Source organism: Metabacillus idriensis, assembly GCF_009674765.1.
GTDB classification, from domain to species: Bacteria; Bacillota; Bacilli; order Bacillales; family Bacillaceae; genus Bacillus_P; species Bacillus_P idriensis.
In genome coordinates this window covers 230685-346027 of sequence record NZ_WKKF01000001.1, presented here as the reverse complement: position 1 = coordinate 346027, position 115343 = coordinate 230685, and the positions used below count along the sequence as shown (strand labels likewise).

The 115343-nt window shown below is 42.0% G+C and carries 104 protein-coding genes (2 of these 104 cut by a window edge); 30 read left to right on the top strand and 74 right to left on the bottom strand.

The features are described from left to right. From GJU41_RS01700 to asnB, 4 genes are all read right to left on the bottom strand, one after another. A protein-coding gene (locus GJU41_RS01700; protein ID WP_154317890.1) for a phytoene desaturase family protein crosses the window boundary here: on the bottom strand, window positions 1-1415 show its 5' portion. 61 nt of this gene lie to the left of the window's left edge; the window shows 1415 of its 1476 coding nt (coding positions 1-1415); the start codon lies at window positions 1413-1415; its stop codon lies off the left edge, out of view. Then, window positions 1412-2935, bottom strand: coding sequence for a phytoene desaturase family protein (locus GJU41_RS01695; RefSeq protein ID WP_154317889.1), 1524 nt, complete (start codon window positions 2933-2935; stop codon window positions 1412-1414). The genes GJU41_RS01700 and GJU41_RS01695 overlap by 4 nt, the downstream gene beginning before the upstream one ends. A gap of 374 nt (window positions 2936-3309) precedes the next feature. Beyond that, window positions 3310-4188 (bottom strand): hypothetical protein, encoded by an 879-nt coding sequence (locus GJU41_RS01690; protein WP_154317888.1) that lies wholly within the window; start codon window positions 4186-4188, stop codon window positions 3310-3312. An 81-nt stretch (window positions 4189-4269) separates the two neighbouring features. Then, entirely contained in the window at window positions 4270-6120 is a 1851-nt protein-coding gene (asnB, locus tag GJU41_RS01685) for an asparagine synthase (glutamine-hydrolyzing) (RefSeq protein WP_154317887.1), read from the bottom strand. A 251-nt stretch (window positions 6121-6371) separates the two neighbouring features. Here asnB and GJU41_RS01680 point away from each other — a divergent pair, with 251 nt between their 5' ends. Next, the gene (locus GJU41_RS01680) at window positions 6372-6938 is read left to right on the top strand and encodes a DUF2777 family protein (RefSeq protein WP_154317886.1); all 567 of its coding nucleotides are present in this window, start codon (window positions 6372-6374) and stop codon (window positions 6936-6938) included. Between the two features lie 35 nt (window positions 6939-6973). Here the strand turns inward: GJU41_RS01680 and GJU41_RS01675 are convergent, their stop codons facing one another. Next, the gene (locus GJU41_RS01675; protein WP_154317885.1) at window positions 6974-7333 is read right to left on the bottom strand and encodes a YisL family protein; all 360 of its coding nucleotides are present in this window, start codon (window positions 7331-7333) and stop codon (window positions 6974-6976) included. Between the two features lie 180 nt (window positions 7334-7513). Here GJU41_RS01675 and GJU41_RS01670 point away from each other — a divergent pair, with 180 nt between their 5' ends. After that, window positions 7514-8704: an ornithine--oxo-acid transaminase gene (locus tag GJU41_RS01670; protein WP_070879249.1), complete on the top strand. Its 1191-nt coding sequence runs from the start codon at window positions 7514-7516 to the stop codon at window positions 8702-8704. A gap of 184 nt (window positions 8705-8888) precedes the next feature. Here the strand turns inward: GJU41_RS01670 and GJU41_RS24845 are convergent, their stop codons facing one another. From GJU41_RS24845 to GJU41_RS01660, 3 genes are read right to left on the bottom strand one after another with little or no spacing between them, the layout of a single operon-like run. Next, window positions 8889-9101, bottom strand: coding sequence for a hypothetical protein (locus GJU41_RS24845; RefSeq protein WP_224771346.1), 213 nt, complete (start codon window positions 9099-9101; stop codon window positions 8889-8891). After that, window positions 9098-9781 carry an aminoglycoside 6-adenylyltransferase gene (locus tag GJU41_RS01665; RefSeq protein ID WP_224771345.1) on the bottom strand — a complete coding sequence of 228 codons (684 nt, stop codon included), beginning with the start codon at window positions 9779-9781 and terminating at the stop codon, window positions 9098-9100. Before GJU41_RS01665 ends, GJU41_RS24845 begins: the two co-directional genes overlap by 4 nt. Before the next feature lie 27 nt (window positions 9782-9808). Next, entirely contained in the window at window positions 9809-10714 is a 906-nt protein-coding gene (locus GJU41_RS01660) for a fumarylacetoacetate hydrolase family protein (RefSeq protein WP_070879250.1), read from the bottom strand. A gap of 376 nt (window positions 10715-11090) precedes the next feature. Here GJU41_RS01660 and GJU41_RS01655 point away from each other — a divergent pair, with 376 nt between their 5' ends. Beyond that, window positions 11091-11264, top strand: a complete 174-nt coding sequence (locus GJU41_RS01655) for an aspartyl-phosphate phosphatase Spo0E family protein (protein WP_139149173.1) — start codon at window positions 11091-11093, stop codon at window positions 11262-11264. Here GJU41_RS01655 and GJU41_RS01650 read toward each other — a convergent pair. The 7 genes from GJU41_RS01650 to GJU41_RS01620 form a co-directional block, all read right to left on the bottom strand. Continuing rightward, window positions 11261-12424, bottom strand: a complete 1164-nt coding sequence (locus tag GJU41_RS01650) for a DUF418 domain-containing protein (protein WP_154317884.1) — start codon at window positions 12422-12424, stop codon at window positions 11261-11263. The genes GJU41_RS01655 and GJU41_RS01650 overlap by 4 nt on opposite strands. A gap of 139 nt (window positions 12425-12563) precedes the next feature. Further along, window positions 12564-13022: a HAMP domain-containing protein gene (locus GJU41_RS01645; RefSeq protein ID WP_154317883.1), complete on the bottom strand. Its 459-nt coding sequence runs from the start codon at window positions 13020-13022 to the stop codon at window positions 12564-12566. Continuing rightward, complete coding sequence (locus tag GJU41_RS01640; protein WP_154317882.1) at window positions 12983-13198, bottom strand: hypothetical protein; 216 nt, start codon at window positions 13196-13198, stop codon at window positions 12983-12985. Before GJU41_RS01640 ends, GJU41_RS01645 begins: the two co-directional genes overlap by 40 nt. 82 nt (window positions 13199-13280) lie before the next feature. Further along, complete coding sequence (locus GJU41_RS01635) at window positions 13281-15404, bottom strand: type IA DNA topoisomerase (protein WP_154317881.1); 2124 nt, start codon at window positions 15402-15404, stop codon at window positions 13281-13283. A gap of 270 nt (window positions 15405-15674) precedes the next feature. Beyond that, entirely contained in the window at window positions 15675-16646 is a 972-nt protein-coding gene (locus tag GJU41_RS01630; protein ID WP_070879256.1) for a LacI family DNA-binding transcriptional regulator, read from the bottom strand. 78 nt (window positions 16647-16724) lie between these two features. Continuing rightward, window positions 16725-20069 (bottom strand): GH36-type glycosyl hydrolase domain-containing protein, encoded by a 3345-nt coding sequence (locus GJU41_RS01625; RefSeq protein ID WP_154317880.1) that lies wholly within the window; start codon window positions 20067-20069, stop codon window positions 16725-16727. A 4-nt stretch (window positions 20070-20073) separates the two neighbouring features. Further along, a complete protein-coding gene (locus tag GJU41_RS01620; RefSeq protein ID WP_191559185.1) occupies window positions 20074-22242 on the bottom strand; it encodes a glycoside hydrolase family 3 N-terminal domain-containing protein in 2169 nt (722 codons plus the stop codon). A 694-nt stretch (window positions 22243-22936) separates the two neighbouring features. On the opposite strand from GJU41_RS01620, the gene GJU41_RS01615 reads away from it, so the two are divergent. The 9 genes from GJU41_RS01615 to GJU41_RS01575 all read left to right on the top strand — a co-directional run bounded on the left by GJU41_RS01615 (window position 22937) and on the right by GJU41_RS01575 (window position 28214). Continuing rightward, the gene (locus tag GJU41_RS01615; protein ID WP_070879259.1) at window positions 22937-24199 is read left to right on the top strand and encodes a sugar ABC transporter substrate-binding protein; all 1263 of its coding nucleotides are present in this window, start codon (window positions 22937-22939) and stop codon (window positions 24197-24199) included. A gap of 83 nt (window positions 24200-24282) precedes the next feature. Beyond that, a complete protein-coding gene (locus GJU41_RS01610; RefSeq protein WP_070879260.1) occupies window positions 24283-25170 on the top strand; it encodes a carbohydrate ABC transporter permease in 888 nt (295 codons plus the stop codon). Window positions 25171-25204: 34 nt separating this feature from the next. Further along, window positions 25205-26044 (top strand): carbohydrate ABC transporter permease, encoded by an 840-nt coding sequence (locus GJU41_RS01605; RefSeq protein WP_154318294.1) that lies wholly within the window; start codon window positions 25205-25207, stop codon window positions 26042-26044. A gap of 179 nt (window positions 26045-26223) precedes the next feature. Further along, on the top strand, window positions 26224-26445 hold the full coding sequence (locus tag GJU41_RS01600) for a spore germination protein (RefSeq protein WP_154317879.1): 222 nt from the start codon (window positions 26224-26226) through the stop codon (window positions 26443-26445). 13 nt (window positions 26446-26458) lie between these two features. Continuing rightward, window positions 26459-26674, top strand: coding sequence for a spore germination protein GerPB (locus GJU41_RS01595; RefSeq protein ID WP_070879262.1), 216 nt, complete (start codon window positions 26459-26461; stop codon window positions 26672-26674). A gap of 84 nt (window positions 26675-26758) precedes the next feature. Continuing rightward, on the top strand, window positions 26759-27385 hold the full coding sequence (gene gerPC / locus GJU41_RS01590) for a spore germination protein GerPC (protein WP_154317878.1): 627 nt from the start codon (window positions 26759-26761) through the stop codon (window positions 27383-27385). Further along, window positions 27382-27558 carry a spore gernimation protein GerPD gene (locus GJU41_RS01585; RefSeq protein WP_070879263.1) on the top strand — a complete coding sequence of 59 codons (177 nt, stop codon included), beginning with the start codon at window positions 27382-27384 and terminating at the stop codon, window positions 27556-27558. The genes gerPC and GJU41_RS01585 overlap by 4 nt, the downstream gene beginning before the upstream one ends. Window positions 27559-27564: 6 nt before the next feature. Beyond that, window positions 27565-27951, top strand: a complete 387-nt coding sequence (locus GJU41_RS01580; protein WP_070879264.1) for a spore germination protein GerPE — start codon at window positions 27565-27567, stop codon at window positions 27949-27951. A gap of 44 nt (window positions 27952-27995) precedes the next feature. Then, entirely contained in the window at window positions 27996-28214 is a 219-nt protein-coding gene (locus GJU41_RS01575) for a spore germination protein (RefSeq protein WP_070879265.1), read from the top strand. Window positions 28215-28255: 41 nt separating this feature from the next. Here the strand turns inward: GJU41_RS01575 and GJU41_RS01570 are convergent, their stop codons facing one another. From GJU41_RS01570 to addB, 5 genes are all read right to left on the bottom strand, one after another. After that, window positions 28256-28558 (bottom strand): hypothetical protein, encoded by a 303-nt coding sequence (locus GJU41_RS01570; protein WP_070879266.1) that lies wholly within the window; start codon window positions 28556-28558, stop codon window positions 28256-28258. A 22-nt stretch (window positions 28559-28580) separates the two neighbouring features. Next, the gene (locus tag GJU41_RS01565; protein WP_154317877.1) at window positions 28581-31940 is read right to left on the bottom strand and encodes an SbcC/MukB-like Walker B domain-containing protein; all 3360 of its coding nucleotides are present in this window, start codon (window positions 31938-31940) and stop codon (window positions 28581-28583) included. Next, window positions 31937-33118 carry an exonuclease SbcCD subunit D gene (locus GJU41_RS01560; protein ID WP_154317876.1) on the bottom strand — a complete coding sequence of 394 codons (1182 nt, stop codon included), beginning with the start codon at window positions 33116-33118 and terminating at the stop codon, window positions 31937-31939. Before GJU41_RS01560 ends, GJU41_RS01565 begins: the two co-directional genes overlap by 4 nt. Before the next feature lie 333 nt (window positions 33119-33451). Beyond that, entirely contained in the window at window positions 33452-37159 is a 3708-nt protein-coding gene (gene addA, locus GJU41_RS01555; RefSeq protein ID WP_154317875.1) for a helicase-exonuclease AddAB subunit AddA, read from the bottom strand. Beyond that, window positions 37140-40652, bottom strand: coding sequence for a helicase-exonuclease AddAB subunit AddB (gene addB / locus GJU41_RS01550; RefSeq protein ID WP_170292691.1), 3513 nt, complete (start codon window positions 40650-40652; stop codon window positions 37140-37142). The genes addA and addB overlap by 20 nt, the downstream gene beginning before the upstream one ends. A gap of 388 nt (window positions 40653-41040) precedes the next feature. Between addB and GJU41_RS01545 the strand changes: the two genes are divergently transcribed. Next, window positions 41041-42153 (top strand): MFS transporter, encoded by a 1113-nt coding sequence (locus GJU41_RS01545; protein ID WP_154317873.1) that lies wholly within the window; start codon window positions 41041-41043, stop codon window positions 42151-42153. A gap of 2 nt (window positions 42154-42155) precedes the next feature. Here GJU41_RS01545 and lepB read toward each other — a convergent pair whose 3' ends face one another. Together lepB and GJU41_RS01535 are read right to left on the bottom strand one after the other, a co-directional pair. Next, window positions 42156-42659: a signal peptidase I gene (gene lepB, locus GJU41_RS01540; protein WP_154317872.1), complete on the bottom strand. Its 504-nt coding sequence runs from the start codon at window positions 42657-42659 to the stop codon at window positions 42156-42158. An 18-nt stretch (window positions 42660-42677) separates the two neighbouring features. Then, on the bottom strand, window positions 42678-43295 hold the full coding sequence (locus GJU41_RS01535; RefSeq protein ID WP_070879273.1) for a TVP38/TMEM64 family protein: 618 nt from the start codon (window positions 43293-43295) through the stop codon (window positions 42678-42680). Window positions 43296-43477: 182 nt separating this feature from the next. Between GJU41_RS01535 and GJU41_RS01530 the strand changes: the two genes are divergently transcribed. Further along, entirely contained in the window at window positions 43478-43840 is a 363-nt protein-coding gene (locus GJU41_RS01530; RefSeq protein WP_154317871.1) for a YhjD family protein, read from the top strand. Here the strand turns inward: GJU41_RS01530 and GJU41_RS01525 are convergent, their stop codons facing one another. The 13 genes from GJU41_RS01525 to GJU41_RS01465 form a co-directional block, all read right to left on the bottom strand. Continuing rightward, on the bottom strand, window positions 43841-44413 hold the full coding sequence (locus tag GJU41_RS01525) for a competence protein ComK (RefSeq protein ID WP_139149174.1): 573 nt from the start codon (window positions 44411-44413) through the stop codon (window positions 43841-43843). 123 nt (window positions 44414-44536) lie between these two features. Continuing rightward, entirely contained in the window at window positions 44537-45751 is a 1215-nt protein-coding gene (locus GJU41_RS01520) for an MFS transporter (protein WP_224771376.1), read from the bottom strand. Window positions 45752-45895: 144 nt separating this feature from the next. After that, complete coding sequence (locus GJU41_RS01515) at window positions 45896-46684, bottom strand: 5-deoxy-glucuronate isomerase (protein WP_070879276.1); 789 nt, start codon at window positions 46682-46684, stop codon at window positions 45896-45898. Between the two features lie 203 nt (window positions 46685-46887). Continuing rightward, window positions 46888-47784 (bottom strand): myo-inosose-2 dehydratase, encoded by an 897-nt coding sequence (gene iolE, locus GJU41_RS01510; protein WP_070879277.1) that lies wholly within the window; start codon window positions 47782-47784, stop codon window positions 46888-46890. A 14-nt stretch (window positions 47785-47798) separates the two neighbouring features. Continuing rightward, window positions 47799-49718 carry a 3D-(3,5/4)-trihydroxycyclohexane-1,2-dione acylhydrolase (decyclizing) gene (gene iolD, locus GJU41_RS01505; RefSeq protein ID WP_070879278.1) on the bottom strand — a complete coding sequence of 640 codons (1920 nt, stop codon included), beginning with the start codon at window positions 49716-49718 and terminating at the stop codon, window positions 47799-47801. 127 nt (window positions 49719-49845) lie between these two features. Next, window positions 49846-51309 (bottom strand): CoA-acylating methylmalonate-semialdehyde dehydrogenase, encoded by a 1464-nt coding sequence (locus GJU41_RS01500; protein WP_070879279.1) that lies wholly within the window; start codon window positions 51307-51309, stop codon window positions 49846-49848. A gap of 16 nt (window positions 51310-51325) precedes the next feature. Further along, window positions 51326-52333, bottom strand: coding sequence for a 5-dehydro-2-deoxygluconokinase (gene iolC / locus GJU41_RS01495; RefSeq protein WP_070879280.1), 1008 nt, complete (start codon window positions 52331-52333; stop codon window positions 51326-51328). Between the two features lie 21 nt (window positions 52334-52354). Next, on the bottom strand, window positions 52355-53377 hold the full coding sequence (iolG, locus tag GJU41_RS01490; protein WP_070879281.1) for an inositol 2-dehydrogenase: 1023 nt from the start codon (window positions 53375-53377) through the stop codon (window positions 52355-52357). Between the two features lie 118 nt (window positions 53378-53495). Then, window positions 53496-54503 carry a LacI family DNA-binding transcriptional regulator gene (locus GJU41_RS01485; protein WP_070879282.1) on the bottom strand — a complete coding sequence of 336 codons (1008 nt, stop codon included), beginning with the start codon at window positions 54501-54503 and terminating at the stop codon, window positions 53496-53498. A gap of 75 nt (window positions 54504-54578) precedes the next feature. Next, complete coding sequence (locus GJU41_RS01480; protein WP_070879283.1) at window positions 54579-55538, bottom strand: sugar ABC transporter substrate-binding protein; 960 nt, start codon at window positions 55536-55538, stop codon at window positions 54579-54581. Between the two features lie 53 nt (window positions 55539-55591). After that, entirely contained in the window at window positions 55592-56590 is a 999-nt protein-coding gene (locus GJU41_RS01475; RefSeq protein ID WP_070879284.1) for an ABC transporter permease, read from the bottom strand. Window positions 56591-56594: 4 nt separating this feature from the next. Beyond that, on the bottom strand, window positions 56595-58103 hold the full coding sequence (locus GJU41_RS01470; RefSeq protein ID WP_070879285.1) for a sugar ABC transporter ATP-binding protein: 1509 nt from the start codon (window positions 58101-58103) through the stop codon (window positions 56595-56597). A gap of 148 nt (window positions 58104-58251) precedes the next feature. Then, entirely contained in the window at window positions 58252-59274 is a 1023-nt protein-coding gene (locus tag GJU41_RS01465) for a Gfo/Idh/MocA family oxidoreductase (protein WP_154317870.1), read from the bottom strand. Between the two features lie 574 nt (window positions 59275-59848). Between GJU41_RS01465 and GJU41_RS01460 the strand changes: the two genes are divergently transcribed. Then, the gene (locus GJU41_RS01460; RefSeq protein ID WP_070879287.1) at window positions 59849-60082 is read left to right on the top strand and encodes an IDEAL domain-containing protein; all 234 of its coding nucleotides are present in this window, start codon (window positions 59849-59851) and stop codon (window positions 60080-60082) included. 310 nt (window positions 60083-60392) lie between these two features. Here GJU41_RS01460 and aceA read toward each other — a convergent pair whose 3' ends face one another. The 5 genes from aceA to GJU41_RS01435 all read right to left on the bottom strand — a co-directional run bounded on the left by aceA (window position 60393) and on the right by GJU41_RS01435 (window position 64844). Then, window positions 60393-61679, bottom strand: a complete 1287-nt coding sequence (gene aceA / locus GJU41_RS01455; protein WP_070879288.1) for an isocitrate lyase — start codon at window positions 61677-61679, stop codon at window positions 60393-60395. A gap of 238 nt (window positions 61680-61917) precedes the next feature. Beyond that, the gene (locus GJU41_RS01450; protein WP_070879289.1) at window positions 61918-63186 is read right to left on the bottom strand and encodes a M48 family metallopeptidase; all 1269 of its coding nucleotides are present in this window, start codon (window positions 63184-63186) and stop codon (window positions 61918-61920) included. Window positions 63187-63260: 74 nt separating this feature from the next. Further along, window positions 63261-63566: an AzlD domain-containing protein gene (locus GJU41_RS01445; RefSeq protein ID WP_070879290.1), complete on the bottom strand. Its 306-nt coding sequence runs from the start codon at window positions 63564-63566 to the stop codon at window positions 63261-63263. Next, window positions 63556-64275, bottom strand: a complete 720-nt coding sequence (locus tag GJU41_RS01440; RefSeq protein WP_070879291.1) for an AzlC family ABC transporter permease — start codon at window positions 64273-64275, stop codon at window positions 63556-63558. The genes GJU41_RS01445 and GJU41_RS01440 overlap by 11 nt, the downstream gene beginning before the upstream one ends. A gap of 17 nt (window positions 64276-64292) precedes the next feature. Further along, the gene (locus GJU41_RS01435) at window positions 64293-64844 is read right to left on the bottom strand and encodes a helix-turn-helix domain-containing protein (RefSeq protein ID WP_070879292.1); all 552 of its coding nucleotides are present in this window, start codon (window positions 64842-64844) and stop codon (window positions 64293-64295) included. A gap of 175 nt (window positions 64845-65019) precedes the next feature. Here GJU41_RS01435 and GJU41_RS01430 point away from each other — a divergent pair, with 175 nt between their 5' ends. After that, the gene (locus GJU41_RS01430) at window positions 65020-65559 is read left to right on the top strand and encodes a Rossmann-fold NAD(P)-binding domain-containing protein (RefSeq protein WP_070879322.1); all 540 of its coding nucleotides are present in this window, start codon (window positions 65020-65022) and stop codon (window positions 65557-65559) included. Window positions 65560-65591: 32 nt separating this feature from the next. On the opposite strand, the gene GJU41_RS01425 is transcribed toward GJU41_RS01430, so the two are convergent. From GJU41_RS01425 to GJU41_RS01410, 4 genes are all read right to left on the bottom strand, one after another. Then, window positions 65592-66362 (bottom strand): enoyl-CoA hydratase-related protein, encoded by a 771-nt coding sequence (locus tag GJU41_RS01425; protein WP_083328372.1) that lies wholly within the window; start codon window positions 66360-66362, stop codon window positions 65592-65594. Between the two features lie 17 nt (window positions 66363-66379). Beyond that, on the bottom strand, window positions 66380-67936 hold the full coding sequence (locus GJU41_RS01420; protein WP_070879293.1) for a fatty acid--CoA ligase family protein: 1557 nt from the start codon (window positions 67934-67936) through the stop codon (window positions 66380-66382). A 159-nt stretch (window positions 67937-68095) separates the two neighbouring features. Continuing rightward, window positions 68096-69085, bottom strand: a complete 990-nt coding sequence (gene lplA, locus GJU41_RS01415) for a lipoate--protein ligase (protein ID WP_070879294.1) — start codon at window positions 69083-69085, stop codon at window positions 68096-68098. Between the two features lie 12 nt (window positions 69086-69097). Continuing rightward, window positions 69098-69838 (bottom strand): MBL fold metallo-hydrolase, encoded by a 741-nt coding sequence (locus tag GJU41_RS01410; protein WP_070879295.1) that lies wholly within the window; start codon window positions 69836-69838, stop codon window positions 69098-69100. A gap of 150 nt (window positions 69839-69988) precedes the next feature. On the opposite strand from GJU41_RS01410, the gene yhfH reads away from it, so the two are divergent. Beyond that, window positions 69989-70123, top strand: coding sequence for a protein YhfH (gene yhfH / locus GJU41_RS01405; protein ID WP_070879296.1), 135 nt, complete (start codon window positions 69989-69991; stop codon window positions 70121-70123). A 111-nt stretch (window positions 70124-70234) separates the two neighbouring features. Here the strand turns inward: yhfH and GJU41_RS01400 are convergent, their stop codons facing one another. From GJU41_RS01400 to GJU41_RS01365, 8 genes are all read right to left on the bottom strand, one after another. Then, window positions 70235-72298, bottom strand: a complete 2064-nt coding sequence (locus GJU41_RS01400) for a catalase (RefSeq protein ID WP_070879297.1) — start codon at window positions 72296-72298, stop codon at window positions 70235-70237. A gap of 143 nt (window positions 72299-72441) precedes the next feature. After that, complete coding sequence (locus GJU41_RS01395) at window positions 72442-73455, bottom strand: LacI family DNA-binding transcriptional regulator (protein WP_170292689.1); 1014 nt, start codon at window positions 73453-73455, stop codon at window positions 72442-72444. Window positions 73456-73643: 188 nt separating this feature from the next. After that, window positions 73644-76121, bottom strand: a complete 2478-nt coding sequence (locus GJU41_RS01390; RefSeq protein WP_070879299.1) for a YhgE/Pip domain-containing protein — start codon at window positions 76119-76121, stop codon at window positions 73644-73646. A gap of 79 nt (window positions 76122-76200) precedes the next feature. Continuing rightward, the gene (locus tag GJU41_RS01385; protein WP_070879300.1) at window positions 76201-76773 is read right to left on the bottom strand and encodes a TetR/AcrR family transcriptional regulator; all 573 of its coding nucleotides are present in this window, start codon (window positions 76771-76773) and stop codon (window positions 76201-76203) included. A gap of 211 nt (window positions 76774-76984) precedes the next feature. After that, on the bottom strand, window positions 76985-78406 hold the full coding sequence (gene hemY / locus GJU41_RS01380; RefSeq protein ID WP_070879301.1) for a protoporphyrinogen oxidase: 1422 nt from the start codon (window positions 78404-78406) through the stop codon (window positions 76985-76987). Window positions 78407-78428: 22 nt separating this feature from the next. Continuing rightward, a complete protein-coding gene (gene hemH / locus GJU41_RS01375) occupies window positions 78429-79367 on the bottom strand; it encodes a ferrochelatase (RefSeq protein WP_070879302.1) in 939 nt (312 codons plus the stop codon). Between the two features lie 72 nt (window positions 79368-79439). Continuing rightward, window positions 79440-80501, bottom strand: a complete 1062-nt coding sequence (gene hemE / locus GJU41_RS01370) for a uroporphyrinogen decarboxylase (RefSeq protein ID WP_070879303.1) — start codon at window positions 80499-80501, stop codon at window positions 79440-79442. A 575-nt stretch (window positions 80502-81076) separates the two neighbouring features. Further along, on the bottom strand, window positions 81077-83221 hold the full coding sequence (locus GJU41_RS01365) for a transglycosylase domain-containing protein (RefSeq protein WP_070879304.1): 2145 nt from the start codon (window positions 83219-83221) through the stop codon (window positions 81077-81079). 136 nt (window positions 83222-83357) lie between these two features. On the opposite strand from GJU41_RS01365, the gene GJU41_RS01360 reads away from it, so the two are divergent. Together GJU41_RS01360 and GJU41_RS01355 are read left to right on the top strand one after the other, a co-directional pair. Next, a complete protein-coding gene (locus GJU41_RS01360) occupies window positions 83358-83861 on the top strand; it encodes an antibiotic biosynthesis monooxygenase family protein (RefSeq protein WP_070879305.1) in 504 nt (167 codons plus the stop codon). Window positions 83862-84450: 589 nt separating this feature from the next. Next, the gene (locus GJU41_RS01355) at window positions 84451-85836 is read left to right on the top strand and encodes a hypothetical protein (protein ID WP_154317869.1); all 1386 of its coding nucleotides are present in this window, start codon (window positions 84451-84453) and stop codon (window positions 85834-85836) included. A 124-nt stretch (window positions 85837-85960) separates the two neighbouring features. Here GJU41_RS01355 and GJU41_RS01350 read toward each other — a convergent pair whose 3' ends face one another. Further along, a complete protein-coding gene (locus GJU41_RS01350; RefSeq protein ID WP_070879307.1) occupies window positions 85961-86611 on the bottom strand; it encodes a phosphatase PAP2 family protein in 651 nt (216 codons plus the stop codon). Between the two features lie 180 nt (window positions 86612-86791). Here GJU41_RS01350 and GJU41_RS01345 point away from each other — a divergent pair, with 180 nt between their 5' ends. Next, window positions 86792-87946 (top strand): M20 family metallopeptidase, encoded by a 1155-nt coding sequence (locus GJU41_RS01345; protein ID WP_070879324.1) that lies wholly within the window; start codon window positions 86792-86794, stop codon window positions 87944-87946. A 46-nt stretch (window positions 87947-87992) separates the two neighbouring features. Here GJU41_RS01345 and GJU41_RS01340 read toward each other — a convergent pair whose 3' ends face one another. The 3 genes from GJU41_RS01340 to GJU41_RS01330 are packed head-to-tail and all read right to left on the bottom strand — an operon-like array spanning window position 87993 to window position 90683. Further along, the gene (locus GJU41_RS01340; RefSeq protein WP_070879325.1) at window positions 87993-88697 is read right to left on the bottom strand and encodes an EcsC family protein; all 705 of its coding nucleotides are present in this window, start codon (window positions 88695-88697) and stop codon (window positions 87993-87995) included. Window positions 88698-88720: 23 nt separating this feature from the next. Next, window positions 88721-89950 carry an ABC transporter permease gene (locus GJU41_RS01335; protein WP_070879308.1) on the bottom strand — a complete coding sequence of 410 codons (1230 nt, stop codon included), beginning with the start codon at window positions 89948-89950 and terminating at the stop codon, window positions 88721-88723. Continuing rightward, the gene (locus GJU41_RS01330; protein ID WP_070879309.1) at window positions 89937-90683 is read right to left on the bottom strand and encodes an ABC transporter ATP-binding protein; all 747 of its coding nucleotides are present in this window, start codon (window positions 90681-90683) and stop codon (window positions 89937-89939) included. Before GJU41_RS01330 ends, GJU41_RS01335 begins: the two co-directional genes overlap by 14 nt. Before the next feature lie 825 nt (window positions 90684-91508). Between GJU41_RS01330 and GJU41_RS01325 the strand changes: the two genes are divergently transcribed. From GJU41_RS01325 to GJU41_RS01315, 3 genes are all read left to right on the top strand, one after another. Next, the gene (locus GJU41_RS01325) at window positions 91509-91931 is read left to right on the top strand and encodes an HIT family protein (protein ID WP_070879408.1); all 423 of its coding nucleotides are present in this window, start codon (window positions 91509-91511) and stop codon (window positions 91929-91931) included. Between the two features lie 135 nt (window positions 91932-92066). Further along, a complete protein-coding gene (gene serC / locus GJU41_RS01320) occupies window positions 92067-93143 on the top strand; it encodes a 3-phosphoserine/phosphohydroxythreonine transaminase (RefSeq protein ID WP_154317867.1) in 1077 nt (358 codons plus the stop codon). A gap of 118 nt (window positions 93144-93261) precedes the next feature. Then, window positions 93262-93783 carry a tryptophan transporter gene (locus GJU41_RS01315; protein WP_070879403.1) on the top strand — a complete coding sequence of 174 codons (522 nt, stop codon included), beginning with the start codon at window positions 93262-93264 and terminating at the stop codon, window positions 93781-93783. A gap of 60 nt (window positions 93784-93843) precedes the next feature. Here the strand turns inward: GJU41_RS01315 and yhzF are convergent, their stop codons facing one another. Continuing rightward, entirely contained in the window at window positions 93844-94035 is a 192-nt protein-coding gene (yhzF, locus tag GJU41_RS01310; RefSeq protein WP_070879402.1) for a membrane protein YhzF, read from the bottom strand. A gap of 158 nt (window positions 94036-94193) precedes the next feature. On the opposite strand from yhzF, the gene GJU41_RS01305 reads away from it, so the two are divergent. Beyond that, a complete protein-coding gene (locus GJU41_RS01305) occupies window positions 94194-94550 on the top strand; it encodes a YtxH domain-containing protein (RefSeq protein WP_070879401.1) in 357 nt (118 codons plus the stop codon). 202 nt (window positions 94551-94752) lie between these two features. Further along, window positions 94753-95349 (top strand): HTH-type transcriptional regulator Hpr, encoded by a 597-nt coding sequence (locus tag GJU41_RS01300; RefSeq protein WP_175443557.1) that lies wholly within the window; start codon window positions 94753-94755, stop codon window positions 95347-95349. Here the strand turns inward: GJU41_RS01300 and GJU41_RS01295 are convergent. Beyond that, window positions 95336-95611 carry a DUF1878 family protein gene (locus GJU41_RS01295; protein WP_249042892.1) on the bottom strand — a complete coding sequence of 92 codons (276 nt, stop codon included), beginning with the start codon at window positions 95609-95611 and terminating at the stop codon, window positions 95336-95338. The two genes, GJU41_RS01300 and GJU41_RS01295, sit on opposite strands and share 14 nt — an antisense overlap. A 277-nt stretch (window positions 95612-95888) precedes the next feature. Here GJU41_RS01295 and GJU41_RS01290 point away from each other — a divergent pair, with 277 nt between their 5' ends. The 3 genes from GJU41_RS01290 (at window position 95889) to GJU41_RS01280 (ending at window position 96947) form a co-directional block, all read left to right on the top strand. Then, window positions 95889-96428, top strand: coding sequence for a DUF3267 domain-containing protein (locus tag GJU41_RS01290; RefSeq protein WP_070879398.1), 540 nt, complete (start codon window positions 95889-95891; stop codon window positions 96426-96428). 38 nt (window positions 96429-96466) lie between these two features. Continuing rightward, on the top strand, window positions 96467-96649 hold the full coding sequence (locus tag GJU41_RS01285) for a hypothetical protein (protein WP_154317866.1): 183 nt from the start codon (window positions 96467-96469) through the stop codon (window positions 96647-96649). A 118-nt stretch (window positions 96650-96767) separates the two neighbouring features. Next, window positions 96768-96947, top strand: a complete 180-nt coding sequence (locus GJU41_RS01280; RefSeq protein ID WP_070879396.1) for a hypothetical protein — start codon at window positions 96768-96770, stop codon at window positions 96945-96947. Window positions 96948-97040: 93 nt separating this feature from the next. On the opposite strand, the gene GJU41_RS01275 is transcribed toward GJU41_RS01280, so the two are convergent. After that, entirely contained in the window at window positions 97041-97121 is an 81-nt protein-coding gene (locus GJU41_RS01275) for a YjcZ family sporulation protein (protein ID WP_101567585.1), read from the bottom strand. A 117-nt stretch (window positions 97122-97238) separates the two neighbouring features. Beyond that, complete coding sequence (locus GJU41_RS01270; RefSeq protein ID WP_083328378.1) at window positions 97239-97325, bottom strand: YjcZ family sporulation protein; 87 nt, start codon at window positions 97323-97325, stop codon at window positions 97239-97241. A 179-nt stretch (window positions 97326-97504) separates the two neighbouring features. On the opposite strand from GJU41_RS01270, the gene GJU41_RS01265 reads away from it, so the two are divergent. After that, window positions 97505-98374, top strand: coding sequence for a peptidylprolyl isomerase (locus GJU41_RS01265; protein WP_070879395.1), 870 nt, complete (start codon window positions 97505-97507; stop codon window positions 98372-98374). Window positions 98375-98415: 41 nt separating this feature from the next. On the opposite strand, the gene GJU41_RS01260 is transcribed toward GJU41_RS01265, so the two are convergent. From GJU41_RS01260 to GJU41_RS01230, 7 genes are all read right to left on the bottom strand, one after another. Further along, on the bottom strand, window positions 98416-98607 hold the full coding sequence (locus GJU41_RS01260) for a sporulation YhaL family protein (protein WP_070879394.1): 192 nt from the start codon (window positions 98605-98607) through the stop codon (window positions 98416-98418). A gap of 300 nt (window positions 98608-98907) precedes the next feature. Beyond that, window positions 98908-99852 (bottom strand): 3'-5' exoribonuclease YhaM, encoded by a 945-nt coding sequence (gene yhaM / locus GJU41_RS01255; protein ID WP_070879407.1) that lies wholly within the window; start codon window positions 99850-99852, stop codon window positions 98908-98910. A gap of 76 nt (window positions 99853-99928) precedes the next feature. Continuing rightward, window positions 99929-101143, bottom strand: a complete 1215-nt coding sequence (locus GJU41_RS01250) for an MFS transporter (protein ID WP_154317865.1) — start codon at window positions 101141-101143, stop codon at window positions 99929-99931. 37 nt (window positions 101144-101180) lie between these two features. Next, window positions 101181-104204 carry an ATP-binding protein gene (locus tag GJU41_RS01245; RefSeq protein ID WP_070879392.1) on the bottom strand — a complete coding sequence of 1008 codons (3024 nt, stop codon included), beginning with the start codon at window positions 104202-104204 and terminating at the stop codon, window positions 101181-101183. A 9-nt stretch (window positions 104205-104213) separates the two neighbouring features. After that, the gene (locus GJU41_RS01240) at window positions 104214-105443 is read right to left on the bottom strand and encodes a metallophosphoesterase family protein (protein WP_070879391.1); all 1230 of its coding nucleotides are present in this window, start codon (window positions 105441-105443) and stop codon (window positions 104214-104216) included. A gap of 516 nt (window positions 105444-105959) precedes the next feature. Beyond that, complete coding sequence (locus GJU41_RS01235; RefSeq protein ID WP_070879390.1) at window positions 105960-107219, bottom strand: ABC transporter permease; 1260 nt, start codon at window positions 107217-107219, stop codon at window positions 105960-105962. Beyond that, window positions 107212-108111: an ABC transporter ATP-binding protein gene (locus GJU41_RS01230; RefSeq protein ID WP_070879389.1), complete on the bottom strand. Its 900-nt coding sequence runs from the start codon at window positions 108109-108111 to the stop codon at window positions 107212-107214. The genes GJU41_RS01235 and GJU41_RS01230 overlap by 8 nt, the downstream gene beginning before the upstream one ends. A 139-nt stretch (window positions 108112-108250) precedes the next feature. Between GJU41_RS01230 and GJU41_RS01225 the strand changes: the two genes are divergently transcribed. Beyond that, window positions 108251-108436: a YhzD family protein gene (locus tag GJU41_RS01225; protein ID WP_154317864.1), complete on the top strand. Its 186-nt coding sequence runs from the start codon at window positions 108251-108253 to the stop codon at window positions 108434-108436. 397 nt (window positions 108437-108833) lie between these two features. On the opposite strand, the gene GJU41_RS01220 is transcribed toward GJU41_RS01225, so the two are convergent. From GJU41_RS01220 to GJU41_RS01190, 7 genes are all read right to left on the bottom strand, one after another. After that, entirely contained in the window at window positions 108834-109610 is a 777-nt protein-coding gene (locus tag GJU41_RS01220; RefSeq protein WP_139149180.1) for an enoyl-CoA hydratase, read from the bottom strand. Between the two features lie 76 nt (window positions 109611-109686). Next, window positions 109687-110838, bottom strand: a complete 1152-nt coding sequence (locus GJU41_RS01215) for a thiolase family protein (RefSeq protein ID WP_070879386.1) — start codon at window positions 110836-110838, stop codon at window positions 109687-109689. Next, entirely contained in the window at window positions 110835-111698 is an 864-nt protein-coding gene (locus tag GJU41_RS01210) for a 3-hydroxyacyl-CoA dehydrogenase family protein (protein WP_070879385.1), read from the bottom strand. The genes GJU41_RS01215 and GJU41_RS01210 overlap by 4 nt, the downstream gene beginning before the upstream one ends. 35 nt (window positions 111699-111733) lie before the next feature. Beyond that, window positions 111734-112882 (bottom strand): acyl-CoA dehydrogenase family protein, encoded by a 1149-nt coding sequence (locus tag GJU41_RS01205; RefSeq protein WP_070879384.1) that lies wholly within the window; start codon window positions 112880-112882, stop codon window positions 111734-111736. A 19-nt stretch (window positions 112883-112901) separates the two neighbouring features. Then, window positions 112902-114461: a fatty acid--CoA ligase gene (locus tag GJU41_RS01200; RefSeq protein WP_070879383.1), complete on the bottom strand. Its 1560-nt coding sequence runs from the start codon at window positions 114459-114461 to the stop codon at window positions 112902-112904. A 264-nt stretch (window positions 114462-114725) separates the two neighbouring features. After that, window positions 114726-115187: a GyrI-like domain-containing protein gene (locus GJU41_RS01195; RefSeq protein ID WP_070879382.1), complete on the bottom strand. Its 462-nt coding sequence runs from the start codon at window positions 115185-115187 to the stop codon at window positions 114726-114728. 144 nt (window positions 115188-115331) lie between these two features. Next, window positions 115332-115343, bottom strand: partial view of a hypothetical protein gene (locus GJU41_RS01190; protein ID WP_154317863.1) — the 3' end only. Its footprint extends 477 nt past the window's final position; only the last 12 of its 489 coding nucleotides appear in the window; the start codon falls outside the window, past its right edge; it ends in the stop codon at window positions 115332-115334.

The following is a 115343-nucleotide window of genomic DNA, read 5'->3' as shown; positions in this document are numbered from 1 at the left end:
ACCATCAATTTCGCCCCCTGCATCACAATCGGGACCCCGCCTCCCGGATGAATGGATGCTCCCACTGCATATACATTTGAAAGCTTCGAAGGCTTTACCTGGGGTCTGAATACGCCTGATTGGAATAAGGAAGGCGCAATGCCAAAGCTTCCTCCCTGAAAAAGACCTTCCATCTCTTTATCTTCAGGTGTACGGACCTTCATCCACTGAATGGATTTTCTGAGTCCAGGGAACCCCCGCTCCTCAAGCTGATCGATCATTTTCTCGATAAAGCCATTTTGCTCCTTCCAATTGACGCTGCTTCCGGAAGGAACGGGAATTAATGAATAGAGCACTCCATGCCCCTCAGGCGCAAGCGATGAATCGATTACAGAAGGATGAAAAGCATAAAAGGACGGATCTGACGGCACTTCTTTAGTAACAAAAATTTCCTTCATATGCTGATTAAAATCTGAACCCATAAAAAACTGATGAACAAGTGCTTCCTTGTATACTTTGTTTAAGCCGAAATAAAGCATGACGCAGCTTGATGACGGCGTATAGTTTCGGGTCGGCATTGATTCTTGTGAAATCAGCTTGGATGCTCCAGGAAAATCTCCATTTAAAACAAAGGAATCTGCTTTTATCACATTGCCGTTAACAATCAGTCCCTCCGCTTTTTCGCCGTCTGACAAAACTCTTTCAACATTCGCGTCCGTAACAACTTCTACACCCTGTTTTAAAAGTTCGTTTTCTAAAACGGTGACAAGACTTGCATAACCGCCTTTTAAATAATAGATTCCATGCTGATGCTCGCTGAATGAGATGAGTGAGTACAGAGCCGGAGAATCAAGAGGATTGCCGCCTATATACAGCGTCTGCAGAGAGTAAGCCTGCCTGATCTTTTCATCCTGAAAATAAGCTTTGAGTGAGTTATTCACAGATTTATAAGCCTTCAGCTGCATAAGTGTCTGCAGATTATGCCGAGTCCAGAATGTGCGCTTGTCATGAAATGACTTCTCAAGAAATTTTGACTTTCCAAGCTGAAACCGAATCTCCATATCTTTCATAAACGTTCGGAACCCGTCTTCATTTCCGGGAAAATTTTCGCTTATTTCCTGGAGCTGGCGTTCTACAGAATTGTATTTTGTATAAGACGCACCATCTTTAAACTGCAGTTTATACAAGGGATTAATTTTGATTAATTCGTACTGATCATCTGATACACCTGCCTCTTGCAGAATCGCCCTCAGCATTTCAGGCAAAAGGACAATCGTCGGCCCTTCATCGATCCTGTAACCTTTTTCCTCTACAAAAGCTAACCTGCCGCCAAGCTTGTTCCTTTTTTCAAAGATCGTGACATCATATCCGTGTTTCCTGAGCATCAGCGCTGATATCAGACCGCCGATCCCTCCGCCCGCAATCGCTATTTTCATAGTGCATTCCCCAATTTCTTTTCAGATTTTAAAGGTACAGGATGACTCGTTTCCTTCATGAGGGCATTGGTTGTGATCCGTGCTGATTCCAATATGGTGGGAAGCCCGCTGCCGGGATGCGTCCCTCCGCCCACCAGCCAGCAATGATTCAGCTCTTCAAACTTGTTGTGCGGTCTAAGAACCATCATTTGCGTCAGCTGATGGCCTAAATTAAACGTTGCACCTTTGTATACGAGAATGTCTTGCTCCCAATTTTTTGGAGTAATGATTTTTTCTGTTTCAATATGCGCTCTTAAGTTTTTAAACTGCGTCTTTTTTTCTATCGTTTCAAACACCAAATCTCTAAACGAATCCTGATATTTTTCCCAGTCAATTCCGCTGAAATTATTAGGAACCGGGGCAAGTATGTAAAGGGCAGACTTGCCTTCGGGTGCAAGTGTGTCATCAGTCACGCTGGCGTTTTGGATGTAGATGGATGGATCCCCTGACAACTTGAGCGTTTTTGTAATTTCTTCCACATTATTTTTATAGTCTTCTGAAAAAATAATGGAATGGTGAGGAAGATCATATTTCTTATCAAGTCCAAGATAGATCATGAAAGTTGAGCAGGAATATTTTTTCTTTTCCAGTTTCTCTTTCGAAAACTTTCTCAAGATGCCTGGGTCCACTAAATTCGACATTACATGGGCAAAATCGCCATTAATAACGACTTCGTCCGCATGGACTGCTGTTCCGTCCTCTAAAATAATTCCTTTTACATCCTTTTTCTCGACCCATAGTTTTTTAACTCCTTTGCCGAGATGAAGCCTCCCGCCGTATTCTTCAAGCACCTTTCCCATCGCTTTTGACAGCTGATTTACTCCGCCTCTTGGATGGAATATTCCATATTCATGCTCCATGAAGGATAGAATCGAAAATGCTCCGGGGCAATCCCACGGCGACATGCCAAGATACTTCGACTGAAAGGTAAAGGCGTATTTGACTCTTTCATCCTGAAAGTAATTAGAGAGTACATCGTATAAAGATTTCGTAACCGTAAGCTGCGGAAGCGCCTTAATGACCTTCCAGCTCATATAGTGGTGAAAACGGTCCATCTTGCTTTGAAGAATCGGCGTCAGGGCAGCCATTTTTTTTCGTGTATCATTCATAAATCTGAAGTAGCCCTTCCCGTCTCCAGGTGAAAACTCTTCTAATCTCTTGACCATTTCATCTGAATTTCTCGTCATTTTTAAAGATCGATCGTCAAAGATCAATTCATACATTTCTTCTAGTTCAATCATGTCCATATAATCATGAAGGTTTCTGCCCGCTGACTCAAAAATCTCTTCAGCAATATGAATCATGCTCAGAAAGGTTGGCCCCATATCAAATGTGAATCCGTCCATTTCAATAGAGGCGTTTCGTCCTCCCACATATGGCTGTTTTTCATAAACGTCTACTTGGTACCCCTGACTGGCCAAGTTCATGGCAGCTGCCAAGCCGCCAGGTCCTGCACCGATGACTATGATTTTTTTAGCCATGTTTACTCCTCCTAAACACTATACAATAGTTATACAAATATTATACAACCCACTTTATTAAAACACAATTAATATGGTGCTCCGAGTAGTAAATATCTTTCCCAAAAGAAAACGAACTCAATAGCTTTTCAGATCAATTGATTTTTAAATATGTCGAAAGACGAAACATCCTGGAGCCAGAACAAAAACGCAAGCGCCAAGGTCCGCTCAGGCATGGCAGATAAAAATCCGACAGAAAAGTCCGGTTCCCGGCTTTTTTGGCGGATTCGTTCTGACCGAGGATCTAGGCGCTGGAGCTTGCCGTAGATAACTTTATGTATATATCCACAACCTTTTAACTTTTATAATTTCCTAAACAATAAAAAAAGACCGGCTCATTTCGCCGGACTTGCGTCAACCATATTGACTGCAGCCTCAAACTGCAAAATTTCGGTTTCCCAGATTGCATTCCCTTTGATCACCTGATCTTTAAGACCCTCCGGAATGACAAATGTCCCGTTAACAGGTTCAAGCTGTTTGATCTGTTCTCCGTCAAGATAATAAATTTCATATTCAGGCTCTGCAATTCTGTTAGAAGCACTAAGACTGAACGTGTTTGCGTAATAAATGTCGATAGCCTCACCTTTAAAATCGCTTATGTAATATGGCTCTTTATCCCTGGTACAGTCTTTTCTTTTAAATTTGCAGTATTCAGGTTTAATATGGCTAAGTGTTGTCTCATTCCATTCAACCGAAATAACCGGCGGCTTACTGAGATCGACTGTCTCCTCCATCTCCGCACTGTCATCAGCAGAAAGGAGATAAATCGGAGCTGCCGCACAGGCAATAATACCTGCAGCAGCTGCGGCCTTCCAGACTCTGAACCTTCCGCTCTTAAGACCCTTCCTGTACAAAAACCATTCATCCCCAAGAAAAAACAGAAAGCCTGAGAGAACAGTTATCATAACCAGCAGAAATATTTCATGAAAAAAAATCAGGCCAGCAGCTGTTGAAGAAAGCATATGAATAGAAAAATTCAAGGTTCTTCTGCTTTCGCCCTTATTTCGGACAATGTAATAGGCAAGAATACTGACAGGAGTGCCAATCGCGATAATAAATGAACTAATATAGAACAGCAAGAAAGCGATGTCCTCCAGACTTGGACTAGAGGTGAAATCTCCTGTGATAAATCCTGTGATAAGCGCCGTTATATAGATAAGAAAATTGACACCAATGGAAGCCAAAGCTGCAATTCCAATTTTTTTATAAATCACACCTGTCACCTCAATTCCAATTTTAACATAAAGAGGAATTTTGAGAGTTTTTCAATGCAAAAAAACCGGCATAGCCGGCTTTTAAGATTCGTCAATATCAATTCTGTACTTCTCAAACCATACGTGAATTTGGGCCAGATGGGCGAGCAGCTGCGGACCTGTCATCAGCTGTCCGTACCATGGCGCCTGAAATGCATTTCCTTCTGATTCAATAATATCGTTCAGCGCTTTTTTATCAAAGAATACGTGTAGGGCTGAGTCTTTATTTTGAGTTAACGACTGAAGCCACGTTTTAACGGCTTTTGTATAGTGAGGATTATGCGTTTTTGGATACGGGCTTTTTTTGCGGTAAAGCACTTCATCTGGAAGCACGCCTTCTAATGCTTTGCGGAGAATGCCTTTTTCCCTGTCTCCATGCATTTTCATATCCCACGGAATGTTCCACACATATTCAACAAGACGATGATCAGCAAACGGAACGCGGACCTCAAGACTTGCTCCCATGCTCATGCGGTCTTTCCGGTCGAGCAAGGTCGTCATGAACCAAAGAATATTGAGATAAAACAGCTGTCTGCGTTTAGATTCTGTTTCAGTCTCACCAGCAAGAAGAGGTGTCTCCTTCAATGTTTCCTGATATCTTGTTTTTACGTACTCTTTTAAGTTCAGTTTGCTTTGCCAATCTGTACGAAGCAGATTCATCCTTGCATCCGTCGATCTCATCCATGGAAATGCATCTTCCGATAAATCCTGCGGGCGGTGGAACCACGGATAACCCCCGAATATTTCATCTGCACATTCTCCTGAGAGGCCTACAACAAAATCTTTCTTAATTTCTTTGCAGAACCACAGAAGAGAAGAATCAATATCCGCCATACCTGGAAGGTCCCTCACTTCAACAGCTTCCGTTAAGTAATCAACAAGCTGCTGCTGTGTGATGATTGACCGGTGGTGAACGGTTTGAAAAGTCTCTGTCATTTTATCGATCCAAGGAGCGTCTGAGTTTGGCTGAAATTCATTTGCTTTAAAAAACTTATCATTATCCTCGTAATCTATCGAAAACGTGTGCAAAGGACCCTTTCCTTCTTTTTCAAACGCTTTTGCAGCAATTGCGGTAATTGCACTTGAATCGAGTCCTCCTGAAAGAAATGTGCACACAGGAACATCGGATACAAGCTGGCGTGTCACCGCATCATTGACTAAAAATCCAACCCGGCTGACCGTTTCGTCAAATGTATCAAGATGCTTTCTGCTTTGTACATTCCAGTATCTCCAAACCTTCAGTCCTTCTTTTGAGAACGTCATAGCGTGAGCTGGACGGAGCTCTTTTACACCTTTAAAGACACCGATTCCAGGTGTTCTGGAAGGCCCGAGTCCAAATACCTCACTTAACCCTTCCCTGTCTAGAACGGCCTTTTGATCGGGATGGGCAAGAATCGCCTTCAGTTCTGAGCCAAAGATAATCGATGCATTCTGTTCAGAATAAAAAAGCGGTTTTACCCCCAATCTGTCTCTTGCAATGAACAGTTTTTCATTACTTGAGTCCCAGACCGCAAAGGCAAAAATACCATTTAAATGATGCACACATTCTTCCTTCCACTCCATGTACGCGCTGAGGAGGACCTCTGTGTCAGAATGGCCTGCAAATGTATACCCCCGCTTCAGTAATTCAACGCGGATATCTTCTGTATTATAAAGCTCGCCATTGTAGCAAATCGTAAATATATTTTCTTCCTTTTTGCGGGTCATCGGCTGTCTTCCGCCTTCAGGATCAACAACTACAAGACGTTTATGGCCAAAAAGAATGTGCTGCTCTCCCCACACATTCGTATCATCCGGTCCTCTTTTTGATAAGCATTCCGCCATATTTGCCATGACATTTTTATGCTGCTGCAGGTTTTTCTGATAATGAACCCACCCTGTTATTCCACACATCTGCCTACCATCTCCCCCATTTAAACAGCCTGATTTTTACTCAGACAGTAAAAGATGTACCTATCCTATGCATAACTTATGAAGTGTTGATTTGTCCGTATCACGTTTTTCTTTGTTTTAGGATGCTTTTGCAAAGTTCAGCTGAATGTTTGCGATAAATAAAATAAAACCGCCTTGCTTTAAAATGAATAAAACTTCCTCTAAATGGAAAAAACGAACGATAACGAGTCTATTTATGGGAGGTTCATTCCATGCTTTCTAACCAAAAACACCGCCTGCTCGAACGGCAGGAACGGGCACACGCAACAGGTTCTATTGATATCGGCGAAGATCAGGAATTCTTATTTTACGATGATGTAAACGAAGAAGTCTCCATCCTCCAACTTAAACCGGACGAAACAATTGAGATTTTGCTGAATGACTGCTGGTATACAGGCACCTATTTAACAGATGGACAGCTTTCTGTACCGATGGGCATCCATCAATTAAAAACAAATGATATGCTGCGCATTCAAAAAAAGGTGCCTTTCGCATTAGAATATATGCTCAAGGAATTCAGTGATGATTCTTTTCTTGCTTTCACAGCTAAGCTGAACGCGTTATCTTTCTCCATCCATGATTGTATCTACTGCTATAATCATATGGTATTTCAGGAAGGTAAAAACGATAAACAAGGGGTTTCTTTCTTTCAATTCGACAACGAGGAGGCCATTTGCGGAGTGCAGCATCATTTTTCAAGAGGCAGCAAGAACGAAGACCGGTTTGAATTTACAACCTGTACAGGAAAAAGAGCACTATTAACACAGATTCAGCAATAAAAAAGAACCTCTGCTTCCCGCAGAGGTTCTTTACATTAAAAGAATTTCAAACCGATCGGCAAACGCAAGCCAAGCAGAATGACGACAATCAGCACGATGACGAACTGAATCCAGAAAATGCGTGTCGGCTTTTTCTTTTTAGCGCGGACGAGAATCATTTCCATCATCGCAATAACATAGACGCCAAGAATCGCTTTTCCAATATATTCTCCGCTGATGGAAGCTAGACTTAACAGCAGCTGAATTCCTGAACCGATGATCAGTAAATAGAAAAGTCTTAAAGTCATGTGTACAATTTTAAATGGTTTTTCTTTACCAGACTTAAAGAGCGAGTTCGCGACAAAAAATAGAATAAGTGCGACAACCCAAGTCGTGATATGTAAGTGTGTAGTCAATGTAAATCCTCCTCTTTTTCATAACATCCCATCCATATAGTATCATGAATGCCTATAAAAAATGAAATGTAAGCGCATCGACTCTCCTATTGTTTTCTTTAAAAAGGTAGGCTATTGTAGAACATGAGGGAATGCTAGATTCCCGTAATTCCAGACTTAATCGCATACGGAGGGGATATTGTGTCAAAATCAGTACAAATCATCGACCTGACTGAAAAATATGGAGCAAACAATTATCATCCGCTGCCAATCGTCATCTCAAAGGCAGAAGGAGTTTGGGTAGAAGATCCTGAAGGAAACAAATATATGGATATGCTCAGTGCCTATTCTGCTGTAAATCAAGGGCACCGTCATCCAAAAATCATTGCTGCACTGAAGGAACAGGCAGATAAAATCACTTTAACATCAAGAGCCTTCCACAATGACCAGCTTGGACCGTGGTATGAAAAGGTTTCTAAACTTACAGGAAAAGAAATGGTTCTGCCAATGAATACAGGTGCAGAAGCAGTCGAAACGGCCGTTAAAACCGTTCGCCGCTGGGCTTATGATGTAAAGGGCGTTCCGGCAGATCAAGCAGAGATTATTGTGTGCGAGGAGAATTTCCACGGCCGTACAATGACAGCGGTCTCAATGAGCTCAAGCGAAGAATACAAACGCGGTTTCGGCCCTATGCTGCCTGGCATTAAAGTGATTCCATTCGGCAATTTGGAAGCACTGAAACAAGCGATTACACCAAATACAGCCGCTTTCATCTTTGAACCAATTCAAGGTGAAGCTGGCATTCACATTCCTGAAGATGGATTCCTGAAGGCTGCGTATGACATCTGTAAAGAAAACAATGTGCTTTATGTGGCAGACGAAATCCAGGCAGGACTTGGCCGCTCAGGAAAATTGTTTGCCTGTGACTGGGAAGACGTAAAACCGGATATGTACATTCTTGGAAAAGCACTTGGCGGAGGTGTTTTCCCAATCTCCTGTGTAGCTGCAGATAAAGATGTCCTTGGTGTTTTTGAGCCTGGCTCACACGGTTCAACATTTGGCGGAAACCCGCTTGCATGTGCCGTTTCCATTGCAGCCTTGGATGTGCTTGTTGATGAAAAGCTGTCTGACCGCTCATTGGAGCTTGGAAGCTATATGCAGGACCGCCTGCGTGAAATCGACAATCCGGTTATTAAAGAAGTACGAGGCAAAGGTTTATTTATTGGTTTAGAACTTACTGAATCAGCACGCCCTTATTGTGAAAAACTCAAAGAAGAAGGACTTCTCTGCAAAGAAACGCATGAAACCGTCATTCGCTTTGCACCGCCGCTCGTCATTTCGAAAGAAGATCTTGACTGGGCGATTGAGAAAGTGAAAAAAGTTCTCTCATAAAATTCAGTTTTAACAGTGTTAATCCTTTGCGGATTAACACTTTTTTAGTTTCAGCTCATGGCTCTATCAGTCTTTTAAAATGATCATCTGATCAAAATGTTGCCATATAACAATTTCACTTATGCTGCTGTGTCCTAATGGCTTTAATGGTTTTAAAGCCATTTTTTAAAAATCAAACCCAGCTCTATTGCCGGGTTTGATCCTCTTCTATCTCAGGTACAGCCATACTAAATATCTTAACTGCCCATTCCTGATCCGTTTCAGCTCCAGCTTTTTCACCTAATTGACGGTGAAGTCTAGTAAACTCAGGTATCATCTTTTTCATGACGGCATAAATCCCTTCAGGCTCTCTCCTGCAATGAAAGCTAGCCAGCAAATCAAGCTGCTCTTTTTTCAATCGGCTCCGCGGCCCCTTATCTTAGCCCAATCCCCAAATGAATTTGGCTGTATTCCGCGCTCCATATACCACCCCGCAGCTAATGATTGCCTCATGCTGTCGATGCAGTGCATCGCATAATAAAGTTCACCGCGCATCATTCTTCTATAAGCTTCGTGAAAATAGGCGAAAAATTTTGTTCTCCAAAACTCAAATTCTGGCTTTGAAATTTTATAGGAAAGCTTATCAGATTCATTTTTTATTGCAGTCATAAATCCATTGTCATCGCGGACAATCTGAATGTTTTTCAGCCATACAGAAGGAGAGATATTCTCTTTTCTGTAATAAAAGACATCCGCCTTAATGAATGAATCGTAGTGGGCAATGGTGTAGCTTGCACCAGGGAAGTCTTCGTAAAATAAAACGTTCCCCCATTTACCAGGCCTGATTTTCTTGTTCAAAATGAAATCTTCCCACTTATCTGGATTCACTACAATTCTTAAGTCTATATCTGAATACAAATCTGTATTCCCGTTGCCGATTGAACCGCCATAAAAATAAGCTTCTATGTGTTGATCATGAAGAAGATCGTTATCAATAGCAGCCAATAACTCTTGTCTCTTCTCAGGAATTCCTTCGTCTCTCACTTTATGATTCCATTCAAATCCCGCACATACCGGTATTCCCCCTGTTAAAAACACACCAGCTGTTCCACTGGTGTGCTTGAATTATTCTTCAATTGTATTGCTGAGCGTTCCTATTCCGTCAATCGTTATCTCTACTACATCACCGGGCATTAAATATTTAGCAGGCTTGAATCCTTTGCCGACTCCTGCCGGTGTACCCGTAGCAATAATATCTCCCGGTTCAAGTGTTGTGCCCTGTGAGATCGTAGAGATCACCTTTTCAATGGAAAAAATCATATCTTTCGTATGTCCATCCTGCCTTACTTCCCCGTTCACTTTTGTCACCAAATTCAGCTCATATGGATCCGGCACAGCAGACTTATGTACAATGTAAGGACCCATCGGACATGATGTATCAAGGCTTTTTCCCAGCAAAAATTGTTTATGCTTTGATTGCAGGTCTCTCGCCGTAATATCATTAATAATGGTATAGCCATACACATAATCCATGGCTTCCTCTTCAGTGATGAGTTTTCCTTTTTTCCCGATAATGACCGCAAGTTCCCCTTCATAATCGAGTTCCTTTGTGAGATGCAAATGCGGATCAACCGCTTCTTCATGTCCAATCACGGTCGTTGGTGCTTTAGAAAAAAGCATCACGTGTTCAGGAATATCCGCTTCGCTTCCAAGCTCCACCGCATGTTCACGATAATTTTTTCCGACGCAAAAAATATTCTTGCGGGGGTTCAGGATGGGCGCGAGCCATTTAACTTCCGAAAAGGAGTATAAGTATGATTCGGTTTCTTCTGACTTTTTCACCCAAGTTTCAAGCTGTTTTATATGATTGAAGAACTTTTCTCCCATTTCAATGCATTCAATCACCGTATGAGGGGCTGAAGACATATCAAACAATTTTTTCTCTGCCCTTTGAATATCAAGAATTTTATTTTCTTCCATAATCAGTCCGATGAATGTTCGACCGTGTAGCTGTGCAGTAGCAAGTTTCATAGTTTTCCCCCATTTTGCCTTTAATAGAACATTTAATAATCCCTTGCCTTCTCTTATGTAAAATATTCGCTAAACAATGACATATTTCCTCTATAAAAACGGATGAAGTTTCAAATTCCATAAGAAGTTTCCTCTTAGAAATAAGCAGATTCAAGAGGTGAAATCAGTCGCTCTCAGCCATCCGCAAACAGCCGCTGTTTGTAGAAATCTGTAATGTTTTTTGTTATTTTAGCGAATGTAAACCATTTTGTACAACCCTGTGTATAATAAGCTTATTACCTATACAGAGATGCTTTATCAGGAATCAATTTCACAATTTCAATACACTTTCCGCCTGAATCCAGGACATATTAAACCGAAAGTTGGAGAAAAGATCATGGCACTGAACGAAATTGAAAACTACAGACAAAAACTTTTCGAAGCTGCAAAAGAATACGGCATGAACTCATCAGAAACCGTTCGCCGCAGCCAAGAACTTGATTTATTGATTATTGAACAAATTAAACAGCAGCTTAAACAGCACAGACCTCTTCAGTCTGCCGTCAATTAATGCCGCGGCGAAAAGTAAATCCACTTCCGCAGCAGCCATTCAGCTGGCCCAAATCCATAGCGCTTAAACCACAGGTGACTAAATATTACCTGCATCCCGTAAATAATGAAAACTAGCATGAACCCCGTCCATTCAGAAATTTCACCATAGAATCCAAGACCATAAGAATAAAAGATAAGTGTGCATACAATCGATTGCAGAAGATAATTGCTCAGTGATCCCCTTCCCACAGCTCTTATTGGCTCAAGCCTGAACTTGAATTTATTTAAAAACATCAGGACAAGTGATACATAACAGAGGGTTAAAGCAGGCCCGCCAAGTGATAATTGCAAATGCTGGGTAAGGATACTTTCATCCCAATAGTATGGCATGCCTTTAAAAACAGCAGCCACAGCAGCTGTAATGATTGCCGTGCGTTTCCATTCTTTTATCATCGGCTGATGAAACCAGCCTCTTTTATAAGCTGCCGCACCAAGCATAAACAGCGGAAGTATTGATAAGATCAGGAAAATGGCATTCTCCGCATTGTTTACATACGCCCAATCCGTCAGGCGCTGCTGGGTGATTTCAATAAAACTTCCTGTCGAATAAACATCCAATGATTGCTGAATGGCTTCCTGTGATCCATATTTTTCAGGATCAAGACTTAATGGTTCCCCTAAATATGCCGCCATCAAAGCAAGCGTAATCAGGAGATTCGGCAGGATCAGAATCCACAGTGCCCACTTCACGAGGCGCCCCGCACTCCATTTAAGAAAAATCATAAAGATGAACCCGATGATCGCGTAATTTGTCAGGATGTCTCCGTGCCAAATCAAAGCGGCATGAAGCATACCGATAATAAAAAGCCCAATCAGCCTCTTTGAATAATATCGCCCAAACGAATGTCCTTTTTTCTTTGCCCTCTCATAAAAAATCACACTTCCCGCACCGAAAAGAAATGAAAAAAGCGGATAAAAACTCGCTTGTGCAAACAAATTAATGAATTGTTCGATCAGCCTGTCCGGTGCTGCCGTGCTGCTGACAAAACTGCTTTTGTACAACGCGGGCTCATGGAACGATTTCATATTTACCAATAGAATCCCAAGCAGAGATAGACCCCTTAAAATATCAAGTGAATGAAGCCTGTCTTTGTTATGTATTGCGTGTAATGGCTCCATTGTATCCTCCAATTTCTTCTAGTTAAGAAATATAATATCACATTGCTTAACCTCTCTTTTCCTATTCTTTCGCTTTTTTTCCTTCTAGGTTTATCATGTCTTTTTCTTTTCGATATTTTTTGCGCGGAATGTCTGATCATTATATCGAATTCCCTTTTCTCAAGGAATGAGCTGCTGCAGAAATCGTTCCAAGCGGCTCGGCAATTCGGCCTGCTGCAAACCAGCCGATGACGGCGAAAATAAAGGCAGATGTGATGCCGAGAAGCATGATAAATTGCTGCAGCTCAGATGCAGAAGCAAAGGCCGTATCCTCTGCCTGCCTTGCTATAACGGTCCATCCAAGGCCTGAATTGTCTTTGTAGCCATTGCTGATGGCATATCCTGTTACATATGATTTTCCATTCGGCCAGGTTTCAATCTGCCAATCATTTTCCTTTTCCCTGGCTTTTTTTATGCTGTCTAAAGGTAAAGATTTGCCCACCATGCTGTCAGGTCCAAGGAGAACGGTCTGATCTTTTGCACTGACAATAAAAATTTCAACATTCTCTCTTTTTCCTTTTACGGCTTCAGCAGGGTTTCTTTTATTTCGTTTGACCATTCCCAGCTAAGGTGAGCTGCAAGAACCCCTTTAAACTCTGAATTTGAGCCTTTGACAGGTGTACTGATATCCACAAATTGAAGCGGCTCACCACCTGGATTCGGAAGGATTTTAGAAAGCAGAACCGCATCGTGAACATCCCCGATAAACGGTTTGGTGAGAGCGTGTATAAACACTGGCAGATCTGAAATATCTGTTCCTTTCCCCAGTTCATATTCTCTCTTATAAATCAGACAAAAGTCCCGGGATTTAATTGGATTAAGAGAACGAAAATTCTATTTTCCCTTCTTTAAGAACAAGGCTTGCATCAAAAGGTTTCTTCCCTTTAAAACCTTTCAGCTTATTCGTTTTCCCTTTAAGACACAGCTGTTTAATTTGCGCCGCTGAAATCGATTTGCCCAAAAGCTTTTTAGGAAACGTCTGCTTGCAGCCTGTTTTGTAATCTGTGCATCCGTAAAAAGTCTTGCGGTCCATGATGCTGCCCTTTTTACAGGCAGGGCAAACACAAATGGCTTCTCTTGTATCTACAGTCGGCGATGCAGTCACTTCTAACTTCTCCATGCTCACACTAGCCTGATCAAGCAATGTGAAACAGAATTTTTTCGCTGTATCAATGAAGACGTCTTTTGACTTTTCCCCGCTGCCGATGCCTTTCAGATAAACCTCCCATTTAGCCGTCATTTCAGGCTTGGAAAGGAGTGTGCCCTCAACAGCTTCACAGAGAATTTCGCCTTTTCCTGTAACGAATACCTCGTTCTTTTTGACTTCAATGAATTTTCTCATCAGCAATGTATCAATAATTCCAGAGCGTGTTGCCTCAGTTCCAAGTCCTTCGGTGCTGTTCAGGGCTTCTCTCATTTCTTTGTCTTCAACATGCTTGCCTGCCGTTTTCATAAGGGTAATCAGCTGGCCTTGAGTATAAGGTTTTGGCGGTTGCGTCATGCCATCCTTTACTTTTACAGAAGCATCAGCTGCTTCCCCATTTGTAACTTTCGGAAGCATCTGATCTTCTTTTTTTTCATCCGCTTCCACGGGGTCTTTTTGATACAGTGACTTCCACCCCGGATTCTTCATCGTTTTGCCTTTACTGATGAAATCATTTTTTCCAATAGAAGTCACAATGGTTGTTTCATCATACACATAGTCCTCCATGAACATTCCAAGTGCTGTTTTTATGACCTCTTCATAGACGGATTTTTGTTCATAGCTAAAAGAGTTGAAAACAGCAGAACTGACCTTCTTTTCAGTCGGTACGATAGCATAGTGATCACTGACACGTTTAGAATCTACGTATCTCTTTGTTGGATGCAGCCGCACAGGATTAATAGACAGGGAGAGTGCCTGCTGATACTGGCTGATATTTGCTTTAATGTAACTGAACTCTTCATCTGTAATATATTGCGAATCTGTCCGGGGATAGGAGATGTATCCTTTTTCATATAATGATTGAGCCGTTTTCAGCACCTGGCTCGGACTCATTTTCCTTTGTTTATTCAGCTTTGCCTGCAGAGTGGATAAGCTGTGAAGCTTTGGTGAAGGCACACGTTTTTCAGCAACTTCTGTACTTTTAACTCTTGCATCATACGCTTTCTTATCAGCCGTAATATCAGGTCCTACTGCTGCAAACAATTCTTCAGATGTTTTAAATCGGCCTTTCAGCTTGCCTGTATATTCCCCGTTCTCGACCTTGAAGGCTGCCTGCATCTCGAAGAAAGGTTCTGGTTTGAAATTTCCGATCTCTTTTTGCCGGTCATAAATTAATTTTAATACAGGGGTTTGCACTCGGCCGACACTGAACACATCGCGGATCCCCTTTTTTTGAAGATGCAGGGTATAGAGCCTGCTTGCATTTAACCCGACAAGCCAGTCCGATATTTGCCGGGCTTGCGCTTCGTGGAACAAATGAATCGTTTTGCTGCCGTCATACAGCTCATTAAAGCCTTTTATAATCGCGTTCTCCGTTAATGAAGAAGTCCAGAGACGTTTTATCGGCTTTTGGTTTGCTCCAGCCATCATGATCAGCAGGCGCGCGATGTTTTCTCCTTCACGGGCCGGATCTGTTCCGATAATAATTTCATCCGCTTCTTTTAATAGCTCTTTAACAATCTTAAATTGCTTAGCTTTTCCTTTACTCACTTTATACAAAAACTGGTCTGGAATAATCGGCAGCGTCTCAAGCCTCCACTTTTTCCATTCATCTTTATATTCATCAGGATTTTTAAGCTCAACTAAATGGCCGATTGCCCAGGTGACCTTCGCACCATTTGGAAAGACAGGGCACGCCCCAATCTCCAAGTATCCCTCTCTTTTTACAAAAGGAAACGGAGCAGCGAGTTTACGCCCCTGATCAGGTTTTTCTGCCAGTATAAGAACTCTCGACATACTTTCTTGAACCTCTTTTCAAACATTTAATTAAGAGACACTATGAATCTGCTGTCCTCTCATTCTATCTACAGTATGAAACATCTTCTCTGAAAAAGAAATACATGACACGATGCCGCCAGATACTAAAATTGAATTCCCCTTAAGATTTCGGCTCTAATATCCGGTAAAAACTAATTTCACACTAGACAAACGAAAGACGGGAATGGACTGAATCCTCAAAGATTCCTTCCACTCCCGCCTCATATTTCTTTAAACCGCAGCTGCGGCTTACACTTTCTTTTCTCCAATCGATTCGCCTTCTACCAAGGTCACATAAATCCGTTCATTTTCTACAGGCACATCTTTGATCAGCTTCAATAATTGTTCTGCAGCAACCGCACCCCACCTGCGTTTTGAATAGTCAATCGTAGATAGCCGGGGCTTGGTGTGATGTGAAACCTCCAGGTTGTCAAATCCGATGATATGAATGTGCTCTCCTGCATTGTACTCTGTATTAGCCAAGTAATTGTACATGCCAATCGCCATTTCATCATTTAAGCAAAAGGCAGCGGCAATTTGATCATATTCATCAATGATTTGCTCTGCGGCCCGCTCTCCCGCTTCTTTAGTAAAATCCCCTGGAATTTCTGAATATTCAATATGAGGATACCTTTGTGCGGCCTGTCTTACTGCATTCAATCTCTGCATCGAATCGAATGAATCTTCCGGACCTGTGACCACATACAGTTTTGTATGCCCTTTTTCAACGATATGATCAATGGCAAGTGTGGCGCCCGCTTTATTATCCAATAAAACCTGATTAATATTGGGATGTTCGATTTGCCGGTCTAGTATCACTATTTTATGTCCCCGCTCTGCATACATCAAAAGTTCACCGCTTGAAAACGTCGAATCGAGAATAATCGCACCATCAATCATGCGCTCAGGCAAATACCGATGAGAATGCTCCCCGCTGCAGACAATCAGTCCATAGTCATTTCTGCTGAGAGATTCCAATATCCCCTGAAGCAATTGGCCATAAAATGCTCCGCTGAAATCAGTCAAATAGACACCGATCACTTTCGTCTCTCTCTTTTTAAGGTTACGGGCCGCAGCATTAGGAATATAATTTAATTCTTTGGCAATGGCTAAAATTTTCGCAGAGGTTTCTTCTGTTACTTTAGGGCTGCCGTTTAGTGCGTAGGATACCGTTGAAATGGAAACTCCTGCTTTTTTAGCGATATCTTTAATACTGACCAAGAAACTCTCTCCTATCTCTTCCCTTAACATTACAGCTATTATACAATACGGCGGTCAATCATGACCGCCTGCTGTTCATTACATGAAAATTTCAATCTCAGCTGTATGGTGTTCAAGCCTTTTTTCCAGTTCAGCTCTTGGAATGCGAATGCCGCTCTCGCGATATTGATTCTTCAGGATTTCCCCTTCAATCTCATTCCCGTTAATTAGAACATGGCTTAGTTTTTCACCTTTTATGCGGTAAGTAAACGTAATTTGGTGTCCCATATACTCAAATTGAAATTTAAGGCCATCTAATCTTTTAGGAACCACGGGATCTATGACTAAGTCGCCTTGAACTTGCCGGATTCCAAGACAATTGGAAATCAATTGATTCATATAAATGCCAGGACCGCTTGAATAGATTCTCCATCCCCCTTTAACAGGGACTGTGCCATCGCGCAATTCGTTAAATCTTTCCTGTGCCGCGTAGCGGTTATTGAATTTCCCGTCCGAGCTGCTGAAGTATGCATTGCTTTGGCGGTGTTCAGCGTTCGGAACGGTCTGACTAATGCCAACTGGATTAATTATGGAAAGCCCGTCCCAAACCTCATCCACTTTTCCGAGCTTAGCCATCGCTTCTACATAACGGATATGTGCATGAACATATTGAAGTCCTACCTCACGGCCAAAATTGGCTGCTTGTTCCGCCCGTTTAAAATGAGTGCTTACCCCTCCTGCGTACTTTGCAGGACGGTTCATTAAGCGGACGCCATCCGGGCAATAAAGTTCCTGTTTAATAAGCTGATAATGTGTTTCAGCCTGTTCAGGCGTAAGCAGTTCGCTGATCATGCTCCGTGTCATCGGCAATAGGCGATAGCTGATGCCTGTCTTAGTATCTTCTGGGTGAAGCATAAGCTCTTCCTCGCCCATTTTTTCCATGTAAATAAATCCAGGAATTACATCCGTTTGAAGCATATATTTATTGAAATCAGCTTTAATTCCTGCAGCAAGTTTTTCGAGACTGTCAGCCTCTTTTTCATCTACTTCCCCAAGAACTTGTGAAAACTGGCTGATCACCTGATATGTCAAGGCCACTGTCCAGCTGCTGACCATATATTTTTTCAGGCTGGCATTTGCAGGCTGCAGAGTATCGTCCCAATCTCCGTCACCATAGGAAGACAGATAAGTGTCATGCAGAAAGTGCTGTTTAATATAGTCAATTTCCTTGTTTGCATGATCTAAAATTGTTTTTTCTACGTCCGTATATTGAAAGGATCCGCGGATCGTATAAGGCACTTTTTCAGTTAAAATACTGTAGTCCTTTGTAACAGCAAGATAATCACCCAGTATTTTAAGCGGCCAGACGATAATGTCACCGTGGCTTTCTCCATGCTGGATTTTAGAATAGTTGTCAAACATAAACCATTGCGGCCAGTTTCCATCATCCTCATATTGATGGGAGTATACGGTCTTGATAATTTCACGGACGGAATCATATTTTTGTGTCGCCATGAAATATTCAGCTGGCCCCTGGCACACATCCCGTGTACCCCATGCAGCCCCTCCGTATTGTTCAAGACCGTGGGGAACTGAATAATGGACAAGCATATTGTGAGTGTACCACCAGGCAAGGTCGTTCACTTTTTCAACTTCTTCGGAATTCCCGTCAGGCAATGACAAACGGAATCCATTCATGACCTCTTGATAAAATTTGCGGTAACGTTCGATTTCCTGTTCTGCATCAAGAAATGACGCTGACCTTTCTTCCCCGTGAAGATGTCCTGTGAAGACTATGTTCCATTCACTCGATGCAGATAACTCCATCACAACTAATGAAGCAGAAAGCGGCTCAGCATTTTCGGCAAGCGCCTGCTCATCTTTGATCACCGGATCTGTGCCTTCTACCTGAAGACGATACATCAATTCCGGATAAACTCCAGCACTGTCTGATGCAGCATCTGCATGAAAAGTAAGGGTTTGACCATCTTTCTCCATTTTGAACGATGTTTCATATTCATTATTGTTCATTGAAACTTGGTTTGTGACAAGATAGCGATATGCGCTGCCACTTAGAGAACGGACATGCAAATGAACTTCCGGCGAATCAACTGTCGTGAAATTTGTAATAATCAGCATATCCTTTTCAAGCTTATAGTACCAGCGGGCGTAATTGAATCCCATTTCAAACATAGATGGCATCGTTAAAAGCTGATAACCTCCATCTATTTCCGCATATATGCGCTGTCCTGACGTTTTCATTACATTCAGCGCATTTCGGGTGTTAGTCAGCATTTTATTAAAGGAAGTATTTCCGATCACAAGCTGCGAATTGAACACACCATACATAAAGGACGACGTCGTAATAATTTGATCAGAGAGCCTGTCATTGTTCCCTGTCATCAGAATATGACCATGAGGACGTTCGACAAGCATTTCCTTTTCCTTTAAAACAATATGCTCATGTGTATCTGTAAAGAAGGAAAGCAGGGTATCTCCGTCCCATTCTTCCTGATGTCTGTCCGGAAAATACTGATCCACTTCTTCTAAGGTCATAGAAGTTGTCTGCAGAGGCGTTCCTATGTCAGAAGAGGGTGAAATCTTTCCAATAGATTGAAAGTCTTCCTTGCTTTCTGTCTTGTATTCATTCCATGCATCCTCTGCCTCATTTGCATATTCCAGTGCAGCAACTGCTTCAGGATGATTTTCTTTGAATAGGCCATAAAAAACAACCTGTGCTTTCCCTGCTAATTTCACTCGTTCCGATTGAAGAGCTGTATAGGCAAATTCATATTGGTACACTTCATTTGCCAGATTTTCTTTAGTTAATGCTTCTGGAATGTTTGTTTCTTTATAAGATAAGCCATAAAACTGATATCCGTCCGTTGAATAACCGGCAGCTTTTGTCAGGGCACCCTGCTGAATATAAGGAAATCCAGAGCTCTGAGGCTGATTTTGGCGGGAGCACACCACATAGCCAAAACGATCATGTTCAAAGACCCGATGATCAATATATTGGGAAAGGTATGCTTCGTTTGTACGGACTGCCCCTTTGTTTGCAATTCCCAGATCTTGACCGTAAATTACGTCTGCAATCACGTCATGCCCTTCTAGCTCGATATTCCAATACCAAACGCCTCTTTCTGTTAATTGAAACGTCACTTGATAGGATACTTGGTCAGCTTTTCCTTCCCAAATAACCTCAGAATCTGTAAAGGATACTGTGCTGCCAGACTGTACGCCAATCAAAGGAAAAAACTGAATCTCACTTTCTTTATGCAAGCGCAAATACAGATTATTTAATGATCCGTCTATCGGATTTGAGATCCACTGATTAATCATTGTATCTTTATGGGTGGCTAGTCTTAGATCCCCGCTGTTTAAAAAGCTGAAACAAATATCTCCTGCTTTGATTTCAATTGTTGAACCAGTCATTGTTGTCATGTTTTTATCCCTCATTTTCTTTCAATAATTCGAATGGCAGAGCAATAACATCCGTACTGTTTGCACCTATATAAATATGAAACTTGCCCGGATCACTTTTGTATGTCAGGTCTGAATGATGATAGCGAAGCTTTGCTTCGGATAATTCAAACGTCACTTCTTTTGTTTCCCCAGGGTGCAGAAGAATTTTCCCGAAATCTTTCAGTTCTTTTATAGGACGGACAACTTCTCCTGCCAGATCTTGAACGTATAATTGAACGGTTTCTTCTCCGGATGCTTCACCTGTATTTGTCACTTTCACAGATACTTGCAAAGTCTCTTTTTCTGTAATGGCATCCCTAGAGAGTCTTGCTTCGCTATAAGCAAAATTTGTGTAGCTTAGACCGAATCCAAACGGAAGAAGCGGTTCATTAGGGATATCCAAATATTTCGAAACATACTCATCCTGTGCATGTTCAGGCGGGCGGCCGGTGTTGAAGCAATTGTAGTAGACTGGCACTTGTCCGACAGAGTGTGGAAATGACATGGATAAACGGCCTGATGGATTAACATCTCCATATAATAAATCTGCTATAGCTGCACCGCCCTCTGTCCCTGGGTACCACGCTTCAAGTAAAGCATCCGATTGATCGATCACACCGTGCAAATCCAGAGGACGGCCATTAAAGAGAACCGTTACAATCGGTTTATCCAAGTGCTTCATCGCTTTGATTAATTCAATTTGTATTTCAGGAAGACGGATATTTGATCTGCTTTTTGCTTCCCCGCTCATACCAGAATGCTCGCCTAAAGCAAGCACGATTACATCCGCTTTTTTTGCTGCCTCTAGAGCTTCCACAAGCTGACTTTTATTCCCCTCTTCAATCTCACAGCCTCTGGCAGTATGGAGCTTTGAAGATTCCAGTTTCATTTTAAACCCGTCTGCGAGCTTTACAGCTTCATCTTGTGAACCGAGCCATGACCATGGCCCTAAAAGATCGCCGCTTTCAGCAAACGGTCCAATTAGAGCTACATTCTGGCTTGTGTTTAAAGGAAGAACGCTTTCATTTTTTAATAGAACACAAGATTTTGCTGCAAGTTCTCTCGCTGTCTGGCGGTGTTCCGCGCTAAGAACAACTTCTTTTTCAAGCTGCACATCTGCCCCCCGATACGGATTATCGAATAATCCTAATTTTTGCTTCAGCTCCAAAATCCTTAAGACTGCTTCATCAACAAGCTTTTCATCAAGCAAATCCGCTTCTATTAAACTCTTTAAATGGTTGACGTAACAGGCAGTCATCATTTCAATATCAACTCCTGCCTGAAAAGCTTTAAGTGCTGCTTCTGATTCATCAGCGGCGACGCCATGGGGAATCATCTCTTTGACTGCTCCCCAATCAGAAATAAGTACTCCGTCAAATCCCCATTCCGCTCTCAGTACATCCCGCATCAGCTTCTTATTTCCAGTTGCAGGAATGCCATCTACTGTATTAAAAGCCGTCATAACCATCTCACAGCCTGCATCAAGCGCTGCCTTATATGAAGGTAGATAATATTCACGCAGCGCACGCTCTGACACATCAACGGTATTGTAATCACGTCCGCCTTCAGCAGCACCATATGCCGCAAAGTGCTTCACACATGCCGCAACACGATTCAGATCGGATGTTAAATCTGTCCCTTGAAAACCGCGGACAAACGCTTCTGAAAATCGGCTATTAAGATATGGATCTTCTCCCGTTGATTCCATCACTCGTCCCCATCTCGGATCACGCACTAAATCAACCATAGGTGCAAACGTAACATGCACACCGGACACAGCAGATTCTTTAGCCGCAATCTCCGCACTTTTTTCAGCTAATTCAGTGTCCCATGAGCATCCGATTGCAAGCGGTACTGGAAAAATAGTCTTATATCCGTGAACCACATCCGCCATGAATAAAAGCGGAATTCCTAATCGGTTTTCTTTCATATGGGCAGTTTGAATTTCCATGGTTTCTTGCGCTCCTGATGCACCTAAAACAGATCCGCTATTTTGAATAACATCCTTTGTGATTCCCATTTCTGCCATGGGGCCAGTTATTTGCCCTTCACTGCTGGCTCCTTTATAAAAAGGAGTTGCCAGCTGCATAAACTGAGCAATCTTTTCATCTAGTGTCATCTTCTGGATCATAGAGTTCAGTTTCTGTTTCACTATTTTTCATCCCCCATATATTGATAACTTTTTAAAAGTATGTAATAAAAACGTTTCGATTTACTATTTAATTGGATTATAAACGCTTTCATTTTATGAGTCAAACAATATCGAAACGTTTTTAACGGTGTAAAATCACTTTATTTCTTATTTATTAACGAATAAATAATAGAATTCTGTTGAAAAAATGATTTAAATCCAAAATTTTTATGTTGAAAACGATTACACACTCGATTATAATAACCCTATCGAAACGTTTCTACGATTCGTTTTATTCCTTGGTTTAATTATACAAAGGAGTAAAGCCGCTGCATTCAGTTAATCTATATTTTTTTCTTTTTAATAGAAACGTTTCACTGAAGGAGGATGGGTTAAATCTTTCAATCTTAGACATTGCATACTTTCTTAATGCCAGGCTGTTTTCGGTAGATTGTTGTTTTCGATTATAAATGTTGTCCGTTACTTTCCGCTACAGGAACTTGCTTTCCGCGGTCCGGGCGGGAGCCGCCTCGGCTATGCCTGCGGGGTCTCCCGTTTCATCTATTTTCCCGCAGGAGTCAAGTACCTGCAGCGTAGATCCACTTAGGGTATAAACATTTTATCTAAAAGCAACAAAGTTTACGAAAAGAGCCTAAAGCTAAGAGCTTACACCATTGATTCAAATCAATGAATTACATGAACTGGGGGAAATAAAATGAAGAAATCTGCAAGATTTAAGAGCAAAAAATGGATAAGTGCTGCAGTATTAGGAACATTGCTTGTTTCTGGTGTGATGGCAGGCTGTTCAAGTAATTCAGCATCATCCGATAAAACGACCATCACTGTCTGGGGCATGGGCGAGGAAGCAAAATCCCTTCCTAAAATTGCTGATGAATTTGAAAAGGAAAACCCGAAAATTGAAGTGAAGGTTCAGGCAATTCCCTGGGATACAGCGCATGATAAATTATTAACCGCTGTTGCTTCAAAAAAAGGCCCGGATGTTCTGCAGATGGGGACAACCTGGATTCCTGAATTTGCTTCTGCAAATGCATTAATGGATTTAACACCCCACATAAAAGATTATCCGGAACTTGATCCTGCCAAGTATTATGAAGGATCCGTAGAAACAACTAAATTTGAAGATAAAACGGTAGGAGTGCCTTGGTACATTGATACGCGAGTTCTCTATTACCGTACAGATTTGCTGAAAGAAGCAGGCTATAACGAAGCTCCAAAGACATGGGATGAACTTCAGGACGCTGCAAAAAAATTATCTGAACGCGGAAAAGGCAAGTATGGAATAAGCCTTGATACAAAAGAACAAAGCTTGGCATTCATGTTCGCAAGACAAAATGGTTCAACCCTGCTTGATGACCAAAATAAGCCACTGTTCAACGAACCGGAATTTATTGAAGCTGTTGAGTACTTAAACGGATTTTTCAAGAATGGTTCAGCACCTAAAGATGAACTGGGAATTGATATCATCCAAGGCTTCCGGGATGACGGAATTCTTCCAATGTTCATCAGCGGTCCATGGATGATTAAACTGATTAATGACCAGGCTCCAGAGCTTGAAGGAAAATGGGCTACTGCTGTTCTTCCGGCAAAAGAAAATAACATCTCGGCACTTGGCGGATCAAATCTATCGATCTTTGAACATACAAAAAATAAAGATGCATCACTAAAATTCTTAGCGTACATGAATAAACCTGAAACACAGCTTAAGTGGATGGAAATGACAAATTCACTGCCATCAACAAAAGCAGCTTGGGAAGATGAATCCTTAAAAGAAAACCCGCTTTACAAAACGTTTGGAGAGCAAATGGAGCACTCACAATCAATGCCTGTAATGAAAGAATGGGAAAAAATTGCCCAAACTTACTTAAGCACGTTTGAGAAGATTTACCGCGGCGGTGCAGATGTAGAAAAAGAATTAGATCAATTCAACAAGAAGTCGGAAGAAATTTTAAACAAATAAAGTGACAGTATTGAGCTGACAGGCAGAATTCTCTGTCTGTCAGCCATCATCAATTATTGGCTAACGTGAAAGAAGGGATTCCCTTGAAAAGCATCATTAACAACAAAACACCATATTTCTTCATAGCGCCTGCGATTATCTTGTTGTTCTTGTTTTCATTGCTGCCAATCTTTGTGGCTCTGATTATCAGTTTCACAGATATTGATTTAGCAGGCTTAGCAGATTGGTCTACCATAAACTTTATTGGATTGCAGAATTATACGGATGTTTTAAGCGATGAGATCTTCATTAAATCTATCCTAAACACCCTTTTTTACGTAATCTTTGGGGTTCCGCTAGTCATTATCTGTTCCCTTGGAATCGCTCTGCTTATTAACTATGGAAAAGCACGTATTTTCAAAGCCTTCAGAGCTGTATTTTATATGCCTTCAATCACTAATGTTGTAGCAGTTGCCGTTGTATGGAGTTATTTATATAACCCTCAATTCGGTTTGTTCAACTACATATTGGAGCTGCTTCACATCCCTCCCGTCCCTTGGCTGCAGCACCCTGTAATGGCAAAGGTATCATTAATTGCTTTAGCTTTATGGCGTGCAATCGGGATCAATATGATCATTTTTTTAGCAGCACTTCAAGGTATTCCCAAAACGTATTACGAGGCGGCTCAGCTTGACGGTGCAAGTGATTGGAAACAGTTAACAAAAATCACCATTCCTCTGCTCCGCTATGCGATTTTCTTTGTCTCCATTACTACGATGATCGGCTGGCTGCAATTTTTCGAGGAGCCATTTATTATGACAAAGGGCGGACCGCTGGACAGCACAACCTCCGTCGCATTATTTATCTACCGCAATGGATTTCAGCTCAGCAACTTCGGCTATGCTGCTGCTGGCTCGTTTATCTTGTTTATCGCCATCATCATTGTGACAATGATTCAATTCAGATTACAGAAAAAAGATGTTGATTATTGAGGATGAAGAGGTGAGTACGATGAAAATAAAGACAATGAAACAGCCGGTGTATTTAACTGAACACGAGCGTTATAAACAGTGGACACTTGGCATCATTTTAACAATAGGCGGCTTTCTTATCTCCATCCCATTCATATGGATGATTCTCTCGGCTTTTAAAACTGAGAGTGAAGTCATGCAAATACCGCCAACCCTATGGCCAAGTGAATTTACCCTTGAAAATTTTGTTAATCTTTTCGTCAACATGAATTTTGCCGTTTACTTAAAGAACACGATTATCGTAGTGCTTTTTTCTTTTGCTGGATTGTTTCTAAATGCGATGGCGGGATATGCATTTGCAAAATTCAATTTTAAAGGAAGAGAAAAGATTTTTTATGTGGTGCTTGCTACTATGATGATTCCTGGACAAGTCACGATGATTCCTGTTTATTTAATTCTAAACCAATTGCAGCTGACAAATACAATGACTGGAATTGTCTTGCCTGGACTTGTTGGAGCATTCAGCATTTTTCTGTTCAGGCAATTTATGTCCACTATACCGGATGAATTACTTGAGGCGGCAAGGCTGGATGGGGCAAGCGAATTTCGCGTCTTCATACAGGTCGTCCTGCCGATCTCCAAGCCGATTCTTGCTGTTCAGGGAATCCTTACCTTTATTGCAGGATGGAACAGCTTCCTATGGCCATTAATTATCGCAAATGACGAGGCACTGTATACTCTCTCAGTTGGTTTGTCTTTATTAAAAGGCCAGTATGGAGGAAACTTTGCCCTGCAAATGGCAGGATCAACCTTTATGGTCGTTCCGATCATCATCATTTTCATCTTATTTCAGAAGCACATTATTGAAGGATATACAATATCAGGAATGAAGTAACTGAAAAAGGAAAACTTCTGTTGAGAGGGCCTGCATTTATGCGGGTCCTTTTTTATATCAGCAGTTTTCTCACTTGCCTATATCCGCTAAATAACTCCGCACCTATCACAAGTTTGCCTATTTTTCATACGATATTTTACAGGTGCAATACTTTACCTCAAAGCAAAGGATGTCGGAATATGCCAGCCATAGTAGGAGCATTTAAAGTAAATGCCGTTGGTACGAGCAGCATTGTTCATATCGGGGATGTGATTACCATCTCGCCATACAGCGAAGTCAAAACCTTTGCAGGGGCTGGATCTTTCAATACGGGAGACGGTTTGAGCATTAACAATCAAAATAGTGTCACGAATGCATACGATAATGACACGATTGACCAGCCAATAGCGGGAAATGCATAAAAGAGGTGAAAACATGAATTTTTACATTAACCAGACGATCCAAATTAATTACTTGAAAGTTGATGCTGTCAGCAACTCTTCCGTCCTTCAAATTGGCAGCGCAGGTATTATTAAACCGCTCGCAAACCTTTATAATACAGGAGCATTTACTGCACCTGCCCCGCCTGCTGAACCTCCGGGAGGCCAGACTCAAACAGAAGGTCCTTTCGTTCCGCTGGCCCCAAGTTAATCCGGCATAGGCATTCACCCATTTTCAATCCCCTGCATATAATTGAACCTAGATATTGTGTACGTGATTTTATAAGCGGGGTGAATGAAATTGTACTATGATCAATCAATGATGCAGTGTATCCAGCATTTATACGGAATCGTTCAGGCTCAGGATGAGAAAATCAAAAAACTTGAATCCGCTGTTTCCGCCATGATGGACGAAATAGAAGAATTAAAAAAACGCCCCAGCACAACCATTGAAAAAATAGAATATAAATTTGATCAATTAAAAGTTGAAACTCTTGAGGGAACATTGAACATAGGGCTCAATCCAACTGTCCCTGATCAAATTGAAAACTTTGAGGTGGATCAGAAGGGACTTCAAGTGAACCAGGGAAACAGCACGAAGCGCGAGGAAGAAATATTTGAAGCTGTTCAGGCAAGGCTGGTCGCTTTTCTGAACGAGGACTGCGTCAAATACATTGAACAGCTCGCAGCACAAAATAATTATGAGCTTGATGATGCGCATAAAGAATTTATTATTGACGATATACGCAAGCAAATTGACAGCCGGATCAGATTCTACTTAAAACAGGGAACCTATGATGAATCCGTGCCTGTCAGCGCGCAGATTGAAGATATTACATCTAAAGTAAAGCAGGATGTGGAACGGTCCATTACGTACTTTATCCAAGCCCTGCCTCAAGAAGGAGCTGACAGCAACACATGAATTTCAGCGTTGTGAATAAAGAGCTTTCAGTTGGAGCCATTCGGGTGACTGCTGTAGCAAGTTCCAGTGTCTTCCTAATTGGCGATGCCAACTGCATTACACTGTCATCCGTTTTTGATACGCCGCCTGAATCACTGATTATCGGTCCATTTGTCCCTCTTGCACCGACTTAAGCCGCGATGATCAATCGATTATCGATCGTTAACAAGGCGTATGTTGACTCAATCGGACTCAGTTCAATTTTCCAAATCGGGGACAGTGTAGATATCGTTCCCCGAGTTAAAGTATACGCAGTGCAAAGGGAAGCAGAAATCGAACTCGGCAGCGAGGGTGACTTAAAACAATACAATATTTACTCAGAGCTTTTGCCAAAGCCTCTGATCACAGAGAATATTCAGACAGCTTTTTTTCATGAAAATCCAACCATTAAAGTTGGGGCTGTAAAAGTAACATCTATTTCTTCATCCAGTGTTGTTCATTTCGGTTCCTCGAACACCATCTCAGCTGAATCACGCGTGAAGCACATCAGACAATTGCTAAGCCGGAATGAACGTAAACAGCCTTAATGCATAGACTGTGAATATGACAGAAAGCCAAAGGATGTTCATTCATGCCAGCTATTATAGGTCCAATCTGCATTAACTCCGTTGGCGGCGGTGTTGTAAACTTCGGTGACTCATTTTATCTTTCGCCTAAGAGTTCATCAAAGTCAGCATCTGGTTCCGGCGGAGGAAATACCGGGGACTTTATCATTGTCAACAATATTGTAAGTGCTACAAATTCAATCGATCCTGATGTAAATGATCAAAATATTGTTGGGAATAATTAAAATGACGTGCCTGTGTGACAGCACGTCATTTTAATGTCAGGTTATTTTCTTTTCTTCCGCTCGTTTGATTTTTTTGTCCGGACAAGTCTAGAAGAAGGCTGCTTGCGGATCCACTTTACATAGCTTGCAAGTTTAGGATCATTCCTCAGTTCTGTTATCGTATTCAGACGGATCGCAAGCTCATCATTTGTATATAAAGCATGAATTTGCTTGTGGCAAGGTATGCAGAGCTGTGCTGTCGGCAAAAAGGTCCCGCCTTTTTCTTTTGGAGTTAAATGGTGCTCCGTCGTTTCTACTTCCTGCCGTCTGCATAGCTCGCACGTTCCCGACCCTTTTTTCGCCATTTACATCCATCCTTTTTTATACCTACATCACTTCAAGCAATACGCTCGTTCCATTTCCTGTCGGCTCAGCAGGCATGACAATAAGCTTCCTCGGCAATCTGGCACGAAGCTCCTGAACATGGCTGATGACGCCTACAGCAAGATTGTCAGACTGCAGCTTTTCAAGGGCCGAAATAACCGTTTCAAGCAGCTCCCCATCAAGGGTCCCGAATCCTTCATCCAAGAAGAAGAACTGAAGCGGATATTCCCCTCTCAGCTGAATTTGCGAGGATAAAGACAGGGCCAGGGCCAGGGAAGTCAAGAACGTTTCTCCACCAGATAAGCTTGAGACAGGACGTCTCACTCCCCCATTTGCATCATCTCTCATAATAAATCCGCCGCCGGAATCTACTTCAATCGCATAACGCTGCCTCGTCAATTGCCCTAAACGTTCGGAGGCATCCTCTGCGATCAGGTGCAGCTGTTCTTCTGCCAAAAATTCCACAAAGCCGTTGCCCTTAAAGACAGATTGAAGTTTTTCAAGACGCGCAGCAAGGCTGTCAAGTTCCACACGTTTTTCTTCAATTTCCATAAATCGTTTATGCTTCACCAAAAGAAGCTGCAATGCTTTCGAAGCAGCTCCTTTTTCTTGCGCTGCAAGGTCAATCAGCGCCTTGCTTTCAGACTTAAGCTGCTTAATATCTGTCCATTTTTCAAGGCTGACAGATCTGTGATTCAATTTTGCCTCTACACGTTTTAAGTCTGCCAACACTTGTTTCTTTTTATCCTGATAGGCATCAATTTCTTCTTTCATCTTCTGCTTATCTGCCGGTGCTGCGATGGCTGTCACCGCAGCTTCAAGATCTGCAAACAGGGTCTCTTGCTTGACCTGCTCCCATTTTGTTTTGGCTTGTTTCAGACGCGCTTCTGCCTGTTCATAAGCCTTCTCTGCTGCATGGCTCCTGCTTTCAGCCTTTTGAACATCCTGCAGGGCAGTCTGCCACTCGTTATACAAACTCTTCTCCGTTTGAACAAGCTCTTCTAATTTTCTGTCCGTTTCCCTGAGCAAAGAGGCAATGTCACTGCCAACTGTCACTTGACCCAGCCTTTTCTGTTTCTCGTCAGCTGCCTGCTGTTTATTTTGAATCGCAGCAGCAAGCTCAATCTGACTGTTCTTGATTAGCTGAGCTTCGTGCTCCAGCTGCTTGATTTGTTTCTCTTTTTCTTCAATAAATTGAACGCTAATTTGCACTCTTGTTTTCAGTTCTTCAAGAACAGCATCTTTTTCACTGATCTGACGCTGCTTTTCTTCTGCCTGTTTAAAGGAAATCCCGCCAAACTCATGATTCCACTTTTCTAGTCCAGCAAGATATTCGGCCTCCGTTTGATCATGCTTTTCATAAATTTCTTTTAAATCTTCTTCACTGTTCTTTTGAGTATAAAGGTGCTGATTGATTTTCTCCTGCCATTCTCTTTCGCTCACTTGAAGCTTTTGGAATCGTTCTTTCGTTTGCAGAAAATCCTGATTCAGCGCTTTATACTCTGTACGGGGATCCATCTCCTCTTTTTCCTCTTCATTCAATGAAACAACCAGTTCCGATAAAAAGGGATAGGCCGAGACCATTTCTCTTGATAGTTCTTCCCATTTTTCTTTTAAGTGCTGAAGATGTGCACTGAGGGCTGCATCTTCAGCTGTTTTCTCTTCAAGCTCCTCTATCAGTGAGCCTGATGTTTCTAAAGCACCCGTCTCTTTGGCTGGTTCTGGATGATGAGCCGATCCGCATACTGGACAGGGATCATCTTGTGTAAGGTGTTTTGCAAGATGAACCGCCATTTTGTGCTCGCGCTGTTGCTCGGCTTTGTTCTTTTCATCCAATAGACGCAGCTTGCGGGTTTCAGTTTGTTGCTGATGAGTGTTAAGCAGCTTGCAGCTTCTATGATAAAATTGCTGAACACTGCCGAAGGAATCCTTGATTTTCGCGCCGCCCGCCTCGTGCTTCTGTCTTGTGTCCTTCAGCTGATCTTCTGCACGCTTTACAAAAATCTCTTTTTTATCCGCTGTCTTCTTCCACTCAGCTAAGGATGCTTCAAGATTAGCAAGGTGAAACCTTTGCTCAGACGCCTTCCGTATTTGTTCTCTCTCTTGAACAGTTACAGTGTTCTGATCCATTTGCTCTTTTAGTGCCTTTTGCTTTTCAAGCGCTTTTTTCAATAATTGATTTGCCCGCTCTGCTGCTTCTTGCCGCTGACTCAGATCTTCCGCTGACGCGTTAGCCTTTTCCGTCAATTCCCTTATAACAGTTAACTCTTCTTTAAGAACTTTCTCCAATTCCCTAAGCTGCAATAGCTGTTCTTTTTTCGTCACTAAAACGGGTTCTTCTGCAGCTTTCTTTTCACGTATCTGCTCATAGGCGCTGACGGTTTTGGCGTAATGCTCCTTATGCTGCTTTAGGACTTGCTGCAGCTCTTTCATTTGCCGGCTGCTGCTGTTTTTTTCTTTATCAGCTGATTGAAGCGCCTCTGCATAAGGCTTGACGTAGTCCGCTTTCTCCGCAGCTTCCAGACGTACCGCAAGCCTTTCCATGTCATCTTTTTGCTGCTCAAGACGCGACTGCAGGTTTTCATAATCGCCTTTTTCAAGCTGAAGCTGCCACACTTCTTCGTACTCATCATATTGTTTGACGGTTTGATCGTATTCTTTTTGTCTTTTTTCAAAGAGCAGATTTGCCCCTTCAAGCTCTTGTTCAGCAAGCTTAACTGCTTCACTTGAAGCATCTCCGAGCCCTGCCTGTTCAGCTGTCAGTTCATTTTGCTTTCCCTTGGCAAGCAGCAGTTTTTTTCTGAGCTTTTTAACGAGCTCATCTCCGTACTGCTCTAAATGGAACAAACGCTGAAGCATCTGCCTTCTTTCCGCTCCCTTTAATGATAGGAATTCAGCAAATTTCCCTTGAGGAAGAACGACCGCCCTTGTGAAATCATCAATTGTCAGACCGAGGAGAGCATACACTTTTTCATTTACTTCTGCTGCTTTGTCAGCGAGAACTAAGGTCTCTTCAGTATGCTCCATGATGCGGCAAAGCGAAGTTTTAACGCGCTGCTCATCTGTGCGCTTAAACATTCGTTCTACGGAATACCGCTTGGAACTGTTTGCATTCTCAAGTTCAAACGTAAATGAGACGTGAAGGACATTCTCTGCATGATTTAAGATTCCCTGAGTGTTATTGGCTGCCCGCTCTACTTTTCCGTACAAAGCAAGAGTCATCGCATCAAGAATAGAGGATTTTCCGCTTCCTGTCGGGCCAAATATGCCAAACACTCCGCCTTCGCAAAGAGAACTGAAGTCAATAACCTGCTTTTCTCTGAAACTATGCAAACCTGAAATAGTAAGGGATATTGGCTTCATTCCTTGTCCTCCTCTTCTTCCGGCTCGTCGTGAATCATATCCAGAAAGAGCTTCATTGTTTCCTGATCAGGCTGTGCCCCGCCGGTCTGCTGCTCATAAAATTTGGCGAAAAGCTCATCTATCGGAAGATTTGCTCTGCTTTCCCGGCTTTGGTCATTTATGCTTTTTTCAAAGACAGGACGGATATGCACAAACCCAGGATGAGAATTTCGCAGTCTATGAATCTCTTCAAGGGAAAGGGTATCTTTTAAATGGACCTCTAAATCAATCCAGGCATTTTGGTCTTTCCCATCGTCCAGCCACTGATGAACCTGCTGCAATCCTTCTTGGGCTCTCCATTTTACTAATGGCTTTCCGCTTGAGAGCAAGACTTCAGAAACTTGAGCCTGTCCGCCTGGCACAATATCGACAATGGAAACTGATTTTGCGTAGCCTGATTCTGAAAAACTGTAGGCAAGAGGCGAACCCGAGTATCTTGCCATTGTGCCGGCCCGCTTCAAAGTCTGGGGGCGATGAAGATGCCCAAGCGCCACATACTGCGCTTTTTCAGGAAGACTTGAAGCGGCTACTGTATATGCACCTCCTACTTCTATTGGACGTTCAGAATCAGTGGAGCTTCCCCCGGCTACATAAATATGGCTCATCGCAAGATTAACCGTGTCATCTCTGAACTGCTCTGCCATATAGGCAAATAAATCCCGAATTCGTTCATCATAAGAATTGCGCAAAAGAATTTCATCATGACTGTCTGAGAGCACTTCTTTTAATCTTGCTTCTGAAGGGTAAGCAAGCGCCGCCATCATCATTGATTGATCGGCAGCCGGCACATCAACGGTTAAAATACCTGATGAAGGGTATCCAATCAGGTGAATTCCCTGTGTGTCTGCAAGCGGTGAAGCAGCCTGCAGACGTTCAGGGTTGTCATGGTTGCCCGCTATCACAATAACAGGACGGCGGCCTTTATCAGAAAGCCTCGAGATGCTTTCATAAAAGAGCTGTTCCGCTGCTGCCGGAGGATTCACCGTATCAAAAGCATCGCCTGCCATTATGACAGCATCCGCTTTTTCATCAATGACAATCTGCGAAAGCTCGTCTAAAAATTGAGCCTGCTCGAGAAGACGGCTTCTCCCTTCAAGCGTTCGGCCTAAATGCCAGTCTGCTGTGTGTAGAATCCGCATAGAGATTTCCCCAACCTTTCTTATTAGAAAAGCGCAAGCGGCCCGGTTAGCTCCGAAAGACAGATAAGGATCCGCCAGAAAAGGCGCTTTTTGCCAATACTTTCGGATCCGTTCTGGCCGAGGAGTTGGGCGATGGAGCTAGACACCTCGAAAAGCGGAACCGACTGTTCAGCCCCGACAGGCAGATAAGAATTCACCCATAAAGTCCGGTTCCCGCCTTTTTGGGTGAATTTGTTCTGACCGAGGGGCTAGGAGGTGGAGCTAGACACCAATGCGCAATTCATTCTTACTTATGTTCTAAAAAAAGAAGAAGTAAATACTTCTTCTCATGTCTTACACTTCTAGTACATGTCCTCCATCAAAGAAATAAAGAACTTTTGATGAAAGAGGTTTCTTCGTTATTTTTTCAATCGCTTTTCCGTAAAGATCAAGCTGAACACTGTAGCGTTTAGCTAAAACAGGACGTGCCTGCTGAAATCCTCCCGGAAACTTTCCTTCAATGGCATCTGTTTTATAATCAAGCAAAACGACACCTTCTTTATCTTCAAATAAACAGTCGATGACACCTTGAATCAGTACATGTTCACCCTTCGCTTCTTCATAAAGTTCATCGGCGGGCAAGGCATAACTGAAGGGAACCTCTCTCTCGGTGCGGTCTGCTTTCTGAAGTCTTTTCCCGATATCCGTCTGGAAAAAGCGAGCAATGGAGTCAATGTCAATGCTGTCCGCCTGCTCTTTTGTCAGAATTTCTTTTGTGATAAGCTCTTGTACTTTTCGGCGGGTAGTTTCGGCCGTTACCGGTTGGCTCAGATTAAGCTGCTGCATAACTGCATGCATAGCTGTCCCTTTTTCTGCAGCTGTGAGCGATTTTTTCTGCATGAATTTTGGACGGTCATACATAAAGGTGTCTTTCTGAGTGCGCAGAATGGTTTCATCACTATATTCATCTCTGAATTCCTGCTGCCTTTTCACTTCCGATACAGATTGCTTTGAACGGAATATGGCGGCAAACTGATGCTCATACGTCCATGATAACCGGGCTTTTATTTGTTCCTGATAATCTGACTGCTCAGCTACTGGTTCAAGGTTCTTCAAAGCACTGAGCATTTCCTGATCGTACTTTTTCTCCTCTTTTTGACTGTCATACAGTTCCTCTTCATTCATTACGTTAATTTCCCACCGCGATGGATGATGAAGAATGGACGGACTTGTTTCTTCGCTATTTTCCCTGAGTCTTTCCGCATTCTCGTGGCGGACTAATGCTGGACCGATCCAGTCAAGATAGGATTTAGCCTGTGCCCGTTCAAAATCCGGAAGCAGCCAATCCTCCTGAGTCATTGAATTTTGCCAGTCAGACAGCGTTTTTCCGGCGTCTTTCAATGTTCCAACCAAGAAAAGTTTCTCTTTTGCGCGAGTTAACGCTACATACAGAACGCGGAGCTCTTCTGACAGCAATTCAATTTTCATCTTTTTCTTCATGGCCGCAAGCGGCAAGGTTGGATAGCTGATTCGAAGAGACGGCTGGATCAGCTTCGTAGCGAATCCGAGCTCCTTATCAAGCAAGTATTTTTTATTCATATCCATCATATTAAACTGTCGTGCAAGCCCGGCAACGAATACGACCGGAAACTCCAGACCTTTGCTGCTGTGAATGGTCATCAGCCGGACCACATCTTCCTGCTCGCCGAGAGCTCTTGCAGCACCAAGGTCATCTCCCCGTTCCTGCATGCGCTCTATGAAGCGAAGGAAACGGAAAAGTCCTCTGAAGGTTGTGGCCTCATACTGACGTGCTCTGTCATAGAGCGCCCGTAAATTGGCCTGCCGCTGCTTGCCGCCAGGCATTCCGCCGACATAATTGAAAAATTTCGTATCCCGGTACAGCTGCCAGATTAGTTCTGAAACGGAGCCCATGCGAGCAAGTTCTCTCCATGTTTGCAGCTGATCATAAAACGATTGCAGTCTTCTGCTGAGGGCTGCATCTTCCCGGGATGCTTCTGATAAGAAAACTTTTAATGCTTCAAAGTACGTGCCTTTTTTTGAATATGTCCGGATGATGGCCAGTTCATTTGTATTCAGTCCGACAACAGGCGACCTTAGAACGGATGCTAGTGGAACATCCTGGTACGGGTTATCAATCACTTTGAGAAGCGACATCATAATGGCGACTTCCGTTGCTTCAAAATAACCGCCTGAGAGGTTTGCATACACAGGAATGCCCTCTTGTTTAAACTCCTCAATAATTTGCGGCGCCCATGGCATAGAGCGCAGCAGAATTACTACATCTCTGTATGTGATATTCCGGGTCCCGCGGATTTTGCGGTCATAAATCTGAAATTTATCCTGAATCATCCCGCGGATTTTCTTAGCCATGACTCTTGCTTCAAGCTGAACAGTCTGAAGTTCTTCAGGATGGAATGAAGCTTCTTCCAAAGAACCGTCCTCTTCCTCATCCTTTCCGCGATTTACAAGCAGGAGTTCAGCCCGCATCTGTTCGGAATCCGGATAAGATGCCCCAAGCTTCAGCTCAGCATCAAGATCATAGGCAACTTCCCCCACCTTCTCTCCCATCAGCTGCTTGAAGAGAAAGTTCGTGCCGTCGATGACTTCTGAACGGCTTCTGAAGTTTTTCGATAAATCGATGCGGAGACCGCTGTGCTGCCCATCTTTTGAGAAGGTTTTATATTTGCTTAAAAACAAAAACGGTTCAGCAAGACGGAATCTGTAAATCGATTGTTTTACATCGCCTACCATAAACAGGTTTCCCCGTCCGTTTTTTGTAACCAGCTTAATAATGGTTTCCTGTACAAGATTTGTATCCTGATACTCATCGACAAGAACTTCTTCAAATTGATTTTGATAATCAACAGCTGCTTCACTTGCATGCAATTGCCCATGCTCATCGGCTGTTCCCAAAATTTGAAGGCAGAAGTGCTCAAGGTCTGCGAAATCTACAATTCCTTTTTGCTTTTTCATTTCATCAAAACGTTCTCCAAACAGTTTCACAAGTCCTGTAAGTGTTTCGATGACAGGTTTTAAATCCCGCAAATCCTGCAGATGGCTTTCATAAGATCGTGCAAACAGCTCTTCCTGAAGCTGTTCGATTTGTTTTTTGGCTGAATTGCGCAGCGCCGTAGTCTGTTCTAGCAATTCCTTGCTGTATTCAGACCCCCTGCATGCTTTAGCCCGCGAAAATGACATTAGTGCCATTTTTCCCGCCAGTTCCTGCCATGAATCCTTCGCTTTAATCAATTCCTGAACCTGCCTGATATCATCTGTCAGATTTTCCGCACGCGGAGCTGGGCCACCCGGTTTTTCAGTCAGCGCAAGGGCACGCTGGAGTTTTTCAAGACTGCTTGTAAGCTGCATGGAAATATCTGCAGCAAGGTATGGGAAAAACGGCAAGTTTTCAAGCCGTTCTTCCTCGCCATACATGCCGGCAAGCTCATCAAGCCACTTGGACGGGTTCGGATGCGAACGGGAAAATTGATAGAGCGCACGGATCAGCGTCTGCAAGTCAGCATCACTTCTATCTGTTGTATAGCGGTCTACCAGATCAAAAAAAGCATCATTATCTGCCAGGCTGTATTGTTCTTCAAAAATTTCATCCAGTACCTCATCAATCAGAAGCTGCCCCTCTGTTTGATCTGCAATCCGGAAACCAGGGTCCAAATCGATTAAGTAATAATACTTTCTCACCACATTCAAGCAGAAGGAATGAAGCGTGGAAATCGCTGCCCGGTTCAAAAGGGACAGCTGCCTTCTCAAATGAAGGGAAGAGGGGTTTTCCTTCAATGCTTTTTCAAGCGCTTCGCCGATCCGGTTTCTCATTTCTGCTGCTGATGCATTGGTGAAAGTTGCGACTAATAAGCGGTCCACATCGACCGGATTTTCTTTTGAAATGATTTTGCGGATGATTCTCTCAACGAGCACCGCGGTTTTTCCTGATCCAGCGGCGGCTGCCACAAGAATATCCTGCCCGCCTGAGACGATCGCTTTCCATTGATCATCTGTCCACTGGCTGTCACTTGGTTTCTGTATCATTCTCTTCCCCCCCTGCTTCGTTCCGCAATCTTGTGAGAATGACATCATTTTTGTCATCCTTCAGCATGCGGTATTGATTTTCTTCTAATGATTGATCAAATTGACAGACGGACTTAAAGGAGCAAAACGTGCATGGTACTTTTTCCTTCATTTTGTAAGGAGCGATATCGACTACCCCGTTTGTAATATCCGTTCCTATGCTTTGAAAAATAGAACGGACATGACCGCGGAGCAAATCAAATTCCCCTTCGCTTGCAATTGCAGAGTCAGATCTGAAGCCGCCATCCTTTTTAAGGCCGGCAGATACAATTTTCGAAAGGCCGCTGTCTAATGTCTGATCCATTAAACGCACAGCTTCCTCATCTCCAAGCAATAACCCCTTCATTTTAAACTTCTTGAAAATTTCCTCTTCAATTTTATCAAGCGGGAGCTGTGATGCTGTCTGAATCATCGGATCGTGCACATGGAAGTAAAGCACGCCTGCAGGAGTCGCCTCCACTCCAAGCCAGCTTTTGGAATGAGTAATAATAACGTCTAAATACGTCAGCATCTGCAGGGCAAGTCCGTAATATACCTCTGACAAATTAAGAGCTTTATCACTTGATTTAAAATCCACGATTCGGAGGAGAACTCCTTTTGAACTTTCCGCCTTATCCACGCGGTCAATCCGGCCGATCAATTCCATCGTGCAGCCATTATCCAGCTGAAAACGGATAGGGGGCAGCGGACCGCCTTTGCCAAAACCGAGCTCAAGTCCGGCCGGTGCAAATCCGCTTGCCTTCGCATGCTCGCTTAAAATAGACGAAGCTCTCGCGATAATGCTGACAAGCTTTCTTTTTAAATAGTGATGACGGTTTGAACTTAATAGAATTTCCCTCTGAAGTCTTGGCGCAAGTGTTTCAACTGCATCATGCGAAAGGCGTGCACACTGGTCCTTTGATAAATCCTTCCAATCGAGCTTTAATTGCTGCATTCTGTCTGCAATCAGCTTTAAAGCAGAGTGAAACATCTGGCCGATATCCGGAGCCTCAAGACGGAAATATTGCCGTTCTTTAAGCTTTAATCCGTGTGTTGCATAATGGGAAAACGCACAGGCCTTAAACATTTCCATCCGCGAAACACTGCCTTGAATGTGCTCGCCGTAAAGCTCTCTGCTGATGTCTGACTGCAGCGTTTCTGCTTCGTTTCGGTAAAAAAGGCTCCCGACAACTTTTGATAACGTCTCCTTCTGATCCTGCTGGGTAAAATACGTGTACGTATCCCACCAAATGGAACTGATTGGATAGCTCCGCTTCCAGGCCTGCAGCTGAGAAGTAAGATAGGAAATGGTAACATCTTCATTCACAATATAGGACAGCTGTTCCTCTTCAGGCAGCTCCTCAGGCTCATTTATAAAAATTTCCGTTCGAATGGCTGGAAATAAGTCCTTCAGCCGCTTAATGATCATGGACGGAAGCAAAGCTTTCCCTTCCTCGTCTGCAAGCGGATAGGAGATATACAGCTCATGAGATGCGCCTGCAAGTGCTAAATAAATGATAAAACTCTCATCTAAAAGCTGCTCTCTCGCAGTTGGTGCAAGTTCAATCCCCTGATGGTGCAGAGACATCCGGTCTTCCTCTGTCAGCACCCCTTTTTCCATCGGCCTTGCAGGAAGAACACCATCATTAGCGCCAACCACAAATGAAATCTTGACGTTAAGCAGCCTTGATCGTTCCAAGCTTGCGATGACAACCTGATCAATTGCAGGCGGAACAAGCGCAAACTTCATCGCTTCAAGACCCGTTTCGATCATTTCGGAAAATAGCTTGCGGGAAATGGCATGTTCATTCATCATTTCAGCAAACTCATCCAGCATTCCTGTTACAGCACTCCATACTTGAGCATGTTCTCTAGCCTCGATCAGTCTTCCCGCTTCCTCGGCATCCACTCTCAGCTGCTCAAGCTTAAGCGGAATATCCAGCTCTTCAAGAAACAGGTACAGAGCCTCGGCCATGCCGATGCTGCTTTTAGCCCTTTTCATTCTCTCAGCAAGTCCGTTCAGCGGCCGGACAACGAGATCTCTGAGCTGATTGATCATTTCTTCCATTTCATTTTCTTCATCTGTTCTGACATACTCATCGTCCAGTGAATAGTATCTGCGATAGACAAAGCGTTCTTCCTTCGTCCATTTGCTTCCCTGAATCCCGTATGATAGCACGTAGTTCTCAAACTGATCCATTTTCTCCCGCATTTCCTGTTTGTCGGCGCCAAAAGGCAGAAGAAGTTCTGTTTTGATGCAGCGGAACACAGCTTCATAACGCCAGTTGCCATTTAAGACTTCAAGGGCGGACCTGATCAGTTCAATCACAGGGTGATTCAGCATCGAACGCTTTTGATCGATGAAAAAAGGAATCTCATAATCTCTGAACACTTGTTCAATCAAGTCCTGATAATCTCCAATATTTCGAATTAAAACGGCAAGATCCTTGTAGCGGTAATCATCATCCATGACAAAACCGCGGATTTTTCTGGCGATCCCTTCTATCTCTGAGCGGCGGGACGAGGCCTCTGCAATAACGGCGTTTGTTTCTCCTTCGTACGGCTTTACAGGCCTTGATTCAAGATATCTCTCTAAATGGGCAAGTGACGGACGTTCTATGAATCTCGGCATTTCATTTAATACGAGAACCTCATCCACTTCCATCCTCGATTCTTCTGCAAGCATTGAGAGCTTATGATAAGTCATTCCAGTCATTCTGAATAGATGCAGCTCATGCGGAAGGTGCTCATGAAACGGCTTGTCCGCTGTAAGTGCAATGGTTACGCTTTTCGCATGATTCATGAATGCTGCGATGACTTCATACTCCTTTGGTGTAAAACTGTGAAATCCATCTATATAAATATCCGCATTTTGAATATATGATGATTCTGCAATTTTCTCTGCCAAGAGCTTAAGATAATCCTCTGAATCAACGTACGTTCCGCCGAGTTCAATCTCGAGCTGTTTATAGAGCAGGACAACATCATGAAGCTTATCAGCCAGCGCCTTTTCCTGACGGGTAGCATTTACTGACATTTTCTCAAGCTTATCTTCCATATCCCGGGGCGTGAGACAATAGCGTTTCAGTTCTGTAATCATTGTTTCAATATGCTCGATAAATCCGCTTTTGCTGCTTGCTTTTGCAAAAATTTTAAACTCCTGCTTATGCTGTTCAACAAGCTTCCGAAGCATCATTTGAATCCCTGTTCCGGATATATGATAGCGGCTGATTCCTCCTGTTTCCTGCAGAATTCTCCATGCCAGACGGCTGAAGCTGAATGTTTGCGCCCTCATCATCCCGCCTAAATCAGGCGTTTTAATCAGCTCATATTCAATGCCAAACGTCATTTGATCAGGCACCAAATAAACGATTGGGTCTCCTTCCGGCTGTTCAAAAAGATCCATGCGGATTTCATTTAACAGCCGGTGTGTTTTCCCGCTTCCAGATCTCCCTAAAACAAACTTTACTCCCACATTCAGGACCCCTTTCTATAAAAAAGCGCAAGCACATTGATACTCACATGCAGCTTACTATCTATAAAATTCTAAATTAATTTCTTATCGTCAATGAATAAAAAGGCATACCAATATGCCTTTTTCATTCTTTAAGCTATCTATTATTTCATTTGTAATCTCTACATCTATTTTACTTGAAAAAACAGGGGAATACCATTCCCGCACCCTTTCCAAGTTTTGCAGAATCATGGGAGAACGGCCTGATTGGCTGATGCATAGGCTATAAGAAAAGTGAAAGCGCCAAGGTTTTGGCAGAGCCATTCTGAGAAAGAATCCGAGTACTTGCGCTGGACATAGATACTGGATGCTATCTGAATTTTGATATGGATGAAAAGGAGGCAGGAAAATGAATAAGATTAATCTGCTCTCATTCTTTTTTTTAATCACAGCTATCATGGTCGCAAGCAGCATCTATATTCTTATTCCGATTTATCTCGAAACAGCAGAAGGCATTGGAATTTCATTTGATGAAGCTGTACTCGGAAGCACTTTTTTCACCTTCTTCTATGCAGCCGGGCTCCTTGTATTTGGGCCGCTAACAGAGATGGCCGGGAAGAAAAAAATTCTCATTGCCGGATTTGGCTGCTCCATCATTGCCACGGTTCTCTTAGCCTTTGCGGCACCTTCAACCTTTCTCCCGCTGCGCTCCTTACAAGGATTCTTTTTGGGCTGCTTCGCGCCTGTCGCTTATGCCTATTGCTTTGAAGCTTTTGATGAGAAAATAAGGACACGGCTGATTTCCCTCATCAATATGGGGTTTTTGATGTCGGGCATCATAGGTCAGCTGATCAGCTCAGCGATTGAAGCCGCTTTCAATTGGGCTGCGGTGTTTTATTTTTTTGCATGCATGTATGCTTTTGTAATGGCTGGGATGGTCTTTTTAATTGAGGAAAAAAAGAGGGGAACTGCCCGGAAAAATTTCTTCTCTTCTTTAAGCTCTATTCTTAAAAACAAAAAATTGCTGTTGTGTTATCTTCTTGCCTTTGCGATGCTAATGTCTTTTGTTGCTTACTATGAAGGTTTTCACAGAGAATACGGGAGAACGGTTTCAAGTGAAGCTTTATTCTGGGCCAAAGCTGTGGGATTAACGGGGGTATTTTTCTCACTGATGAGTGTGAAGTGGATTATCAGGTATGGTAAGCTGACTGCCGTCAGATATGCCATGATCGGAATAATCCTTTCATTTCTTCTATCATTTTTAAGCACGAACCTTTACATGTCAGCAGGATTTTCTGTGTTATACACAGCATCGCTCTCCATTTGCATACCCGCAGTCATTTCGCTTATCGGCGAATACGGAGGCCGTGACAGGGCAACTGCAGTGTCCCTTTATTCATTCCTGCTTTTAGCCGGAGCAAGCATAGGCCCTTTAATAGCGGGCATCTTTTCCTTTCATGGAATTCTGTTTTTGTTCTCAGTGTTTTACAGCATAGCTGTTCTTTTTACAATCAGAAAATAGTTTCATTCTTTCACTTTTCCGATCACTTCATCCTGGCTGATCAAGCCAAATTGCCGGCTGTCATGGCTTACGAGACGATTATCCCCTAAAACAAACAGATAGCCCTCTGGAATTGTATTTCTACCGGTAATTTCTTTTAAGGTAAAGCTGCCTGTTACTCTTCCGAAAGGAGTCCCTTTTTTCAGCGTTTTCAAATAAGGCTCTTTCATTGCCTTGCCATTTACAAACAGTTTATCATTTTTATATTCGAGTTCATCCCCCGGCAAACCGATCACTCTTTTGATGTAAGCATCTTCTCCGCCCGGTGCTTTAAACACAACGATGTCAAAGCGTTTGAAATCAAACAGGCGGTGATTGACCTTATTTATGGACAGCAGATGTCCGGCTGTCAGAGTGGGCTGCATGGAAACACCCTCAACCTTGTAATCAACGAAAACGAGATTTTTTATGGTAATAATGAGCAAGAATGTGATGACAGTTGAAAAAAACCAGTATCTTTTTCTCATCTTAACTCCCCCGTAAATTTAATGATCTCTTTTCTTTTCAAGCATTTTGACATTGAGCCGCTTTTCGAGCTGCTTGCCGATGAACCACAATAAAAAAATTACAGCCACGGCAATGACCGTTCTTGAAGGCTGCGTAATCAAGGCACGCAAATCATATCCGATGAAACTGACTAAAAAGATCATCACAAACTTTCCGGACAGCACAGCCAAACTGAATTGCCAGATACTCACCTTGGACAGCCCCGCTACGATATTAACGGCTGCAGATGGCGTAAATGGAAAGCAAAGCAGCAAAAACAAAGGACCAAACCCGTGCCTCTCAAGCCACCCCATCATTCTCTGCACAGTTGCATTCCGGCTGAAAACCCTGAAGAACCTCTCCTGTCCGTACTTTCGAACGATCATAAAAAGAATTAGGGCACCAAGACAGCTTCCGATCCATGAATAAATAAAACCGAACCACAGGCCAAATGAATTGGCATTCGCTACAAGAAAAACGACTAACGGCAAAAATGGCAGAAACGCTTCAAGCAAAGGCAGCCCTATGCCCAGCAGCGGGCCAAACGAACGGTAATCTTTAAAAAATTCCATCATTCTTTCAATAGTAAAATAATCCAGAAACGCCTCGAGTTCCATGCGGTAAGCTCCTTACATCTTTATCTATGCTATTATTTTACACGTTTGTGTAAAGACTTTAAACATAGAGGGTAGTTTACTGTGCGGAGCATGCATAAAACAGACTTGCATTTCATAGGCTGATAAAGTAAAATAAAATCGAACATACGTTCTTTTTATAATTTTGAAGCGAGGTTTTTTTGATGACGAGAATTCCCTCAGACCTTCGAGATGCAATTGAAATGTCCATTTACCTTCCGATGACTATTTCCATATTCAACCGGGACTTATCCATCATTGAGCAAAGTCCATTCAAGCTTAAACAGCCCTACCTGAACATCATCGAAGAATCACTCAAACTTGCACAAAAGGATCTGACAGTCGTACGCCATGAACTGAAAAAAAACAGCATAAAGGTCAGCCAGGTGCAAAGAGATGAAGCATTTACGATGTATTCATTCATCTTTAAAGGCTACGAGGAGCAGCACAATTATTTTAATCCCCGAATACGCAATAAAGTATGCGAACTGATGGAGGATTATTTATTTAAAGTCATAAAAAAGTAATTAGTGCTTGTTCAGCTCGCGAATGATTTGTTCGTAAATGAGATTTGTCTGCTTTTCCTTTGTAAACAGTACCAAGTTCATCTTACGGTGCTCTTCCTCAATTCGTGCTGTAATGATCGTACGCAGCTGAGCCGTCCGGAATAATTGGTTCTCAAAAGAGGTTGAAGAGACTGAAATTGTCACACTGCTCTCATTTGCAAAGAAAATGTCTGTATTATCAAAATCAGCTGCTGTATATTGAAGAATGTGTGCATGCGAAATCCATGCGCATTGCCTTCTTGATGAAGAAGACGTTGGAAAGAAATACATATGATTTCCCGGATCAATGACAATCGGAGGTTTATGTGTAATTCCCATTAAATCCCTGGTGGCTGCTTTGCGTCCTTCGTAGCTGGACCCGAAATAAGAACAGCTGCGGTTAATAATATCCTGAGGACTGAGCTTCACAAAAACCTCTTGCTCTGCCTCAATGACTCTAGAAAACAAACTTCCTCTGTGCGCCTCAGGCAAGATTGCCATCGTAAATCGATTTGCTACGTAATGATCTAAATACTCTGCTAGCTCGTTTTCCAAAATTTTCACCTCTAGTTATATAGGAGTATAGAACTAGTTTTAATCTAGCATATTCATTTCTCTTTTTCTACAATTTTACAATATTTTAACAATGCGAGGAAATAAATATGGAGAGTTACAAGTTTATGTTGAAACTTGATGCTCCCTTTTATATTTTCTTGATTTCTGGTAAGCTGCGCTTTCTGCAACAGATATAATACCTCCAATAAAAAGCAAAATGGACGACATGATAAAGACGGTCCTAAGGTCCGTTTGTCTGGCAATATAGCCTGCTGCTATCGGCCCTGCAACAATTCCGATTGAATAGATGGACTGATAGAATCCCATTGCCGTTTTGGATCCCGCTTTATGGTTTGTTTTGCTGACTTGGTCCAAGAGAACAGGAAAGATAAAGCCAAGGGACAAACCTAATATAGTGTGCAAAAAACAGTAAACAGCCCAATTGTTTGTGCCTCCCATCAGTAATAGGGATAAAGCTCCTATTACAAAGCAAATGAACATTATGAAAAAGGGGTTAGTAAAGGATCCTTTTTTCAAAGCAAGCACAACAGGAGCAAGGACGTGCGGTACCATAAAAGCGATGACAAGCAGAAGGATGGCTGCAGCATGATCATTCAGCTCATTAAAATAGACAGATGAAAAACCAAAAATAGTTGTAAAGAGAACAGCGTGGGACAAGAGGGATAAAAGACTTAGTGACCACAATTTCCGATTTTTCACCACATGCTTGACAATTGATTCACCCTGTTTAACTTCCCCTGTTTTGTCTTCTGCCTCCACCGTGTCAGCACTAGACAGGGATAGGACAAGGATGAGTCCGATTAAAGCAAAAATCCCACCGATCCAGAATAAGCTTGTAAAGCCCAGAACATCAGCAATCCAGCTGCTGATTGCCATGCTGATCAATTGAGAGGCTACAGTCATTGATTGTAATATGCCCATTGCTTTTAGTGACCGGCTTTCATCAAAAGAAGAACTATACCAAATGGTCAGGACTACCCACATGGCAGCTGTAACACCCGCAAGAAACCGTCCGAAAAAGATTGGCATAAAGTCGTTCGTCAAGGCCAGCAGGATTGCGCTAATGAATGAAACGGCAAACCCGAAGGCCACCAATACCTTGCTGCTGATTTTATATTTATCCGCCGCGATGCCTAATGGGAATCTGATGATTATTTGCATGATCCCATAGCTGCCCATGATTATTCCTGAGGCATAATATCCCATATCTAATACGTCCAAATAAATACTGAATGTTGGGATATAAATATACATCGAAAACCAAAAGCAAAAAACAATACTGAGAAAAACGATATGGAAATTCTGAGGCTGCCGCATTTTATCATTGATCACCCTAAAACACCGTCCTTCTTCCCCTATTCCATCCCTTGGAACTTCCATGCGGTAAAGCTGATATGTCTGTTTAATGTCAAAAGTCAGAAAAACCTGCACGCTTTTTGAATGCATGCAGGCGAGGAGTATTTATTTTTCCGGCCAGATTTTTGCATCGGGCTCAAGCAGCCATTTATGTTCCTCTTCCATGATTCGTTCTGTCCATGGACTGTTTTCCAGATGGCGAATCATCCAGCAGAAATACATGGCATATCCCGGAGCAGTCGCTTGAGGGTGATCAAGATCACCTGGAATCGTAATAAAACTGTTGTGCTCAACGCGGTATGCTTCCGGTCCGACCATTGCACATCCAAAGCCTTGAGGTTTATCAAAACGGTAATAGTACACTTCTGGCTGAGCATGATGGTGAGGCGGATAGCTAGACCACCTGCCTGGATAGGAAATGACTTCTCCTATAACAAGATTCGAATAAGGAGCACTATTATAATCAAAAATAGTCCGGATGACACGTTCTGCCGTTCCGTTCCAGACGCCTTCTCCGGCGATCGCGCTCTTGCAATCCTTCGGCGTATATAATTTCGCTTCAAATATACGGTCATTGTCTGTTTTTTGGACTAGCACTTCGCTTGCTGAAAGCGCCGTAATGGTCACATCTACACCTTTAGGAACATGAAGACACCAAGGATCTTCTTCAAAAACGCTATCACGCTTCATTTCCTGTGTTTTCCCGCTCCATTCTATTTGAACGGCACCTTCAAGAAGCAGTATCGCTGTTTCTTGAATACTGTCGCTTAGCGTTTCCGATTTACCAGCCTGCATGGCATAAATACCGATATCCTGCATCATATCGCTGTGTTTGCCGTCGCCTTTTGTCATTTCCGTATATCCTTCTGTTAATTCACCTAATTTTTCATACATGGACAGTTCCTCCTTCAATTTAGGGCACGCCCTGCACTTTGAAACATGCGCATATGACGCTTCACATTCTCAGCAGCCGCCTCTATCATGCGTTCATGATAAGGAAAGTAATTACGGAAAGGTGCTTCCCCGTTCACTATTTCAATCACATGGTTAAATGAAGTGTGGAATGCTTCAAACGTACTTCCGCAATTTGCAAAACTTTAAATCCCGCTCATTTCACGAATATACTGGCGTGCTTTCACTGCATATTCAAAAGGATTGGCAACTGCTGGGTCCTGCTCAGCCTCAACGACAAACCAGCCTTTATATTCAGCTGCACTCAACGCTTCAAACACTGGCTTGAAGTCGATTAAACCATCTCCCGGCACTGTAAATACGCCAGCTTTGACAGCCTGTAAAAAGCTCAGCTTTTCTTCACGCACTTTTTTAACAATATCGGCTCGTACATCTTTTAAGTGAACATGATGAATGCGATCCATATAGGTGCTTAACACGGCAAGATGGTCTTCCCCTGAGAAAACAAGGTGCCCTGTATCGTATAGGAGCGAAACCTTTTCAGGATCCGTTCCAGTCATTAACCGGGCAATTTCTTCTGTCGTCTGAATACCAGTACCCATGTGATGATGGTAGACAATTTTCATTCCTTTTTCCGCTGCGAGATCTCCAAGATGATGCAAACCTTCCAATAGCAGCGTCCATTCGTTTTCTGTGAAGACTGGCTTATGATCAAACAGCGATGTCTCCATTTGTCCTTGGATGCTGTTGCCTTGTTCAGATACCACAATCACTTTTGCACCCATCTCAAACAAAAAATCACGGTGTTCTTTAAACGCACCCGCTGTTTCTTCAAATGGTTTTGATGTTAAAAAGGAACTGAACCATGCGCTGGCAATTTCTAATCCGCGTAAAGACAATGCCTTTTTTAGTACCTTTGTGTCACGCGGATATTTATTTCCCACTTCACTTCCTGTAAATCCGGATAGCGCCATTTCACTAATACATTGCTCGAATGTCACTTCCCCGCCAAGCTCAGGCATATCATCATTTGTCCAGCCGATTGGTGCAATAGCTAATTTCACTTGATTGGTTTTAAACATTGCTGTCCCCTCCGTCAGTACGCACGCGCTTTTTCCAGATTGGTTTCCTTCTTTTCAAATGCACTCTTGATGCTTTCTTTTTCAGAAACTTGAGCTAAGCCAACATGCCACCATGAATCGTAGCCGTGTGTCATCGTTTTTGGAAGCACTTTAATGTCTATCAGTGTACTTACAGTTTGCTTTTTCGAGTCAATGACGGCTGCGTGAAGTTCATCCATCGTTCTGACGGAGTATGTTTTAACACCATAGCCTTCTGCGACTTTTGCATAATCAATAGCCATGACCGGACCATCCATTTTTCCCGTTTCAGGGTTTCTTTTTCGAAATTCTGTACCAAAGCTGCCCATTCCGTTTTCCATCTGCAAATTGTTAATGCAGCCAAAACCTGAATTATCAAACAGGACAACATTAATTTTCTTCCCTTCCTGCAGGGATGTGACGAGCTCACTATGAAGCATCAAATAGCTGCCATCGCCGGTCATCGCGTATACTTCCCGGTCCGGCTCGGCAAGCTTAACTCCTAGAGCTCCAGCTATTTCGTAGCCCATGCATGAGTAGCCATATTCCATGTGATAGGTGTTGCGTGTTCTCGAAACCCACATACGCTGCATGTCGCCTGGCAGACTGCCGGCTGCCCCAACCACAATCGCATTATCAGCCACCATTTCATTTATTGCTCCAAGCACGCTTGTCTGTGTCAATTCAGTGCCAAGCGCTTCTTTATATTCAGGCAGCTTTTCATCGAGGTGACCAGCTATTTCGGGTGTGAAGCGATCGCCATAAGCAACGTCGTATAATCGGTTTAATTCACTTTGCCAGCCTTGCTTCACATCTTCAATTTCATTTTCATAAGCAGAACGATAGTCTCCTAGTTTAGCTGAAATGGCTTCAAGTCCGGCTTTTGCATCGGCGACTACTTTTACTGCATCAAGTTTTGCTGCGTGGAATTCCGAAACGTTTATCGTAAGCACGTCAGCCTTTCCAAACAACTGCTTAGACGCTGTTGTAAAATCAGTAAAACGTGTACCGACCCCAATTATCAGGTCTGCTTCTTTTGCCAGTGTGTTAGCAGCCGAGTTGCCCGTTACGCCGAGTCCGCCCAAATTGAGCGGATGATTACTTTCCACACCGCTTTTGCCAGCCTGGGTTTCACCAAATGGGATATTAAACGTTTCTGCAAATTTCACTAAAGAGTCAGCTGCTTCAGAATAACGGACGCCTCCGCCAAAAATCAACAAAGGTTTTTTCTTTACCTGAATAAGTTTCACTGCATCCTGTACACTTTCAGCTGATGGAAGCCTGCGGTCAATCCGGTGAATCCGTTTTTCGAAAAAGCTTTGAGGGAAATCCCATGCTTCACCCTGTACATCCTGTGGAAGTGCAATCGTGACAGCGCCTGTATCTGCTGCATTCGTCAATACACGCATCGCATTCAGCATCGCAGACATAAGCTGTTCTGGCCGGCTGACGCGATCCCAATATTTACTTACAGTCCGGAATGCATCATTTGTTGAAATGGATAGATCGTGGGTTTGTTCGATCTGCTGAAGCACTGGATCCGGCTGGCGTGTTGCGAACACATCACCGGGTAATAATAGAACAGGAATGTTATTCGCTGTAGCAGCAGCGGCAGAAGTGACCATGTTTGCTGCTCCAGGTCCAACAGATGAGGTGCATGCCATGATCTGTTTCCGATGTTTCTGTTTAGCAAACGCCATCGCAGCATTAGCCATTCCCTGCTCATTTCGTCCCTGATAGACTTCCAATTCTCCTGGATTTTCTTCTAGTGCCTGGCCAAGTCCAAGCACATTCCCGTGACCGAAAATAGTAAAAATCCCTTTAATAAAACGTTCCTGTTTTCCATCAAATTCTATATACTGCTCATTTAAAAATTTCACAAGTGCCTGTGCAGTTGTCATTTGTATCGTACCCACTGATAACTCTCCTCTCTCATTAAGAAACACACATGATTTGTCTGAAAAAGAATATTTCCTGAAGTCTTCCTAGTGCAAAATGAAAAAGGGAAGCAGCACTCCGTCCCGCCACTTCCCTTTTTAATCCTTACTTCACGAAACGAGCTGTAACCATTTTCTTTCTTGTGTAAAATTCAACACCATCAGTACCATTTGCATGAAGATCGCCGTAGAATGAATCTTTATTTCCTGAGAATGGAAAAAATGCCATTGGTGCTGGAACACCAACATTAACACCTAACATGCCTGCATCAATTGTTTCACGGAACTGGCGGATAGCATATGCACTGTCTGTATAGATGCATGCCCCATTTGCAAATGGTGAAGCATTTGCTACTTCAATCGCTTCTGTTAAATCTTTTACGCGCACGATCGAAAGAACTGGCGCAAATACTTCATCCTGCCAAATTTTCATCTCTTGTGTAACATGATCGAAAATTGTAGGTCCAACAAAGTAACCTTTACCGTTTGCCGCTTCGTCGCCTCGACCATCACGGACAAGCGTTGCTCCTTGCTTGACACCAGATTCGATATAGCCAAGTGTACGTTCTTTATGAGATTCACGGATAACCGGTCCTAAGAATACGCCTTCATCCAGTCCATTTCCGATTGTAATCTCATCAGCAGCTTTATTAAGCTTTTCAATCAGCTCATCAGCGATTTGCTCTTCGACTGCTACAACAGCCGCTGCCATACAGCGTTCACCTGCTGATCCAAAAGCGGCACTTGTAATTTGTGTTACTGCTGCATCAATGTTTGCATCTTTTAATACAATTGAATGGTTTTTAGCTCCTGCCAATGCTTGAACACGTTTTAAGTTTGCAGTGCCTGTTTTATAGACGTATTCTGCAACAGGCTGTGAACCGACAAACGAAATAGCTTTTACATGCTTGTGCTCTAAAATGCCGTTAACTACGTCATGTGCACCATTCACGATATTTAATACACCTTTAGGAAGGCCTGCTTCTTCAAATAATTCTGCAAGACGTACCGCAAGAAGCGGAGTTCGTTCAGACGGCTTCAAAACGAATGTATTGCCGCAAGCAATTGCAAGCGGGAACATCCAGCAAGGAACCATCATTGGAAAGTTGAATGGTGTGATTCCGCCGACTACACCGATTGGGTAGCGATACATACCAGATTCGATGTTTGTCGCAATATCAGGAAGCTGTTTACCCATCATTAACGTAGGTGCGCCTGCAGCAAATTCAACACACTCAATGCCGCGAAGCACCTCTCCGTGTGCTTCTTGAAAGCTTTTTCCGTTTTCAATTGTTATAAGCTTTGCAAGCTCATCCCACTTTTCTACAAGGAGCTGCTGATATTTAAAAAGAATACGCGCGCGTTTTGGAACGGATGTCTGGGACCATGTTTTAAACGTTTCATTCGCTGCTTGCACAGCACGGTCCACATCTTCTTTTGTAGAAAGAGGTACTATAGCAAGCTCTTCACCTGTTGCCGGGTTATAGACAATTTCTGTTTTTTCAGAAGCTGACTCTACCCATTCACCGCCAATATAGTTTTTTAACGTTTTTACTGTTGTTTGTGTCATTTTATATTCTCCCTTTCTATACTTGAACTGGTTCGTAAACTGCTGTTTCCATTTGATTGATCAGCTCTTCCTTTGTCGGCATGGCATCTGAACAGCTGTGGCGGGAAATAACAATGGATGCCGAGGCACTGCCCATCTTCATCGCTTCCGACACGTCTTTTCCATTCATTAGGCCGTAAATGAAAGCAGATGCATAAGAGTCGCCTGCACCGAACGTTTTCAGAACATTCGTCTTGAAGATTCCGCTTCTATGTGATTCATTGTCTTTTGTATAGGCAATGGATCCTGCACCGCCATGTTTAATGACAACAAGATCTGCACGGTATGAGAACCAGCGGGACGCTGTATAATGGTCATCTGATTCATCGATATTCAACAATTTTTCCATCATATTGAACTCTTCGCGAGTCCCGATAATAACGTCGCATTTTTCTGCAGCCAAGTTGTAATATACAGCCGTTTCAGATTCGTCAGTCCATGTATACGGGCGGTAATCAAGGTCAAAGAAAACTGTTACTTTATGTTTAATCGCATATTCAAGCGCCAAAAAGACCGCTTCCCGAGATGGGCTTTTCGCTAGAGCTGTTCCTGAAATTAAAAGAGCTTTTGATTGTTTAATATAATCCTCTTCTACCTCAGAAGGATGCAGCTTCAAGTCAGCGACGTTGTCACGGTACAGCAAAATACTGCATTCAGCCGGACTTTTTATTTCAGTAAAAGCAAGACCTGTGACCGCACCTGATTGATCAACTGTTACGCCCTTTGTATCGATGTTGTTTTTCTTTAAATAATTTGTGATAAAACGGCCCATTTGGTCATCAGCAACTTTGCCGATAAATCCCGTTTTTTGACCTAATCTAGCAGAACCAATTGCAATATTGGCCGGGGAACCGCCGACATATTTGGTAAATGTGTTCGTTTCTTCCATTGGGCGATTTGTTTCATTGGAGTTTAAGTCAATACAAAGCCTGCCGACAGCAATAATATCAAGGGGTCTATCCTTTACAAATTTGAGCGGGTTCATATGATCCTTCCTTCCGTACAATTAATTTGCTGCAGTTTGGGCAGCCGGCTTTAATTGAACTGGGGCCCCCGTTTCAAGTGATTGTCTTGCTGCTCTGGCAATACGTTCAGCTTGTAAGCCATCAAAGCCATTGCAGCTCACTTCATAGTTTTTAAGGACTGCAGCAGCAAACTCAGTTACTTCATCGATATATGCTTGAGTGTAACGTTCAAGAAAAAAGTAAACCGGCTTCTCTTTCATTACATTTTCAATGGTTGAAACTTCAACGGTTGTTGCCCGATTGTTATTTACCTCCGCTGCACCCTTATCACCAAAGATTTCAAGACGTTGGTCATAACCGTAAACTGCACGCCGGCTATTATCGATTACACCAAGAGCGCCATTTGCAAATTTCAAGGTAATAATAGCTGTATCAATATCGCCTGCTTCCCCAATCACCGGATCAACAAGCACAGCACCTTTCGCGAAAACTTCCACCACTTCACTGCCCATAATGTAGCGCGCCATATCAAAGTCATGTATGGACATATCCATGAACAGCCCGCCTGATGATTTAATATAATCAACACCTGGCGGCTCTGGATCGCGTGAGGTGATTCTCAAAATGTGAGGTGTTCCGATTTCCCCCTTTTGAACGAGTGTACGAATTTTTCGAAAATTAGGATCGAAACGGCGGTTAAAACCAACCTGCAGCTTTACACCGGCTTTTTCAACAGCAGCGAGTGCTTCCTCTGTTTCTTCCACCGAGAAGCTGACTGGCTTTTCACAGAAAATATGTTTTCCAGCAGCTGCTGCTTCTTTAATAATGTCTGCATGAGTATTTGTTGGCGAACAGATAAAGATTGCTTGTATAACAGGATCATTCAGTAATTCATGATAATTTGTTGTTAATACTTCAATCTGCTTTTCTTCTGCCCATGTTTCAAGATGTTGGGCAGCAACATCCGATACACTTTTAATCCGAATGTGCGGAATCAACCTCAAATTATCAACATGCAATCTTCCGATACGTCCAGCTCCAATAATTCCCACAGTCAATGTCATCGACCGATTCCCCCTAAATCGTTAATTTTAATTTTTTATAGGTTCGATTAAGCGCTTTCCTGTTGACTTGAAAAAAATTCCGGCCCAAGCCGGCAAGTTAAATCCTTATCTCTTAGCCTCAACTTTCATTCAAATCTCTGACAGAATGACGTTCAATCAGCTCTGGTGCAAGCATAATTCTGTGTCCTGGCATATCTGGATTTCCAATTGACAGCAGCAGCTTTTGAATAGCATAATGTGCCAATTCCTCAATAGGCTGTGCGATTGTAGTTAAACCTGGATCAGCTAACTCCGCATGAATCGTATTATCAAAACCAATCACTGATATATCATGTGGAATAGCCACATTCGCTTTTCTTGCTTCATTAATGAATATTGCAGCGATTAGATCCGTAGAAGCAAATACTGCAGTGGGTTTAACCTCTAATTTCAAGATTTGCCGGGCAGCCGCTTTCGCTTCTTCTATTTTTGATTTTGAATGTACAACATAGTTTTCATCTAAATGAATTCTCTCATCAGCAAGAGAATGTTTAAAGCCCTGCAAACGCAGCACCCCGCTCGCCCGGTTTAATTCTGCAATCACAGCAATTTTCGTGTGACCTTTATCCAGCAAGTAACGGCCTGCCAGATATCCGCCGCGAACATCATCAGTCGTAACAACGTGAGAAGCAAAAGATGGGTGATCAATAGAAAACATCAAGAGAGGGATACTCTTGCTTTGGAGTTTTTTAAAAACCTTCCAATCCTTTGGTTCTGTTGCAATAATAATTCCATCAACTTGTTTTTTTAAAAGCAACTCTAAATAATCTTGTTCACGTTCTCGCTGATAATCTGTGCTGCATAATATGATGGCATAGCCCGTTTCCCGTGCGCTGTTTTCCAAAGCCCGGGCTACCTCAGCAAAAAAGGGGTTGGCAATATCAGGAACAAGCACTCCAATTGTAAAAGTTTTCTTACCTGTCAGCGCTGCTGCTACACTGCTTGGCTGGTATTCAAGTTCTTGCATGATTTCCATTACTCTATTCCTTGTTTTATTGCTGATCCGTCCTGTATTATTCAGCACCTTGGAAACCGTAGCAATTGAGACTCCCGCCTTTTCTGCTACATCATAGATTGTGAGCTTCATGTATTTTCAAACTCCTCCGAATTGTCTTTTTCATTAGTTTAGCATGAAGGAAATTTGCTGTACCAAATTTAGACCTTATTTAGAAATACTCTTTAAAAATTCTAATTTTTCTTCTGCGTTTTCAGTTGTAATGATGTCTATTCCGCTGTCTATACGCTCTTTGACCTTTTCCCCTTTAATTGCTTTCAATGCGTTTTCGACACCTTGATAGCCCATGTTGTAAGGACTTTGTGCAATTGTACCAGCAAGCTTCCCATCTAAAATAGATTCAACTGCTTCTTCTGTTCCATCTGTGCCGATTACTTTAATATCGTTTCCTTTAGCTTCGACTGCACGCAATACACCCAGCGCCATATCATCATTGGCTGCGAAAACACCTTTTACATCCCCATTTTTCTGAAGAATATTTTCCATAACAGACATAGCTTTTGTTTTATCACTATCTCCAGGTTGTTCAGCGACAACTTCGAGACCTGCTTCTTCAAGTGCTTCTTTCGCACCTTTAATTCGGTCATCTGTAGCAGGATTACCTAGCGCTCCCGAAATTAAGACCACTTTATCTCCCTTTTGAAGCATAGAAGCGAGCAATTTTCCGCCTTCTATACCTGCTGTATGGTTTTCTGTACCAATAAAGCTTGTTTTTCCTGCAAACTCAGCATCTGAATCTATTAGAAGAACTGGTAAATCCGATTGAGATGCAGTTTCTAATACTGGAACAACTGTTTCTGGCTGAGATGGAGCGACTACAATAGCACCAGGTGACTGACTTATTTGATCTTCGAGCATATTTACTTGCTGGATCACTTCCGATTCTGCAGATGGTCCAACTACCGTTACATCTACTCCAAGATCTTTCCCGGCAGCTTTAGCTCCTGCCTCTACATATTTCCAGTAAGGGCTTGATAACGTTTTTAATACGACTGCAACGCTTTCGTTCCCGTTGCCGCTTGCTTCTTTATCTGCACCGCTGCAGCCTGCAGCAAATGCTATACATGATACTGCCAATGCCGTTCCAATCAATTTAAGTTTTTTCATTTCATTTCCCCCTTTTTTATTTTTAGTAAAGCGCTTTACCAAAGTAGATAAGTTTACCCTTTCTTACTTTTGCGCTGACGAAGAACGTCTACATATACGGCTGCGATAATAACAAATCCGATTACTGCCATTTGAAAATCAGCAGGAACGTTTAAAAGGTTTAGGCCATTACGCAGGACAGCGATAATCATAGCTCCGATTAATGTACCCCAAACAGTCCCAACGCCTCCCATAAAGCTAGCGCCGCCAATAATAACTGCCGCAATTGCGTCAAGTTCGTATGAAAGTCCAGCAAGAGGAAAAGCAGAGTTAACTCGGCCAACTGTTACAAGACCTGCAAGCCCCGCCATTAAACCACTGATTGTATACACAATAATTAACACGCGATCGACATTAATACCTGACAGACGAGCAGCTTCCTTGTTACCGCCAATGGCGTAAATATAACGCCCTGTCTGTGTTCTGGTTAGGAAAATATGAAAGATGATATATACAACTATAACAAGAAGGAAACTAACTGGAATAGGACCTACAAATTCACGGCCTATAAATTGAATTAAATATGGGAAACCAGCAATCGGAGCTGCAGCAGTTAAAATTAGCGCAATCCCACGTGCGATGTTCATTGTACCAAGTGTAGAAATAAACGGATGCGGCAAACGTAATTTTGTTAATAACAACCCGTTTATTAAACCAAATCCAGCACCGACGGCAAGACATACAATAATACCTAGGATTGGACTCAAGCCCATGTTAACTGAGACAATTCCCATAACCATAATGGAGACTGCAAGAATGGATCCAACAGACAAATCAATCCCTGCTGTTAATATTGGAAGAAGCATCCCCATTGCAAGAATCGCATTGATAGAAGATTGTCGGGCAATGTTCATTATATTATTCAATGTTAAAAACTTGTCCGATAAAAATGTGAGCACTGTAGTTAAAAGGACAAGACCGATAAGCGGTCCAAATTTACTTAAGTAACTCTTTAGCGTTCTGCTTTGTTTTGGTGCATCATTGTCTGTTTTTTTCAAAACTGCTTCACTCATTATATTAACCTCCCGTTGCCGCTTTCATAATTCTCTCTTGAGAAGCCTCTTCTATCTCTATGTCAGCGGTTATTTTTCCTTCACTCATCACTAGGACTCGATCGCACATACCAAGAATTTCTGGAAGGTCTGAAGAAATCACCAACACTATGGCACCGCTTTCAACTAACTGATTCATTAAGCGGTATACTTCAACTTTAGCTCCAACGTCAATGCCTCTTGTCGGTTCATCAAAGATATATACCTTTGCTTGTGTGCATAGCCATTTGGCAATAACAACCTTTTGCTGATTGCCTCCACTTAAATTTCGGGCATGAAGGTCAATGTTATCAGGGCGCACCTTCAATTCTTTAATATAATTTTTTGCTTCTTCACGGATACCTTTTAAATCAACTAATCTAGATTTATTTGTAAATTTTTTCATATTAGCCATAGCAATGTTGAAATCGAGCGGCTGATCAAGCAAGAGACCTTCACTTTTCCTGTCCTCTGTAATAAAGGCAATGCCGGCATCAATTGCATCCCGAGGTGACTTAATTTGAACTTCCTCACCATTTATGAAGACTTTTCCGCCTTCATGTGAATCTGCGCTGAAAATGGCTCGTGCCAGTTCTGTACGGCCTGCGCCGACTAGTCCGGAAATGCCAACAATTTCACCGTAACGGATGGAAAATCCAACTGGTTCTGAAGTTCCAGTTACCATTATGTTTTCAACCCGAAATCCTTCGTCTCCAAGCATAAACGATTGCTTAGGATACTTTTCATCAAGCGCACGTCCAACCATTAGCTCAATCCAGTAATCAGTTTCGGTAGTCTTAACCTGCAGTGTATCTATTTTAAATCCGTCTCGAAGAATGGTTAACCGATCGCCCATCCTTCTGATTTCTTCCAAGCGGTGGGAAATGAATACAATCGCGATTCCTTTTTCCGTAAGCTGTTCAACACAGTTATATAACTGTTCTACTTCTGTTCCACTAAGGCTGGATGTTGGCTCGTCCATTATAATCAATTTAGCATCCAGGGCAAGCGCTTTCGCAATTTCAACAAGTTGTTGCTGCCCAATTCCGAGCTCCCCAAGCTGCTTATCTGCCAGTGCAGGGCTCTGGCCCAGCATCTCCAAACAGCGTTCTGCTTCCTTGCGCATTTCTTTTTGGTTAAGAAGTGACAACTTTCCGGCACGCTTTAATTCTCTTCCAAGGAAAATATTTTCATAAACCTTTAATTCAGGAATGACATTTAATTCTTGATAAATGGTAGCAATGCCTAGATTCATAGCCTCAACAGGTGTATTAAGTTCGACCCGCTTGCCTTCCCAATAAATTTCTCCGTCATCCTTTTCGTAAGCGCCTGTTAAAATTTTTATGAGAGTCGATTTACCTGCACCGTTTTCACCAAGTAAAACATGAACTTCACCGGCTATTACATCTAAATCAATCCCTTTTAAAACATGGTTTTGACCAAAGCTCTTTTTAATTCCTTTTATTTCGAGGAGGCTTCCTGCATGAGTAACCATGTACAGACCCCTTTCTATTCATTCCATCATTTATGAATTTTTAAGAAAGCGCTTTCCTAATATGAAGTATAATGACTTCGCATCTTAATTTCAACATATTTTGAATATTTATTTTTTTCAAAAAACAGCACTCTTTTATTCTTCAACTCTACTTAACACTCACTGCTAGTTGCGAAAGCTCAAATTTTTGTCCAGTCTGATAGGATTCCCGTGCTGCCAAAGCAATTTCGAGTGCCTTTACGCCATCGTCTATTGTGACACGCGGTGTTCCATTCTCAGCTACAATCCGGAAAAAATCTGAGAGTTCCAAATTGTAGGCATCCGTAAAACGAGATGGAAAATCCGGTAATATATCGTGCGTGTTACCCGCTTTAGTTAATATCTGAATGTTATGCTCCCGAAGATTTCCAATAAAAATCGAGCCTTCTGTCCCCATGATCTCTGCCCGTATATCGTAGCCATAATAAGCGTTACGGCTTGCTTCTGCATCTCCTGCAGCACCAGAAGCAAAATCTATATAAGTAAGGGATTGATCGACATCCCCATACTTTTCCAAAAAAGGATATTTCAAAACACGGCCATGAGCGCTCACATAAGTGACCTCAGACTTCATCAAATAACGGGCAATATCATAATCATGGATGGACACATCTACAAACATCCCGCCGCTATGCTTGATGAATGCATCATGAGGCGCATGGGGATCACGGGAAATTCCGCGGAAGTATATGGGATCACCGATATCACCTGCATCAATTCGTTTTTTTGCTGCATCATAAGCAGGGTCAAATCGGCGCATAAAACCAACCTGGCAGATTGAATTGTTTTTTTCTATCATGCCTTTAATTTCATTTGCTTCTTTTAAATCAATTGTCAGCGGTTTTTCAACAAAAATAGCTTTACCTGATTCTGATGCTCTTTTCAATAAATCAAAATGAGTGCTCGTTGGAGAGGCAATGATTACGGCTTCAATTGTATCATCTTGAAAAATATCATCAGGATTTGCCGTAAATACCGGCGCCTCAAGTTCTTCTGCAACCCGTTTGGCCGTCTCAATGTTCATATCACATACAGCCACAAGTTCTGCATTTCGCATTTTAGCCACGTTTACTGCATGCCAATACCCAAGCCTTCCTAATCCAAATACAGCCGAGCGAATTTTTTTTGTCATTGTATTTAATCTCCTTTTATTAAACAGGTAAGCGCTTTCTCAAACTAGTTTAGCTTACTCTTTTTAAAAATTCAATTACTATTTTCAAAATATTGCATATTATTCTATTCTTTCTGTAAATTAAGATTATTTAAAGTGGCGTAATTAAATAAGTAGTACCTCTAATGGTACTTATTAGATCCATTTACTTTTTTTCCATATTAATTGACTACTTTCCAAGCCGTTTTAGGAGTTGATGTTATATAGCCGTCCCATGCTTAAAAAGAAAAATCCCAATTTTTTAACGGGCAGAAAAAAAGCTTGTATGAACGAAATCAATGTCGGAAAAAGTTAACAATCAAAACAAAAGGAAACAGTCTCTCTCAAATCATTCAATTCTTATAGAATTCACATCAAAAAAGGGATTTCGATAAGTATTATATTTACAGCGAACTACAATTATGAATCTGGTTAATTTTCAATTTAACATTCTGCAGAAATTGGAGAAATAAGTTTTCTAAAAATTATAAATATTTAGTTGATTTCCGTGCCTATTATCCATATAATTAAAAAAAGGCATCAGGGGTGATCTTTCGTGAAAAACAGGAAAACGTATACCGAGATCATGAAGTCCCGTAACACATTCAAGATGGAAAAGAAACAGGAAACCGTACTTGATATTTACATTCAAATGGTGTTGGATGAAGCTGTGTTAACCCGGAAACTGTCCCTCCTTTCGGAAAAGATCGATGAGTCCTTGGACCGTAATGACAAACCGCTATTTTTAAAGTTATCCAAAGAATATGCAGAGCTGCGATTAATCATTTAAAAGCAAGCCCCGAAGCGGGGCTTGCTTTTATGTTGCAGGTGGAGAATTCGCAGGGAAGCATACAATCTCTTTGAATACCTTTGTTTAAGCTTTCTGGGTTTTGTGGCATCATTCACCTCCTATGAGTACCTAAGTTTACGATTTTCCCGGTTTTAGTACTTCATTACAGCCTCTTTGAGTACCTTCGCAAAAGATCTTCTCGTTTCCAAGGCATCTTACAACATCTTAGATCTCAAAAAAGCAAAAATAATCCAGTACACAAAAAGAAAGCTGCCGCACCAAAATGATGCGGCAGCTTTTTCTGTCCTGCTTAAGATTGATTAGCCGTGAACTGCTCTGCTTCTGTTGAACCTTTTAACGCAGTTGTAGAAGAAGTTCCGCCTGTGATGGTTTGTGATACTTCATCAAAGTAGCCTGTTCCGACTTCGCGCTGATGTCTTGTTGCTGTGTAGCCGTATTGCTCGCTTGCAAATTCAGCCTGCTGAAGCTCAGAGTAAGCAGCCATGCCGTGATCACGGTATTTTCTTGCAAGTTCAAACATGCCGTAGTTTAGAGCATGGAAACCGGCAAGAGTAACAAATTGGAATTTGTAGCCCATTTTAGCAATTTCTTTTTGGAACTGGGCAATTGTCTCTTCGTCTAATTTTTTCTTCCAGTTGAAAGATGGCGAACAGTTGTAGGCAAGCAGCTTGCCTGGGAATTTTGCATGAATGGCATCAGCGAACTTTTGCGCTTGCTCTAAGTTCGGCTCTGATGTTTCACACCAGACTAAGTCAGCATATGGAGCGTAAGCGAGTCCACGTGCGATTGCCTGATCAATGCCGGCAGCTGTGCGGAAGAAGCCTTCCGGTGTACGCTCACCTGTAATAAATGCCTGATCTTCAGGATCTACATCACTTGTGATTAAGTCAGCTGCATCTGCATCTGTTCTTGCAATAATTAATGTTGGAACGCCCATAACGTCAGCTGCCAAACGTGCTGAAATTAAATTCTTTACTGCTGTTTGTGTCGGCAGCAATACTTTTCCGCCGAGGTGACCGCATTTTTTCTCAGATGATAGTTGATCTTCGAAATGAACCGCCGCTGCTCCAGCTTCAATCATTCCTTTCATTAATTCAAATACGTTCAGCTGTCCGCCGAATCCGGCTTCTGCATCGGCAATAATCGGAGCGAACCAGTCGATGTTTCCTTCTCCCTCAAGATGCTGAATTTGATCGGCACGCTGAAGGGCCTGATTGATCCGTTTTACAACAGACGGCACACTGTTTGCCGGATATAAACTTTGATCAGGATACATGTGTCCTGAAAGGTTTGCATCAGCAGCTACCTGCCAGCCGCTTAAATAAATCGCTTTCAATCCTGCCTTTACTTGCTGAACAGCCTGATTTCCTGTAAGTGCGCCCAGTGCATGTACATAATCTTCCGTCTGCAGCAGGTTCCAGAACTTTTCAGCGCCCCTGCGTGCAAGTGTATGTTCGATATCAATTGATCCGCGAAGGCGAATAACCTCTTCCGCTGTATATGGTCTTTCTACTCCGTTCCATCTTGCATCCATTGCCCAATTTTCCTGTAATTTCTGTGCTCTTTCATTTGTCATTTCCTGATCCCTCCAGTAGGTTGTTTGTATTGTTATAATACAGTTATTAATTTATATTATTAATATATAACAGAATAATTAAAAATGGAATCTTTTTCTTTAAAATTTTTTGAATTTTTTATTTTTGGAGTTTAATTGATTAATAGGAAGGGAGGATCGAGGCTTTATAAAGGGGGTGACATTGCTCAGCAAAAATAAAAAAGCGCTGCTCCTTTAAGAGACAGCGCTGCTGCTATTTTTATTTTTCAGGTTTACCGTTGCCCCATTCCTCAAGATACGTAATCCGCTCAAGTATCGTAGGATGGCTGTATCTGAAAATTTTCACCAGGCCGGGCGGATTCACCTCACTCAGTCCAGCTTTAGTCAATTCCTGGAATGTATTGACGGCTGCTTCCGGATTTTCAGTCATTTCAATGGCGTATAAATCAGCATCTTTTTCCTGATGGCGTGAAATGATGTTGGAAAATGGATCTGAGGCAAAAGTGAGCATCCCCAGAAGCATCAGAAATAACGGCAAGGAAGCAAGCTGCTGTTTTTCGGTGATATTGAGAATATGCCCGAACCGCCTGATCGAAAAATTCATTAACCGGTTGATCAAATATAAACCGATCAGTGTCAAAACAAGGTAGCCTGCAATTCCGACGTAAATATGCTTCATGACGTAATGTCCCATTTCATGTGCCATGATAAATAGAATTTCTTCTTCGCTTAATTTATTTAAAGTAGTATCCCAGAGCACAATTCTCGAATTGTCTCCAATTCCGGTCACATACGCGTTTAAAGCATTTGTTTTTTCCGACATGTTCACTTCAAACACATGCTCTGCCGGGATATCCGCTTTTTCTGCTATAGCAAGGATTTTCGTTTCAAGCTCTTTGTTTTTAAGCGGGGTAAACTCATTGTAAAGCGGATCAATTAGAACGGGCTGGATAAACATTAAAAACAGACTGAACGGAATCGACAGCACCCAGGCAAACAGCCACCACTTCCTGGAAAACTTGCGGATAAGCCCATACAGCACAGCAACAATTAAAATCATAAACGCATAATTCACCCAGAAATCAATCAATTGATCTTTCATCCATCCAGCAAAGGATTGAGTTGTGATGTGGTAAGAAAGCGAGATTTTATAGCGCATCCATTCGATTGGAAACGCACAAAGTGTCACAATAAAAGAAAGCCAGAACACATATACCGCTGTCTGAATCACAAAGAAACGTGAAATCCCTTCTGACCAATGCTGAATTTTCCTTGAAAACCCAATAACTAGAATAACGAAAAAGATAAACCATTCAAATGGCGCTGTTATGAAATAGAGAAAATCCCTAAGCCTGGAATATTCGCCTGACAGCACCAGTTCACGGCTGTTCATAAACGTATTCGGGTCAGCTGAACCTCCCTGAAACTGGGTTGGCAGGGCGGAATCTGCACCCATATAGATATACCAATAAACAAACAGGCCATACAAGAAGTAAATCAGGACTGAAACAGTCAGCCATTTGCGCATGATGATGCCCCCTCGAACAAGCTCTTTGTAATAGTGTAGTTTACGACAAAGAGAGTTAGAACTTAAAATTCGGGTTAAAACACGAGCCCGTATACAATCAGCGTCAGGATGGAGCTCATCACAACGACGATGACATTAACACCCAGATAAGCAACGGCAAAAGCTGCAATCGCCCCAGTGATTCCAAACCAGATATCCTCTTGAATAAGAAAAACACCAGGAACGATCAATGCTCCGAGGGTTGCATAAGGAACGTTTCTTAATACATTCTGAACAAAAGGAGGCAGCTCGATACCGCTTAGAGCTACCAGAGGAATCATCCTCGGCAAATAGGTGACAACTGCCATGCCGATAATCATCATCATGACATTACTGATCATTTTGCCTCTCCTCCTTTGAATAGATTAGCTCGATTAGAACAGCTGAAAGCAGCGTAGATACAACAATAGCCCATCCAGTTGACATGAGCCCTGTCAGATAAATGAAAGAATGAATAACCGCAGCAGCTGATGCCAGTAAAACAACTTTCCTCTGCTTTTTCATAGAAGGAACTAAAAGCCCGATAAACATCGCGTATAGCGCAACCGACATGCTTTCCTGCAGTGTTTCCGGCAAGCTTTCGCCTATCAGATGTCCAACACCTGAAAACACTACCCAGCTCGAATAGGAAATGAAAATAAGCCCAAACATATAACCGGCTGAAACATGCCCTTCTTTCACAGAAGCAACCGAAAACGTTTCGTCTGTAATCCCAAATGAATACAGCGCTTTTTTCCACAAGCTGTCTTCCTCAACCTTTTCATTTAAAGAAGCTGACATCAAAAAATGCCTGATATTCACAATAAAAGTAGTAAAAATAATTTCAAATACTCCGGTGCCGGCTGCAATCAGGCTCAGTGATATGTATTGTGCAGCTCCCGCAAAAACGAAAATACTCATTAAAACGGTTTCGGATAGAGTAAGCCCTGTATCACTTGCAAGCAGTCCGAATGTTATAGCAACAGGCATATAGCCAATTGCAATGCTGAGACCGGCTGTTATTCCTTCAGAAAAATGGGTCTGCTTTCTCAAAAATGCTGTTGTTGCCATCCTTCTCCCCCTCCTCTTTACGGATAATAGATCAGCAGAAAACAGTTTGCGGCCACATCTGCTTTATTTTCATAGACATGCTCCCGATTAGCAGTAAATTTGATGGAGTCTCCTTTTTTCAGCTCATAATGTACCTCTCCAATAGAAACGGACATTTCTCCTTCACTTACAAACAGATACTCTTCAACTCCGCTTAAATGCTGCTCTGATACATGCTTGCATCCCGGCAGCAGCTCAAGCAGAAAAATTTCAAACTTCTTATGCTGATCATAAGGAAAATAGGAAAAGACATTGTATAATTCATTTAAATCCTGAACGGCTGTTTTATCAGCTCTGCGTACAACCGCAACACTCGTCTGCTCTTCTTCTACTAGAGACGAAAATGATACACCAAGTCCGTTCGCAATTTTCCAGAGCGTATTAACGGTCGGACTTGACTGGCCCTTTTCAATCTGTGCAAGCATTCCTTTACTCACACCCGTAACGGCTGAAAGCTGATCCAAACTGTACTGCCGCATTTTGCGCACATTCTTTAAGTTGATTCCAATTTGTTCCTGCAGTGATTTCATAAGTTCTCCCTTTTGATTTGTTTTATATAGTATACATTCGTATTATATTTTGAACAATATAGAAATAGTAATATTCTGATTTTTGAGACTAAAGTCCATGAAAATCTCTATCTGACTGCTGATTCTTTAAACCTGATTACACCCTATTCTTAAAAAAAAGGAGCTGATAACGGTGATGATACATTCTCATATATTAGTGGTTGGTGGAACTGGCATGCTTGCAGATGCTGCTGTCTGGCTTGAACAGCATGCAGAAACAGTAACGGTTATAGGGAGAAAGCAGCACAGACACTATAAGCTGCAGACAAGAATGAAAAAAGTAAACAGTTTGATTGTGGATTATGCTGATAATGGAGAATTAAGAAAGCAAATAAAAAAAGCGATTGAGCGATTTGGTCCAATCACACTTGTTGTCAGCTGGATTCATTCTTATGCAGCTGATGCTCTAGTCATCATTTCGGAGGAAGTTTCAAAATCGGCAGAAAAATGGCGGCTATTTCATATTCAAGGAAGCAGCAGTCACTTAGAGAAAAAAACAGTTAATGTCATGCCCAACTGTTTATATCGTTCAATCCTTCTTGGATTTATTTTAGAAGCAGATGGTTCAAGATGGCTGACAAATAAAGAAATTTGCGAAGGAGTCATAAAATGTGTTGAAGAGGATAACAAAGATATGGTGATCGGCATCTTGGAACCATGGGAAAAAAGACCATAGAAAAAGCAGCCAATTACTTGGCCGCTTCCTTCTTATTTCCCTTTAAAAACGGGTTTTCGTTTTTCGCTGAAAGCCGCTAAAGCTTCAAGACGGTCTTCGGTAGGAATCGTTATTTCATAAGCCTTGCGCTCAATATGCAAGCCTGTCTGAAGATCTGCATTCATCCCCTGTTTAATGGAAAATTTAGCCTGCTGCAGAGCAATAGGTCCATTTTTGAGCATTTCTTCTGCAAGCTCGATTGCCGCAGCCATGACATCTGGAGCTGTCTTTGAAACAAGACCATATTCCAGTGCTTGCACTGACGTAATTTTGCGCGCAGTTAAAATAAGCTCGAGCGCTTTAGCCTCGCCGATAATGCGCGGAAGGCGCTGCGTTCCCCCAGCACCGGGAATGATGCCAAGGCCTGTTTCTGTCAGTCCGACTGACGTGCCTTCTGCAATCAGCCTGAAATCACATGACAGGGCAAGCTCCATACCCCCGCCGAATGCATAACCGTTGATGGCTGCAATTGTGGGCTGAGGAAGGGCATCAATCTTTGTGAATACCTCGCCAATTTTATATAGATTCCGTTTTACCTGCTGATCTGTCAGAGTCTTTCTCTCTTTCAGATCGGCGCCTGCACAAAATGCCTTTTCCCCTGCACCTGTAAAAATCACTGCCCTGACTTCAGGATTCGTGCGGATATCTTCAACTGCTGCCTCAAGCTCAAGCAGTGTTTCATAGTTGAAGCAGTTGAATACCTCCGGGCGATTTAACATGACAACGGCCAGGTGCTTTTCTACTGTGTATAAAATGTTGGTCAAAACAGACTTCCTCCTGACTATTTTTGCAGAACTTGATCTTTAAGCGCCCTGCGCAAAATTTTCCCCGTTGTATTTTTAGGAAGTTCTTCTAAAAACTCAATGGAACTTGGAACCTTATACTTAGCTAAATGTTCGCGGCAGTATGCTTTTAATCCTTCTTCTGTCAGTGATTGATCTTTTAATACAACAAAACATTTTACTGCTTCTCCCTGGTTTGGATCAGGAACACCGACAACGGCTACTTCCACTACTCCAGGATGATTGTAAAGGACTTCCTCAACCTCGCGCGGATATACATTGTATCCGCCGACTATCACCATATCTTTTTTGCGGTCGACAATGGTAAAGTAGCCTTCTTCATCCATTGTGGCAAGATCTCCGGTATAGAGCCAGCCATTCCGAATCGTATGGGCTGTTTCTTCAGGCATTTTATAGTACCCCTTCATCACGTTTGGACCTTTAACAATCAGCTCTCCAACTTGTCCATGAGGCACTTCTTCTCCTAATTCATTGACTACTTTATTTTCGACATTCAGAATGTTCGTGCCGATTGAGCCTGCTTTTCGCGGACGGTCAAGCGGATTAAAGCACGTAACTGGAGAAGCCTCAGATAACCCATAGCCTTCAGAAATCACGACCTTAAACTTCTGCTCAAATCCTTTTAATAGCGCAACCGGCATAGATGCCCCGCCTGAAATGCAGAGTCTGAGAGACTGCAGATCGTCTGCATCCCCCGCCGCGTGCTGCAAAAGGAAATTATACATTGTCGGCACACCTGCAAAAACAGTAGCTTCATAGGTTTTAATCAGCTGGAAAATTTCAGCAGGACTGAAGCGCGGCACAATTAACAGTGTTGCCCCGCTGATTAACGGCGCATTAAGTGATACCGTCAAACAGAAAACGTGGAACATCGGTAAAGTAGCAACCACCTTGTCACCATCATTCATTTTCAAATAAGAACCTACATCTTTTGCATTGCTGTAAAGGTTCTTGTGAGTGAGCATTGCCCCCTTAGGCTTTCCTGTGGTGCCTGATGTATATAAGATGACGGCAACATCTTCTTCTGAGAGAATGACCTCTTCTGGCTCTGAAACAGATGAAGCGATTAAACTTGTAAACGATTTCAATTTAGTGCTGATTGAAAGTGCTGAAACATCCAATCCTGATTTTGCATCAGATGGAGGAGTTTCGCATGAAATGATATTCTCAAGGATTGGCAAAACAGGATTCATTTTTTCAAATAAAGGCAGCAGAACATCAAGAGTAACAATTGTTTTTACATCACCATTGTTTAAAATATACCCGATTTCATCTGGTGTGTAGATTGGATTGATTGGAATGACTGTAGCGCCAGCCCTCATTGCTCCATATAGCGATATAACAAAATATGGTGAATTTCCAAGCACTAGAGCGAGATGATCCCCTTTTTTCACTCCGAGCTTCTGCAGGCCATCTGCAAATTTGCTGATTAAAACATCCAGTTCCCCATAGGATGTTTCTTTTCCCTCAAAGATAAATGCCGGTTTGTCTCTATACGTTTTTGCGGATAAAGACAGCTGTGATGATAAATTCATTCTCCCACCCCTTGTAAAAATGAATGAATAACCATTCATTTTCTAAAAATTTTAAACTATAAGTCTATTATATTTTATGGAAGAGAAATACTCAACAAACTGCTTGTTAAAATTATTTCAAAAAAAAGATGCCCGATTTACGGACATCCCTTACTTGTATTAATACAGCAGATCGATAAACTGATCTTTCTCCACGTTTCCAAAATAGTGTTTGATATCAACGTCCCTGAGAGCAAGTTCAATTGAGGAACGATCATATTGCATACCTTTTAAAGTGTTTTCTATTTCTTCAACATCTCTGACTCCGAAGAAATCGCCAAAAATTTTGCAGTTTTCAATTTGGCCTTTCTTCACTTCCAGACGAACATCGATCTGGCCGATTGGAAAACGGTGTGAGTGCTGAAGATTAAAGGTTGGCGATTTGCCGTAATTCCAGTTCCAATTCTGATAACGTTCTTTTGAGAGTTCATTGATTTTTTCCCAGTCTGATTCTGTCAGTTTGTATTGCGGAATTTCGCCATCTGTATCAAAGATATAACGGAGAATGATCTCTCTGAATTGTTCAATCGTGATCTTTTCTTCCAGAAATTCGCTGATGTTTGCTACCCGGCTGCGAATCGATTTTATGCCCTTTGACTCAATCTTGTCTTTTTTTACCACTAGCGCGGAAACAACATTCTCCATCTCTGAATCAAACAGGAGAGTGCCATGGCTGAACATTCTGCCTCTAGTTGAGAACTGTGCATTGCCTGAAATTTTTCTGCCTTCAGCTAAAATATCATTTCTGCCGCTTAGCTCAGCATCTACGCCCAGACGCTTCAACGCACGTGTCACAGGTTCAGTGAATTTCTTGAAATTGTGAAAGCTGTCTCCATCATCTTTCGTGATAAAGCTGAAATTCAAGTTTCCAAGATCGTGGTATACCGCTCCGCCGCCTGATAATCTGCGGACCACGTGCAGCCCTTGATCTTCTACATATTTCGTATTAATTTCTTCTATTGTATTTTGATTCTTCCCGATGATGATGGAAGGTTCATTGATATAGAAAAGCAGATAAGTTTGTTCAGGATCTAAGTTTTTCAGGCAATACTCCTCTATGGCCAGATTTATTCTTGGATCCGTAATCCCCTGATTATCGATAAATAGCATGTTTTGTTCCTCCTAATTTTCGTGTGTCCATTTTAAGCCGGCAGCGGCAAGGCGGACAGGACCTTGATAGATGGTCTGAGCTTCCGAGATTAACTCCTGATGATTCCCGAAATGCGGCAAATGTGTAAGCATTAATTCCTTTACGGATGCGCGATTTGCCAGTTTTGCTGCATCGTAACTATTCATATGGCCTGCACCTGACCCATCCATCTCTCCATAAAAATTACACTCGCAAAGAAGCAGATCTGCATGTTTTGAAAAGGGAGTAAATTCTTCGATGAAGCTTGAGTCAGCTGTATAAACAACTTCTGCAGCACCGTCAGAAATCCTCATTGCAAAGCAGTCTACCGGATGCTTCGTTTTTAAGAAACGAATGGTAAAAGGTCCGATTTGAATCTGTTCATTTGGATTATAGGCCCTCCCTATTGTCACGTCTTTATATGTAAGTCTTGCAAATTCCAGCTGATCAGCGGCATGTCCATAAATCGGCAGTGCCCTGCTGTTCTTGTTTAAGTACTTTGCAATCAGTCTTGCAAATTGCAGCGGTCCCACATCTGAAATATGGTCATGGTGATAATGGGAAAGGATGACCGCATCAAGCTCTTCAGGCATCACATAATTCTGCAGCTGTGATAATACAGCACTTCCGCAGTCTACAAGGAGCCGAAATCCGTCAGATTCAAAAAGATATCCCGATGATGCCTCATTTACAGCTGGATACCCGCCCCAGAAACCAACTACTGTTACCTTCATGACAATCCTCCTTTATTTTTATTCCTACCTCTCAATATACCCATTTTTATAAAAAATTGCATGTTTTATGATATTGTTACAAAACAGTTGTTGACATACCTCCATCTGTTATAATACAATGACATTAACAACAACTTGGAGGGGATACCAATGTTAGTTAAAATGACTGAATTTTTCAAAAACCTGCCTGCTAAGAAGTGCTTGGAGTGCGGGGATAAAATTGAAGAACAGCATGAGTGTTACGGCAATACATGCGATAAATGCATGAAAATCAACCACATTTAACCTTTGTTCATCCTAACAATACCTATATTTTGGAGAAAGAACCTTGCGTTCTTTCTCTTTTTTTATGCAATAAAAAAAGACACTGAGAAATCAGTGCCTTTTCTTCTCCTATTAAACTTCTCTGTCCCAATGACGATGCTCGGCGGCTGCTGCAATAAATGCATCAGAGAAAGTCGCCGCTTTTTCTGCTTCTTCAGCAACTACGACGCCAGAACCATTGCCAATTCCCGCTGATTCAAGAATTTCAGCCGCTTCATAAGCTGCTCCGATTGCTTTAAAGTGGCTGAAGCCTTCTTTCAAGAAAGCAGCAGCTTCTTTCTTCTGCAGCAAGAGATCTCTGCTTTTCGTTCCTCCGGCAACGAAAATGGCGTCAAATAAGACGGAATCACTAGTAAGGAAAGTATGGTCCACTTCAAGTTGATGGCCGTCATCACTTTTAAGCGGGCTCAGTGTATGACTGACCACCTCTGGCGTCATGCCTGCTTCTTCCAAAGAACTTAGGAATGGATTTAGCTGAGCTGCATTGTACCCGTCCTCAGCGAGAACAGCTACTTTACGTGTATCAGGCACTTTGATTGTTTTTTCCTGACTGAGTGCAGGAGACGAGTTCGTTACACCTGACTCTGCTGTCTCCTTATTGACCGATGCCCCAATGCCTGCTGCCACTTCTTCTGCAAGCTTCATGTCTATGGCACTGATCATATCAACAACCTGCTGCTGAACATCTTTGCTTTTTACTTTTCCAAGTTCAAAGCGGAAAGCTGTAGTGATATGCTGCTTTTCAATTTCTGTCATACTGTTCCAGAACAGCTTAGCCTGTGAAAAATGATCCTTAAAGCTTTCACTGCGCTGTCGGATCTTACTTCCCTCTACCTTTTCCTGATAATGAACATAGCCGCCTTCTTCCTCAGCAGCCGGACGAGGGTCATTTTGAGCAAGTGAGTTTTTATGATAAGCGGTCTGACCGCGATTAATTGTCATCCGGTGCATGCCGTCTCTTTGATTGTTATGGAACGGACAGACGGGACGATTGATCGGAAGCTCATGAAAGTTTGGACCGCCAAGTCTCGAGAGCTGTGTATCTGTATATGAAAATAAACGGCCCTGAAGCAATGGATCATTTGAAAAATCAATGCCTGGCACTACACTTCCAGGATGGAACGCAACCTGCTCTGTTTCTGCAAATACATTGTCCTGATTGCGGTCCAGCGTCATTTTTCCAATCAATTTTACAGGAACGATTTCCTCCGGCCATAGCTTTGTCGGATCTAGAATGTCAAAGTCAAAGTTAAACTCATCCTCTTCTTCTATGATTTGAACGCCTAGCTCATATTCTGGATAATCTCCATTTTCAATCGCTTCAAAGAGATCTCTTCTATGAAAATCCGGATCTTTTCCTGCAAGCTTTTGAGCTTCATCCCACACAAGAGAATGAACGCCAAGCTTCGGCTTCCAGTGGAATTTCACAAAACGGCCCTTTCCTTCCTCATTTACAAATCTGAAGGTATGGACGCCAAATCCTTCCATCATCCGGTAGCTTCTCGGGATCGCCCTGTCTGACATTGCCCACATAATCATATGTGCTGATTCCTGATTGTTTGCAATAAAATCCCAGAACGTATCATGAGCGGAAGAAGCCTGAGGCATTTCATTATGCGGTTCTGGTTTTAAAGCATGAACCAGATCCGGAAACTTGATCGCATCCTGAATGAAGAAAACCGGAATATTATTTCCGACTAGATCATAATTTCCTTCCTCGGTATAAAACTTGGTTGCAAATCCCCTTACATCCCTTACCGTATCACCTGAACCCCTTGAACCCGCAACTGTTGAAAACCGGACAAATACAGGCGTTTTAACAGAGGGATCCTGAAGAAATTTAGCCTTCGTGAATTCTTTCATCGGCTCGTAGACCTGAAAATAACCATGAGCCCCATAGCCCATAGCATGCACAATACGCTCAGGAATGCGCTCATGATCAAAATGAGTCATCTTTTCCCTGAAATGAAAATCTTCCATCAGAGTAGGTCCACGTACACCCGCTTTTAAAGAATGCTCATCATCTGAAACACGCAGACCCTGATTCGTGGTCATTTTCTTTCCCGTATCATCTACCCGGTACGCTTCTAACTGTTCATCCTTGCTGTTTTTAGAATGCTTGTCCAATTGATTCATTCCTTCCGTCCTATTATATGTACTCTATTGAATTACCACATAATTTCGACAATGAAACCCGAATTTCTTAGATTCCTTGCATCAAAAAGACACTGCCATTAAAACAGTGTCCTTAGCTCTCTATTCTTTGACTAATTTCTCATCTAAACTTTCACAATCTCCCTGCTCACAGTCGAATCCCTCACAATTAGCTTCAGAGGAAACTGGTAAATTTCAAGGGAATGATAGATTTTCCTGTTAATTTTATCAATCATCACATCCATTGCTTTTTTAGCCATTTCGCAGACAGGCTGGTGAACGGTTGTAATCATTGGATCAAGCAATTCCGTAATCGCCTGGTTATCAAAGCCCACGACGGCAAGCTCATCCGGCACGTTCCAGCCATGCTTTCTAGCTTCAGAAATGATTCCTGCTGCTACTTCATCAGCACCAGTGAAAACAGCTGTTGGTTTCTCATTCAGCTCTTTTAATTCGCGGAAAACTCTCTTTCCATCTTCAATATTAAATGCGTCCCTGAACGCTGCATTTTCGTCAAAAGGCAGTCCTGCTTCTGCTAAGGCTTGTTTAAATCCTCTTTCCCGCTCTTTGGCAACATTGCTTCTGTTTCCTCCGCAGCAATAAGCGATATGTTTGTGTCCTTGCTCAATTAAGTGCTTTGTCGCTATGTAGCCTCCAAATGCCTGATCTAATCTGATCATAGGAACTTTTGCATTTTCTTCGAACTCATTGCACAATACGATTGGACCATACTCCATATACGGTTCGATTTTGCTCCAGTCATTTTCAAGGGATGCAAGGATAACGCCATCAACCTGCTTTGTTTTAAGCAGGTTTAAATATTTAAGTTCTTTGGTTTTAGAGTATTGTGTCTGGCATACGATCAGCTGATAGTTTCTCTCAGACGAAGCAATCTCCAATGACTCAATGAACTGGCTGAAAAAAGGATTGAGAACTCTTGGAATGAACACTGCTATAATTTCTGTTTTTTGATTGCGGAGACTTCTGGCGGATGAATTAGGTACATAACCCAGTTCTTCCATTGCTTCTAATACAACCCTTTTTTTTGATTCAGATACATATGGATGGTTGTTGATGACTCGTGATACTGTGGTTCTGGACAATCCTGCAAGTCTGGCAACATCCTCAATTGTAGACACTTGCTTTCCCCCTCATCTCGCGAACGATTGGTGTCTATATAGAAATGAAATCGTTCTCATTTTCCATTATATTTCAAAATGTAAGGGCTTTCAATATATAAAACTATTGAATCTTTTCTCTGTCAGTTCACTCCTGGATCTTTCAGAACAAAAAACGCCTAAAGCATATCGCTTTAGACGTTTTTTCTTTATGCAGCTAATTCTTCTGATTCATCTCTTTTATTCTTTCTTAAAGCGAAGAAGAAATAAGCAATTGTGCCAATCATCATAGCAGCGATAAAGATCGCCAAAATGCCTGCCTGCTGCCACATGAAGGCAAAGTCACCAGATGAGATGACTGCTTTGAACCCAGAAACTGAATAAGTCATAGGCAGCCATGCGTTAAAGATTTGCAGCGCATTTGGAATCAGTTCAAGCGGGAATGTTCCTGCGCTTGTTGTAAGCTGTAAAATCAGGATGATAATTGCAACAAATCTGCCCGGATCGCCTAATGTTGTCACTAAGAATTGTACCAGTGTAATAAAAGTCAGACTCGTAATGATGCTGAATAAAATGAAATATGGAACACTTTGTACTTCAATGTTTAATCCATATAATAAGACTGCATCTGCAAGCAATGCCTGAATGACGCCAATGACTGCGAGAATGCCGAACTTGCTCATAAACCACCCGATTGCACTTTTAGGAACGCCAGCCGCCTGTCTCAATGGGAAGACAATTGAAAGCAGCAATGCCCCAACAAATAAACCAAGTGACAAGAAGTAAGGTGCAAAGCCCGTTCCATAGTTAGGAACCGCATTTACTTTTTCATCTTTTACTTTAACAGGTTCGGAAATCATGTCGTATGTCTTATCTGAACCGCCTGTGTCTTTTGTTTCTTCTGCGGCTTCTCCAAGTTTAGAAGATAGTTCGCCTGTTCCATCTGAAAGTTTGCCTACACCTTCATCTACTTTTCCCGCACCGTCAGCAAGCTGATTTGTACCGTCTTGAAGAGCAGATGAACCGTCTGCAAGCTTAGAAATTCCTGAATTGAGTTCACCGCTGCCGGCTGCAAGTTTTGCAGATCCAGCTTTTGCTTCAGCGAATTTCTGATTATATGTTTCTAATCCGTTTGTAAGCTTCTGCTGACCGGTTAAAAGCTTGCCTGAACCGTCGTATAAAGCTTCTTGACCTGCAACAAGCTGATCTAAAGCAGTTTCAACTTGTTTTTGACCGGCTGCAAGCTGGCCGGATTTTTCTGAAAGGGTAGCAGCACCAGTTTGAAGCTTGGTTGCTCCTGCTGATAGCTCGCCGGATTTTTCAGATAGTGTTGCAACACCTGTTTGAAGCTTGGTTGCTCCTGCTGATAGCTGGCCGGATTTTTCAGATAGTGTTGCCGCACCTGATTGAAGCTTGTTTGCTCCTGCTGATAGCTCTCCAAGACTGCTTTCAAGCTTCTTGCTTCCTTGGGATAATTGATTGACACCTTTTGCTGCCTCAATTAACTTTTGTTTCTCCGCTTCCGGCAATGGCATTTTTTCAATTTGAGGAATCATAGCAGCCATCTGATCATTTAATGAAGATAATCCTGCAGATAACTCCGCAGCCCCTGCTTGTGCAGCCTGATTACCATCAGAAAGACGATTTAAGCCTCCTGAAAGTTCTCCTGCACCGGCTGATAATGCTTTACTGCCGTCTGTAAGCTGGTTTAAACCGCTTGATAATTCTCCTGCACCGGCTGATAATGCTTTATTGCCTTCAGCCAGCTGATTTAAACCGCCTGACAGCTCTCCCGCACCTGCACTGAGCTTAGCTGAACCGTCTGTTAACTGCGGAGCTGATTCCTGCAGCTTTTTCATTCCCGCAAGAGATGTACCCAATCCTTCGTTCAGCTTAACAGTCCCTGCTTCTGCTTCAGAAGAACCGCTCTGAAGCTGCTTTCCGCCGTCCTGCAGCTGACCAAGCCCGCTGTCCAAGCTTTTAATGCCGTTTGACAATTCTTTAGAACCGGCAGATGCACTATTCAATCCATCTTTGAAGGTGATTGATTTCTCAGCCAAAAGTTGAAGATTTTCCTTCAGTTTGCCAGATCCGTCTTTCAATTCGCCAACACCGTTATTTATCTCGCTGGCACCGTCACTTGCCTGGCCTATGCCGTCTGCAAGCTTATCAATGTTTTCGAAAATACTTTCTGCATAGGTTTTCGTAATCGTATTTGAGACTTCTTCTTTTATTTGAGCAACAGCTGTTCCGCCAATCTGCCCTGATAAGAAGTTAAAGCCTTCATTCGGAACGTATTTTAATTCCAGCGACTGAGGATTTTTATCCATTAGAGTTGTAGCGTTTTTCGAAAAATCCTCAGGTATTTCAATCATCATGTAATATTGTTCATTTTCAAGGCCTCTTACTGCTTCATCCTTTGAGACAAAATCCCATTTGAACTTTGGATTATCCCGCAAATTATCAACCAGATCTGACCCAATCTTCAAATCGGTTCCTTCGTAATCTGCCCCGGTGTCTTCATTAACTACTGCAACCGGCAGCTGACCTAATTGTTCATATGGATCCCAAAACGCCCATAGAAACATTCCGGCGTACATTAGCGGAATAAATAAAACAGCGAGTACTGGAATAAGAACTTTTTTGTTGGAAACTAATGCTTTCCATTCTTTCGCTATTAAGCTCATTCAAAAATCTCCTCCTATAAATATACATATTGACCAATTTGTTCATTTGGTCATTTCAGTTTAAAAAATAGAGGACCATCTATTTTGACAATCCTTTTAATAAGTAAAGCTGAAAAAGATCTGCTATTTCCGCTTTTTCAAGCGGCTGATGATGTTTTTCCCAATCAAAAATAAGGGAAATGTAAAGCTTCACCATCACAAATGCCGTTACTTCAGGATTGCATTCCCGAAGCTCGCCTTTTGAAACGGCAGCTTCAATTTTTGAAGCAATAAACTGCAGAATCATTTTCTCTAGGCGCTGCACAACTTCCTGCACAGCCGGAGTGCCAACATCTGTGCTTTCCTGAAAGATTTTGATTGTGAACTGATGTTTTTTCCGAAATTCAAGCAGACTGTATAGGGCACGATGTACATTTTCGAAAAAAGGCAGATCATCATCCATTGCTATTTCTGCTTCCATTCTCATTTCAGCAAGAAGCGTGGATACAATCTCATCAAAGAGTTCTTCCTTGTTTTTAAAAAAAGTGTAGATGGTCCCTTTGCCAACGTTGGCAAGCTTCGCAACAGAGTCCATTGTTGTAGCTTTGTAGCCAAATTGTGTAAACGACCTCTTTGCAGCCTCCACAATTAAATGTTTTCGATCAATGCTCAATCGGCTAACCTCCATTAAAATGACCGAATGACAAATATGGTCAATTAGTACAGAACTTAATATATCACAGGAATTCCCCATAATCAAGATAAAACATTTAAAAAGCGGAAGTGCCTTGGTCAGATCCGTTCTGACCGAGGATCTAGGCGCTGGAGCTAGACATAGACCCAAAAGACTATATAAATTCTGATACTAAAAAAACAACTCTCTTTTAAAGAGTTGCCTTTTTGAGATACTCCAATGCATTAGCTGCAGCCATTTTTCCCTGATCAATACAATCAGGAATCCCTACGCCGGAATAGGAAGCGCCTGCTAAAAACATACCAGGATAAGAATTCATAATTTTTGTTTTTACTTCAAGAATTTCTTCCTGATGACCGACATTATATTGCGGCATCGCTTCTTTCCATCTTGAAACGACAGTGAATTCAGGTTTCTTATCTATTTTCATGATTTTGTTTAAATCCTCTAAAACAGCACTGATAATTTCATGATCAGGCTGTTCCACAATCGCCTGATCACCTGCTTTTCCTACATATGCCCGGATCAGAGCTTTTCCTGCCGGAACGGTATGAGGCCATTTCCGATGTGTCCATGTGCAGGCAGTAATCGTGTAATCGCCATTTCTGGAAATGACAAATCCTGTGCCGTTTCCTTCAATGTCAACGGCTTCTTCCGGAAAAGCCATAGCGACAGTCGCAACTGATGTTGAAGGCATTTCCTGCATATACTGATAATTTTCTTTGTCAGGCAGCATGTTTGCCGTCTGCTGATGAGGAGTTGTGATGATAACGGAATCCGCTTCAATCATCTCCCCATTACTTAGCCTCAGAATATATCCAGCGTTTTTTTTCACAATACTTTCCACTTTGACGCCTTTTAATATCTTCGTATCGTCAAGCTTGCTTTCAGCGGCATCCACCAAACTCTGCAGTCCGCCTTTTACCGTTTGAAAAATACCTTTTTTACGTGCAGGTTCATGTTTCTGGTTCGATGCGGGCAATCCTTTTTTCATTCCAAGTATCAAGCTGCGGTGATCCTGCTCTACTTTATGAAATTGCGGAAACGTCGACATTAAACTCAGTTTGTCGATATCTCCTGCATAAATTCCTGAAAGAAGAGGTTCAATCAGATTTTCGACAACTTCATTCCCCAAACGCCTTCTGAAAAAATGACCAAGTGATTGATCACCTGTATCCCTTTTCGCAGGAAGGATAAAATCACCGGCAGCTCTTGCTTTCCCCAAAATGGAAAATAACCCTGTTGTAACAAAAGGAAGGATTTGTGTAGGGATGCCCATTACAGCACCTGCCGGAATCGGATGCAGCCGATCTCCTACAAGCACATATGATCTTCCTGTTGCATTGTTTACGAGCTCTGACGCAAGTCCAACATCTTTGACAAACTGCGGTGCACTCACTTTTCTTTCAAGAAAAGAGTCTGGTCCGCGTTCTATGATAAATCCATCCTTATGGACAGTCTGGATCTTCCCCCCGAGTCTCGGACTTGCTTCGATCAAGAATGACTCTGCCTGCAGGTTGTTTTCCTGTATTTCTTTTTGCAAGTAAAATGCCGCGGATAATCCAGTTATCCCTCCGCCAATGATGACAACTTTCTTTTTCTTGTCAGTCATTGTTTATCGCCTTCTTTTTTGTTTACTTTTTCATAGATAATTCTTTTAAGACAACCGTTGACAGACAGTCGATGAATTCGTCCTTGGCATTCGGCATTTCAGGTCTGTAATACTTCGCGCCAAGTTCGTCTGTAACAACTTTACATTCATAATCATTATCAAATAAAACCTCTAGATGATCTGCAACAAAGCCGACTGGAATATAGACAAACGTACGATATCCCTTTTGTTCATATAGATCCCTGGTTAAGTCCTGTACGTCTGGCCCAAGCCACGGTTCAGGCGTATTGCCTGCACTTTGCCAGCCGATCTCATAGTTTTCAATGCCGGCAGCTCCTGCAATCAAATCTGCTGTTTCCTGAAGCTGGCCAGGATATGGATCTCCCGCTGCTATAATTTTTTCAGGCAGGCTGTGGGCAGATACGATTAAGACGGCCTTTTCTCGTTCTTCTGAAGTCATCGATGAATAGGTTTCTTTCACTTTTTTCGTCCAGTAATCAATAAATTTAGGCTCTTTATACCAGCTCTCAACAGATATAATCTTCAGTCCGCCAAGATTTTCTGCTTCCTGTTTTGCCCGTCCGTTATATGATTTGACGCTGAAAGTGGAGAAATGAGGGGCAAGCACGATGCTGACTGCTTCCTCAATGCCATCTTCCTTCATTTGCTTTACGGCATCTTCTACGAAAGGTTCAATATGTTTAAGTCCCAGATACATTTTAAATTGCACTTCATTCTGAACAGCATTTAAATGTTCTTCAAGGGATTTAGCTTGATCCAAAGTGATTTTGGCAAGAGGAGATATGCCGCCAATTGCTTCGTAGCGGTCCTTTAAATCCTGAAGCATTTCAGGAGCAGGCGGACGGCCGTGTCTAATATGTGTGTAATAGCGTTCAATGTCTTCCTCTTTATATGGAGTTCCGTATGCCATAACGAGCAGACCCATTGTTTTCTTTGTCATTTTTCCCTACACCTCTTTGGTTAGTTATAAGATCTAGTCTTATTTTGCCATTACTAAGGGCAAGATTCCAAATCAGATGCTCTTCGCACGCTTGGCAGTTTTTGTATAATCATGAATGAAACCTGTTAATTTTCTGAGAACATCCGGATTAACAGAAGGAAATACACCATGTCCAAGGTTGAAAATATAACCGTCCTGCTTCATTCCCTGATCAAGAATATTTTTAGCCCGCTCCTCAATTACTTCCCAAGGGGCTAGAAGGATCGCAGGATCAAGGTTTCCCATTAATGTTTTTGTAAGTCCCATAGAGCGGGCCTGATCTACTTGCAGTCTCCAATCAAGTCCGACTACATCAAGCGGCAGGTCATGCCATTCATGTGCAAGGTGGCTTGCACCCACGCCGAACATAATCATCGGAACATTTTCTTCTTTCATCGAGGTAAAAATGCGTTCCATTACAGGTTTAATAAAGTAACGATAATCTGATTCATTTAAAGCACCGACCCATGAATCAAAAATTTGAATCGCTTTTGCCCCTGCTTTTATTTGAGCCTTCAAGTAAATAATGGTCATGTCTGCAAGCTTGTCCATAAGCGTAAACCATGCTTTCGGCTCAGCGTACATAAATGCCTTTGTTTTGTTGTAGTTTTTAGACGGTCCGCCTTCAATCATGTAGCTTGCCATAGTAAATGGAGCTCCGGCAAATCCGATTAAAGGAACATTCAATTGCTCTGTTGTCAGCAATTTAATCGTATCAAGCACATATGGAATGTCGCTTTCAGGGTCGATTTCGCCAAGCTTTTCAACGTCTGACAGCGACCTGATTGGATTATCAATAACAGGGCCAATGCCTGACTTGATTTCAACATCTACCCCAATTGATGGAAGCGGTGTCATGATATCCTTATATAAAATAGCCGCGTCTACACCATACTGCTCTACCGGCAATCTTGTGACATATGCACACAGCTCGGGCTGATGTGTAATCTCAAACAGACTGTATTTTTCTTTAATAGCACGGTACTCCGGCTGCGATCTTCCTGCCTGCCTCATATACCATACAGGAACATGATCTGTTTTTTCACCTCTGCACGCCTTAAGGAATGTATCATTAAACTGCTTTGTATCCGTCATAAATCCTCAAATCCACCTTTCTATGTAAAACAAACACGCTATTCCTTGTTTTTTGCTTCTTACACTATAACTGTTTCATTCATGCTTGTATAGATTTCACAAATAAATGTCAATAAATTGACACTGAAACACGAAAAGCGGAGCCGACTGTTCAGACCCGACAGACAGATAAGAATTCACCCGAAAAGTCCGGTTTTGACTTTTTGGGGGAATTTGTTCTGGCCGAGGGACTAGGAGGCGGAGCTAGACACCACCGAAAAGCGGAACCGACTGTTCAGATCCGACAGACGGATCCGTTCTGGCCGAGGAGCTAGGAGGTGGAGCTGGACACCACGAAAAGCGGAGCCGACTGTTCAGGCTCAGGCAGACAGATAAGAATTCACCCGAAAAGTCCGGTTCCCGCCTTTCCTGAGGGAATTTGTTCTGGCCAAGGGACTAGGAGGCTGAGCTAGACATCACCGAAAAGCGGAATCGCCTGGTTAGCGCAGGCAGACAGAAAAGGATCCCGCAGAAAAGTCCAGTTTTGACTTAACTGCCAGATCCGTCCTGATCAATAGGAAAGCTGCTGGAACCAGCTAGTAAGGAGTCGATGTGAATAGTTTCGGTTTAACAGATTTTGAGCCTTTGCCTTCCTGATCGGTTTGCTCATTATAAGGAACAATTTTATAGGCAGCTTCTGAAAAAAGGTTGGAATAAGGAATTTCATAAGAATCCTTTCCTTTCACAAAACCGACAAGCTTGTCCTCATTTCCGCTTGTTTCATAAATTCTGTAGATGACGCGGTCATCCTTTTGAGCTTCCCAGTTCAGTGTGACTGTAAATAAACCGAGCGGCTTAAATGTATACTTTGCTTCAACCGCACCAAGGTTTTTCAGCCTGATAGGTTCTTCCAAATCCTCTACACCTTTTGGGAGGCTGAACGCAACATCCTGGTCGATCGAAGTATTTCTTAAAATATCTTTAAATAGTCTCGTTGGAAAGGAACTGCCATGAGTAAGATGCTGCTCATTGTTTGTCTTATCGTAGCCCATCCAGAGGGCACCTGAGACTTTCGGGGTGTAGCCTACAAACCATGCATCTTTTACTGCACCCTTTTTATTTACATAAGAGGTTGTTCCTGTTTTTCCTGCAAGCTCACCATCGTACGTCCCTGTCCGTCCTGTTCCGTCTTCAACAACTTCTTGCAGCATGCGCGTCATATTCCATGCAGTCTGCGATGAAAAGATGCGCTTCTTCTCTTGTTTCACTTCGCCAATTTTTTTTGACTCACGGTCCTCTATCTTTTGGATTACATACGGCTCACTATAAACGCCATACTGGGCGAATGATCTGTAGGCATTTGCCAGCTGCAGCGGTGAAACTCCGTCCTTTAATCCGCCGAGTGCAATGGATAGACCGTTATCTTCTATTGAAAGACCAGACTTCTCGAGGTACTTCTTGCTATTAGATATTCCGATTTCATTCAATGCCCATACAGCAGGCGCATTTTTAGAGGCAGCAATGGCATCATACATGGTTACTTCTTCATCGTATTGCTGATCATTATTTCTAGGCTGATACCCGTTATATGAGACAGGTTTATCCTCCAGCAGTGAATAAGGGCCGAATTCGTCTTCTTCCATTGCAGGACCATATACCGCAAGCGGTTTAAAGGTTGAACCCGGCTGCCTTTTGGTATTGACGCGATTAAACCCTTTCTGAGTATAATTTCTGCCCCCAATCGCAGCCAGAACTCCGCCGGTTTTATTATCAAGAAGGACAAATGCTCCTTCTGCATGCTGATTTGTTCCCGGAAAGTATTCTTCTTTTTTGAAAAGCTGGTAGGCAGTTTCCTGCATTTCCGCATCTATAGGAACTGTTACGGTATAGCCTCCCCTCATTAATTCCTCATTAGATAATGCATACCGTTCTTTTGCTTCGTCCATCACCATATCAATATAAGTTGTAAGCCAAGGCGTTTCCGATTCTTCAGAGATGTTTAAACCGAGCGTTTTCCCTTGCGAGCGGACAACTTCTTCAGGTGTGAGATAATCCTGATCGCCCATAAGGCTCAGAATTGTATCACGGCGCTCTTTGCTTCTTTCAGGATGAAGAACCGGAGAATAATTGGACGGTGCTTTTGGGAGACCGGCAAGCATCGCTCCTTCTTCGACCGTCAGATCCTTTGCATCTTTATTGAAATAGTAAAGCGCAGCGCTTTGAATGCCATACGCCCCATGACCGAAATAAACTTGATTCAAATACAGTTCAAGCAATTTATTTTTGCTGTATTTGTTTTCAAGGCTCATCGCGATGGCAGCTTCTTTGGTTTTTCTTAGAAGAGACTTTTCAGTAGAGAGAAACGTATTTTTAGCAAGCTGCTGGGTGATTGTGCTGCCGCCTTCCACTTTCTGGCCGGCAAGCAAATCTTTATACAAAGCCCTCGTTATGGCCTTCATATCGATTCCATTGTGTTCATAAAACCGTTTATCTTCTACAGCAATAAATGCATTGCGGACATGCTCCGGAATTTCTTTAATCGTTACGGGCTCGCGGTTCTGCAAATACAGCTCCGAAACCTTATCGCCTTTTAAATCCACTAAAGTGGTAGTCGAATCCATGACAAGCTTTTTCTCATCTATAGAATAATCGCCGATCACTAAAATAAGCAGGTAGACTGCAAAAGCAATTACAGCTGTCGATAGTGCAACACTGGCAGAGAGGATGATTTTTTTCCGCATGTCATCACCTACAATTCGTTAAATTTAGATACCCTTATTATTGTTAAATAAAGGAATGAATATGTACACTGAAGGCTGAAAATAGCAATAATTATAGAATAATTGTTATAATGAAACAAAAAGAGGTGAATGTAAAATGAATTTTTATGTCACATTTGGAACGGCAGACTATTTAGCTAAAACAGCATCTGAAAATCAGAATGAAAAAATGCTTCTTATGCAAAATGAGGATAAAGCGATTCTCTTACATGAAAGCGATGATCCTTCCCTTTTTAAGGAGCCAAAAAAATATGAGGTTCTTGATGGTGTAGGTGATTTCCAAAAAGGAAGCTATGCTGTCCTGAACAACATTCCTGTATCTGATGAAGGGAAGCCTCTCTTTGAACAGCGCTTCAAAGAACGGGCACGAATGATTGAAGGCGAGCCAGGATTTGTCGCGATTCGCGTCCTTAGACCTGTAAATGATGATACTTATGTCATTCTTACTCTATGGGAAGATGAACCGTCCTTTAATAACTGGCAGCAATCCAAATCTTATGAAAAGGCCCATAAAAAAAGAGGGACAAGCGAAGGTGTAGACCAAAAACCGATTTTCCCAAGACCTTCTTACGTAACAACCTATCATGCTGTAACCGAATAAAAGAATGTACGAACTGAACCTTCGCATTTTGCGGGGGTTTTTTCATTTGTGCCTGTCGGAGCACTTATGAACAGCCGGTTCCGCTTCTAATTTTGTCCAGCTCCACGCCCAACTCCTCGGCCAGAACTGCTCCGCCAGTGAAGGGAAAAAGCGCCTTGTCTGTCGGAGGTAAACGGACGATTCCGCTTTTCGATGATGTCTAGCTCAGCCTCCTTGGCCTTCGGTCAGAACAACTTCCCTCAGAAAAGTCAAAACCGGACTTTCCGGGTGAATTCTTATCTGTCTGTCGGGCCTAAACAGTCGGCTCCGCTTTTCGGTGGTGTCTAGCTCCGCCTCCTAGGCCCTCGGCCAGAACAAATTCCCCCAAAAAGTCAAAACCGGACTTTCCGGGTGAATTCTTATCTGTCTGTCGGGCCTAAACAGTCGGCTCCGCTTTTCGGGATACGGTGACAATATTTCCTTGGAAATGACAGCATTCTACTAAAATAGTACCCCCTATTCCATTAAAAATAACTATCACAACCTAGTATGCCGGACATAACCTGTATAACAGGAATTTAGGCATATATACAGGAGTGGAGTGATCATTATGGGGGCTGAGTTAACTCTCATACATTGGTTTTATGTGTTTTTCATTATAAGTATTATAGGATTCATGCTTTTCAGACGGGATACAACCGTTGTCAGTATTATTGGGATTATTGTCATTTCTTTTGTTGCGAGCCATTCTATAAGTCATTCAATTACAAGTGTTTTCAACAGCTTTATATTTGCTATCACTGAGCTGCTGCCGACGATCCTTGTGATTTCCATCATTGTTTCAATGAGCAAGATTTTAGAAGTAACCGGAATAAATGAATCAATGGTTTCGCCATTCACAAAAATCATTCGCAATCCAACACTTGCTTTCTGGACAATTGGGCTATTAATGATGACCATTTCCTGGTTTTTCTGGCCTTCACCCGCTGTTGCCCTGATTGGCGCTGTTCTGCTGCCAGTCGCCATAAAAACAGGTCTCCCGGCATTAGGCGCAGCAATGGCCATGAACTTATTCGGTCATGGAATTGCTCTTTCAGGCGACTTTGTCATTCAGGCTGCTCCAAAACTTACGTCAGATGCAGCTGGTCTTCCGATTGGCGATGTAATCAGTGCATCCATTCCGCTCGTTATTGTGATGGGGATTGTTACAACCATAACAGCTTATTTCCTCTTAATGAGAGATATGAAGCTGGGTAAGTCATTCCCGTCTCTTACAATGCCAATCTCAGCTGATAAAAAAACGCAGCTGCTGACTGGCAGGATGAAACTGTTCATGGCCTTGTTTATTCCAATATTATTTGCGATTGATATCCTGCTGATGGTTAAGCTTAACTTGCAGGGCGGAGATGCAACAGCTTTAATCGGAGGAACTGCACTGGTCATTCTGCTTGCTGTTTGTCTGCTCGCTCACAAAAATGCAAGTCTTGAAAAAACGACAGGATACATGATTGAAGGGTTTCAATTTGGGTTTAAGGTGTTTGGTCCTGTTATTCCGATTGCAGCTTTCTTTTATCTGGGAGATGCCGGATTTATTAAAATTGTAGGAAACTTTTTACCAAAAACTTCACAGGGAATTGTAAACGACCTTGGATTGGCCCTCGCATCTGTTGTTCCTTTAACTAAAGAAATCGCAGCTATTACACTAACTGGTGTCGGCGTGCTTACTGGTCTTGATGGCTCTGGATTTTCAGGGATATCACTTGCAGGCTCAATTGCCAGCTTGTTTTCCACAGCTGTAGGTACAGGAGCTGCTACATTAACAGCCTTAGGCCAAATCACAGCCATCTGGGTAGGCGGAGGGACTATCATTCCATGGGCGCTTATTCCTGCTGCTGCCATATGCGGGGTCGATCCATTTGAACTTGCAAGACGAAATATCCTCCCTGTGACAATTGGTTTGATTGTGACCACGATTGTGGCTATGTTTTTAATGTAAAGAGAAAGGAAAATACGGTCTCTGTTAAGATCCAGCTTCTGTTATCGACCAAACTAACATAATAAGCACAAAAACAGGCACTCGTAAAAGAGTGCCTGTTTTATATACCATATTAGATGATTCGTCAAACAGAAACGCCGCTCTTTTTGCTTCTTGCGGCAGTAAGAACATCATTCACTTTATCATAGACCGCAATTACAAGGATTAAACAAATCAGACCAATGAGATATCCGCCAACCACATCAGATAAAAAATGAGCATTCGTGGCAACTCTGTTCATGCCAATCAGCAGCATCAGCATGCATACAGCAGCGTAAAGCCATCTTCTTACAGCTGCTGACGCTATTTTCCCTGCCAGCAAATAGATTAAAAATCCATAAAAAAGAACACCGACCATCGCATGCCCGCTCGGAAAACTGAAGCCTTCTTCAATATGCAGCGGTTCAAGAGGCCTTTCACGCCCAAAAAAGTTTTTTAGAGCTTTGTTCAGGAGGTCTCCAAAATAAACGGCCAGTACAATCATAAGCGGCTGAAGAATATGCTTATATAAAAGTGCGAGTAAGATAATGGCAAGAGCCAGTAAGCTTATGATCCCTGTTTTAGAAGCCAGGAAACCTATCCCATCCACAATAGAGAGCAGAAAATCTGAATGATGAACCCATGATACTGCCTCCCGCGCAGCTGCATCTGCCCGCTTTGTAAATTCAGAATCCATTGAGAAGATAATACCTATTGTAAAAATTAAAAAACAAGCAATCAAATACCCTTTTTTCATCTTTTAGCCCCTTTCAAACTTTATTCTTGTAATCTTCAAACAATTTCTCTAGAATTTATTGTAATATCTGCATTTATTTTATCTTATTAATGATTTGGTGAATAGAAGCCTTCAAAAAAGAAAGGATGAAAAATTTTGTATACTGACATATGTTCAGATTTAGATGCGAGTTTTGAAGAAATGGTGAAGATCAGACGCTACCTTCATATGCATCCGGAGGTTTCATTCCAGGAATTCAAAACGGCAGCCTACATCGCTGAGTTTTACCATAAGCTTGGCGTCGAGGCAAAAACAAGTGTCGGCGGTAACGGGGTGGTTGCTGTTATTAAAGGAGATTTGCCCGGAAAGACCATTGCTCTTCGCGCCGATTTTGACGCATTGCCTATCGGGGATGAAAAAGATGTTCCTTATAAATCGACTGTTCCGGGTGTGGCTCATGCCTGCGGCCACGATGGCCACACTGCCACATTGCTTGTACTGGCCAAGGTATTACATAAACATCGCAGTACGCTTGAAGGCAGCGTAGTATTTATTCACCAGCATGCTGAAGAATATGCACCGGGCGGAGCGGTTTCCATGATTGAAGATGGCTGCTTAGACGGTGTTGATGTCATTTTCGGGACTCATTTATGGGCCGGCGAACCAGCAGGAAAGATTCAGTACCGGGTCGGCCCGATCATGGCTGCCGCCGACCGATTCCAGATTACCATTAATGGAAAGGGCGGACACGGTGCACAGCCTCACAAAACGAAAGATGCAGTCGTCATCGGCTCTCAGCTTGTCATGAACCTGCAGCAGATTGTGAGCAGAAAAATAGATCCTGTTCATTCTGCAGTCGTATCTGTAGGATCTTTTGTGGCTGAAAATCCGTTTAATGTCATTGCAGATTCAGCTGTGCTGATTGGAACAGTCCGGACATTTGATGAAGAAGTGCGCACTTTGATTGAGGAAGAAATTGAACGTGTGGTCAAGGCTTCCTGTGCCCTTTATGACGCTGACTACGAATATCAGTTCGTGAGAGGCTACCCGGCTGTTGTTAATCACCGCGAGGAAACAGAGCAGCTTGCTGAGCTTGCATCAAAGGTTCCCGGTGTCCAAATTGTTGAAGAAAGTCCAATGCAAATGGGCGGCGAAGACTTTGCTTATTATCTGCAGCATGTTAAAGGCACGTTCTTTTTCACCGGGGCAAAGCCTGCTTACTCTGAAACAGCTTATCCTCACCATCATCCTAAATTTGATATCGATGAAAAAGCGATGCTGATTGCCGCAAAAACACTCAGTTTGGCATTATTGACCTATCAGTCTGAACACAATGCTGTTGCAGTTGAGAAATAAGGATAAGGACAGAAAAAGAGTGCGATTCTAAAAAATCGCACTCTTTTTATTTATTCATAATACGAAGCCGGTAACAATTCATTGCCGTTTCCCCTAAATGCCGGACAAGGTGATAGTTAGCTACACCGCCGACAACTGCGCCGATTCCAGGCATGATCTGCAGCAGTTTGACAAGGTCAATGTGATCTCTGTATTCCTGCTGAAAGGTTTGCCAGTCAATTTCTTTAAGATCATCTTTTCTTAGGTCCCAGTTTTCAATCAGTTCGAACGTATTTCTTCGATGTTCGTCACTGGAATAAGCCAATTGAAAGACATAGAGCAAAAACAGTCTCTCCTCATATTGCTTAGGGTCAAATCCATATAACGCGGATATTTCAAATAAGCATTTCATTTTAATGCCCAGCAGCAAAGGAAAGTCAGCAGCCGATCCGAAAATACCGCCGGCCCCGGTCCCTGCTCCTTCTACAGCCGCTGTTTTTTGAAAGGTGCCGATCGTTTGCCTGACTTTCTTTTCTTTTTCTTCAAGTGTCAGTCCATCAAGCTTCTTTTCGTTTGTTGTGAGGTTTGACCCCGCAAGTGTTGCCTGCACCATTTTTTTAATGCTCTCGGTAATGATTGCATGGACTTTTTCCGGAATGCGCTCGTTAATCTTTGTTTGTGTTTTTTTAGAAACACGTTCAAACCTAGAGGATTTTCTAAGCAATTTCTTTTTCCACTGAAAAAGATCTTCTTCCAGCTGTTTTTCATAAATCATTTGTATCAGCTGCCTTTACCCTAGAATATGCTGGCATCCATTTTAACCAGCCTTGATTTCACGTAGAGATAAACAAACACATAGGCAAAAATAAATCCTGCTGCAAAAAGAATCAGGGCCGGGATGATATTTCCCGAAAGCAGAGCAATCAGAGTTAATATGATATGCTGGCTTAAAACCATGATAAACAGCAGTTTAAGGAATTTTGCCTTTTTATACTGCGGCTGAACCGGATATAAGTCCGGCAGAGCGAGCATATCATAGTGCTTATAAAGCCCGATCATTTGAATCCCGGTCAAATAGAGAACAAGGATGGCGATTGCGAGCACACTAAACTGATTTGTCGGGATAATATAAAGAACGATTCCTCCGATAATTGTCAGCCTCAAAAAGATGCCCAGATAATCATTTGATCGGAAAAATGCTCTTGTATACAAATAACTGTAGATGCTTTCCTGTCTGTACTTAACAAACGCAAGGAACCCATCTAAATACTTTCTGCGCTTTGCTTTTTTCGTAAGCTTTGGGACATCCGTAAAGAGGTTTGCAATCCTGTAGAAGGATTGTTTTTTCTCAAGCTCCAGGTCAATCAGCTTCTCCCACTTGACTCCTTTTGCCTTTGTGGCTTTTTGAAAATAGATGTAAAGCACCGCCATCACACCGTACATTATAAATACATATATATAGGCTTTTGAAAGCAAGAAGAAAATGGTTAACGTATTTATAGCAAGGCGGACAATGAAATCATATATCTTCGCTGAAGGCTCAGTATAGAAAGATATTCTGAAATTCAGCATTAAATTCCATCCTTTTACAAGAAGGATTTGAATACAAATGACCAGATAATCTGTGCCACTCAAGTTCTCAGCCCTGAACAGCATAGGGGAGAGTACTAATGCTGCTATCAAAAACACATACAGCTGGCTGAAGAAACTGTACACAAGGGCTTTTTGAAAGTAGCCGGCTATTTTTTCTTCCAGCGGCAAAAGAAAAACCAAATCAGGTTCTTTTAAAAGTGTCCGAACACTCGATGCTGTAATGATCAGCGCAAATACAGCCGTTAAGATCGCCAGTGCAGGAAAGTCATCAGGCATTGTTTTCAGCCATTCCTGATAAGATAAAGCACCGCCTGCTCCCAAAAATACAAGAACAAAAATTAAATGGTCATTGAACATATATTTTGTATAAGACTGCACTTCTTTCATGTGAGCCTCTAACCGTGTTCTCCAAATTTGATCAATGCTGCTCATTTTGATCTTCCTTCGTCAGCTGAATATACAAATCATCAAGTGTTGCGCCCATCATTCCAAACTCCGAACGCAGCTCCTCAAGCGTCCCTTTTGCTCTGATTTTTCCGTTATGTAAAATGATAAATGCATCACAGTAGCGTTCTGCTGTTGCTAAAATATGCGTAGACATCAAAATTCCCGCTCCGTTTTTCTTTGCTTTGTTCATCATTTCAAGCAGCGCATTTATTGCCAGCGGATCTAATCCTACAAATGGCTCGTCAATGATGTAGAGCTCAGGTTCAACTAAAAAAGCACACATAATCATAACTTTTTGCTTCATGCCTTTTGAAAAATGACTTGGGAACCATTTTAGTCTTTTTTCCATTCTGAATTCAGACAGCAATGGCTGAAGACGCTGTTTAAATGTTTCCTGACTTAGTCCATACGCCATCGCGGTAAGCTCCAAGTGCTCATAAAGCGTTAATTCCTCATAAAGAATCGGTGTTTCAGGAATAAATGTAAATTGGCTGCGGTATTCAGTCGGCTGCTTCTGAAAGGAAATGCCGTTAATGGCAATTTCGCCTTTATGCGGTTCCATTAACCCGATCACATGGCGGATGGTTGTGCTTTTTCCCGCGCCATTTAACCCAATCAGACCGACAATTTGATGCTTTTCAATTTCAAACGATATATCTTTTAAGACGGGATTACGCGTGTATCCGCCAGTCAGGTGATTTACTTTTAATAAGCTCATGTTTACGTCCCTTCACCGTTTTCTTTTATTTTAACAAATCATTTGATACTTTTGCTAATTTGCGATGCATAATCAATTCTTTTCCGGACATCATAATGAGTGTAGAGGAAAGCAGCTGTCACAGACATTCATTTCAAATGAGGTGTGTGTTAAAGACAGTTTATTTTAAGGAATCCATGAGTAAGTTAACATTGAAAAAAATGATGATCCATTACCATTTCGAGATGAGGTGTCTACGGGCCGTTACTTTTTGTAATAGATGCTCCTATATAAATTCATTTTTGAATGAGGTGTTCGTCAAAGACCGTTTACTGATTTGTTAAGAGTTTATCCTTTATGTGATTTTCTTAACTAGGAGATGGTTGCTTTGTACAATGTTAGTCAATTCACTCTTTTTTAACCTTCATTTCCAAGCAAATGAGGGAGATGACAAAGAGTTTTGCGAGCCTTATCTTTAAGCTGCGCCAGTTTGCTTTCCTCTTCAGGACAGGATGATCCTTGTGATCATCCTGTTTCTTTTTAAATGACTGTTTTCGCATAGATGTTGTTTTTGATTATAAATGTTGTCCGTTCATTTCCGCTCCAGGAACTTGCTTTCCGCGGGGAGCATGGGAGCCTCCTCGGCTTTGCCTGTGGGGTCTCCCATTTTGCTCTATTTCCCGCAGGAGTCAAGTTCCTTCCGCTGCAATCCACTTAAGTTTTTTTACATTTAGTCTTACGAAAAGGACCGCCCATTGATGTCTTGCTCCGGCAATTTAATCCTCCGTTTATTTATGGTAAAATACGGTTAAGATTCAGTTTAAATTGAGAAAGGGATGAAACATGATGAGCGGATGTATTTTCTGTAAAATTGTGAACGGTGAGATTCCAAGCGCTAAGGTTTTTGAAAACGAACATGTGGTAGCTTTTCTGGATATCAGTCAAGTGACAAAAGGACATACACTGGTTATTCCGAAAGTACATAAAGAAAATATTTACGAACTTACACCTGACATTGCCCGCAATGTTTTTGAAGTTGTTCCAAAAATCGCAAATTCGATAAAAAAACAATTCGAGCCAATCGGCATGAATATTCTTAATAATAACGGCGAAAAAGCCGGTCAATCAGTGTTTCACTATCATATTCACCTGATTCCGCGCTACGGAAAAGGCGATGGATTTGGGGCTGTATGGAAAACACATACAGAAGAATATACACCTGAAGACTTAAAGCAAATCTCATCTTCCATTCAAGAAGGCTTGCTCTAATCCCGCATTTTGCGGGTTTTTTTGTTGTTTTTACTATTTTTAAAAAATTCCGACTCTAAATCTCCTTTTCATGTTAGGATAATGAAATAGAAATTTAATCATTCAGCGCAACAAAGTAAGGAGTGTTAATTTCCCATGAAAAGAACGTATAACTTTAACGCAGGACCAGCTGCAATACCTCTTGCCGTTTTGGAGAAAGCGCAAAGCGAATTAGTTAATTTTAACGGAACAGGCATGTCAGTCATGGAGCTAAGTCACAGAAGCAAACCTTACGAAGAAGTTCACAGCCGCGCAGCTTCTTTATTAAAAGAGCTGATGGATATTCCAGAAGGGTATGAGGTGCTGTTCCTTCAAGGCGGTGCGAGCCTGCAGTTTGCCATGATTCCAATGAATTTTTTAAAAAGCGATTCTCCCGCCCATTTCATAATGAGCGGAGTATGGTCTGAAAAAGCACAATCAGAAGCAGGAAAAATAGGCAAAACGGCAATTATTGCCTCAACTAAAGAAGGTCGTTATACATATATTCCGAAAAGTTTTGAAGATCCAGCAGAAGGAAGCTATGTACACTTAACCTCAAATAATACAATATACGGCACGCAGTGGAAAACCTTCCCTACAACAAAACTGCCATTAATTGCTGACATGTCAAGCGACATCATGAGCAGGGAAATTGACGTCAGCCGTTTCTCGCTTATTTATGCAGGTGCTCAAAAAAACCTCGGCCCTTCAGGTGTAACTGTCGTAATTGTCAAAAGAGAAATGCTTGAGAATGCAAATGAGGGAATTCCTGCTATTTTAAAATACAGCACTCATTCAAAGCAGAAATCACTATACAATACACCTCCGACATTTGCGATTTACATGCTTTCCCTTGTACTGGAATGGATCAAGGAAACTGGCGGTTTAAAAGCAATGGAAGAACTGAATGACAAGAAAGCGAGCCTGCTTTATTCTTGCATCGATCAAAGCGGCGGATTTTATAAAGGGCATGCTGAAAAGGATAGCCGATCAGCAATGAATGTGACTTTCACTCTAAAAAATGAAGAGTTAACAAAGGCTTTTCTAAAAGAATCCATTGAAAAAGGCTTTTCAGGGCTAGCCGGACACCGGTCAATTGGCGGATGCAGGGCTTCCATTTATAATGCAGTGCCGCTCGAAGCGTGCGAGGCACTTGCTGAATTTATGACTGAATTTCAGAAAAAGCACGCATAATTTTTTTTACAAGGTCAGAAATACCTGTTATACTATTTTGTAAGTTCTCCTGCAATAAGACATAGGTCATTATTGGGGAGTTCCAAAAATAAGAGCTTAGTCTGAGGAGAGTTGAGAAATGAATACAAAAGTATTAGTTGTTTTATCTTTGTTTGTCGCAATGGGGCTTGCTTTACACGGAATTATCCCGCCATTTTTTAATGGGATGAAGCCGGATATGATGCTCACTATGATGTTCTTAGGCATCCTGCTGTTCCCTCACATTCGCAATGTGTTTTTACTTGGAGCGGTTACGGGCGTGCTGTCCGGAATAACTACCAGTTTTCCAGGCGGTCTTCTGCCAAATGTCATTGATAAATTTGTGACTGCATTTGTTTTTTATCTTTTAGTCATTGTAATTAAGAAATTTGCTGCATCAACTGCAGGAGCAGGAATCCTGACAGCGGTCGGCACACTGATTTCCGGTACTGTTTTTCTGACAGCCGCACTATTCATTGTCGGACTTCCAGGCGGTGCAGGTTTTACGGCGTTATTTATAGCAGTTGTTTTACCGGCAACAGCCCTTAATACCATCGCAATGGTTTTCATTTATCCGATCGTACAGACAATTATGAAGCGTTCAAACATTGTTGCTCAATAAAATAGAAAAAACCCGATCCTAGCCGGTCGGGTTTTTTGTGAAAATCTATGAAAAGGAAGCCTATTGGAAAGAATAGAATAAAATGCCGATCAGCAGTGCAAGTGTTCCGCCTCCTGCAAGCACAGCAGCTTTTTGGTGAACAACATGCTTAGGCGGATAGGATGCTGATTGCTGCGCTAGTTTGAGGTAATGAAAAGCACCTATAAAAAAAAGCAAGCTTATAATAAAAAATAGAAAGATGACGCCAGCCAAGCTCCTCCCCCCTTTTACTCATATCTATGCAAAGGCATCATAACCTATGAATAAAACAGCGTTTATCTATCCTCACAGGGGGTACTTATATAAGAAGGACTTTCCTGTTTATTGCTTTTAAAAAGTACATATAATTATTCTCAAATGGAGTGATACCTATGGCAAAAGGAAAATCATTAATGACTGGTCTTTTAGTCGGGAGCGTTATTGGAGGTCTAGCAACAATCCTCTCCGCCCCATCTTCCGGAAAAGATTTGCGCAGCCAGTTAAAACAAAATAAACAAAAATTAGAAGATATTTTAGTTCAGCTGAAAGATGACAGTGTCTCACTTAAAGATCAAGTGGTTAAAACCGCTCAAGAAAGTGCTGTAGTTTTAAAAGATGTAACATCAGATCTTCAAAAATCCATTCAGACCTGGCAGGAAGAAATTGAGCCTCATAAAAATGAGCTTCAAAAAGAAATTAATGAAATCGAACAGAAAATCAAAGAATTAGAACAAACTCTTAACAAATAGAATATTTTTGTAGACAAAGCAATTCACTTGTACGAGCGGCAGATTATCTCACATGCCGCTCTTTTTTTTTATCCAAAAAAACAACGCTTTTCCTATGCTTTTAAGATTTATTTAAAAATTTTGTAAATTTAATCTTTATTAATCTTTATTTTATTGGCATAATAGAATATAAGAGCAAAAGAGAAAAAGTAGGTGACTGGGGATGAAACGTAACGAACAGGATTATTCTATAAAAGAAGCGCTTTTATTCAGCCAGAGAATCGCGCAGCTCAGCAAAGCTTTGTGGAAATCCATCGAAAAAGACTGGCAGCAATGGATAAAGCCCTATGATTTGAATATCAATGAGCATCACATCTTATGGATTGCTTATCATTTAAAGGGTGCTTCGATTTCAGAGATTGCTAAATTTGGAGTGATGCATGTATCAACTGCATTCAACTTTTCAAAGAAGCTTGAAGAGAGAGGCTACCTCGAGTTTTCGAAAAAGCAGAATGACAAACGCAATACGTACATTCAGCTGACGGAACAGGGCGAAGAAATTTTGCTGAAGCTTTTAGAAGACTATGATCCAAGCAGAAACGCTGTGTTTAAAGGCGCTCTGCCGCTTCAAAATTTGTATGGGAAATTCCCTGAAATTATGGAAATGATGTGTATCATACGAAACATATACGGAGATGACTTTATGGAGATCTTCGAACATTCCTTTACGAATATTGAGAAGGAATTTGTTGAGGAAAACCGGAAGCTTAAAAAACGGGAAGAACCTGCTGCTGAAACGGCTTCAGCTATTTCCGAATAATTTTTTTGAATTCTGTCATCAGCGGCACATACATTCCCTGCTTATGCAAGGCAAGAATCGTATCATTAACTGGAAGCTTATGGTTCAGCTGTCCGGCGAAAAGAGTAAGGAGACTCATGTAATCGAGGAGTCCTTGCTCTTTTTGTTCTGCAAGCATTTTCTCAAGCTCTGCGCAAATGCGGTGAATGTCCTCAATTTCTTCAGCAGATAAACCTGTATTCATGACAGACAGATAAAAAGGGTATTGATCCGCGTCGGCCATCTTTACAAGCAACCTCTGGTAGTACTCCAAATTTGCTATTCGTTTTTCCAAGGATTCCACTAAGGTTCACTTCTTTCATTCTTCTTCGTTTATTTATTTTAAATCATTCTTCCCTTTTTCGAAAGTTTCTTATTTTGTAAAACTTTACTTATTTCATTTTAACCGTTTACACGTGAAATTTCATATTGCTTTTTCCAACTGAACATCGTAAAGTATGTAAGGACTTGACCAATCATGCATCTGCATGAACATTTATAACTTTCGGACGGTGATTGAAATGAATTGCTGGAAAACCATTAATCTTTCAAAAGATTATGGATTCCATAGACTTTTTATAGTCTCTGTATTAACGATGATGATTACCTTTATTACCATATATTTACCGCTTGTGGTCGTTTTTCCTTCTATCCATTTGAAAGAAGATCATTTTTTCTTATTGCTTCTGTTTATCATATGCATCGTGCCATGTCACAAACTGCTTCATGCTATGCCTTTATGGATGTATGGTTACCGCGTTTCCCTTAAACTGAAGTTCCAGTCATACATGCCGATTCTTTTTTTGAAAACAAACTGCAATGTAAGCAAAGCAAGTATGACGCTTTCGCTTCTTACACCTTTTATTATTGTCACGGCGGTCATGACCGCAGGACTCATGCATTTCCCTGCATATTTGCACTACTTTTGCCTGGGAATCGCCTTTCATACCGGCTTATGTGTGACTGATTTTATTTTTTTGAGCCAGCTTTCCAAAGCGCCGAAAGCATGTTTTATTGAAGAAGCCGATGAAAGCTTTGAAATTCTGTTTCAAAAGTATTAGAAAAAATACTGTGCATATTGCATGGGTGCTGATTCATAATGAATATGATAAACTACTATAAATTAGAAAAGCGCAAGCGCCCGTTTAGCGCAGGCATGACAGATAAGGATCCGACAAAAAAGGCGCTTTTTGCCAATACTTTCGGATCCGTTCTGGCCGAGGAGCCTGAGCGATTCCGCTCGCCATCGAAGCACAAAATTTTATACTTTGTTATCTTTTAAGAAAAGTCTCTCATTCAGGAGAAGCTTTTCTTTTGCTATTTATTAGGAGTCATTGCTATCTTTTTCATCATTTTTTTGGTAATGTAATATGTATCAGTGAGGAGAGGGGGAATCTCATATGATAGCTTTTTTCATTTTGTTTGCCGTGTTCATTTTGTTCTATATAAATAAATTGACCAATACGCTGTGCCTGGTGCGAGAGATTCCTGAAGACCGTCAAACAAAAGTATTCCGGACAATCAACGTCCTGATTACCATTTTATTAGTTTCTTCATACATAGAAATCTTATTTACGTAGATTTCACCATTATAAAAGCTGCGTGCAAACATCCGCACACAGCTTATACAATCAAAGCTGACAGGTTTACCTGTCAGCTATGTTTATTTTTGCCTATAGCCAAGCAGCACCAACAATGATCAATAAGATGAACAAAACAACGATTAACGCGAAGCCTCCAGCGTATCCTCCCATAATGACACCTCCTTTTATGCGTCGGTAAGTTATTGTATGCACGATCATCATGTAACGAATAGGCATTTATCATTTGTCTAAAGCATTCTTTTTTATAATCTTAGCCCTCATTGCTCCCTAACAAATGTAAGAAGCACCAATAATGATCAACAAAATAAACAGCACAACTAGTAATGCAAAACCGTTTGAGTATCCTCCACTCATGTTAAAACCTCCCTTATCGGCGTTCCATACATCATATGGACGCTTTCTCATTTTGACCTAGACGAATGCCCTGATTACCCTAGTCCTATTGCAAAACTTTTTAGTTCATGGCACAATGTGGTATAGTGTTCCAATTATTAGGCAGTCTTTAAATTAAACAGAAGTAGGAGTTGTATCAGATGAAAAGATTTGCTCTTGCATTAGCAGCAGCATCAAGTGTTTTGGCGCTAGGCGCATGCAGCAATAATGACAGCGGTTCCGAGGTCATTGCTGAAACGAAAGCAGGCAATGTAACAAAAGACGAATTTTATGAAGCAATGAAAGACCGCTTCGGAAAAGATGTTTTAACAGAGCTTGTACATGAAAGAGTTTTAAGCAAAGAGTACAAAGTTTCTGACGAAGAAGTTAACAAAGAAATTGACAACTTAACTCAGCAATACGGGCCTCAATTTGAAGCAGTCATTCAGCAGCAAGGTGAAAAGACTGTTAAAGATATGGTAAAAGTCGATCTGCTTCGCAAAAAAGCAGCTGAAAAAGAAGTGAAAGTTACAGAAGAAGATACAAAACAATACTACGAAAGCCTAAAAGGCAAAGTACAGGCAAGCCACATCCTTGTTGAAGATGAAAAAACAGCAAAAGAAATTAAAGCCCGACTTGATAAAGGTGAAAAGTTTGAGGATTTAGCAAAGGAAGCTTCTAAAGATCCATCAGGACAAAACGGCGGAGATTTAGGCTGGTTCGGCGAGGGACAAATGGTTCCTGAATTCGAAAAAGCAGCATTTGCTCTTAAAGAAGGCGAAGTAAGCGAGCCTGTAAAATCTGAATTCGGCTATCACATCATTAAAGTAACAAAAACAGTGAAGCCGTATGAAGAAATGAAAAAAGAACTTGAAGCAGATGTTAAAAAACAAAAGACAAGCCAGCCTGATGCTGTTCAGGGAGCATTGGACAAAGCTCTTAAAGAAGCAGATGTAAAGGTGAAAGACAAAGAATTAGAAGATACTTTCAAAGCGCCAGCAGCTCCTGCAGCTCCTGCTGAAGGACAATAAACAGCAAAACTCCCCCATTTTTATTTAAATGGGGGAGTTTTTTACATTTCATCATCTTGATTTTTTCTGCGGATCTCACGTTCTTTAAGCATTCTTTCAATATAAACATTGCCCTCTTTTTCTATATACGCCTCCTCAACAATCTTCTCTTTCCTTGTTGTTGAAAAAGCCATGTAACCGCTGTATAAAATCCCAAGTATGCAGAGGTAAACCCACCACGGCAGCAAGATCATTCCCGCTTCCCCCTTTTCATTGACAAGCCCTTTACTGCACTATATGAGCTTGTTTCATGATTTATACATCTAATTTTGAGATCTTAAACAGCCAATTTAAGCATTTTACTATAAGTCTCTTTTTGTAAAGTTTGTTGCTTTTAGAATATATATATCTATAGTGATTACAGCGGAAGGCACTTGACTCCTGCGGCCAGCGGAAAGCAAGTGCCTGCTGCGGAGATCCACGGATGTATGGATAACCAAAAACAACAATCAATTCGAAAAAAGCCTTCCATTTCAAAATGGAAGACTTCAATATTATTGATGAAACGCAGGTTTATAAAACGATCGATTATCCAGTGCAAAAACACGTTCCGTATACTCGCCCGGCTTCACTCGCTCTAGAGCACGGTCAAGCATGTTCATTTTCGCATCGAGATTATCAATATAATGCAAGATTTCGGCTTCTTTGATCAGCGGAGGCTTAGGGCTTCCCCACTCTGCTTTTCCATGATGACTGAGGACTAGGTGCTGAAGAATAACGATTTCTTCACCCTCAATACCTAAATGTTCGGCTGCTTTGGCAATTTCATTTACCATGATGGAAATATGGCCGATCAGGTTTCCTTCTACTGTATAAGTAGTACCGATAGGTCCTGAGAGTTCAGTTACCTTCCCAAGATCGTGCAGAATGACTCCTGCATAAAGCAAATCCGTATCAAGACTTGGATATAAAGCTGAAATGGACTTTGCTAAATCAAGCATGGAAACAACATGATAAGCTAATCCGGAAACAAATTCGTGATGATTTTTTGTTGCAGCCGGATATTCAAGGAATTCACTTTGATGCTTTTTCATGAGATACCTTGTTACGCGCTGAATGTTTGGGTTTTTCATTTCGAAAATATATTGTGTGACTTTTTCCATCATTTCTTCTTGTCCGATCGGAGCTGTTTCAAGAAAATCAGAAATTTTCACGTTATCTGTGCTCGAGGCAGTTCGGATATTGCGGATTTTAAGCTGATTACGTCCGCGGTAATGATGAATATCACCATATATCTTAACAATGCTTTGTGAACTGTAGGATACCTCATCTTCTGGACCCGCATCCCATAGCTTTGCTTCAATCTCACCTGATTGATCCTGAAGAATTAATGTTAAAAATGGTTTTCCGTTACTGGCTATACCCTTAGTCGATGATTTCACCAGCAGAAAAACATCTGCTTGCTCGCCTACCTCGTAATGATTAATTCCTTTTGTCATCATTAAAACGGTCCCTCCCAAATTGCCTCATTATCCTGAGTATAGCATAATTTCCATCTATTTTTCCTGCCTTCAGCTATGCTGACACATCTGCATAGTGTCTCCTTGAAATCCACACCTTCGTTGAAATCAGTGCAGAAAGCATGACCGCTGCACCAATATAATAAGGAAGGTTGATTTGATATTCAAAAACGTAACCCGCCAAAATGGGGCCTGCTACATTTCCAAGACTCATAAAAGAATTATTAAGCCCCATTACCATACCTTGCTTGCTTCCTGCTAATTTTGAGATAAACGTATTTAAAGAAGGTCTCAAAATAGAATTTCCTAAAAAGAAGATAGAGGTTGTCAATAAAACTGTGGCGAAAGAATTCGCAAATGTCATGATGACAAACCCAAATGAACTCAGCAAAAGAGCAGAGGTCACAACCCGTTCATCCCCGAATTTAGCCACAAGCCTTCCAACAACAGCTCCTTGTGTAATCGTTCCTACAATCCCTGTTATAAGAATGATCAGACCGACTTGCTGCGGCCCGTAACCAAAGCGCTCTAACGTATAGAAACCAAAGATCGCCTGAAAAATGGTTAGTGCAAAACTCATCATAAAGACAAGGATCAGCAAAAAGCCAACAGGACTTTGAAGAGCTTTTTTGATTAAGACAAATTGATTTTCACGTTTTTCATTTTCAGCAATGGTTTTCTCCATCGCTTCTTTTGACAAGGACTCCGGCAAAACGAAGACCGATACAATTCCAGCCAGTGATGCTGCAATACCAGCAAATAGAAATGGGAAAGAAAGACTAAATTCAGCTAGCCAGCCGCCGATTCCCGGGCCAACTACAATGCCGAGGCCCATTGCAGCCCCTAAATAACCCATCCCTTGCCCGCGTTTTTCAGGTGTGGTTACATCAGAAACGTATGCCATTGCGCTAGGCATAATCGCAGCACCGAATATACCTGCAATCATCCTTGATAAAAACAGCATCCATAAATCCGTTGCAAAAGCGAAAATAAATTCAGCTATCGCAAAACCAAACAGCCCAAGCGTTATCAGCGGTTTCCTGCCAATTCTGTCAGATAACCGCCCCCATATCGGAGCGAAAAAAAACTGCATGAATGCAAATACAGCTACCAGAAATCCAAGTGTTGCTGCATCTGCTCCGAATTTTTCAACATAAAACGGCAGAATCGGGATGACTAAGCCGATACCCACCATAATTATAAATAAGTTAAAGCTCAGTAAAAAGAGCGGTTTGCCAAGCGGCTTTTTCTCATGTGTCGTTTGCTGCATGCCTTACTTCCTTTCAGGTACCTTTCGTCAGTTCATTTTACAATAATCTCTGTCCAATAGATACTTGTTTTGCAGCTTGCTCCTTAGCTTTTAAATCAAGAATTTGTTCTTCTTTAAACAGCGGCAGAAGATGCTCCTGGCAAGTAAAGAAAATAATTTGATGCTGCTTTGAAAATTCATCAAGCAATGACAGCACTTGTTTCGTCCGGTCAAAATCAAAATTCACAAAACCATCATCAATAATAATCGGCAGGCCCTGTTCAGTGCTCAAATGACGGGCAAGAGACAGCCTCAGTGAAATATATAATTGTTCTGCTGTTGCCTGAGAAAGCTCATTTGCTGCAAACCGGTTTCCATCAGCTCTTTCTGCAAGTAATGTTTGTTCTGAATCAGGCAGAAAGATTTTTCTGTATTGATGATTCGTCATGATCGAAAAAAAGTGCTCAGCTTCCTCCAATACTTTTGGAAGTCTGACCGATCGGTTAAATTCCACCGTTTTATTGAGCATGTTTTTCGCGGCTGCGAGCACGGCCCACTTGTGCGCAAGCTGCTTTACTGCACCTTTTTCAAGCTCATACTTCTGTTTTAGTTCTGAGTAAAGTCCAGATCCCTCAATATTTTGAAGTGCAGCCGCAAGCTCTGAGAGCCTCCTTTGCATGCTGCTTTCCTGTTCAATTTCCGCTTTAAGCTCTTTATCACATAAAAGCTTTTCTTCTTTATAATCAATCAGAAAATCCAGCTTTCCATCTTTGAGCAAATGCTTTTTAGCCTGGAGCTGCTGCTGAATCCATTTTAATTTTTGCTCTAATGATCTTCTGTTGTTCGCTTCCTCTGCCTTATTACGGAACTCTTCGGCATCAGCTGAATTGGATAAATGGAAAAGCTCTTTTTTCTTCTCAGAAAGAAGGCTGAGATCTGCTTCAATTTTTCCTAATCGATGTTCGGCATCGGCGATTTTTTCTAAAAACATAAGCTGCCTGCTCTTCTTTTCCATTGAATCTTGGAAAGCAGCAGACAAATTCCTCATTCCTTCATTCAAATCAGTCTTTTGGTCAAATCCGCATTTTTCACATACACGTTCAAGCTGTTTTTCATAAGCAGAAAGTGCCGAAGTAAGCTCTGCAAGTTTCGCTTCAATTTGAGAGCACTCTCGAATATCTTTCTGGAGCTGAAACAATGTTTGCAGAAGATCAGGCAGGGCGAGAGGCGAGAATTCACTGCTCATCCTTAAATCACTGTACGCTTTTTTAGCTTTTCGGTTTAATTGATAAAGGTCCTCTTCCCATTCATCAAAACCGCTGACTGTGCGGTGATAAGCTCTTTCATTCTGTGTAAATGTCACTTGCTCAAGCTCATGAGATCTCATCAGCTGTTCATCCTTCCACAGGATGCCCCTGAGCTCTTCTGTATCTGTATAACCTTGACCTCTTGACTGTTCAAGCTGACGTTTTAATTCATCCTGTTTGTCACGTAAATGAATCAGAAATGCGTCTTCTCCTTTATCATTTTGGAAAATAAAAAAGAAAACGAGGACAATCAAGCCTAATAGAAACAGCAAGATGAGCCATTGCTGCTCATAGATAATCCAGCCGGAACACAAAATAAGCAGAACAGCCGCAGCTGCTTTCATTATGTTCATTTGATTCTTTTTTGATTGGTTCGTCTTGATTTGTTCGTTTATTTTCTTTTCATTGCTCCGATATTCATCTTCTGCTCTTTTTTCATCCAGCACTTGCTGCTGCATGGCTTCCTGCTGTTTTAGCTTTTCTTCTAGAAGCTTTCTTTCTTCTGCACCAAGCAGCCCTTTTGCGTAATCTGTTAATCTGTTTTCGCTTTCCTCCAGATTTTCTTTCGCCCGTTCAAACTGCTGATCGAGGAGCTGCTTTCTTTGCTGCAGCTGCTGATAGTCCGACACGATTTCTCTTATTTCTTCTTTGGCTGTTATAGAGGTGTTTATTGAAAGGACAGACTCATCATCTAAATCTACCGCAAAAAGCCGCTCTTTTTCTTCTGAAATTTTTCTTGAAAGTGCCCCGTACTTCAAACTGTACTGCTGATGCTGATCTTTTTTCGCATGATAGGCGGAGTTTGTCTCCCTGAGATGCTCGATTTCAGCTTGATGCGAAAGAATCGATTCATTGACACTCATTTGATGTATTGCTTGCTGATGATCTTCTAGCGATCTTACTAGAGACCGCTTTTCAGATAGCAATGGCTCTTCCTTCGCTTCAATCTCATCCATGCGCTTTAATCCATCTGCAGGAAATGACTGGTTTGTCTTTGTTAATTCAGAAAGGATCGACTCTTCTTCAATCCATAATGGTAGAGCATCGATGATTTCAGCAAGCCTTCTTGATTTTGCTTCAAGCCAAGACTTGCTTTCTGCTTTTGCCATTAGCTGTCGTTCAATCATTTCTTTTTCCTTCATAAGTTCCGCGTAAGGCTGAATCTGTTCTTTTGCTTTCAGCATGTCAGAATGAAGGGTCTTCAGTCTGCTTAGTGCTGCATTGATTTCTGGTTTTTTTCCGTTAGGCTTATAGAGCAGTTCTTGTTTTTTCAAAAGTTGATTTTCCGTCTGCAAGAGAGCATCTGTCCCAAGCAATCCCGATGACAATAAAAACTTTCCGAGTTCATCAGCACTAACTTTGCTTACCTGCTGTATACCGTGGATATCAAATGAAAAAATAGACTTATACATCGATTTATCAAAGTGAGACAGCATTTGATCAAGAATTTCCCGGCTGCCTGTTTCTCCATTTTCAAAGTACAGCGTAACCTCACCTGTTGCTTTTCCCGGCAATCTCTCAATTTTGACCTTTCCATATTGTTCGGTATCAACAATCAGAGCTCCGCCGTATGTTTTCACTTGCTTTGGTTCATACCTGTTTTCATGTTGAATTTTTGCAGGAAATCCAAATAGGATACTTTGAATGAATGACATAATCGTAGATTTCCCTGCTTCATTTTTCCCGTAAATCACTTGAAAGGCATGGGGATTAAGGGTGAAATTCATGTGATTAAATTGTCCATACCCATAGATATTCAGTTCAATGATTTTCATTTTTTCACCTCACAATCTTCTATGCTTCAAAAGTTCCTGAAACAGCAGGTATTCAGCTTCTCTTTCTATCTGCTGCTGTTCATCTGCATCAAAGGCAGGTATGTGTTTCCTGTATAATGCGTTCTGCTTTAGGGGCAAAACGGTGCCCTCAAAATCATCAAAGCTTTTGATAATCTCTGTTAAATCAGCTAAAAAATGAGAATCAAGCTGCAGTGATTCTTTGTTGATCTCAGGCATTGATTCATTGATGATTGAGGAGATCCATACAAAATTCTCACGCCCTGTCTCATCTTCATTCCATTGATCTATTAAATCTTCAAGCACATTTTCTTCCTGAAGCGAATCATACAGTTCACTTGTACCGCTTATACGAATTGTAACTACACGCGGCTCGTCACCTCTAAGCTGCTGAAGCTGAAGATGCAGGCTGTCTATCCATTCCTCAAAACTTTCTTTAATCTGGGTTAAAAGTTCTTCCCATTTCACATCATGGAGAGGCTTAAACGTGTAAGACACGATACTTTCAGACATGGCAACGAGATAGCATCCTTTATCTCCCGTTTCTTTTCTGTTTCTGCCCTGAATATTGCCTGAATACAGAATCGGCGGCTCACTTTCATGAAGTTGCATCCGTTTATGTATATGGCCAAGCGCCCAATAGTCAAACTGTTTTTCAAGCAGGTCACTGATCAGGAAAGGGGAATAAGCATCATGGTCGGTATTGCCCGCAATCGACCCATGAAGCAGTCCAATGGTAAAATCCGCCTCACCTTGTTTCTTATAGAAAGGGGTCATATTCTGGGTAACAGCTCGCTTCGGATAGCTGTATCCATATAAATTGACGGTAGTATTTCCGTTTTTCCAGAAAGTTTTACACTCTACTTCTTTGTCTGAAAAAATATGAACATTTTGCGGCCAGCTAAGTTCCAGCCATTTCCCGCTCATGTGATCATGATTACCGTGTATGACATATACATGAATCCCGTGCAGCTCAAGCTGTTCAAATGCTTTTTTTAACTTCAGCTGTGCTTTTAAGCTCCTGTCCTCGCCGTCGAATAGATCCCCCGCTATCAATATAAAATCAACCTGTTCGCTGATAGCTAGCTTGATCAAATTGTCCAGAGCAGCAAATGTGCTTTCCTTCAGCCTTTCAAAAATCGTTTCCGGCAGCTGCTGCATTCCGGCAAACGGGCTGTCTATATGTAAATCCGCTGCATGAATAAATCGAATAGGTTCCATCCTTATTTCCTTCCTTTACTTCTCTCTTATTCTATATTGTACCACCTCAGAAATACGAATGCACGTTCTATCAAGAAATGCGGAACCGACTGTTTAGCTCCGACAGACAGATAAGGATCCGGCTGAAAAGGCGCTTTTTGCCTTTACAGACGGAACCGTTCTGGCCGAGGAGCTAGGAGGCGGAGCTAGACACACACAAGAAATGCGGAATCGCCCGGTTAGCGCAGGCAGACAGATAAGGATCAGCCAGTGAAGGCGCTTTTTGCCTTTGCTGGCTGATTCCGTTCTGGCCGAGGAGTTGGGCGATGGAGCTGGACAGCACAAAATACCAAAATCGCCAGCCAGAATTATATAGAATAACAGTTTTTCCACCTTTTATTTATTTGCTCATTCCGCCTATTTTCTTTTCTATCCGCTGAAATATCCTTTTTCAGCCGAAACAGCCATAAGATCTGCTGCAAATCTTCATTCAAAACAAAAAAACAGAGCCGCACCGACTCTGCTTCCTTCTTCTTATTAATCCTTTGACATTTGCAAGGCTTTCTTGACATCCTTAAAAGATGAGGATTTGCCGTACATGAGCACGCCGCCTTTATATACTTTAGCACCTAATACCGCAAGAGCGATTATGGTTATAACTAAAATGCCGATTGATAGTCCAATTTCCCATGCCGGAACACTCAGCATGCCGACTCTCAAGAACATAATCATTGGTGAGAAAAGCGGGATAAAGGATGTAACCGTGATGAACGTCGCTTCAGGGTTTCCAAGACCGAACATCGCGATAATGAAAGCACCTACAATAATATACGTCATCGGTGCAATCATCTGCTGAACATCTTCAATTCTGCTGACAAGCGATCCTAAAAAAGCTGCCAGAGTCGCAAAGATAAAGTACCCAAGAATAAAGAAAACAACGGCGTAAACCAATGTTGCGACAGGCACTTCTGTGAAACTGAAGAATCCATCACCCATCAATGCTGTATTTTCCATATTTCCTTTAATCGAGCTGTATCCGACCAGTACAATAAGGCCGAACTGTGTTAAGCTCACTAGTCCAATCCCAAGCAGCTTTGCAAACATTTGCTTAATTGGTGAAACAGAACTGATGAGAATTTCCATCACCCGTGATGATTTTTCTACAGCTACCTCCATCGCAATCATACTTGCATATAAGATCACTGAAAAATAAATAATGAACAGCAGAACGTAGACCAGCCCTCTTGCCTGATCCAGCTCTTCTTCTGATTTTGCATTTTTCAACAGGGCCGTTTTCTTAAGTTCTGAAGGAGCAAACAACTGACTCAGCTGTTCACTTTTCAATCCAAGATTTGCAGTACCTGCTGCTATTTTCGTTTGCTGCAAGGCCTGCTCAATTGTCTCTGAAACACTTGAGTTTGCAATGGACCTTGCATAATAGGAGCCCTGCGGCAAGCCATCTTGGTCAAGACTCAAAATTAAATATCCTTCCATTTTTTCATCAAGGACATCCTTTTTCAGCTGTTCCTCTGACTTCTCTGCGCTTTTCAGCTGCAGTTTCTTATCCATAGCTGAAGCATTCTGCTCAAACACAGGATAAATAGTTTCATTTTCCGTTTGATCAATAACTGCCACCTTAACAGCATCTTTTTCCCCATCATTAAAAAAATCAATCACATTTTGCAGGTTTGTCAGCCCAAAGATCAGCAGCAGTGTTATGCCGGTTGTAATCAAAAATGATTTTGTCTTTAATTTGCTTGTATATGTATGCCAAAAGATGATCCAAAATTTATTCATACGCGGCACCAACCTTTTCAATGAAAATATCATTCAAAGAGGGCTCTGCGAGTTCAAATTTCCGGACAAATCCTTTGCCCTGCAAAGAAGCCATGATTTTCTGAGAGACCTCTTCACCTGTAACCTGCAGGTCCATTCCTTCAAACGTTTTCTTAGATTTAGTAACACCTTCAAAGTTCTGTAAATACTCCAAGTCAAAATCAGCATGAACAATCACATTTTTTCTTCCAAAGGAACGCTTAATATCCTTTAATGCCCCGTGAACGACAGGCTTTCCTTTATGCATGATGCACAAATGCTGACACAGTTCTTCTACATGCTCCATTCTGTGACTTGAAAAGACGATCGATGTTCCGCGGTTTTTCAAATCCAATACGGCAGTTTTAAGCAGTTCTACATTTACTGGATCTAGACCGCTGAACGGTTCATCGAGAATCAGCAGCTTCGGACGATGCAGGACTGCTGTAATGAATTGAATCTTTTGCTGATTTCCTTTTGAAAGGTCCTCTACTTTCTTGTTTGCATATTCCGGAATCTTAAAGCGTTCAAGCCATTCATTCATTTCTGCCAGCGCAGTCTGTTTATTCATCCCTTTTAACCGCCCTAAATAAACAAGCTGATCACGCACTTTCACTTTAGGATAAAGCCCTCTTTCTTCCGGAAGATAGCCAATTTCATCACTCGCATCGTATCCGATTGGCTTCCCGTCCCATACAATTTGCCCTGCTGATGGATTTAATAAGCCTAAAATCATCCGGAAAGTTGTCGTTTTTCCAGCACCATTCGCCCCCAGCAAGCCAAACATTTCACTCTCTGGAATCGTTAATGAAAGCTGATCTACGGCTGTGTGTGACCCAAATCGTTTCGTAATTCCATCCAATTGTAATGTCATCCTGATTCCTCCTGTCTATCATATGTACGAAACTCATCAAACAAATGTTTCATTTTTTGCAGGAAAAAGTGAAGATGATGAGAATTATAGTTATAAGCCTATTAAATTTTTAAACTTCATATGCAAAGGGGGCTATTAAATGGGCATGTACTACTTAACGGCATTTAATAAAGACGGGGAAAAATTAATGGATGAAGGCTTTGAAGCTGCCAATGACCAGGAAGCAAAAAAAGTCGGCGAGCAAAAGCTTGAAGAAAAAAACTTTCTAAAAAAAACGCACCGCTGCACATCGGCAAGCGGTAAATTGATTTTATTTGAAAGGTGACAACATAAGCGCAGGCGCCTTGGTCAGATCCGACATGCAGATAAGAATCCGACAGAAAAGTCCGGGTCCCGCCTTTTTTGGCGGATTCGTTCTGACCGAGGATCTAGGCGCTGGAGCTGGACGGAGATAACTTAATTTCATTATCCACAACCTATTTCCTTTTATAATTTCCTAAACGACAATAAAAGCGGAACCGACTGGTCAGACTAAGGCAGACAGATAAGGATCCGGCTGAAAAGGCGCTTTTTGCCGGAGCCGTTCTGGCCGAGGGGCTAGGAGGTGGAGCTAGACACCAATGCGCAAATATTTATACGTTCTTATCTTTTCAAAAAGGACATCCATTTAAGGACGTCCTTTTTAATATTGAAGCGGTTATAAACTGGTAACCGCTTTTTCTTTATTTACCTGTAAACTGAGGTTTTCTTTTTTCTAAAAACGCATTAATGCCTTCTTGATGATCCTGAGATTGTCTCATGTTATATTGTGTTTCTTTTTCAAGTGAAAGGATGTTTTCGAGCTCTGGTTTCTTTACAGCAGAATAAATATTTTTGCTCGCAATCATCGCTTTTACAGGTTTCTGCAGCCATTCGCTGACAAGAGATTGTACGGCATCTTTTAAGTCAACGTCGCATACTAAGTCAACTAAACCAAGTTTGTACGCCTCATCTGCACTTAACTTTTCCCCGCTCCAGATTAATTGCTTGGCCTTCGCTTCGCCTAAGCGTTTTTCCATGAAGTAATGTCCGCCTCCGTCAGGTACAAGCCCGATGCCGATAAAATTCATCGCAAGAACTGAGCTTGAATGCGCGACAACATAGTCTGCTGCTAAAGCAAGACTGAATCCTAAACCTGCTGCCGGTCCGTGAATGGCGCTCACCGTTACCTTAGGCAGTGTATATAGCGTCGTGATGACCTCAGAGATTAAATCCATTACCCCTGAAAAGCCCGAGTTATCAATTGAATTCAGCATCGTTTTAATGTCCCCTCCAGCTGAAAAACCTCTACCGCTGCCAGATAAAACCACGATATCCGCTTCACTTTCACAAGCAAGCTTCAATGCCTGAAGAAGCTCTCTCAGCATTTGTTCATTCATGGCATTTAAAACATCAGGCCTGTTCATTTCAATTGTTGCATATCTTCCATGTACCGCATATGTAACAGTTTCCATACCCATCCCCCTAAATTGAATTTCCATCCTCACTAATTATTATAGCTCGTTCTGAAAATAATTGATATTATTTTCAGATAATTTAAACTCTCTCAACGATTGTCGCTGTCGCCATTCCGTGTCCAATGCATATAGTCAGCAGTCCATAGCGTGCATTCCTGCGTTCAAGCTCATTAACGAGACTCGTCATCAGCTTTGCACCAGTTGCACCAAGTGGATGACCAAGAGCAATGGCACCACCGTTTACATTCACTTTTTCAGGATCTGCCCCAATCATTTTCTGCCAGGCAAGGACAACAGGAGCAAATGCTTCATTGATTTCGAAAAGATCAATATCGTTTACAGTCAGCCCGCTTTTCTCCAGTACCTTCTGAGTTGCAGGGATGACTCCTTCAAGCATATAGGTTGGATCAGAGCCTACCACGGCTTGTGACACAATTCTTGCCTTTGGTTTTAATCCAAGCTCCCGTGCTTTGGAGCCTTCCATTAACAGGACTGCAGCCGCCCCGTCGCTCATTTGACTTGCGTTTCCTGCCGTTACCACGCCATCTTCTTTGAACACCGTTTTTAAATTTGCCAAAGCTTCAAGAGAGGTATCAGCGCGCGGACCCTCATCCTGATCAAAGACAATTTCTTCTCCTTCTTTATTCAGTCCTTTAAGCGGCAGAATTTCAGATTGATAAATTCCTTTTTGAATGGCTTCTAAAGCCCGCTTATGGCTTCGCAGCGAGTATTCATCAAGCTCCTGTCTTGTAATCTGATGTTTTTCTGCAATCATTTCGGCTGAAATGCCCTGATGAACAAAGTTATATTTTTCATGCAGGCTTGAAGGGATCGTTTCGTCGTTTCCATCGCTTAAGATAGGAACCTTTGTCATGCTCTCTACACCCGCTGCAATGACAATGTCCATATCACCGGACCTGATTTCCTGACAGGCAAAATGAATGGCCTGCTGGCCTGATCCGCACATGCGGTTTATTTGAACGGCAGGCACGCTTACAGGAAATCCTGCTTCAAGAACCGCAAGTCTTCCAATATTAAAGCCTTGTTCTGCAATTGGGGATACGCAGCCCATAACCACATCCTCAACCTGCTCTTTCGGCAGACCTGCCCTTATGACAACCTCATTTAAAACAGCTGCGGCAAGGTGAACGGGATGTGCTTCTCTGAAGGCACCCTTCCTTTTTCCAACAGCCGTTCTTACCGCTTCAACAATTACTACTTCCCGTGTCATTTTCTCTCTCCTTCGTATGTGTAAAATCCTTTACCTGTTTTTCGTCCGTGATGTCCTGCTTCAACTAATTTTCTTAACAGCTGCGGAGGCAAAAAGCGGTCACCGTATGCATCCGCCATCCCATTGCTGACAAACAGCATCGTATCAAGACCGACTAAGTCTGCAAGCTCAAGCGGCCCCATCGGATAATTCAGCCCAAGCTTGACCGCTTTGTCGATATCTTCCGCACTTGCAATTCCTTCTTCGTAAATCCGGATGCATTCAAGCATATGGGCAGACAGCGCTCTTGTTGTGACAAAGCCCTGTGCATCTTTTACTAATACCGTTTCTTTCCCGATTTCCTGTGATAATTTCCTGATTGCTTCTATTGTCTGATCAGATGTATCAATTCCCTTTACAATTTCAATCAGCTTCATAACAGGGGCCGGATTAAACCAGTGCATGCCAATGACCTGGTCCGGTCTTTTTGTTGCAGCCGCAATGGATGTAACACTTAGTTCTGACGTATTTGTTGCCAGGATAACCCCTTTTTCCGTTAATTCATCAAGTTCTTTGAAGATCGCTTTTTTAAGCTCCAGATTTTCGGGAACTGCTTCAACAACCAGCTCTGCAGCATTTACTGCATCTGCAAGCACAGTAAAAGAACGGATTTTTTCTAACGCTGCGGACTTATCAGATTCTGAAAGATGTCCTGCTTTAACGAACCTTGATAAGCTTTTATCAATTCCAGTTTGTGCTTTTTCCAGGGCTTTCTCTGAAACATCATATAAGTAAACTGTTTTTCCTGCTGCCGCAAAGGATTGGGCAATCCCGCTCCCCATTAATCCTGATCCAATAACAGCTATTTTCTGTATGCTCATGGAAGTGAATCCCCCTTGATTTTTTGCTGAATGGTTTAAGCAAGATCTAAATTTTTCACGATGATGGTTTTCATGATTTCATTTGTGCCTGCGTAAATGGCCGAAACAGGTATATCCCGATATCGTCTGGCAATCTCGTATTCTTCCATATAACCGTATCCGCCATGAAGCTGCATAACCTCTGACGCCACTTTTTTAGCCATGTCCGTAATCCAGTACTTAGCCATGGAAACACGTGTAACCGCATTTTTCCCTGCCAGATGTTCTTCAATGACAGAATCTAAAAAGGTACGTCCAATTTCAATTTCTGTTGCCATTTCTGCCAGCCGGAACTGTACAGTCTGAAAATCGCTGATTGATTTTCCAAACGCTTTTCTTTGCTTCGTATACTGCTTGGCAATAGCAAGCATTCTCTCAGCAGAAGTCTGCGCTCCGATTGCTACAAGGAGACGCTCCTGCTGCAGCTTATCCATTAAATAATAGAAGCCTTTGCCTTCTTCTCCTAAAAGGTTCGCCGCAGGCACTTTTGCATCCTCAAAAATGAGTTCTGCAGTATCCTGTGCGTGCAAGCCTACTTTTTCAAGCTTTCTGCCTCTTTTAAAGCCAGGTGTATCTCTTTCAACGACCAGAAGGCTGATGCCTTTATGTGCAGGCACCGCCTTTGGGTCCGTTTTGCAGACGACAACAATTAAATCCGCACAGATTCCATTTGTAATGAATGTCTTCTCCCCATTTAATACATAGTAGTCCCCTTGTTTAATAGCTGTCGTTTTTACAGCTGAGAGATCTGAACCTGCGCCTGGCTCTGTCATCGCAATCGCCGTAATGGTTTCTCCCGTCACACAAGTCGGCAGGAACCTTTGCTTCAGTTTTTCCGTTCCGTAAGAATCAAAATACGGCACGACGATATCGTTATGAAGGCTGATGCCGATCAGGCTGGATCCCACTTTTTCAAGCTCTTCGTTTATAATGACGGAATAGGCAAAATCTACGCCGGATCCTCCGTACTTCTCATCCGTCCAGGGACACAAAAAACCTTGCTCTCCCATTTTGATCCAAAGTTCACGCGGGACCATTCCTGCTTTTTCCCACTGATCATAGTAGGGCACTGCTTCTTTTTGAAGGAATTTTCTTAGTGCTTCCCGGAATATTTGATGCTCTTTTTGCAAGTATGCTGCCGGCATTTCACTCAGCCCCCCTGTTTTATGCGCTTGGCTGTTCTGCGAGCTTCTCCCTTAAAAGAAATTTTTGGATTTTGCCGCTCGCGTTTCTAGGCAGCGCCTCTACAAAGTGATATTTGCGCGGTCTTTTATATGGCGCAAGCTTATCGCTCGATTTGCAGAATTCCTCAAGCTCCTGTTCTGTTAGATTCATATCTTTTCTGACAATAAAGGCTGTTACACATTCTCCCCATTTCTCGTGCGGCTCTCCTAAAACAGCTGCATCGAGTACGCCTTTATGCTCAAATAAAACATCCTCAACTTCTCGCGGATACACATTTTCCCCGCCACTTATAATCATGTCGTCTACTCGGTCAGCCACATATAAAAACCCGTCACGATCCAAATATCCTAAATCGCCTGAATGATACCAGCCCTTATACAGCGCTTTTTCTGATGCTTCTTGCATATTGAAATAACCTGCCATCATACAAGGTCCCTTTACAATAATTTCACCAACCTGTCCCGGCTGAAGAATATCTTCAGGTTCTGATGAACCATTCTCATTCGGCTTTACAATCCGCAGCTCATGTCCGAAGCAGACTTTTCCCGCTGAGCCTACTTTAGTCAGCTGCTCATCTTCTGACAGGAAAGTGACTGCAGGTCCCATTTCTGTCATGCCATAAGCCTGAATAAGGTCGGTGCCCAGCTTTTCCTTGCAGAGCTTGACTAGAGCCGGTGCCATCGGAGCTGCCCCGTACAAGCCAAGTCGCAGGGATGTCAGATTGTACGTTTCAATATTCTCCTGAAGCATCATGTTCCACATCGTTGGCGCTCCAAAAAAGACGGTGATTTTCTCTTCTTCGATCAGCTGAAGCACAAGCTCCGGCTCAAAATGATGCAAAATCACGTTGCTTCCTCCAACCTGTACTCGCGGGAGGAAACAGCAGTGGAGCTCTGCACAGTGAAACATCGGTGCAGCCACTAATCCGCGGTCATCCTTTGTCAGCCTTTTCGCAGCAATACAAACATGATTCTGCTCAATCATATCCCGGTGACGATGAAGAACTCCTTTCGGGCGCCCAGTTGTCCCGCTCGTATACATGATGGCATACAGATCATTTTCAGTAATTTCCATGTCAATGAGCCTGTCGCTTGTATGCTTAACTTTCTCATGGTAGCTTGAAGCATATGACGGCGGTTCACCGTCGATGAACCAGAAGGAGATCTCGTCAAACTGCGATTGAATGTCGCTGATTTGCTGCTCAAGCGCCCGTTCAAACAGAATTAAGGAAGGCTTTGCATCGTTTAAGATGTAGGCCACCTCCTGGGCTTTCAGCCTGAAGTTGATTGGATTGATAACCGCACCGATTTTAGCACTGGCAAAATAAGCCGTTGCAAGCTCAATCGTATTAAATAAATACGTCGAGATCCGGTCACCTTTCTTAACGCCTGCCTCCAAAAACGCATTCGCAAGCTTATTCACTTCTTTTTGCCACTCGGCATACGTCCACCTGATGCCTCTCCGGACATCATAAATGGCTTCCTTTGCAGGGTACTTCTCAGCAGTCAAATCAAATACTCGTCCAATCGTTGAATACATAGAAACTCCTCCTTTAGATAGAAAGCGTTTACAATAAGGGCAGCAATACTTCATTATTTAATCCCTTTATTAACATTCATCTTTTTTCAGAAAATTCCTTCATTCTATTTGAATTCTTTCATTAGAAGGTTTTATATCTATGAAAATTCGTTCTTTTATAGAGGCTTTTTAATCATCTGCAAATAAAAAAGGCTCGAGAAATTCCTCCGAACCCTAAGATGATTATTCCGTAATATAAAAGCCGCCCTAAGCTGACAGCTGGTATTAAACATTGGATTGATAAACTTGAATTGGTAAATAAATCTCTACCTCTTCCTCACCATTTTCCATTGGATGATAAGTCTCAACAATATGAGATTCTAAGTCTCTTTTATAACTATGATCATCTGCCCATTGTACTAAATTGTGATGCAGGCTGCCGATATTATTCATTTTTCCTCTAATCGTGACATAGGTTTGAGACAATTCGATATAATCCATCCCGTCTGGAACGGCTTCAAGAGACTCATGAACAATTAATCCTACATAATAGTGACCTCTCAAATGGTTAACATCCCTTTTGGGTTCAAAAAGAGCGATTTCAGTACCCGAACGGTTTTCTAGTTCATCTAAACGAGTTAGAAATTGCCGGGCAAGACTTGGAACATCGATGCCAAAATTGTCAAAAGCTCCACTGCCCTTGATCCCTACCACTTTAAAAGTTCTCTTAACCTTCTTACAATCCATTATTATCCCTCCTGCCACTTATTTTTCCACTATATTACAATTTCGTTATACCTAAATGAATTCCTTCCAAAAAAAAATAACCAGCCATTTTTTAGGTAGACTGGTTATTTTGTACTTTATTTCTTTTTGAAAGAAGTCATAAATTTAGTACTCTTT

What these genes read in the sequence shown, in the direction of transcription:
- GJU41_RS01655 (WP_139149173.1), top strand. Translation starts at nt 11,091, where the DNA reads ATGGCACTGAACGAAATTGAAAACTACAGACAAAAACTTTTCGAAGCT.
- GJU41_RS01430 (WP_070879322.1), top strand. Translation starts at nt 65,020, where the DNA reads ATGATACATTCTCATATATTAGTGGTTGGTGGAACTGGCATGCTTGCA.
- GJU41_RS01265 (WP_070879395.1), top strand. Translation starts at nt 97,505, where the DNA reads ATGAAAAGATTTGCTCTTGCATTAGCAGCAGCATCAAGTGTTTTGGCG.
- GJU41_RS01565 (WP_154317877.1), bottom strand. Translation starts at nt 31,940, where the DNA reads ATGAAGCCAATATCCCTTACTATTTCAGGTTTGCATAGTTTCAGAGAA.
- GJU41_RS01280 (WP_070879396.1), top strand. Translation starts at nt 96,768, where the DNA reads ATGATAGCTTTTTTCATTTTGTTTGCCGTGTTCATTTTGTTCTATATA.
- aceA (WP_070879288.1), bottom strand. Translation starts at nt 61,679, where the DNA reads ATGACAAATGAAAGAGCACAGAAATTACAGGAAAATTGGGCAATGGAT.
- GJU41_RS01275 (WP_101567585.1), bottom strand. Translation starts at nt 97,121, where the DNA reads ATGGGAGGATACGCTGGAGGCTTCGCGTTAATCGTTGTTTTGTTCATC.
- GJU41_RS01585 (WP_070879263.1), top strand. Translation starts at nt 27,382, where the DNA reads ATGAATTTCAGCGTTGTGAATAAAGAGCTTTCAGTTGGAGCCATTCGG.
- GJU41_RS01680 (WP_154317886.1), top strand. Translation starts at nt 6,372, where the DNA reads ATGCTTTCTAACCAAAAACACCGCCTGCTCGAACGGCAGGAACGGGCA.
- GJU41_RS01285 (WP_154317866.1), top strand. Translation starts at nt 96,467, where the DNA reads ATGAATATGATAAACTACTATAAATTAGAAAAGCGCAAGCGCCCGTTT.
- GJU41_RS01580 (WP_070879264.1), top strand. Translation starts at nt 27,565, where the DNA reads ATGATCAATCGATTATCGATCGTTAACAAGGCGTATGTTGACTCAATC.
- GJU41_RS01645 (WP_154317883.1), bottom strand. Translation starts at nt 13,022, where the DNA reads ATGGTCAAACGAAATAAAAGAAACCCTGCTGAAGCCGTAAAAGGAAAA.
- GJU41_RS01500 (WP_070879279.1), bottom strand. Translation starts at nt 51,309, where the DNA reads ATGACACAAACAACAGTAAAAACGTTAAAAAACTATATTGGCGGTGAA.
- GJU41_RS01195 (WP_070879382.1), bottom strand. Translation starts at nt 115,187, where the DNA reads ATGGATTGTAAGAAGGTTAAGAGAACTTTTAAAGTGGTAGGGATCAAG.
- GJU41_RS01660 (WP_070879250.1), bottom strand. Translation starts at nt 10,714, where the DNA reads ATGAAACTTGCTACTGCACAGCTACACGGTCGAACATTCATCGGACTG.
- GJU41_RS01410 (WP_070879295.1), bottom strand. Translation starts at nt 69,838, where the DNA reads ATGAAGGTAACAGTAGTTGGTTTCTGGGGCGGGTATCCAGCTGTAAAT.
- GJU41_RS01315 (WP_070879403.1), top strand. Translation starts at nt 93,262, where the DNA reads ATGAATACAAAAGTATTAGTTGTTTTATCTTTGTTTGTCGCAATGGGG.
- GJU41_RS01400 (WP_070879297.1), bottom strand. Translation starts at nt 72,298, where the DNA reads ATGAATCAATTGGACAAGCATTCTAAAAACAGCAAGGATGAACAGTTA.
- GJU41_RS01270 (WP_083328378.1), bottom strand. Translation starts at nt 97,325, where the DNA reads ATGAGTGGAGGATACTCAAACGGTTTTGCATTACTAGTTGTGCTGTTT.
- hemE (WP_070879303.1), bottom strand. Translation starts at nt 80,501, where the DNA reads ATGACGGATACAAAGCAGTTTAATGATACATTCCTTAAGGCGTGCAGA.
- GJU41_RS01230 (WP_070879389.1), bottom strand. Translation starts at nt 108,111, where the DNA reads ATGACATTACAATTGGATGGAATTACGAAACGATTTGGGTCACACACA.
- GJU41_RS01390 (WP_070879299.1), bottom strand. Translation starts at nt 76,121, where the DNA reads ATGAGCTTAATAGCGAAAGAATGGAAAGCATTAGTTTCCAACAAAAAA.
- GJU41_RS01300 (WP_175443557.1), top strand. Translation starts at nt 94,753, where the DNA reads ATGAAACGTAACGAACAGGATTATTCTATAAAAGAAGCGCTTTTATTC.
- GJU41_RS01305 (WP_070879401.1), top strand. Translation starts at nt 94,194, where the DNA reads ATGGCAAAAGGAAAATCATTAATGACTGGTCTTTTAGTCGGGAGCGTT.
- GJU41_RS01605 (WP_154318294.1), top strand. Translation starts at nt 25,205, where the DNA reads ATGAAACAGCCGGTGTATTTAACTGAACACGAGCGTTATAAACAGTGG.
- lplA (WP_070879294.1), bottom strand. Translation starts at nt 69,085, where the DNA reads ATGCTATTTATCGATAATCAGGGGATTACGGATCCAAGAATAAATCTG.
- GJU41_RS01220 (WP_139149180.1), bottom strand. Translation starts at nt 109,610, where the DNA reads ATGGGTATGGAAACTGTTACATATGCGGTACATGGAAGATATGCAACA.
- GJU41_RS01695 (WP_154317889.1), bottom strand. Translation starts at nt 2,935, where the DNA reads ATGGCTAAAAAAATCATAGTCATCGGTGCAGGACCTGGCGGCTTGGCA.
- GJU41_RS01335 (WP_070879308.1), bottom strand. Translation starts at nt 89,950, where the DNA reads ATGAGCAGCATTGATCAAATTTGGAGAACACGGTTAGAGGCTCACATG.
- GJU41_RS01440 (WP_070879291.1), bottom strand. Translation starts at nt 64,275, where the DNA reads ATGGCAACAACAGCATTTTTGAGAAAGCAGACCCATTTTTCTGAAGGA.
- GJU41_RS01365 (WP_070879304.1), bottom strand. Translation starts at nt 83,221, where the DNA reads ATGCGGAAAAAAATCATCCTCTCTGCCAGTGTTGCACTATCGACAGCT.
- iolC (WP_070879280.1), bottom strand. Translation starts at nt 52,333, where the DNA reads ATGAACCCGCTCAAATTTGTAAAGGATAGACCCCTTGATATTATTGCT.
- GJU41_RS01290 (WP_070879398.1), top strand. Translation starts at nt 95,889, where the DNA reads ATGAATTGCTGGAAAACCATTAATCTTTCAAAAGATTATGGATTCCAT.
- GJU41_RS01350 (WP_070879307.1), bottom strand. Translation starts at nt 86,611, where the DNA reads ATGAAAAAAGGGTATTTGATTGCTTGTTTTTTAATTTTTACAATAGGT.
- GJU41_RS01325 (WP_070879408.1), top strand. Translation starts at nt 91,509, where the DNA reads ATGAGCGGATGTATTTTCTGTAAAATTGTGAACGGTGAGATTCCAAGC.
- addA (WP_154317875.1), bottom strand. Translation starts at nt 37,159, where the DNA reads ATGATACAGAAACCAAGTGACAGCCAGTGGACAGATGATCAATGGAAA.
- GJU41_RS01250 (WP_154317865.1), bottom strand. Translation starts at nt 101,143, where the DNA reads ATGCAGCAAACGACACATGAGAAAAAGCCGCTTGGCAAACCGCTCTTT.
- GJU41_RS01240 (WP_070879391.1), bottom strand. Translation starts at nt 105,443, where the DNA reads ATGGAACCTATTCGATTTATTCATGCAGCGGATTTACATATAGACAGC.
- GJU41_RS01245 (WP_070879392.1), bottom strand. Translation starts at nt 104,204, where the DNA reads ATGAAAATCATTGAACTGAATATCTATGGGTATGGACAATTTAATCAC.
- GJU41_RS01515 (WP_070879276.1), bottom strand. Translation starts at nt 46,684, where the DNA reads ATGTATGAAAAATTAGGTGAATTAACAGAAGGATATACGGAAATGACA.
- GJU41_RS01485 (WP_070879282.1), bottom strand. Translation starts at nt 54,503, where the DNA reads ATGAAGCTCACAATCTATGATGTAGCAGAAAAGGCGGGAGTCTCAATT.
- hemY (WP_070879301.1), bottom strand. Translation starts at nt 78,406, where the DNA reads ATGACTGACAAGAAAAAGAAAGTTGTCATCATTGGCGGAGGGATAACT.
- GJU41_RS01355 (WP_154317869.1), top strand. Translation starts at nt 84,451, where the DNA reads ATGGGGGCTGAGTTAACTCTCATACATTGGTTTTATGTGTTTTTCATT.
- GJU41_RS01225 (WP_154317864.1), top strand. Translation starts at nt 108,251, where the DNA reads ATGGGCATGTACTACTTAACGGCATTTAATAAAGACGGGGAAAAATTA.
- GJU41_RS01235 (WP_070879390.1), bottom strand. Translation starts at nt 107,219, where the DNA reads ATGAATAAATTTTGGATCATCTTTTGGCATACATATACAAGCAAATTA.
- gerPC (WP_154317878.1), top strand. Translation starts at nt 26,759, where the DNA reads ATGAAATTGTACTATGATCAATCAATGATGCAGTGTATCCAGCATTTA.
- iolG (WP_070879281.1), bottom strand. Translation starts at nt 53,377, where the DNA reads ATGACATTGACTGTGGGAATTATTGGAGCTGGACGTATCGGAAGATTG.
- GJU41_RS01520 (WP_224771376.1), bottom strand. Translation starts at nt 45,751, where the DNA reads ATGCGGCAGCCTCAGAATTTCCATATCGTTTTTCTCAGTATTGTTTTT.
- GJU41_RS01450 (WP_070879289.1), bottom strand. Translation starts at nt 63,186, where the DNA reads ATGCGCAAATGGCTGACTGTTTCAGTCCTGATTTACTTCTTGTATGGC.
- GJU41_RS01210 (WP_070879385.1), bottom strand. Translation starts at nt 111,698, where the DNA reads ATGAGCATACAGAAAATAGCTGTTATTGGATCAGGATTAATGGGGAGC.
- GJU41_RS01530 (WP_154317871.1), top strand. Translation starts at nt 43,478, where the DNA reads ATGACGAGAATTCCCTCAGACCTTCGAGATGCAATTGAAATGTCCATT.
- lepB (WP_154317872.1), bottom strand. Translation starts at nt 42,659, where the DNA reads ATGAGAAAAAGATACTGGTTTTTTTCAACTGTCATCACATTCTTGCTC.
- GJU41_RS01205 (WP_070879384.1), bottom strand. Translation starts at nt 112,882, where the DNA reads ATGCCGGCAGCATACTTGCAAAAAGAGCATCAAATATTCCGGGAAGCA.
- GJU41_RS01330 (WP_070879309.1), bottom strand. Translation starts at nt 90,683, where the DNA reads ATGAGCTTATTAAAAGTAAATCACCTGACTGGCGGATACACGCGTAAT.
- GJU41_RS01615 (WP_070879259.1), top strand. Translation starts at nt 22,937, where the DNA reads ATGAAGAAATCTGCAAGATTTAAGAGCAAAAAATGGATAAGTGCTGCA.
- GJU41_RS01650 (WP_154317884.1), bottom strand. Translation starts at nt 12,424, where the DNA reads ATGGAGCCATTACACGCAATACATAACAAAGACAGGCTTCATTCACTT.
- GJU41_RS01545 (WP_154317873.1), top strand. Translation starts at nt 41,041, where the DNA reads ATGAATAAGATTAATCTGCTCTCATTCTTTTTTTTAATCACAGCTATC.
- GJU41_RS01465 (WP_154317870.1), bottom strand. Translation starts at nt 59,274, where the DNA reads ATGACAAAAAAAATTCGCTCGGCTGTATTTGGATTAGGAAGGCTTGGG.
- yhaM (WP_070879407.1), bottom strand. Translation starts at nt 99,852, where the DNA reads ATGACAAAAGGAATTAATCATTACGAGGTAGGCGAGCAAGCAGATGTT.
- GJU41_RS01595 (WP_070879262.1), top strand. Translation starts at nt 26,459, where the DNA reads ATGAATTTTTACATTAACCAGACGATCCAAATTAATTACTTGAAAGTT.
- GJU41_RS01575 (WP_070879265.1), top strand. Translation starts at nt 27,996, where the DNA reads ATGCCAGCTATTATAGGTCCAATCTGCATTAACTCCGTTGGCGGCGGT.
- GJU41_RS01475 (WP_070879284.1), bottom strand. Translation starts at nt 56,590, where the DNA reads ATGAGTGAAGCAGTTTTGAAAAAAACAGACAATGATGCACCAAAACAA.
- GJU41_RS01480 (WP_070879283.1), bottom strand. Translation starts at nt 55,538, where the DNA reads ATGAAAAAACTTAAATTGATTGGAACGGCATTGGCAGTATCATGTATA.
- GJU41_RS01535 (WP_070879273.1), bottom strand. Translation starts at nt 43,295, where the DNA reads ATGGAACTCGAGGCGTTTCTGGATTATTTTACTATTGAAAGAATGATG.
- GJU41_RS01345 (WP_070879324.1), top strand. Translation starts at nt 86,792, where the DNA reads ATGGTGAAGATCAGACGCTACCTTCATATGCATCCGGAGGTTTCATTC.
- GJU41_RS01625 (WP_154317880.1), bottom strand. Translation starts at nt 20,069, where the DNA reads ATGACAACAATGACTGGTTCAACAATTGAAATCAAAGCAGGAGATATT.
- GJU41_RS01420 (WP_070879293.1), bottom strand. Translation starts at nt 67,936, where the DNA reads ATGAATTTATCATCACAGCTGTCTTTATCCGCAAAAACGTATAGAGAC.
- GJU41_RS01260 (WP_070879394.1), bottom strand. Translation starts at nt 98,607, where the DNA reads ATGATCTTGCTGCCGTGGTGGGTTTACCTCTGCATACTTGGGATTTTA.
- hemH (WP_070879302.1), bottom strand. Translation starts at nt 79,367, where the DNA reads ATGACAAAGAAAACAATGGGTCTGCTCGTTATGGCATACGGAACTCCA.
- GJU41_RS01445 (WP_070879290.1), bottom strand. Translation starts at nt 63,566, where the DNA reads ATGATCAGTAATGTCATGATGATGATTATCGGCATGGCAGTTGTCACC.
- GJU41_RS01570 (WP_070879266.1), bottom strand. Translation starts at nt 28,558, where the DNA reads ATGGCGAAAAAAGGGTCGGGAACGTGCGAGCTATGCAGACGGCAGGAA.
- asnB (WP_154317887.1), bottom strand. Translation starts at nt 6,120, where the DNA reads ATGTGTGGAATAACAGGGTGGGTTCATTATCAGAAAAACCTGCAGCAG.
- GJU41_RS01295 (WP_249042892.1), bottom strand. Translation starts at nt 95,611, where the DNA reads ATGGCCGACGCGGATCAATACCCTTTTTATCTGTCTGTCATGAATACA.
- GJU41_RS01360 (WP_070879305.1), top strand. Translation starts at nt 83,358, where the DNA reads ATGAATTTTTATGTCACATTTGGAACGGCAGACTATTTAGCTAAAACA.
- serC (WP_154317867.1), top strand. Translation starts at nt 92,067, where the DNA reads ATGAAAAGAACGTATAACTTTAACGCAGGACCAGCTGCAATACCTCTT.
- GJU41_RS01560 (WP_154317876.1), bottom strand. Translation starts at nt 33,118, where the DNA reads ATGCGGATTCTACACACAGCAGACTGGCATTTAGGCCGAACGCTTGAA.
- GJU41_RS01600 (WP_154317879.1), top strand. Translation starts at nt 26,224, where the DNA reads ATGCCAGCCATAGTAGGAGCATTTAAAGTAAATGCCGTTGGTACGAGC.
- GJU41_RS01470 (WP_070879285.1), bottom strand. Translation starts at nt 58,103, where the DNA reads ATGGTTACTCATGCAGGAAGCCTCCTCGAAATAAAAGGAATTAAAAAG.
- GJU41_RS01635 (WP_154317881.1), bottom strand. Translation starts at nt 15,404, where the DNA reads ATGTCGAGAGTTCTTATACTGGCAGAAAAACCTGATCAGGGGCGTAAA.
- GJU41_RS01435 (WP_070879292.1), bottom strand. Translation starts at nt 64,844, where the DNA reads ATGAAATCACTGCAGGAACAAATTGGAATCAACTTAAAGAATGTGCGC.
- iolE (WP_070879277.1), bottom strand. Translation starts at nt 47,784, where the DNA reads ATGTTTAAAACCAATCAAGTGAAATTAGCTATTGCACCAATCGGCTGG.
- GJU41_RS01200 (WP_070879383.1), bottom strand. Translation starts at nt 114,461, where the DNA reads ATGTATTCAACGATTGGACGAGTATTTGATTTGACTGCTGAGAAGTAC.
- yhfH (WP_070879296.1), top strand. Translation starts at nt 69,989, where the DNA reads ATGTTAGTTAAAATGACTGAATTTTTCAAAAACCTGCCTGCTAAGAAG.
- GJU41_RS01215 (WP_070879386.1), bottom strand. Translation starts at nt 110,838, where the DNA reads ATGACACGGGAAGTAGTAATTGTTGAAGCGGTAAGAACGGCTGTTGGA.